This window comes from Mesorhizobium sp. B2-3-10 (genome assembly GCF_006442275.1).
GTDB lineage: Bacteria > Pseudomonadota > Alphaproteobacteria > Rhizobiales > Rhizobiaceae > Mesorhizobium > Mesorhizobium australicum.
In genome coordinates this window covers 113,410-226,719 of the sequence record NZ_VFVT01000004.1, presented here as the reverse complement: position 1 = coordinate 226,719, position 113,310 = coordinate 113,410, and the positions used below count along the sequence as shown (strand labels likewise).

Sequence of the window (113,310 nt, the reverse complement as noted above, 5' to 3'; positions counted from 1 at the left end):
TCTGGAAATCCGCCGCGTGCAGCGACAGGAGTGAGACAGCCGTTGCGGCGCTGACGGTCGCCGTACGCGGTTCGCCGCTCATCAGCGCCATCTCGCCGAAGAAGGCGCCAGGGCCAAGCTCCACTGGGTTCGACATCACGACGCTCACCCGCCCCTCCACAACAAAGAACATTCGATCCCCGGTCTCGCCCCTTCGGCAGATCACGGCGCCGGCCGGCAAACTACGAGGCCGTAAGGCGCGCACGATCTCGACCAGCGCGGCCGGGCCGAGCTTCTGAAACAACGGCACGGCGGCGACCAACTGCCAATTGCGGACGAAATCCTCGCGACGGATTTCTTGATAGAAGCCGGAGGCAAGAATGCCGGCCCACAGCGCGAAGACGCCGATGCCACACATCATGACCGCCCCAGCCAGGACGCGGCCGGCGAAACTTTGCGGAATGGCGTCGCCATAACCGGTGGTGGACAGCGTGACCACCGCCCACCACATTGCCTGAGGGATGCTGCCGAACTTTTCCGGTTGGATGTGGCGCTCGATGACATAGGCCGCGAGCGCGACACCGAACAGAACGACGCCGAAAAGCGTGGTGACGCCGATCAGGTTACGCGCTTCGTTGGCCAGCACCCTGCCCAGTACCGGGAAGAAGGTCGAGTCGCGCAGCGGTTTGAGCAGCCAGACAGCACAGTAGAGGCTCCGGTCGGGCGTGCCTTCGAGCAGAAATGCAGCGAGTGGAACCAAAACCGCGAGCATATCAATGGCGATTGCAGGCGTCCTGTCCCGAAGGTCTCCCGCCCAGTGCTTGATCAGAGTCTCGGCCATCTGTAGGAGATAAGCGCCCCAAATGACCGCCAGCACGGCAGTCAGAGCCAGCCTGCTTCGTGCGGACATGTCCGGCATGGTGAGCGCGGCCACCGCCAGCAGCCCAGGCGCAGCTAGCACCGCGTTTAGCGGTGCGTGAATTCTCAAGAAAGGCAGGACCGACATTCTGTCCCCACGAGCGGATGCTATTCCTCCAGAATAGGATGCCTTCAGGGCAAGCGCAAAGGTGGCGCTTTCGCTGGGATGTTCATCACGACGTGAACTCAGATGGCCTGAACGTGAACCGACAGGCCGCAACCGAGAATGGCCCATCCGGGCAGTTGCAATAGGTTTGAACCGTTCGAAGGAGCCGGGCCGACGAGTTCAAGGCCGTAGACATGCCCGGCTCGAAGACGGCGGCATGTCGGCAATGGCCAGGGTGACGGCGGCGACACCCAAGAAGAGCGCTCCGATCCGCCTGCATGAGGTTCCCTCCCGCCCTTCGCCCGCTACCCAAAACATGTGCGGCACCACAAGCGGCAGGAAGGACACTCGAGAGCCGCATTTAGTACGCGACGGCAACTGCATGGTTGCGAAGTTGCGTGCGCCCAAGCTACCGGGGCCGGTGAGTCACCGCAGAGGCAACTCAAGGAGGCACCGTCCTGGTCTTGTGGCTTCGATCCAGCCGCCCTGAGCGGACTCGAGGGATACAAAGCGGTACGATACATGAGATCCGATTCTCCTGCGGTCGTCCCGCCCAGTTCAGAATGAAGCGGCCTACCTTGACTTTGTGGTCCAATGACTGAGTACCCGCGCCTCAAATACAGTATGCAAGCCGTTCGCAAGGCAGGCGATCGGCTGGCAAAACCTATGCAGCTCGGACAAGACACCACTGCCGGCCAGTACGTGGACACGATGCGAATCTTCTCAATCGCCAATAGCTGGCGCGACTCGCACTTTCTGCCCATGCGGAGCGTTCGATTCTCTGTCGGTCACCACATCAAAGCCCTGCGATTGAAGGGCGACATGGCATCGCGTCCAAAGCGTCTGGCATCCATTTGTCGGAAGCTTCGAGAGTCCACCACCAATTTGGACACCATGAACGATATCGGCGGCTGCCGAGCGATCATGCCCGATATCGATAGCGTCCGCTTGCTTCTAGAATCGCTGCGAGACAAGTTCCCCCATGAGATGCACTGTCGGGAATTTAACTATATCGATGAGCCGAAGCCGGACGGCTATCGAAGTCACCATATTGTTTTCCAGTACCGACCCAGAGCTGCCCACACCCAGGCTTTCGAGGGACGACGCATCGAATTGCAAGTTCGGACCACACTTCAGCACTCATGGGCAACTGCAGTTGAGGCCGTCGGGCTGTTCCAGCGCCAGGATTTGAAGCACGGAAACGGGGAGCAGGATTGGCTACGTCTTTTCCAGCTTATGTCGGCGGAATTCGCCCAGGTTGAGCAGTGTCCAATTCGTGTCGGTGGTCCGGATCGCGATGACCGAGTGCGGGAACTGCGGGATATCAACAGGCGTATAGGTGCAACAAGTATACTGGCAGATATCACGAATCTTACCCTCCGCTCAGAGAGCCTCGTACAGCCAGCGCGACATTTTCGGCATCATTTGGTGCAATATAGAGCGGATCAGAACGTTACGATTCAATCATTCCGAACTCTCATCATGGGGGCGCGGAAATTGGAAGAAATAGAGAAGAAAATCGCGCTAAGGGGAATTGATTGGACGGTTTCGTTGGTCGAGGTGGATAAGGTGGAACAGCTTGTCGACATATACCCGAATTACTTTGGGAACGTTTCATTGTTCGCCCGCAGTCTGAAATCCATATGCTCGGGAAAGTCACTGTCTACAGAATAGCCCACACCGGATCGTAGCTCCGAAGGAACGCCCGACTATGGCTGGCCAAGCGTCGCTTTCCGTTTGAAGGAGCCGGACATTGGCCTTCCTCGACAGTCTCCTGGGTCTGGTCCGAACGGACAATCTCCCGAAAGCTCACACCTATTTCAGCGTTGCCAGCACGCCTGCCGCTGACTGCAGGTCTGCTGTCTCCAAGTGATGAGGTCGACGACGCCGTAAATTTCCGCACGCCCACTCCTGCGAGCCAGAACAGCCGACGAAATCGCGTTCTCCAAGGCAAGCAACATTCCTATTCCTCCCGGCAACCCACCGGCCCTGCGAACGTACTCGCGCCAACTTTGTTCCTTCAGCTATCCAGTTTTGTCGACATCCGTTTTTGTCGAGCATCGTCGACCCCACCCCCACCTCTTGTCGACATCACACTGGCAAACAAAACGCCACCTGCGATGAAGGCAAGAAGCGATCGATGGCGTATCCTGCGCAAGCCTGACAGCGCCTTGCCACTTGCCCCTGACTTCCAAATGTCTGGCCTAGAACCGGGACATGAAACGTGCACGTCTCGACTTCACCGCCCCAGCGGCAGTTTAGATACGGCTACCAGTTCTTCCTCGTCTCTGATCCCAGCCTGATAGTTTGCTATAATACGAGAAGCGAGCGCTTCACGATGCTCTGGTGACTGACCCCCGGTTTTCAACTTCTCGAACACACGGCCTATCAAGGCCACTTCGGATGAATCGAACACGCCAGCTTCTGTAACTTTTTGATAGATCGGCATGGCCCTTCCCTCACTGCAACGCGAAACTAATCTCACTCGGAGATTCGACGCAAAGCAAAAACGACTCGGCGTTTGACTCACCCCCCTGAGTGATGCTTGGGAGAGGCTTAAGAGCAGACACGTGCGCGGCTCGCCCCAGTGACCTCTGCCTCTGCCGCCGCCTAGAAATGAGTTCGGAACCGAGCCAAGCCTTATTCGTTACAGGTGCTGGCATTTCGGAGGTATCTAATGGAAATCCAAGGCATCTACGCCACCCTCGCCACAGCAAGCATGGATCGTGCCGAGAAGTTCTATACCGAACTTTTCGCCCGGGAGCCTGACGATCGTCCCATGGACGGATTGATCCAATGGCGCGGCATCGCAGGGGCGAATATTCAAATCTTCCAGGACAGGGACAATGCAGGATCCGGTAGACTGACCGTTGTTGTCCCAAGAATGGATGATGCCCGTAGATCGCTCGAGGAAACTGGGGTGAAACTCACCGGCGAGTCCGAGGGTGACTACGGACGGATTGCCCAGTTTGCGGACCCGGACGGAAATCGCATCACCCTTGCTGAGCCACCCTCTAGCCCTTTCAAAACATAGAAGGCTTCATGCGCCTAGACGCGCTGGCAAGCTCGAACTACGACCAGGATCACCCCACGACCAGAATCGCCAATTGGCCTGCTGCCGGTTTTTCGGACACGCGGTTAAGCTAACATAGCTTTTTCCTCGAACTCCACGGGGCTCAGATAGCCCAGTGTCGAGTGCCTCCGCCGAGCGTTGTAGAAGCGCTCGATGTAGTCGAACACATCCGCCCTGGCGGCATCTCTTGTCCTGTAGACCTTGCGGGCTGTGCGTTCGGTTTTCAACGACGAGAAGAAGCTCTCCATGGCCGCATTGTCCCAGACATTGCCCGACCGGCTCATCGAACACGTAATGCCGTGGTCGGCCATCAGGTGCTGGAACTGCTCGCTCGTGTATTGCGATCCTTGGTCGGAATGATGAAGCAGGCTGTCGGGCTTGCCTCGGCGCCAGATCGCCATGATGAGCGCATCGGTGACGAGTTGGGCTGTCATGTCGGCCTTCATCGCCCAGCCGACGACAGGTTCGGTGCCGATGCCTCGAAGGTGCGGTCGAGGAGGTTGTCCGACACTGCCGCTCGCTCGCCCGTATCCTTCGGCAGTCCGCGACGCCGAGGCCGGGCCCGCAAACCGTTCTCCCGCATGAGCCGCTCGATGCGATGCAGGCCGCAGGAGAGACCCTCGGCCAGAACATCGTGCCAGACGCGACGGGAACCATAGGTGCGATCGCTGCTCTTGAAGCTGCGGTCGATCCTGGAGACGAGGATCTCGTCGTGCCGGGAGCGGGCGCTGGGACTGCGGTTGAGCCAGGCATGGAAGCCCGACCGGGATACATCCAGCGCACTGCACAGCCATGCCACCGGCCATATGTTCCGGTGCCTCGCGATGAAAGCGAACCTCATGTCACTTCCCTCGCGAAGTAGGCTGCGGCCTTTTTTAGGATGTCGCGCTCCGCCTTCAGCTTGGCCACTTCCTTGCGCAGCCGGTCGATCTCCTGCTGCTCCGGCTTCATCTGCCCATGACCGGGAAACGCATGCTGCGGATCGGTCGACAGCTCGCGCACCCATTTGCGCAGCACATTCTCGTGGAGATCGAGGTCGCGGGCACCCTGGGCAACCGCAACGCCCCGATCCTTGATCAATCTCACCGCCTCAAGCTTGAACTCGCGGTTGAACTTCCTTCTTTGCATTCCAACTCTCCAGTTCCGTTAAACACCTTATCTCCGTGTCCACGAAACCGGCAGCAGGCCATTCCAGCCCGTCGTGTGCGGAACTTACGGTTGGAGTCATATAGCTGTGGCGTTATCGAGCCTGGCGCAGCGTTACAGCGCCGACCCTAAGTTGGCTGCCAGGCCTGCGCGCAACCACCCAGGCGTCCACCCGTTGACCCATGCTGGTTGATTCCAGCGCACGCCTGCACTTGCCCCGCTACTGACTTTTTTCCTTGCGGCGGGAACCGATTGTAGCGGCTCTAGTTGACTTCCCAGCGCCCCCGGACAGAGGCGCCCGAGAGTTGTTCGGACAGCTTTCAAACGAAGCCCGCCACCGTTCCCTCAGTGGCGGGCTTTACGTGTTTAGCCGCGCGAGGTGGATTTGAGTACCTACGTGAGACAGCGTATGGCTGAAATCAAAGATGATCCCAACCTTCGCAGGCGCACGCGAGCTAAGGGCCGGCCTTCCCTAAGGCAGCTCTCCGCTGCCTCGCGGCTACTCGCAACGCTGGGCTTCCGCAAGCGGTTGCTGATCCTGGTTCATCTGATGGATGGTGAGAGATCGGTATCGGAGCTGGTCTCTTTAATCGGCGGGACACAATCCGCCCTCTCACAGCATTTGACCGATATGGCCAAACTCGGAATTGTCAAATCCCGAACCCAAGCCCAACGGCGGTTATATTCCTGCACGTCCGAGCAGGCGAAGACGCTCGTCGGCTTCCTCAGCAACCTAGCCGACAATGACAAACTCCCGGTGGGAAAAAGATCGGGAAAGAAGTCTTCTTCCTGGCGCCCCGGGTGATCCCGAAGGCACGCCTGCTCGGAACCGGATTAACATTTTGTTTATAGATGGAAAAGGCCGAACCTCCCGAACCGATCCCGGACAGCATGCTCCTGGCCGCAGCAAAGTGCAGGCCGTTCTTCGAAAGCAACGCCTCGACGATTGGAATGAAGTTGGCCGACGCACTGCCTCGAGAGCTACCGCGCCGGCCAGACCTGCAGGTCCGCCGGTCGCTAACAGGCCAGAATGATTGTCGCCCGCCATGTGATGGCTCTGCATTCGTTATCTGTCCCCATATGGCGTACAGTGTCTCGTCGTCCGTGACATTTTACCGGCATCGGACGTTTGGAAGTGACCCTCATGCTTTCGCCCTAACAGGAGCTGAAAGTATGGATTCGGTCAAGACTACCTCCGCGACATAGTTCGTCACTACGAAAAGCTCCTTATCCCTTCAAGATCGGCTTGTGGAGCGAGAGCGGGAGCAAGGGCGTGCAAACCGCAGTCCTGCGCGCTTCCGCAACAGCGGACGATTGTCGCGCGTTGGACGGAGGAAATTCGCCCCCGCCGCGGGCGGTGAACGGGACAGCCGTAGGAGCGTCAGCATAGCGCCGGCCGCAGGACGGGACGCGGGACCGACTGTCCCCGTCCGCGGCGGTCCGCAATGGCCAAGCTGCCATCGCGGTGCTGCATCGCCTTTGCGATCACTTCGAAGGCGCTGTCGACTTCCTCATAGATCTTGCTTACCGCGATGCCCTCTCGGTCCGCAGCTTCCATGACGTGGTCGGCTAGATCGTTTATCGCGCCCGGGTCGTCGGTCACCGCATCCGGCAGATGCTCTGCCATCCACCTGTCGAGGAAATTGGCGCGCGTGTGGTCATTTTTCAATAGCAACCGGCGCATATTAGGTTCCCGCTGATCTTGTGAAGGCCCCGCACCAAGGTTTGGCGACGAGGTCGCCATCACCGCACAACCTACGCTGAGGTATATTCAATGTTTCGTTTGTGAGTGCGCTTCTCGCCTTTGCTTTTTTGCTGGGCAGGATTCCTCGGTTTGGACTTAGCCTTCAACGAAGGCGAATTCACCATTGGCCTTGGTACGCGAGTTGCCCACCTGATCCACGTTATATCGCGATTGCTGTAAGGACGCCCACGGCCGCTCGCTACGATCATCCCCGAAAGCTTTCGATGTACCAGGTGATCTTGCCGTCCACCTTCATCGGCTTGTGGATCATCAGCCTCTTGGGGAGGTGTTCGGGATGGACCTCGAGGAGCGTGATCTTGACCGATGGCTTGCACCGGTTGCAGTCGAATTTCAGCTTCAACGGATCAGCGCCGCCGCCATAGACCATCATGAGATCGGCCGATCTGCAGTAGCGGACATTGCCGCAACTGCATTCCACCTTCACAATCATATTGTGCCGGGTCGCCTTCCCCAGGGTGTCGATCGGTTCGTGCGCCCTGAGAACAGAAAAGGAACAAATTCCTTGCCCGTCAAGCGGTCTTATGGAATCTTTCCGCAGATGAGCGACGAACCAATCAGGCTTCCCGACGGCATAACGCCAGCGCCACGCGAGCGCGCCAGAGTGCTAGGCCGTGAACTCATAAATGCGGATGACCGAGCTGGGGTGGTTTGCAGACCTTCCACCGATGCGGTAGCTCTTCCCTATGAGAGAACCTGATTTCGACGTTGATGGTTGGTGCTTGGATGATGGGGAGGAATACCATCGGGCGGCACCCGATACTTTTTGGTGTCCTCCTCGTGAGGCCCGGGAAGGACTGCAGCCGGGCGACTTGGCCAAGCTGATCTTCCGTATGCGCATCGGTGATCCGGACGTGTCCGTTGCGGTGGAACGCATGTGGGTGCTTGTTCGCGAGCGTATCCCCGGCGGCTATCTCGGCATTCTGGACAATGATCCAGGCGCGATAGAGCAAAACGAGGTGTTCTGGAGCGGCGTCGAACTGCCATTCGCGGCCCGTCACGTCATCGACATCGATGAGCGGGATGAGAATACTATCTCTCTCGCGGCTCAAGAACCTAAGCGGCGCTGGCCCAAGTCCTGAAGGCCGAACATCCGCTAGGGCACATGTGCGAGCACACGGGTTGCGCGAAGCACGGAGGGTTCGGCTTTGCTCGGCCTCGCCAAGAGCCGCATTGGTTCTGTTTCGAGCACCGAGGCGACGGGGAGCGCTATCTCTGAAGGAGGAAACCCATGGTAGATAGACCACCGTATATGCCCACAGGAATTGGCATCGGCATGCTGAGGGACGACGAAACGAAGATCGGCGTCCTAATTTTCGAGACGGCGGAAGGTAATTTCGACTTCGCAGTCAATTTGCAGGCGGTCGACGTCATTCGCAAGGCGCTCAGCAAAATCGAGACGCACCTAACGAATGGCAAAATCTCGGACGTGGATTAGCTTCGGTGAAACTAATTTATGCCCCTGACGTTCTTGCCGTCTCAGGTAGGTGGGCAGGTGGTGCTTGGCAGCATTTAGGAAGTTCGGGTGCCGGCAATGTCTGGGCGCCGGCAAGGTTTTTCAATGCGCAAAGTGGCTGAGCTCAAACGGCACTTGTTGCCCGCGCGGAGTGCACCGAGCCGGGTGCAAAGGGTCTACGATCAGATGCCCTATGTGTCGTGGCAGCGGCCTACAAAGCCCAGAACCTAGACGTCAAACAGATCAGTAGGCCCGCGACCAATCTCCTCGATGATATCGGGCGTGTTGTTGCGCGGCGAACCCACCTTGCTGTCGATCGGCCACATCTTCATCAGATCGGACCGAAAGGGCTTCATCAGGTCGCGAGGGTCCTGCTCCGGCCCCAGCCAGCGCCTGTAGTCGGCCGGCGCCAGGATCACCGGCATGCGGTCGTGGATGGTCGCCATCAGCTCGTTCGGCTCGCAAGTGGCGATGGCGAAGGTCCGCACAAGTTCGCCGGTTACCTTGTCGGTATACTCTTCCCAGATCCCGGCCATGGCGAAAGGCTCGTCAGATTTCATCGCGATGGCGTAGGGCTGTTTTTTCTTTCCCGACGCGTCGAGCTTCTGCCATTCGAAATAGCCGTCGACGGGCACCCAGGCAGCGGCGCGCGTTGTAAGCCTTGCGGAACAAGCCATTACTGGCGATCGTCTCGCAGCGGGCGTTGACAGCTGGCGGGCGGCCGCCACCTTCCCGAGCCCAACCGGGGACCAAGCCCCAGCGAGCCGAAACAAAGCCGGCCATGCTGGTCGACAGCTCTTCTCGGATGATGATCGGATAGGTCAGGCTTGGCGCGCCGTTCCAGAGAGGAAAGCTGTTGCCCAGCCGTTCGACCTCGCCAGGATGGGCGAATTCGAACCGACGAACCATGTCAGGGATTGTGGTTTTCACGAAAACTCGTCCGCACATGCACCAGAGATAGGGACCCGAAAAGCAAGAGTCTACTTCGGGACCGCTATTCGATCGCGCCGCCCTCGCCGACAGCCTCCGCCTCTCTGACGGCAGGCAAGCGTTGGCTATTGCCTATCCCGGAAATCGAGCAGCTTGGCGTGACGTAGCTTCTCCTCGCCCTTCAGGAACCGCACGCGGCCGACCAGACCGGGCTTGAGCCATTCTGCCTTTGCCTTGGCCAAGCCTATCGGAGCCGGCCCGCCGACCTTCCGTTGCACACGATCCAAAGCGCTTGTCGCTTATCAGCCTTGAACGTGACGAAGGCGCCGCCGGCATAGCGGCCCTTGTCTGCCATGAGGACCATGGCTGGTTTGCCCGCCTCGCGTTGAACGCCAATGATGTCCATTTCCTTTTCGGCATAGCACTTGATCTTGCGCCAGTTCATCGTCGTCCCGCTGCGATATTTGCTGTTCTTGCGCTTGGAAACTATGCCCTCCAGGCCGGCTTGGTTGACAAGGTGATAGACGGCATCGCCGGTCCCAGGCATCGCTTCGCTGAACTGGATGCGGCCACCGGTCGGGATCAATGCCTGGAGAATGTCGCGGCGGTCTTCCACCGGCATGTCGCGCAAATCGTAGCCGTTGAGGTGCAGGAGATCGAACGCCACCAGATAGAGGTCTCGCGACGGATTGCGGCTCGTGACGGCTGATTGCAGTGCATGGAAGTCAGACAGGCCAGCTTCATTGATGGTGATCGCCTCACCGTCGATGATGAAATCCGTCGCTTCGATCGCCGCTGCTTCGCCGGCAAGCTGGATATGGCGACCTGTCCAATCGTAGCCATTCTTGGTGATCAGCCGAATCCCGTCGTCGTCCTTTGTGACTTGGGTCCGGTACCCATCGAACTTGATCTCGTGGAGCCATTCGGCGCCCTGTGGCGGGGTGTCGACCAGTTCGGGCTCCATTGGCTTAATGAACTTCAGACGCATCAACTCACTCACGCAAACCGTCGATTCAATAAGCTTTAGCTAAAGTAGTTCCGGAACGTTTGGCGTGGCCGGATGTTGCCACCCGCATGACGAAGCTATCTGACCTCGGCCCCCCGATTCCCGGCAAACTGCATGGAGGGAAGCACATTGAAGAGCATCTTCACTTCTACAACTGCCCGCACTGCGGTCAGCGGGTCGACCAACGGGATCTGCGCCAAGTCTTCTGGCATGAGCGGCCTGGTCATGAACCGCTGGAGCTGGAGCCTGAGGCGAAGGTGATAGAATTTCCAAAGCGGAAATAACAAAGCCCGCCGGGCGTGAGCCAGCGGGCCGTTGACGGCAGATCTTCGATTAGCCGGTTGGGCCTGTGACCCTGTTCGACGAAGAGATTTAGGCCGTAACAGCGGACGGTGAGATCGGCAAAAGAATCGAAAGAACCGCCTACGGGCAAAGAATGCATAAACTTTGATGGGTCACATTAGAGCTTGGTTCGCCGGCTCGTGGTAATTGCACGCTCGCTAATGTCTGTCGGGGGTTTGAAATGTTCAGGATTTTGCGCGGCTTTGCCCGCTCCCGCAGCGGGTCGATGATGCCGCTCTTCCTGATGAGCCTGATGCCCCTGATCGCGGTCATCGGCTTCTCGGTCGACTATACAAGCGCGGTCCAGACCAAATCCAACCAGCAGCAGGCGCTGGATGCCGCGATCCTGACGATCACGACCATGGACATCACGTCGACGCTGGCGCAACGCCAGACGCTGCTGCAGGATTCCTTCGCCGCGAACGGTGGACAAGGCACCGCGACGCTGACCAACTTCGTGGCCGGCAATACCGCCACCGCCACCACGGCGCAGGCCACGGCGAGTTTCGCCATGCCGACCGTTTTCATGAGCATCGCCAGGATCAACACCGTACCGATCGCCGTCGCCTCTGCGGTCAGCAAGCCGCCCGCGCTGGTTGCGGCTACCTTCAAGGTCTCCGGGGTTTCGGGTTACTGGAACAAGACAATGACGCTTTACGGCACGCAATTCGGTGCGACGGTGGCCAAGCCGCTGATGACGATCGACTATACCTATGGGAACACCAAGGATCCCAAGGGCTACGGCACGACCAATGTCAACGTCCTCACCACCGATTCAGCCGGCAAGACCGTCACCACGCTGGTCCAGAAGCAGGTCTGCACCGTCGGCAACAATCCGCCAAGCGGCGTGACCCTCAAGACCGATGCGAGCGGCACGAAATACTACTGCGTCGATACGATGTATCCGGCCAACAGCGCCGGCGCGGCGATCGACGTCAGCGCGATGGGCGGCCTCTATTTGCAGATGGACGTACCGTCGGGCAACCCGAAAAAGCTGATCTCAAACGATCCAACGACGTCCAACCGGCTCTATAGCGGTTTGAGCGCGACCACCTTGACCGAGACGGCCACCGGCCAGCCTGTCGACATCTTCAGCGTGGTGCCTTGCGGCGCGACAGCCTACCAGGCTTGGGAAGATGGCGGCAACTCGGTCCCGGCGCCAGTCAGCAACGCCGACTTCTTCTACAACGTGACCGGCAAATGCGACTACAACAAGCGGCCCTCGGAGACGGCGCTGACACAGTGATGTGGACGATCCGCCACAAGGAAGACCAGTCAGTCCGCCAACCCGGCATCGTGGTGGACGATAGCATCGAGCACCGTTTCATAGACGCTGCCGGTCTCTTCCTCGATTTCCGTGCTGCTGATCCCGATCGCCTTGGCGTCGGCGAAAAGCTTCTGAATAGACTCGGCAACTGAAAATCACGTCCGAACTTGCCAGACCTGACACATTGCAGCTCATCCACTTGTCAAGGAAATTGACGCCCCGCGTGCTCATTCGGGCATAAGTCGCCGGGACGTATTAGGTTCCGCTCATCCTTCTGGCCGCGGAGTGACGCCCACTGCGGCCGCCTCACTTCCCTTTGCTTCGCTGGATCGCTTTTGGAGAGCGGCTTGCAGCCGTGCAGCGGCCAGCAAAACGCTGTCCGGGGTCGGTTCGGGGGGATTGGCCTTTTCCATGTTTTATAACAAATGTTAGTCCCGATTGTTCCGGCTGAGGCTGCTGGCGCGTGTCTACGGCGCAGTCTTTTCAAGTCGCAAGCTGCCGAGAGCTTCGAGCGACTGCGCACTCTGCCCTCGATAATGATCTCTGCCGAGGACTGTGACGCGGCCCTCGGCTTGATCAGAATGGTGATCGAGCAAACGTGTCCCGCCGGCGTCCTGCCTAGCCGAGAGATGGTCAATGCGCTCTATGGGCCGGCCCCGAGGGATGAGGCGGAGGCGCTCGCCAAAGCGATCATCGCCACTGTGGAGAAACTGACCACGCCGCCCTGAGACCGCGAGCGACGACTACTTCGTCAAACCGGGTTGGAATGCACTATAGCATCAAGGATGGTTTGATAGAGGCTGTCGACCTCCTCGTCTATCTCCCCCCGCTTTATGCCGACTGCCTTGGCATCGGCAATGAGCTTGTGCGTGAGTTCGTCAACGGAGATCACGTCCGCGTTGGTGGTCCCAGGGACGTTGTTGGCGATCCATTGATCGAGAAAGATGACGCCGCGCGTGCTCATTCGGGCATAAGTCGCCGGGACGTATTAGGTTCCGCTCATCCTTCTGGCCGCGGAGTGACGCCCACTGCGGCCGCCTCACTTCCCTTTGCTTCGCTGGATCGCTTTTGGAGAGCGGCTTGCAGCCGTGCAGCGGCCAGCAAAACGCTGTCCGGGGTCGGTTCGGGGGGACTGGCCTTTCCATGTTTTATAACAAATGTTAGTTCCGATTGTTCCGGCTGAGGCTGCTGGCGCGTGTGTCTACGGCGCAGTGTTTTCAAGTCGCGAGCTGGCCGGAACCAAAGCGGAGAATGAGTATTTCCTAATGGAAGGGGGCTCCCAGGGACGCGACACAATGGATGGACATTTCGAACTGGAGCTAGCTAAGGCCAGGCTGAGCGTGAGCCAAGCTGAATCCGACCTGAAACGCCTCGAGCGGATAACGGACAAGCGCTATGGCGTGGGCATCGATCTCGCCCTCTGCGACACAATAAGAGGCGCCCAGCGGCGTGTCGGCGAAGCAAGAGCGCACCTGACGAGGATCAAGGCCGGCAAAGCCTGATCTCGCATTAGAAAAGCAAACGCCCACTGGTGCGAGCCAATAGCCAGTCACGGACGACGGTCGCCCGCATTCGATCAGCCCTGGCTTCTGGACCCCTCATATGGAGTGGCCTGTCAGGCCTGTCGAGGTTTTGTTACCGCCCCCTACGGCTGGGTAGTGCCTAAATCCGAACGACCCTATCCAGCCTTAAGCGTATCCGCTGGCCTTCCGCATAGGACAGCGCAAAAGGTTCCAGTATAAATGACCGGGTGAGTTCCCGGTCTTTCTCAAGCACGCGGACGAACCATTCTCCGCAGGCCTCGAACACTTCAATGCAAGGCAGAGCCTTGCCGTTCAGCATCACGACAACATCATCCATCACAGCTCCCTTGAAGGCAACGCGCAACGTCATTTCTACACGTCCGTTGAAATCTGTCTTTCAATTACAAAAGACATACAACTTCGATTCTACAGTGCCGGACTGTTGAGGACATAAGGCGCTGCTGGTGGGCCGAGATTTACCCGCGCTAAGTTTAGTCCAGCTTCTGGATCCGGCCCTTTTCGATGTGGAACGCCCCGCTGTTCCCGCCTTGGCGTTCGAAATCCGACTGAATTTCGTCCCATGTGCCAAGATACTGGCCGCACTCGGCGCAGTTGATCGGCGTTGAAGGTTGAGCGTCTCCAGGAATCTGCAGGCGGATCGTGCCGCAGTATGGGCATTCCAGGAGATGGTCCAGGTACTTACCGGCCATGGTTGCTTGCAATGCACTCCGCACAGAGTTCTAGCGAGAAGAGTTCAAACGCAAGGATGTTGTCCCGCTCCGGCGCCGAAAAATTTCAATCGCTTAAGGGGCACGATTATCATATGTTAATCCCTGAAGCGCCGAAACGGGACGCGACGATGACAGGTAAGAAGCCGCCGCAGGACAACCTCATCGAAAGGCTTATCCGAGAGACCGGGATAGCGAGGCGCAAGCGACAGAGCTTGTCCTGTTGCTGGGCAGAGAGTGGAATTTGTTCGTTCGCGAGGCGAAACTCCTTCTGGGCGAAAAATAGCATGCCGGCCAGTTCTGATTGTACATGCGAGGCTCGACGGAAAAAGCCCGCCGGCCGAGCCAGCGGGCAAGGGTTACTTGGGAAGGCCGCTGGAGTGGACGGCCCGATCCCGAACACTCGTGTCCGGTAAATGTTCCATAGCTAAATTAGTCCACCAACAGTCCAGCTTGCAGTTAGTCGCGATGGTGACCTTCGCCAGCAAGTCTCTGAACAATACCGTCGCAACGGTGGTGGTGTGTTCCGAACCCGTCGGCCACCAAGGGGGACGGCGGCGGCGCGGGCGTGAGGCTGCGGAGAATCTGGCGTGATCTTCAGCAGATATCAGGCGGGCGGTGGCAACGACATGCCGACCCGGCAGTACAGACGAAAGTCGCTCGCACTTGATCAGCGCTGGCTTCTCACATCACACGTTGCTCAGGCCGGATACGGCTACCTGGGCAGCGATGCTACCCAGGCGTTCGCGCTTCTGCAGTTCTGCCTTTTCATCGGCCTTCTTCACGGTAACTCTCCCCCGCGTTGTCCCTCAGCGTAAAAAACTGGCTTTGTCGACAAAGCTTGTCAAGCAATGAAATGGCCCGCTGCCACGAGGGGAAAGCAGCGGGCCGGTGCGCCACGGGCGGGGAGCATGAGTATGGCGCCTGTGGGTGGAACTTCGGCTAATCCAACTTGTTCCGGAAGGATATGGCTCATGGTGCGCAATTGGCCAACCGACATAGTGAGCTGATCCGCTCAGCATATTTGTGGCGGAGAGTCCTTGAATGGCGGCGCCGCTGTCGCCCATGGGAGACGGAAGGCTGCTGACGTTCCAAACGTGAGATCTCTTACCTCAGTATGAATACCCGGCAATTAGCATAGGCGGCAGGATCATCATCACCAAAAACTTTGGTGACGACATGATGGGTATGATCACATGCTCGCCTTCTTGATGATCATCGTCGCCATGGCCAAGCGTGATTGTTCTTTGCCGAGTCCACGCTGGGAGCCGCCCCTGACTCAGCATCTGGTGGCGGGGCTGGCGACGGCTGCACCGACTACATCAGGCGGCCACCGGTGACCGCAATGACAGCTCCGGTGATATAGCTTGCGCCTGCCGTGGCAAGCAGAACGTAGGTGGCCGCCAACTCGGCCGGATGGGCGGGGCGTCCGATGGGCGTGTTGCGACCGAACTCGGCGACCTTTTCCGGTGGCATCGTTGAAGGGATCAGGGGAGTCCAGACGGGGCCGGGGGCGACGGCGTTGACACGGACGCCGCGCTTGGCGACCATTTTAGACAGTCCCTTGGTCAGATTCACGATAGCGCCCTTGGTGGCGGCGTAGGCCAGGAGCTGTGGGGACGGATCGGCTGCCTGGATTGACGCGGTGTTGATGATGCTGGCACCATTGCCCATGTGCCGCAATGCTGCTTTTGACAAAAAGAACTGGCTGTAAATGTTCGTCCTGAACGTCTGATCCAGCTCTTCCGCAGAGAGCTCCGCAATATCGTCAAGCGTGGCTTGGTGAGCAGCGTTGTTGACCAGGATGTCGACTTGCCCCAACTGACGCATGGCCGTCTCGACTATGTCTACGCAATGCCTTTCGTCCCCGACGTCGCCGGCAACAAGAACGGCACGCCTGCCCGCTTTCTCCACCCAGTCGGCCGTCTCGCGCGCGTCGTCGTGTTCATTCAGGTAAGACAAGACAATATCGGCACCCTCCCTGGCAAAAGCAATGGCCACTGCGCGACCGATCCCGGAGTCCCCACCCGTGATAATAGCCGTTTTGCCTTCAAGCTTGCCACTCCCCTCGTAACTGTGCTCCCCGTGATCGGGCCGCGGGGACATTGCGTTCGTCTGGCCCGGAGCACGCTGCTGTTGCTTCGGCAGTTTCTCTTGCAGGTCGAGGGTGTCCACATCAGAGATCATATTCATTCGTCTCCTTAACCGCTGCGCCCAACCACTCGAAGACCGGGATGTTCCACTGAGCCGTCGCTTAAGGACTTCAAGCGCAAGCGCCGGCCGCCCCCTCGCATCCCGTTACCATCTTCGCAGAAGGCGGTTGCACGCGCGAATACCTGGCCACGCGCTGGTCTGTCTGGCGGACAAGACTGGCGGCGCATCCAAGATGCTATGAGCAAATTTTTGGGTGCATTGCCAGAAGCCGGCACGATGAGGGCGTGCCTGTCAGGATCAGACAATTTCAACCCTAGGAAACACACAAAAAGCTCGCTGATCAGGGTGCTGGTCCACGAATATCTGCTTGCCTGCCTCACGCTCAAGCGCGTCTTGAGTGTCACGGTAGTTTCAAGAAAGTTCACGCCCTGGATTGCCAAGCAGTCACCGCGATGGATGCGGCTCATGCCAAATCAGCTCCGCTGATCCCAATGTCGCCGTCAAAGATCTTCGGAACAGTCGTGCCCTGATGTCGAGCCCTGTTTCTCTCGGCGTCCAGCAATTCATACTCCCCAGCTAAGCCGTTCATGAACAGCTTGAGTAGGTGTGCAGCCAAGCGCTCCCGCTGTGGCGACTTGGACGCGACACCGCGCTCGTTACTGATCGTCTCTGGAATGGCTCCAAAATTCTCTCCACGCACCGGAACATCGGTCCGCCGTTGCGGTTCGACAGGCAGCGGACACAGTCGATCCAAAGAAGCATCGGCCCGCTTACGACAGGCGCGAGGTCCCACCCCTAGATCTTGCGGGCAGAGGAGCAAGCTATGCGGGCGTTGGTCTGGCACGGCAAGGAAGACATACGCTGCGATCAGGTTTCCGATCCGGAAATTGTGGATGAGCGTGACGCCATCATCAGGGTGACGAGTTGTGCGATTTGCGGCTCCGACCTTCACCTCTACCATAATTTTGTGCCGGCCATGCTGCCCGGCGACATCATGGGCCACGAGATGATGGGGGAGGTCGTGGAGGTCGGGAAGGGAGTCAACGGCGCTCTGAAGAAAGGCGACCGGATCGTCGTGCCGTTCACCATAATCTGCGGTGAGTGCGACCAGTGCAAGCGACAGAACTTTTCGGTTTGCGAACGCACGAACCGTAAGAAGAATCTCGGTGACAAGGTGTTCGGGCACACCACCGCGGGTCTGTTTGGATACACTCATCTGACCGGCGGCTATCCCGGGGGACAGGCGGAGTACATGCGGGTGCCGTTCGCCGACGCCACGCACGTGAAGGTGCCTGACAGCCTTACCGACGAGCAGGTCCTCTTCCTCGGCGACATCTTTCCCACAGGATGGCAAGCCGCGGCTCAGTGCGAAATAGAGCCCACCGATACCGTTGCGGTGTGGGGCTGCGGCCCAGTTGGGCAGATGGCGATACGCAGCGCCCTGCTGCTCGGCGCGAAACAGGTGGTGGCGATCGATTGCCTGCCGGAACGGCTGTCGATGGCCGCGGCAGGCGGTGCCATAGCCATCAATTTTGCCGAGGAAAGTGTCGTTGAACGGCTGCAGGAACTCACCGGTGGGATGGGTCCTGAGAAGTGCATCGATTGCGTCGGCATGGAAAGCCACGTCTCGCTGGCCCAGCCCGATACCCTCTACGATCGCGCAAAGCAGTTGATGCTGATGGAAAATGATCGACCGCACGTTCTGCGTGAGATGATTTATGTCTGCCGGCCGGCCGGCGTGATCTCGATCCCCGGCGTCTACAGCGGGCTGGTCGACAAGCTCCCGATGGGACCGGCAATGAACAAGGGGCTCACGTTCCGCATGGGGCAGACCCATGTCAACCGTTGGACCGAGGATCTGTTACGCCGCATCGAAGATGGCCAGATCGACCCGTCCTTCGTCATCACCCATACCGTCGGGCTTGAGCAGGGACCCGAAATGTACAAGGCGTTTCGCGACAAGCAGGACAGCTGCATCAAGGTTGTACTGAAACCGTAGGAAATCGTCATGACCGTGGTTGCTAAAGGTTCCAACATCACCCGATCGCCTGGCGATCCCAAAGTGCTGAAGGCTGGGCCGAGTGTGGTCGGCGCCTCCGACGGCCTTGCCCGCAAGCTCGGCTGGTTCAGCATCGTGCTGGGTGCCGTCGAGGTGGTTGGCGCCGAGCGGATTGCCGGCGCGCTCGGCATGAGCGGCAAGGAAGGGCTGATCCGCGCGTATGGGGCGCGAGAAATAAGCAGCGGCATACTCTCGCTTTCGGTGGACAAGCAGGCCGGGTTGTGGAGTCGGGTGGCTGGCGACGGCCTGGACATCGCGACATTGCTGACGGCGTATCGGGATGACAACCCAAAGCGCGACAATGTGGGCCTTGCGCTTGCCATGGTCGCCGGTCTTGCACTGCTCGACATCATCGGTGCGAAAGGCGTGACCGGGCGCCACTCACGCAACGGAACTAAGCCACGCGACTACAGCGATCGCAGCGGCTTTCCCCGAGGCGCTGCAGTAGCCCGAGACCTTGCCCGCTCGCAGCGCGGCCGGGAGGCCGGCGCAGCCTGACAGAGTTGCCGAAACCGTGGCGGCATGCGACCCGCGAGAGGTCGTGTCCCAGAGGGGGTTGGTCTCGGCGACCCTACGTTGATAGAACAGGCTAGGCCGTGATCATGACCGTCGAGTGGCCGTTCTGTGCGTCGGAAGCATCGGGGCACGGTAGCCCGCAATGTCTCTTGGCAAGGTTCCGGCGATCCTCAGGCCGAGCCGCGTTCGGGCAAGTCGGTCTCTTCCGCCACCTCTTTTCGCAGATCTCGGCGCAAGCGTTCCGCTTCGTCGGAATTGTTTTCGTCGTCAGTCCGCTCAAGTTCGCGATCGATTGTCTCGCGCGAGCCTTCCACAGGATCCTGTTGCGGAGATGTTTTCGGGCCGGTTTCCATCTTGCCTTTGTCCGGAACGGCGCAGTCGAGAGATTTCGACATCTTCAGCTTCCCTTCGTCTGCCAACATGACCGACTTTGGAATGAGCATCGTCGGACCCTGCCGAACCGGATCGTCGATGATTTGTTCCGGGCTAGACCCCGGTTTCGTTTTGCCCGTCCGCATCAGGCGATGCCCCTCCCCCATTCCAAGTTTCGCTGAAATTCCTGTGTTTGGCGCCACCGTGGCAACGGAACTACAGCCGTGCAGAGTCGAACCGGTGAAGGCCGCGCTGGTCAAGCAGACCGATGCGGGTCCGCCTCAGCATCTCGCTGCTTGAAAGCGAGTTGTGGAAAGCTGGCAGTCGCAGGAATGGCGTTCAGGGTATCAGCTAACAGCCTAAAAAGCCCGCCTCGCTAGACTTGAGAGCGTGCTTGCAACCTATGCACCCATCGGGCGTTGGACAGCAACGGCTTGGGTTATGCGCAACGCACCAAGTGATTTTCGGGAAGCAATATGGCTGACAGGCGCTCAATCAGAACTCCGCTGGCTCGAGTGCGGGGCCTTGGATCGGCTAAACATGGAACCGAAGCGTTCATACTGGAACGGCTGACATCTACTGCACTGTTGATCCTGGTCATTTACATCGTCGCGGTCGTTATCAGGCTGATCGGAGAGCCTCGAGATGTCGTCGTCCGCGTCATCGGGTCGATCTATGTCGCACCCGCCCTCATCGCCTTCATTTTGGTCAACTGCATCCACATGCGGCTGGGCATGCAATCGATCATCGAAGACTACTGCCACGCGACCGTGCTGAAATCGATTCTGCTGATCGCCAACTGGTTGTTTTGCTGGGCGGTAGCCCTCGTCAGCTGTTTCGCCGTGCTCGTGATCAGCTTCCGATAGGCGCAGGTTCTCCCTTCAAGATCACGGCCAGCGCGGCGCGCCTTCCAACTCAGCACCGTCCCGTCACCTGTCGCGCGCGGCAGCCGCCATCATTCGATTCTCGGGAGCTTGTCCCATTGATGGAAAGGGGGTGGAGAGGGCAACTCCCACTCCAATGTGGTGGCTCCTGCTCCCCATGGGTTCATGCCGGCCGCCCTTCGCCGGGAGAAAGCCTCCAAGATGCCGAAGAGGAAAACCACGACACTCGCGGCCGACAAATATGATCCGTACGATGAAATCATGTTCCAGCCGGCGAATGCGTCGGGATAGTCGATATAGCGACGCGGCATGCTCGCCAGGCCAAGGAAGTGATGGGGGAAGAAGACGAGGTTGACACCGACGAAGGTCGTCCAGAAATGGATTCCGGCTACAAGTGGGTTGTACAGATATCCCGTCATTTTCGGGAACCAGTAATACCAGCCCGCGAATATGCCGAAGATCGCTCCGAGTGAAAGTATGTAGTGGAAATGCGCGACGACAAAATATGTGTCGTGCAATTCACGGTCGAGGCCGGCATTTGCGAGTTGGACGCCCGTCACCCCGCCAACAGTAAAGAGGAATATGAAGCCGAGCGCCCAGAGCATCGGCGTCCGCAGGCTGACTGAACCGCCCCACATAGTCGCGATCCAGGAGAACACTTTTATCCCGGTCGGCACTGCGATCACCATTGTCGCGAAGGTGAAGTAGCGCTGAGTGTCGAGGCCTATTCCGCTTGTGTACATGTGGTGTGCCCAGACGACGAAGCCGATCGCCCCGATCGCCACGATTGCGTATACCATCCCGAGATACCCGAAGATCGGCCTTCGCGAGAAAGTCGAGATCACCTGACTTACGATGCCGAAGGCGGGCAGGATCATGATGTACACTTCCGGATGGCCGAAGAACCAGAAGAGATGCTGGTAAAGCAGCGGGTCGCCTCCGCCGTCCGGCGCGAAGAACGTGGTTCCGAAATTGCGGTCGGTCAGGAGCATGGTGATGGCGCCGGCCAACACCGGCAGAGCTAGCAGCAGCAGAAAGCCGGTGATGAGGATCGACCACACAAACAGGGGCATCTTGTGCAGCGTCATCCCCGGCGCGCGCATGTTGAAGATGGTCGTAATAAAATTGATAGCCCCCAGTATAGAAGAGGCACCCGCAATGTGCAGCGACAAGATAACCAGATCGACCGCGGGACCGGGATGGCCGGAGGTCGACAGTGGCGGGTAGAGAAACCAGCCGGTCCCGGAGCCATAGCCGCCCGGCACGCTGGGCACGAAGATCGACAACAAAAGCAGCATGAATGCCGGTGGCAGCAGCCAGAACGAAACGTTGTTCATACGTGGGAACGCCATGTCGGGGGCGCCGATCATGATCGGAACCATCCAGTTGGCGAAGCCGCCGATCAGGGCGGGCATTACGGTGTAGAAGATCATGATCAGCGCGTGGGCCGTCGTGAAGACGTTATAGAGTTGCTTGCCCGCATCGATGGCCTCGTCGCCTTGATAGCCGTAGATCATCGACGCCAGTCCGGGGAAAAACTGGATCCCGGGTTGCTGCAGCTCAATCCGCATGCTCACCGACAAAAGCATACCAATGACGCCCGCGAGGAAAGCGAAGATCAGATAGAGTGTACCGATGTCCTTGTGGTTGGTCGAGAACAGCCACCGGGTGATGCCGCTTGGCTTGTGGTCGTCGCGACTGCCCAGATCTGTTGCGATATGTTCACTCATGACCGTCTCCGCTTGGGCCGTCCGTCAACCAGCACCCGAACCGTGCTGGCAGTTGAATGTTCCCCCCACAGACCTGCGTCTGGAACATTCAACGGAAGCCATGGTTTGGCTCAGCGCAGCATCACCCTGCGGAGGAGGATCAGCATTCATGCTGGCGATAATTGCTGCGGCAATGGTTCTGACGACGGTGGTTGGTGGGCTGATATCCGCCTTCTCGATCGAGGCGCGTCACGGCCTCCACGACCCCACGCTAGACCAGTCCACGCCTACGCGACGGCCCACCCCGGCCTGGAGGCAGTGGTCCTGACATGGATGCGATTACCGAGACGTTCGATCGGAGAATCCGAGCAGGGTGGCTGCTGCTCGGCTTCGCGCTCGGTGGGTTTCTCGACGGCATCGTCCTGCATCAGATCCTGCAATGGCATCATCTTCTCTCGGGCCTCGCCGACCCGGCGGGCTCCAACCTGCGCTTCCAGATCATGGCCGACGGCCTCTTTCACCTTTTCATGTATGTGCTCGCGGTGGCCGGCGCAGTGCTGCTTGTGGCCGCGAGGGCGGCCGGCGCGCGGCCTGGGACCACGACTGAGATCCTGCGGGTTGCCTTGGTCGGGTTCGGCGTCTGGCATATTTTTGATGCCGTTTTGTTCCATTGGCTGCTAGGGCTGCATCGGATCAAGATGAACAGCGACATGCCGCTCGCCTGGGATATGGCGTGGCTCGTCATCTTCGGCATTGTGCCCCTTCTTATGGTGGTGGTGCTGCCCAACCGCGGCGGACCGGCACGCGGCGCGTCGGCAGCGCTTACCAGCATCGTCTTGCTTGCAGGATTGGCAGCGGGCGCCGGCCCGCTCTTCAACGGTGCCGCCAATTCGGTCATCGTCTTTCGGGGCGGCATGGAACCAGCGACGATGATGCGGGCCATTCAAGTCGCCGACGCCCGTCTGAAATGGGTCGACGGCAGCGGCACCGTCTGGGCGGTCGACCGCGTCTCGTGGCGCGGGTTGGTGATCCTTTACGTGCGCGGCGCCCTAGTCGTCAGCACGACGCCAATTATTACCGGATGCCTCGCCTGGACCGATCCCGCCGGAGCGAGCCCTGACTTCAGATCGCTGCGAGCCATACCTGACAGCCTATGACTTTCGAACCGGACAGGAGCATCAAGCATGCAACTCGCCAAGAGCAGGCATGGGCGAATCTTGAATTCGCGCATCGTCGTGGTCGGCAGTGGCTTTGCCGGTCTGAAGGTTGCCAAGGCGCTCGGAAGGCGGAGATCGGGGGTGACGATCATCGACCGCCACAATCACCACCTGTTCCAGCCCTTGCTCTATCACGTTGCAACCGCCGCCCTGTCGGCGCCTGACATCGCCGAGCCAATCCGCAAGATACTGGGCCGCTGTCCCTCGGTTCAGTTCCTCTTCGGCGATGTCGCTGGGATCGGCACCGAGGGCGGGATGCTTGTGCTGGCCGATGGAACCCGGTTCCCTATACATACTGGTCCTGGCAACCGGTTCGCAGCCGTTTTATGTCGGCCAGGACAGCTGGGCTCGGGTTGTCCGGGCTTGAAGACCATCGAGGATGCCCGCACGATCGGGTCGCGATTGCTGCTGTCGTTCGAGCTTGCGGAACGGATAACCTATCCAGTCGAGCAATCCCGGCTAATGACGATCGCCATCATCGGAGGCGGCCCGACCGGCGTGGAACTCGCGGGCTCGATCGCAGAACTCAGCCGGCACACCCTGGCGCGCGACTTCCGTAACATCCGGCCGGAGAAGACAAGCATCATACTCGCCGAAGCCGGCGACCGTCTGCAGCTGGCGGATTCTGCGCCTGGAAAGGCTCGGCGTCGAGGTCGCCCTCGGCAATCGCGTCGAGGCGGTCGAAGCACAGAAGATCACGGTAGGCGGCAAGGTCATCCCGGTGGCCTTGACGCTCTGGGCCGCGGAGTGGCCGCTTCGCCGCTGGCGGCCCGGCTTGGTGTCGGGCTCGACCGCGGCGGCCGGGTGAAGGTTGCATCCGACCTGCAGGTAATCGGCCGTTCCGACGTCTTCGCGCTTGGCGACGTGGCGCTGTTCCTCGACGAGAACGGCCAGCCATTGCCGGACCTTTCACAGGGCGCCAAGCAGGAGGGCGAGCACCTCGGCAGGGCACTGGCACGCCGGGTGGATACCGGCGAGGCGTTGCGGCGCCAGGCTGATCGCCGAGGAACGGGTTGAACCGGGTTCACCATCGTCGCCCGTCGCGGAACAGCCAACCCCGAGAGAGGCGTTGCCAGGGATGCGGGCGCCCTCCCCGGCATTGTCCGCGCGCCACCATGAGATTATAGCGCGTGCGTTCGGGGCTCACCGGGCTGCGCTCAGGGTTGAAAACCAGCCTTCAGCGATGTCAGGAGACGCCCGGCAAACGGTCGTGGTTCAAGAGCCAGCGTGAAAATGCCGGAGGGGTTGAGGAGGGTTTGCGGCCTGGACACCGACAGGGCTGTTTCCCACCCCCAGCTATCGAGCAGCGGGTAGATGGAGTAAGCAAGCAACGGGACGCCAGCCGATGCAGCCGCAGCGCATTCCAGCAGCATCTCCTGGTGCCAGCGCGCGCCATAGTTGAAATAGGGCGTTCCGGTTTCGGTGACCATCATAGGCAGGTGGTAGCGATTGTAGTAGTCGGTGATCACCGCCTCGAGGCCCGCGCGCGCGCCTGAACTGACCTCGCCGGCATAATTCTGGGGCTCGGCACTGAGGTGTTTTCCTTTCGTGTCGAAGTCCTCGTTGTGAGCGTAATAGTCGACCCCGAAAACGGTGTCCCTCTTCATCGTTACCTTGAACTCCCTGTTTAGTTTTCGATGCAGGTCCTGGACTTCCTTCAGCATATGCAGGACCCGCTGCAGGCTGTCCGGCAGCGGCCGGCCGGTCGCCGGGCTGCCGTCGAGATAATGCTTGATGGCCCAATCCAGGGATGTGCGCGACGAGGGCGCGGTCGCGTTCCATTTCGCGAGGTGCTCGGCGGGCGTCATTAGCTCCAGCTTTTCGAAATCCGCTTCGAGCAGCCAGTCCTCTCCAAGAATCAGGTCGCTGCCGAAAAAGCGTATGTGCCGGTTGAACTCATCCCATCCTGGCTTGAAGACCGCTGCCTCGGGGTGGATGTAAAGCATGCGCCGTTTGCTTGGCGCCAGTTCCTCCTCTATGGCAAGCCGCGCCAGCACGGCGGCCTTGGCGACCTGCACGGCACGCTCGATGTAGTAGGTGGTGTGCAACGGGCTTTGCCAACGCGGAAATGCCCCGTTCCACATCTCGCTGTTGAAGCCGATGGTCGTCTCCGGCTCGTTGATCAAGGTCACTGCCTTGATCCTTGGGCCATAGCGATTGATCGCCGCCCGCGAGAAGGCGGCGAAATAGGCTGGCCACTCCTGACTGAGCTGGCCCGGCCCTGGGTGCGACCGTCCGGTCCGGCGACCCGGAACCGATCCTCGATGCCGAAATGGTGCAGGTCGAGGCTGACCCGCAGGCCGGCGCGGTCGAGGTCGTCGATCAGCCCGTCATGCGCCAGCCAGGTCTCGTCCCGCTCCGGATCAATCAAGTGGTTCGAGAGGCCAAGCCTGACGTTCAGGATCCCGAGATAGAGCAGACGGGCAGCTAGGACACGCCGCCGCTCGTGGTCAAAGAGGCCTTGGTCGTCGAGGGAATCCCAGCGGTAGCTTTCGTCGCGGGTCAAGGGATTGCCGGATTCGACACCCGTCCAGAGGAAGCTCTTAAGCGACGGCCGCCCATATATCTGCACGTATAAGTCGCTAGTCGCCGCATTCCGCGCGCGCTCGTAGGCTGATGGCGCAACGACCGGTGTCACGGCGCGACTGATCAGGGTCGGCTCATTGAACTGGGCATCTACCGATCGCGGCTCCCGGTCGAGTTGCTCGACAAGAAGGGTCTTCGCTCTTGCCCAGTTGATGAGCGCGGTGTCCGTGTCCCCGGCAAGCGCTGCCCAGCTTTGGGCGAGACTGATAGAAAACAACAGGAGCAACGCGGCGGCGGAACTCAGGCAGGTGTCCGACGGAGCCAGTTTAATGCCGGATGATCGTACGGGCATGGTCTTTCTGCTGCTCACTTAGGCCTCAGGACTTCAGGTCCCCGGGCCGAACTGCAACCTCGCCGCTAAGTTCCTCCTCCGGCAGCGTCATAGTGTCTTCGATGTGTCGGAATGGTCGAGGGTTCGTGATTGTGCGCGCCACAGCCGGAGCCTTATTGACGTTCCGTACGCGCTCCGACCATCGCCCTCGATCGGCCGCTCGAGGAAGGCCTTCACCTTGCCGTAGATCTCCTCGCACAGCCGCGAGACCTGGCTCTTGGAGATGCCGCTCATCCCCATGGCCTTGACCAGGTCGTCAACCGATCGGGTCGAGATGCCTTGCACACAAGCTTCCTGGATAACGGCGGTCAGCGCCTTCTCGGCCATGCGGCGCGTTCGAGGAAACCCGGGAGGTAGCTTCCCTTCCTGAGCTTCGGGATGCGCAGCTCGACCGTGCCGGCCCGCGTCTCCCAGTCCCGGTCGCGGTAGCCATTGCGCTGGGCGAGCCGCAGCGGGTTCTTCTCGCCATAGCCACTCCGGTGGCAGCCCCAACCTCCATTTCCATCAGCCGCTCGGCGGCAAAGCCGATCATCTCCCGCAGCAGATCGGCATCCGGGGTCTTCTCCACGAGCGTGCGCAGGTTCATCATGTCGTCGGTCATCGGTGGTCCTTCCAAAGTGGGGTTGGTGTCAACAACCAAACTCTACCGGAAAGCGCCGATGACCACCGACACGCCGCTCACTCGCTACAGCGCTACTAACGGCGCGCTCGTGAGTGGCTTCGTAACCGCCGAGCTACACCACCCGATGGGACACGACCCGACGACACGAAGTTCATTCCAGAAATCGCGGACGCGGCACGCAACCATCCACAAACCTCCGCGGTGCCGGAGCGGTAGCACCGCAGTGTCTGCATCCGGCGTGACGGTCGCGCCAGGATTATCTCAGGGCAGCGCTCCAACGCCGGTGTACTGCAGCCACTTGCGCGTGTTTGCTTGGCGTCCAGATCAGCTGGGTTGCTACCCTTATTGTTGGCTCTGCCCCTCGCTCTGCCTGCAGTACACCCGCCGCCGCAACGCTTGCTATTGTTCGGCGAGTTCATCCGGAGGGACTGAGCGAACATGTTTTATGGGCGCTGGACGTTTTACGGCTCGATGCCTCGCCTGAACACGGGCGAACGGCTGCATGGGACGTTCGGCCGGGGCCGCTCTGTGAGTACCACCTCAGCACGTCAGGAGATAGAGCTGCCGGCGCGGTATGCCGGCCGCAAACCATAATTCAACATCACTACCAGCATCATTTAATACATCGTGCGGAACATCCGCGCGACGGCGAGGTTTGGCTGGCACTGAACGCCTCTCATAATATTTCTAAGGACCAAGATGGATATCGATCTTCAGCGTAAAAACAACCACAGGCTGCCACAAATCCGCAGAAGCTTATTGTGCTTCTCTCACCTTAGATGGAACTTCGTTTTTCAAAGACCGCAGCACATTCTAACCCAGGCAAGCCAATGCTACGATGTATTTTTCTTCGAAGAGCCGATTTTTACGGAAGAAACCACTGCCTACCAGAAAAGCTATACGAGCACTGACGGGGTGACAGTGGTCGTGCCGCACATTCCCAGACATCTCAACGGACCGCAGATCACGCGTGCGCAACGCAAGCTGGTTGACGGCTTAGTGGAAAGCCTCGAAGCAACGCCGGCACTGCTGTGGTACTATACGCCCATGGCCCTGCCTCTCAGCCGGCACATTTCCGCTGAGCTTTGCGTCTACGACAACATGGATGAGCTTTCGAGCTTCCGCGCGGCGCCGCCCCGGATGATGGCGCTGGAGCGCGAACTTCTCAGGCGCGCCGATGTCGTCTTCACCGGTGGTCAGAGCCTTTATGAGGCCAAGCAGCATCGTCATCGCAACATCCACCCATTTCCAAGCAGCATCGACAAGGCTCATTTCGGCAAGGCCCGCCTTGCCGGTACGCCGTCTCTCGATCAGGACAGGATCCCCGGCCCCAGGCTTGGTTTCTTCGGCGTCATCGACGAGCGCATGGATCTGGACCTGGTGGATCGCATGGCAGCCTTGCGGCCGGATTGGCAGTTCGTGATGATCGGCCCGGTGGTCAAGATCGACCCGGCAGACCTTCCCCGCCGGCCGAACGTTCACTGGCTGGGCGGCAGGGATTACAAGCAGCTTCCTCATTATCTGTCCGGGTGGGACGTCGGCATCATGCCGTTCGCCAGGAACGAGTCGACCCAGTTCATCAGCCCGACCAAGACCCCGGAATTCCTCGCCGCCGGCGTACCGGTGATTTCGACCTCGGTCCGGGATGTTGTGCGGCCGTACGGACAGCTCGGCCTGGTCGAAATCGCGGATACTGCGGAGAAATTCATAGAGCGTGCCGAACATCTGCTAGCTCGCCCGAAGGACGAGTGGCTGCGAAAGGTGGATCGACACCTGTCGGGCATGTCCTGGAGGTCGACCTGGCAGGAAATGCTTTCGCTTATCACGGAGACGCGAGAGCGGCGCACGTCCGGTCCCCAAGCGATACATGCGTCGGAGAGCAGCTATGTTTGATTGGCTGGTTGTCGGCGCCGGCTTTGCCGGGAGTGTGCTCGCCGAGCGCCTCGCCTCCCAGCGGGGAGACCGGGTCCTCGTGGTCGACCGGCGTCCGCATGTCGGCGGCAATGCCTATGACTGCTACGATGAGGCCGGCCTGCTGATCCATAAATATGGACCACACATCTTCCACACCAACTCCGAGCAGGTCTTCGATCATCTTTCGCAGTTCACCGAATGGCGTCCGTATGAGCACAGGGTCCTGGCCGAAGTCGACAAGAAGCTGGTGCCGGTCCCGATCAATCTCGAAACGATCAACACACTGTACGGGCTGGATCTGACGCCGGAGCAGCTCGAGGAGTGGTTCGCTGCGCGCGCCGAGCCGGTCGAGGAAATCAGATCGTCCGAAGACGTGGTGGTGAGTCGTGTCGGGCGTGAGCTCTACGAGAAATTCTTCCGCGGTTATACCCGCAAGCAATGGGGCGTCGACCCCTCGGAACTGGACAAGTCGGTGACCGCGCGCGTGCCGACCCGGACCAATCGCGACGACCGCTATTTCACTGACAAGCTTCAGTACATGCCTGCCGCCGGCTATACTCGCATGTTCGAGCGCATGCTTCATCACCCGAACATCCAGGTCATGCTCAAGACCGACTATTCGCAGATGCGCGAAGAGTTCGCCTACAAGCGGCTGATCTTCACGGGACCGGTCGACGAGTATTTCGGCTACTGCTACGGCCGGCTGCCCTATCGCTCGCTGCGCTTCGAGCACAAGACGCTGCAAAAGGAATGGCACCAGCCGGTGGCCGTCGTGAACTACCCGATGGAGCACGACTACACGCGCGTCACTGAGTACAAGCACCTAACGGGTCAGCAGCATCCCTGGACCAGTTTGACCTTTGAATACCCAACGGCGGACGGCGACCCCTATTACCCCGTACCGACGGCGGAGAACGCCGATCGCTATCGGAGGTACGAGGCCCTGGCGCGTACCACGGAAGACGTCTGGTTCGTCGGCAGGCTGGCTACCTACCGCTACTACAATATGGACCAGGTCGTCGGTCAGGCCCTCGCCACCTACCGGAGAATCGAAGCCTCGGTTCCCAGTGACAACCGCGCCCCTCTTGAGACCGCGGTGTCCAAGATGAGCGGCATTCTGCAAGCGATTTAATGATTGGCGGCGACGATGCGGACCGAGACCATGCAGGCCACGCCGGAGATCTGGGGAGGCGTCGAGTGCAGCATCATTCGGTTGAGGAACCGATGGCGTGACGAATTATCGGAGACGGGACATGCCGGCAGGCTGGACGATCTGGACCGCATCCGGCAGCTTGGCATACGAACGCTCCGGTACCCGCTGCTGTGGGAATCGATCTCGCCGGACAATATCGAAACCGCCGATTTCGCCTGGCACGACAAACGGATGCCGCGGCTGAAAGAGCTAGGCATCGAGGTCATCGCCGGACTGCTACACCATGGCAGCGGCCCCCGCTACACCAATTTGCTCGATCCGGCTTTTCCCGAGCTCCTGGCTCGGCATGCCCGGCGCGTCGCCGAACGCTACCCCGAGATCCGCCGCTTCACCCCCGTGAACGAGCCGCTGACCACAGCCCGTTTCAGCGCTTTGTATGGACATTGGTATCCCCACCGCCGGCACTTGCCAGATTTCGCACGAGCGCTGATCAACCAGTGCCGCGGTGTGGCGCTTGCCATGCGGGCGATCCGCGAGGTGACGCCGCACGCGGCTCTCGTCCAGACCGAGGATCTCGGCAAGACGTTCAGCACGCCATTGCTTGGTTACCAGGCGGATTATGAGAACGAACGCCGCTGGCTGACGTTCGACCTGCTGTTTGGCCGTGTCGAGCGCAGCCATCCATGGTTCTCCCGCCTGATCGATCATGGGATACCGGAGCAGGAGCTCCAGGCCTTCGTCGACGAGCCCTGCCCTCCCGATATTGTGGGGGTCAACTACTATCCGACCAGCGAGCGTTTCCTTGACCACCGCTGCTCCAAGCTCCCAGCTGGAGCCTCGGTCGGCGGCAATGGCCGGCATCACTATGCCGACCTTGAGGCCGTGCGGATGCATCTTCCGCTTGGGTCGGACGGGCCGGAACCCCGCCTGCGCGAGGTCTGTGCGCGTTATGACCGGCCGGTCGCCGTAACCGAAGTTCACCATGGCTGCAGCCGCGACGAACAGCTTCGCTGGCTGAACGAAGTCTGGAGCGCTGCCAATCGGCTCGCTGGCGAAGGCAAGAACATTGCCGCCGTCACCGTCTGGGCCCTGTTCGGATGCGTCGACTGGAACAGCCTGCTGCTGCGCAAAGATGGAGCCTATGAGGCGGGAGCCTTCGACGTCCGCAGTCCATCGCCGCGCATGACCGCCCTGGGAAGTGCGGTACGGGAAATGGCCGGCGGCGCCGGCCTGAAGCATCCGGTTCTCGACAGCCCCGGCTGGTGGCGCCGGGACACGCGGTTCTTCAGCCCACCTTTCGAAACCACCGCCGAACGCAGCGGGGGCGGAGACGCGCGCAAGGTGCTCATCCTCTGCAAGGATGCGGCGCTGGGTAGCGCCTTTTGCCGGATCGCTGCCCACCGGGGGCTGGAATTCATCGCCTTTCCCGCCAATCAGATGGACATCACCGACCCTCATTCCATGCGCCGCCTGCTGCTCAAGTATCGGCCTTGGGCCTTCGTCCACGCCGCCACTCCGCAAGGGGCCGAAGCGGGTCCTGTCGGCTCGATTGGGACGAGCAACGGGCCGGCGGATGGCGCGGTGCTGGCATCTGTCTGTGCCGCCGCCGGTGTTGCGTTGATGACCGTGACGTCGGATGCGCTGGTCGGCAAGACGCTCACCGACCGTTTGGTCGAGAGCAGCCCCATCACCCCGGCATCGGGCATACGCAATCTCAACGCGGCAGCCGAAACGATGGTGATGAAGCATCATCCCGCCGCGCTGGTCATCCGCACGAGCGCCGTCTTCGGACCCTGGAACACCGCAGACGTGCTTTCGCAGCTGCTGGATGAAATCGCAGCCGACCGTTCGCTCCGCTTGCCGGCGGACGCAGTGTGCTCCCCCACTTACCTGCCGGACCTGGCTCACGCCGCGCTCGACCTGTTGATCGATGGCGAGACGGGAATATGGCACCTCGCCAATGACGGCGCGGTCAGTTGGTCCGATTGGGCAAGAGAGGTCGCCCAGTCGGCCGGTCTCGATGCGCGCCTGGTGCTGGGCGATCATGGCCGCGGGGTCCTCGCCCCTGCCGCCCTGGCAAGCGAACGGGGTCAACTCATGCCCTCCCTGGCAAGCGGCATGGGACGCTTCCTCCGGGAGTGTGATGTTCGCTGGAACAAGACCTCGGCTGCCCTCGGCAGCTGAGAAAGCGACTGAAGTCCTAGAGGCCGAGATGAGAGAACCGACAGCGTTTAACAGCTTTTTCCTTGGTGGATTCGAGTGCTCGAGCCATCGCCGGGCCGATGGCGTCCGCCTCGATCTGCTTCGCGCCACCAGCCATGACGAAGCGTCCGAGACCGACTATCGCGAACTCCAGCGTCGGGGGATCCGCACCGTGCGCGACGGGCTGCGCTGGCACCTCATCGAGAAAGAGCCCGGCAACTACGACTGGTCGAGCTTTCTGCCAATGCTGCGCGCCGCCGACGCCACAGGGACACAGGTGGTTTGGGATCTCTGCCACTACGGATGGCCCGACCATATCGACATCTTCTCACCGGAATTCGTCGAGCGCTTCGCCCGCTTCGCGGAAGCCGCAGCCCTGGTCATCCACGCCGAGATCGGCTCGGTGCCGTACTTCTGTCCGGTGAACGAGATTTCATACTGGTCATGGGCGGGTGGCGATACCGGCCGGATCAACCCATTCGCGAACGGCCTTGGAGGCCAATTGAAGCGCATCCTGGTAAGAGCCGCCATCGCTGCTATAGACGCGATCCGACGAATCGATTCCCGGGCCCGCTTCATCACCGCGGAACCGTTGATCAATGTGGTCGGCTATCCTCACGATGTCGAGCATCAGCTCGAGGCGGAGGGTTACAGGCTCTGTCAGTTTGAAGCGCTCGACATGCTTGCCGGGCTTCAGGAACCGGAGCTGGGCGGCCGGCCCGAATACCTCGATATCGTCGGCTTGAACTTCTATCCCGACAATCAATGGCTCCTGCACGGCCCGACAATCCCGTTCGGGCACCATGCCTACAAGCCGCTGGCCGACATGCTCGTTGAAGTCGCACAACGCTACAATCGACCCCTCTCGATGTCCGAAACGGGCGCCGAGCGCACGGCCAGGCCATCGTGGGTGCACTATGTCGTGGCCGAGGTCCTCGAGGCCATGCAGCGGGGCGTCCAGATAGAGGGAATCTGCCTCTATCCAATCATCGACTACCCCGGATGGGACAATGGCCGGATGTGCGATGTCGGCCTGCTCGGCCCGATGGGGGAGCACGGCAGGCGTCCAGTTTGCAAGCGCATGGAGGATGAATTGGGCGAGCAGAGCCGAAAACTGCTGGCGCTTCAGCGCGAACTCACGTCAGGGCCATATGCCGGAGGGACCTATGCGGTATCTGAAGCCACAGGCAAGTAGCCCGCTGCCTCCGTTCCTGGAGGGGTCGGCTGCCTTCATAAGGCATTATGTGCGCAGGCAGCTGCCGCAATTCATCATCCTCGCCGTGCTGGTGATATCGGCCGCGTCCTGCGCTGTCGCCATCCAGTACGTGATGAAGGTGCTCGTCGACGCGATGGCGGGCCCACGCGAAGGCTCAGCCGCGCAGACAGCGCTCGCCATTTTCATCAGCCTCATCGCGGTGGAGAGCATCCTCTGGCGTCTCTGCGGCTGGCTCGGCTGCAAAGCGACCCTCGCGATCGGCGTTCAGATGCGGCTCGATCTGTTCGACTTCCTGAACGGTCAGCCGATGAAGTACTTCGCCGAGAACCTGGCGGGTTCCCTTGGCCAGCGGGTTACCGCGACCGCGGGCAATTTCGGCGCCCTGACTAACATCGTCATCTGGCGGGTCGCGCCGCCGGCTGTCGACTTCATCGGCACCGTCATCGTGTTCACGGTCGTCGACTGGCGGATGGCGGTGGCCCTGGCGTCCGCGGTCGTCGTTATCATGGGCGGCCTGCTTGCCTTCGGGGAACGTGGAAAGCACCTGCACCGCACATATGCATCTTATGCGAACGAAGTCGGTGGAAGCCTGATCGATGTCATCACCAACATGTGGTCTATCAAGGCGTTCTCAGCCCGGTCACGCGAGCACGCAAGGCTGGCAGCGAGCTTTCGAGCCGAAGCCGATGCCCAGCGTGACAGCTGGATGTACACGGAAAAAGCGCGCCTCATCCACGACATTGCACTTTGGGTCATGGCCGGCGGCATGCTCGCCTGGGCGGTCCGGCAATGGAGCCGGGGGGAAATCACGCCCGGCGACGTGGTCCTGGTCAGCGCCTTGACGTTCCGCATTCTTCACGGGTCGCGCGACATGGCGTTGTCGCTCGTCGACATGGTCCAGCATTTCGGGTTCATCGAGGACACGTTGCGCATCATCGGCCAGCCGCAGACCGTGGTCGACCTTCCGGGGGCGCCGGCAATCCGTCCGCATGGCGGGGCGATCGAGTTCCGCAAGGTTTCTTTCACCTACGGCACCGAGGTCGATGCGATCCACAACCTCGACCTGTCCATCCCCGCGGGCCAGAAGGTCGGTATCGTCGGTCCGTCCGGAGCGGGCAAGTCGACTTTCGTCCACCTGCTTCAACGGCTCTACGACGTTCAGGGCGGCCAGATCTTGATTGACGGCCAGCCGATTGCCTCGGTCACACAGGATAGTCTGCGCGAAGCGCTGGCCGTCGTGCCCCAGGAGATCCTGCTGTTTCACCGGACCGTGATGGAGAACATTCGTTTCGCCCGTCCCGAGGCCAGCGATGAAGAAGCCCGCGCCGCTGCCCGGGCCGCTCACTGCGAGGCGTTCATTTCAAGACTGCACGAGGGCTATGACACGGTGGTCGGGGAACGGGGGGTGAAGCTCTCCGGTGGCCAGCGGCAAAGAATCGGGATTGCCCGGGCATTCCTGAAAGCCGCTCCGGTCATCGTTCTCGACGAGGCTACGTCTGCCCTGGATACCGAGTCCGAACTGGTGATCCAGGCCTCGCTGGTCAAGATGTTCCGCGATCGCACGGTGATCGCCGTCGCGCATCGCCTTTCCACGCTTTCCAGCTTCGACCGCATCTTGGTGATGAATGGGGGGCGCGTTGTCGAGGATGGCAACGCGGCGGAGCTCAGAGCTCATGGCGGTCTATTTGCCCGCATGTGGAGGATGCAGGCCGAAGGCCTCACCCTTGACGCGGCTGAATGAAATGCAATTAGGCGAATTTAAAGCATGCAGAAGACCCTATAGCATTCGATTGTGAGGCAACCCCGCATCGCTAACCCCTTCACGAAATCAGAACACCGGCACCGCCTGCAAGGGAATGATCACCATCACAGGCCTCCTGCTGGCAGGCCAGACGAAGTTTGGAATGCCGCTAGTTGCGGGCCGGTCACCTCTCCGGCGCCACAAGCTTCTCGGCTGCGGCTGCGGTGCTCCAGGCTGACCTCAACGCCACGCTGGCCTCGGTCGCGTCGGTGACTGGTGCGATCGCGCCGACAACGGCCGCTGTGGTCGCGTCGATCGCCGGCCACGTCATGACCGTTACCGGCGTCACCTCGGGTACGCTTGTGGCCGGTGCTGTCCTGTCCGGAGCCGGTGTCGCGGCGGGGACGGCGATCACCAATCAGCTGTCGGGCACGCCGGGCGGCATTGGCGAGTATGCGGTCTCGATCGCACAGATCGTCGCCAGCGAGGCGATCTCGGCGACCTATGGCACGCTCACGGTCACTGCGATCGCTTCCGGTACCCTGTCGGTTGGCCAGACCCTTGGCGGTGCCGGCGTGAGCGCAGGCACGCGCATCACGCAGCTCGGCAGCGGTCGGGGCCTTGCCGGCACCTATTTCGTCAACCTGACGCAGACGGTGGCGAGCGGCACGGTCACCGGTTCCGCGACGCCGCTCGGTGTCTCCTTCGAGTCCGTGGCTGGCGGCTTCGTCATCACCTCCGGCATAGCCGGCGAGCCGTCGAGCACGGCTTTTGCGACCGGCACGATTTCGGACGATCTCTTCCTCACCCAGGCGACGGGCGCGGTGCTCTCGCAGGGCGCCGATGCAACGACCCCCGCCGCCTTCATGAACGGCATCATCACCCTCACCCAGAATCGTCCTCCGGCCCCTGGCTTGGGCTCGAAGGACAGATTCAATGCATGAGATTTGCGCCATGGGTGTTCGCCATCTCTCGCATGATCTCGTTGAGCCAGTTCTCCGTGGACTGACCGAGTTGCCTATAGTCGACGTCTCGGATGGCTTGCTCAAGCGTCCGCTCGACCAGCCGGTCAGATGCGTTTACGTCTCCCAGCAACAGACGCGCTGCGAGGCGCAGTTTGGGCAACAGTGTGAAGACGTCGTCTGGCGGAGGGGGCACGGAGGTGTCCGCGTGTTCAGACAGTTGTGCGGGGAAAAGTGCGTGTAGCACGGCCTTGCTGCCTGATGATTTCCGCAAATTGCTGGCGTGGCGAAGATGTTCGGGAATAGGGATGTCGTCGTCGCCACTGAAGAAGACGAACGGGATTCCTCGGCGCATCAACTTGTCCGCAATCGGGAACACGTGTCGACCGTTGAGATTGACGTCCAGGATTGCGGCTTCGGCTTGATCGGTATGTTCAGACGCCTGCTCGACGCTCGCCGCAGGTCCGAGAACAATGGCGCCCATATTGCTGAAAAACTCCGCAAGCTCTCCCGAAATCGACCATTCGTCCTCGACAATCAGAATGTGCAGCCCCCGCAATTCGCGCACGTCCTCATCCTTTCTTCGACGGGAGTTCAGGGTGCAGAGAAGCTAGTTCCCACTCTCTGTCATCCAGCGCCGCCTGCAATTGTTTCGCAAGCACCAGCATGCGAACTGGGACGGGCCCTGGATCTAGACATTCGATTGATCGAGTCGCTTCCCGCGCCCTTGTTGCCAGGCGCTTCAAGCCAGCGGAGCGTTTTGTCATTTGAACCACCACGGGAATAACTTTCAACGTCTTACCCGCTGTATCGTTCCATTTGGGCCGAATGCGACAAATTCGGCGCGTTTCCGAGCGCAACGCACGGTCAGCATACTGAGGGAAACCACGTCAGACGGACTTGAACTGCATTGAGAGCGCGGCGGGCCTCCTGTTCCTCCAGGTTTGACCACGGGTTCAGGCTCAGACTGATGTTGGATGCGCTCCCTGTGGAGTTCGGCAATGCCATTTGATCCGCGACCTTCCGGAATCGTTTGCCACGGTGCGCGGCCGAGAGCACGACCGTCACCGTGCGGATGAGATGTTGAGCGTAGTTCCTCGCATTCTTGCGCTCGCACCCGCTCAGCCTTCTTCGCTCGACGTGCGCTGGGTTCGCAAAATGGTGCATCGCGGTCTCGTGGACAGGCATGCGCCCGCCGCCCGGTGCTGTCCGAGTTGCATCGTCTTTCCAGCACTGCTGACATCACAGCGGCTGAGCAGTCGAAACCCGAGAAGGCTACCGGCTTCTTTACCCGCCGCTGCGGTCGCGTGTAGCCGAAGCCGCGCTTTCGGCGGTCAGCCCCAAGCGTCTGATAACCCACGGCATGGTCAACCCTTGGACAAAGATGGAAAAGGCAACGACTGCGAACGCGGCAACGACTATTTGACTGCGCTCGGCGACGTTTTCAGGAAGGGCCAGCGCCAGGGCCAGAGCAAGGGCACCGCGCAGCCCGCCCCAAACCAAAACATGCTGGTAGCTTGCATCCACCTTCAGGGACGTCGCAGCAAGGAGGGCACAGAAAGGATAGATAGCCAATGTCCTGCCAACCAGCACGAGCATGATGGCGACCGCCGAGGTGCCTGAAAATATCCCAAGTGGCTGATGGGCTTCATGGCCACCGATCAATATGAACACGATCGAATTCGCCAGAAAGGCCGCGTACTCCCAGAACGCCAGAACGTGACTTCTGGCGTTGGCGGAAATCGCGCCTTTCCACCCTACGTTGCCTACAATCAAGCCTGCGGTGAGAGTAGCCAGCACGCCCGACATGCCAAGATCCTCCGCAAGCAGAAACGAACCATAGGCCGCAATCGTCGTCAGGGTTATTTCAACAAGATGATCTTCGGTCCGACCGGCGATCAGAAGGAGCAAGGCTGACACCCCTGCTCCTGAGGCAATCCCACCCGCGATAGTCCACAACAGCGATCCAGCAACGCTAAGGGGCGTCGCCTCGGCGCCTGCCGCGATTCCGGCCAAGATGCCGAAGCCAACTGCGGCTGCGCCGTCGTTGAGCAGACTTTCCGATTCGACAAGAAGAGCGAGGCGGGGCTGAACCTTCATTTCCTTAAAGGCCGCGATGACCGACACCGGATCCGTCGCTGCTATCAGCACGCCGAACAGCCCCGATCCGATCCAAGTCCATCCGAGCAGCAAATGCATGCCAGCCGCGACCACTGCGGCGGCGATCGCGACCCCAGGAAAAGCGAGCAGAACCGTGACCGGCAGGTCCAGTCGAAAATGACGCCATTCGATCGCAAGTGCCGCCTGGAAAATCAGCGGCGGCAAAAACACGGTGAAAATCAGATCCCGGCTGAGGGGGAGTTCGGCAACGCCGGGCATGAAGCCAAGGGCGATACCCGCCGCAACGAGCCCGACACTGTAGGGAAGTTCCAGCCGTCTGGATATCATCGCCACCAAAGAAGCGGTGAGCAAGATCATCCCCAGTGTGAGGATTGGAAGATCATTCATAGCGGCCTCAGATAAGGTCCGATCACACAAGTAGCGCTCTGACGTCGTACTGGACCGCCGACCAACCTCACCGGTGGTGGCGTTGGACATCACGGCCCGGGAAGGGCATAAGCGGCAACCTGATCGCCGACCTGGTCCTTCAGAATGGTGTTCCCGCCGGCCACGAACACCACGTACTCGCGGCCGCGGTACTCGTACACCGCAGGATTGGCCACCGCGGGCGCCTGGACGATGTCGGACCACAGTTCCTGTCCGTTCGCGAGAGAATAGGCGCGCACCTTCGCGTCCATCGAACCCCCGATGAATATCAAACCACCCGCCGTCACGGCGGGGCCACCGATCGTCACCGAGCCGAGGGATTCAGGCATATAGAAGCCCCACTTCTGCGATGCTCCCATCGGCCGGCGCCATTTGACGTCGCCGGTGGTCATGTCGATGGCGGCGATTTCTCCGAAGGGGGGTGCCCAGCACGGCATGCCAAGCCAGTTGAGAGCGTTGTGCAGCGACATGCCGTAGGGTGCGCCCTCTTGCGGATAGTAGCCCTGCTCATTGCCGGAATCGCCGGCGAGCCGTTGGTATTCATCGCGCGGATAGAGCTTGATGGATTGGACGACATGCGAGAAGTTGACCACCGCCGTTTGGGTGCTTGGATCGAAACCGACCCCGCCCCATTGCACTCCGCCCGCCGAATCCGGGTAGGCCAGCACGCCCTCGCCCTTGTGTGTCGGCGGGCTGTACATGCCACGATAGGAGAGGTTGTCCCATAAGCGGGAGCACTCGCCCAGGCCGACGACATCAGCTATTCGCCAGATGGGTGGCTTTTTGGACTGGTCCAGCAGCGGTGCGGGTTTGGTGGGGAACGGCTGCGTGGGAGCGTAGACTTCCCCTTGGACGCTGCCGTCGCCGCCCGGTACAGGGCGTTCATCGATCGGCCAGACGTCTTTTCCGGTGCGCCGGTCGACGACGAACAGAAAGCCCATCTTCGTCGCCTGCATGAGGGCAGGAATTTGTTTGCCCGCCACGGTGATGTCCATAAGCGTAGGCGCCGAGTTGATGTCGTAGTCCCAGATGTCGTGATGGACCCACTGTCGTGACCAGACGACCTTGCCGGTTTCAAGATCTAGTGCGGTGGTGGACGTCGCAAGCGGTATCGGGTCGGCACGATTGCCGCCCCAGTAGTTCGGCGATGGGCTGGAGACCGGGAGGTAAACAAGCCCGAGCCCTTCGTCCACGGACATTGCGGTCCAGACGTTGGCGGTCCCAGTACGTTTTGCGATCTGCGCCGGCAGCGACGAGAACGACCACTGTCGCGCGCCCGTCTGAGGATCCAGCGAGAAAACCGTGCCGGGGGGAGCCTCGGCATAGGCCCAATCCTTTCCAGCCCAGCCGAGGATGACGTGGTCGCCGGCCACGGTGGGCGGCTGCAATAGGGAAAGCGGGTACTTGGCGTTGATGTCGTTCCACTGGTTCACATCCAATACGCCACCCGAGCCAAATTTCTTGCAGAGCTGTCCGGTATCGGCATCGAGCGCAAAGAGGTGCGCATCCATGGTGCCTAGATAGACAATCTTCTGACAGCCCTCGCCCGCCACGGCATTCTTGCTCTGCCAGTAAGCAACGCCACGGTTTTTCAGGGCCGGCTGCGTCAAGGCCTTGAGAGTGGATTTGGACTCGAATTTCCATTTGATCGCCCCTGTGCCCGGGTCGAGCGCAAGCACCCCATAGAAGGGGGTCCCGATATAAAGGGTGTCATTGGCGAAAATGGGGGTTGCGGACCAGACCGACGGTGGCAATGCGCCCGATCCGTCTGACATATCGCCAGTATGCAACTCCCATACTTTGCGGAGCGAACCGACGTTCTCTGCGGTAATCTGTGTAAGCGGAGAGTACTTCTGGCCATTGAGCTGGCCGTGAAAGCTGTTCCAGGTCGGCTGTGGCGGGATCAGCGGGATTGGCTTGGGCTCAGGGAGCGGGGCTGTTGCCGCCTCCTCCGGCGAGCCTGCTTCCCCGGCCAAAGGGCTGGCGCTCCCGCTGCTGTCCTTCGGCTGACTGCCGGCATCCGGTATGCCGCCCGGTTGTGACGCGGGTGAAGTATTGTCATTCTGGGCAGAGACGGAATGAATGCCGAGCCCCAGCAACAGAAAGACGGCAAATGCCAGGCTCGAGCCGAAGACGGCAGTTCTCATCGGGACGTATCCTGAATGTTGGTCTGACGGAAACCCAGGGTGATCAACAGCCCAGCCAGCACAACGGAAACGGCCGCCACGAGCCACCAAGCGTGGAGAAAGATGGCCGCAATGAATGTGCCGAGTGCTCCTAGAAGGCCCAAGACCCACGCTAGGGTGAAAACGACACCACCTCTTCTGAAGCGCAGTACAAGCCCATCCAGCGCAAGAGCCAGGCTGGCGACGAGCACGAGCATGGCTCCGGGGGTTCCGGTTACCCCAGTCAGCGGGGTGGCGAAGTAATAGAACGCGATTGCGAATGCCAGTACCGCCGCTGTGATGACGACGAGCGGGCCACGATGACTAGTGTTCGGCAGTAGTTGTGTTTTCATGAACGTTCCTGCGACGTTTCTTAAGCGACCGGTTTCTTAAGCGACCGTCCGCGGGGGGGGCGTCTTGCGATACGAAGCACGTCGCTAACCCGAGCTCAGCCGGTATGTTCCAACCTCCGCTTCACCATCGCGTGAGCGGCGGACGCGCCAGAGAAATGCGGTTTTTGACATTCTCCGGTCTGGATTGCCTTTCCGGCCTCAACTTCGCGGGCATCATACCACCCAGATATGTGCATACGCTTCAGCACTGGGCGGCTTTCGCACCTCACGAGGCCGGGAGTATAGGGGAGCAATGTGGCGCGGAATTCATCCCAAAGCGGCAACGAACAATGTGGCGCGCAATTCACCCCAAGGCTGGCAGCCGACTATCCGAAAGCCGCTGTCGGAAAGAGCCGCGGCAGGAAGGGCGAGCGCCTGGCGATCGAGCCGGGTCGCCCCTCGCAACGACTGGCGCTCGATGGCGAGATCGGAGCGCACGGCAAGCGCCAGCCGCCGGCGTACGTGAGCGTGCTCGAGTTTGCGCAGTTCAACGACCGAGCCATGCCGTCGCGTTGGCAAGCGCCCTTAGACGCCAACCATCTGGGAAATGCCCATGGGCTGTCGAACTATGGCACCCCAGGTGCCGCTGGTCATCTTCTTCTTCCACGAAGACAGCGCGCGCACGATCGGGTGAGCGCGGAGCTTTTCGTTGAAGGCGCAATAACCCATCTGCTGGCCATCGATCCCATCCGCAATGAACTGTACTTCATTGCCGGCAGCGATGCCGCCCGGGTTGATAGCGGTTTGCCCCCTATATTGCACCGCTGAAACCACGCGAAGGTTCGGAAAATTCTTCTTGAGCAAATCCTCGACATTGACGTTGAACGAGTTCGTCGCGGTCATCGCGAGCTGAGATTCCGGCGACATGGCCAGTGTCATCTTGGTGTTCTGGTCAACCAGGCCGGCGGTTTGGGTGACGAGCTGGAGCCAGAGCGACTGGAGGTCGGCATAGATTTCGTTCGCAGTCGCGACGATCTGGCCATTGTTGATCCACTTCACGCCCCCATAAGCTTTCGGGGACGGGGTAATCGGCGCGGCGAGGTTCGGATCATTGAGAAGGCCGAAGTTCTGCAGGCCCTGCACGCCCTTAAAATAGGTGGTGTTCAGAAAGCGGTGAAGCACCGTCACGCCGGCGGCGTCGACCTCGCCGACCCAATTGACGCGGCCAAGACCGGCACGCTCGATTTCCAGCTCGCCGTATTCGGAGATCGTCTGGAAGAGATAGGACTGGCGCTGAGGCCAGTTCATGTTCGCGCCGGCTCGGCCGTTGTCGTTGTAATCGCCGTAGCTCGACACTTCACCAGTCTGCTCGATGACGGGGAACATCGCCGTCTGGTCGATCCAGGTGCCCTTCCGGGTTTCGCCGAAGATCTCGGCGGCCTTAGTGGGGGCAAAGAGGATGCGGTAGACCTCTGGGTCGACCAGCGTGGTCAGGAATGCCGGAATGCCGGCATTCGACGCCGTCGCCAGGGAGGGCTGCGCATCCATCGCAAGATGGTTGGTGCGGAAAGCCTCGACGATGTAGGCTCGTGCTTCGGGAAGATAGATGCCGGCCTGCTCGAACATGGGGCGATGCTGCGTCCACGTCGCGGCGGCCTGATTGTAGTCATGGAATTGCATTGTGGTTCTCCTCAACAGACAGCCGCTTCACGGCGCATTGGTTCGAGGTTGATGGGAAAGGGTTTAGCCCTGCGGCCAGGAAGTGATTTTCATCAGCTCGCCCGGTTGGGCAAATGAACGCACGGTCCACTTGGTCTCGACGTTGGTGGCTGCGGTGAGAGCCGCAGCATTGACGACGGTGTTGACGTCCACGGCATATGTTCCGACTCCGCCGGTAGGGCCGGTGAGCTGCTGGGTGAGCGTGGTGACGGCGGTGATGCCGGCGCCAGTGAGCGTGTCGCCGTTGCCGAAGACGCCAACGACGTTGCCGCCAGCCGTGAACACGCCATAGGTGCCCGCAATCACGGTGCCCGGGTCGACATTCTGGTCAGGGATCGACACCGCATAGGTGCCGGTCTTGCCCAGTGAGCCGTCGATTTCGGCGCTGGTGAGCTGCTGCACGATCTTGGTGCCGTTCGCCACGTCGGTACCGGAGATGGTGGTGCCTGAGTAGATCGTGCCGGAGTTGAGAGCGGAGACAGTTAGCACGTTGCCGACGATCGAAGCGACAAAGCCGCTGGTTGCGGCGGCGATCGAGCCTGCCGAGGTGGTTGCGCCATTCGGCGTGCCGGTCGGAGCGGCCGTAGACCTGCCATCGGCATAGTTGGCATAGACCTTCTGGCCGTACAGTGCCGGGGTGGCGCCGGAGTTCTTCACCCAGAAGTCGCCTTCGTTGAAGACGGTGATGGGGAAGCCGGCCGGAACCAGCATGGTCGATTCCTGCAGGTAGACCTCGATCAGGCCCTGCTGCTCGCGGTGCACGAAGCCGGCGACGGGCCCGGTACCAAAGGTATTGACCACGGCCGGCGCATTGTCGCTGTCGAGCTGGGCATAGTTCAGCCAGGCAAAGCGGCCGACGATCGCGCCCAGCGCACCGCATACCAGCGCGCCAGCGGCGGCCAGGATCGTGCTGCGGGGGTTGGTGGAAGCGAAGTCGCCCTCAACGGCGGGGGCGGGATTGTAGGCGACCTGCGTCTGAAAGCCAGACATGGGCGGTTCTCCTCAAAAAGCAGCCGGCATGTTGGCCGGCTCGAAGGGGGTTTCTGGCATTTAGGCCGCTCGCTTAGAGCGACCTGACAATGTGGGACTTGGCTGCCGGGAACATCTCGTGGAACAAGCTGACGCCTGCAGCGTCCATGGCGACACGGGCAGGCTGCTGCGCCTGGCCGGCGCCAGGCAGAGGCTGGGCCTTAAGGATGGCCGGCAGTGCCGAGGGATGAACTCCGTCGATATTGACGCCTAGCGACGTGAGCGCGGTGCGATAGACGGCATCGGCGCTGTCGTGAGCCATGGCGAGCTTACCGATGTAGGGGCGCACGGCCTCTTCCGCAGCGCGAACCTGGGCGGACTCTTCGCGGGCCTCGCGCTTGGCGCGATCGACAGCAGCCGAAACCGCAGCGGCGATCGCCGTGTCCATGGCCTTCTTGTCGACCTTGTCATCGTCGTCGTCATCGTCCTTCTCCGCGTCTTCAGCGGCTTTCTTCTTTTTGTCCTCTTCCTCGACGGCGTCGTCTTCGGCCTTTTTCTTCTTGGCCTCTTCGTCGTCCTCGTCCTCTTCGTCGTTGGCTTCCTTCACCTCGACCCCGTCGAGCGCGACCAGGAGCGCCTCGAGATCGTCGAGCTTGGCGTCAGCGGCCAGCTTGCCCTGGGTCGCCTTGCCGACCGCCTCGATGATGGCGGGCCGCTTGGCCTTGAAATTTTTGGCGGTGATGTCGGCCAGAACCGGGCGCAGATCGATCTTCTGATCGGCGGCCAGCTTGGGCATGACGTGGGCTAGGATCGCGCCGTGGGCGACGGACGCCATGCGCGAAGCAGAGCTGTTTTCTTCATCGTGTTGATCTCCTGTTTGCTGTCGCCGACCACAACATCAGGCCCGGCGCGGCCTTCCTCAACCAAGGCGACGTGATTGGCGGAAATGTCCCGCATCACGCCGTCGTAGGATTCTCCAGCCAGCGTGCCGGGCGTCATGTCGGCCCGGTAGCGATAGCTGCTCGATAGTTCTTTCTGCCGATCCGATTCGATCAGCGCGATTGCAGCGCCATCCCAGATGCTGAGCGGCGCCATGAGGTACGGCGCATGGAACTCGACGGCATCGCCCAGAGCCCCGACAACGGCTTCGCGCGGGTGTTCCTTGGCGCTGACTGGAATGTGCTTGAGCAAGAGCGGCTTGCCGACGAAGGACGGGGCGGCCTTGGCCAGCTCCTCCGCATTGCGATAGAGGCGGAAGACCCGCTCGGGATCCAGCCCCAGCGCTTCGAAAGCCGGGATCTCGCGGCCGTAATAGGGGCAAACGTTGGCCTTGGAGATCGGCGTCATCTCGACGCGCAGATGACCGTCCTGGTCGAACACGCGCACGCTGTTGCGATCCATCGCCAGTGCGTCGTTGGCCTGCTTCGGCCGCGCAACGCCGGTACCCTCGCATTCGTCGCAGACGATCCCAGGACCGGCGAGTTCACCGGTGCCACCGCAAAGCGGGCAATCGGCGGCTGCGATGCCCTCGTCCTTCGTCCATTTCACGAAGTTGGAGCGCAGCTGATCCCACGCCTCGGGAGCCATGTCTGCGGCGATGCCAAGACGCTCGCCCAGCATGTCGCGCAGGCCCGGATGCACCGGCTCAGGCAGCGAGCCCAGAGGGGCCCAGGCATATCCGGAGTGCTCCGCTGACAGCCTGGGCTGGAACTTCTCGACCACCGGCTGCGCATACGTGTAGTGCAGCCAGCCTTGTGGCGTAGGGCGCACTCCAGCAGTTTCGCGGGGCCGGCCTCCAGGAACATCTCGGGCCCTGTCGCTTCCTCTCCCGTCTCGCGCGTGGCCGTCTGGAGCGGCGTTTCGCCTTCCTCAGACTTGCCGCCGGGCCAGCACCAATGGCCGGGCCAGTTGGTGTCGGTCGACGAGCGGCGCAGCACCAGGACATCGCCATCGGGCGCGACCAACATCAGCGAGGCGGCTTGGCCGGCACTGTCCTTGCCGACGAACTCATCGCCGATAGGCTTCGGAATGCCGAGCGTGGACATCAGATCAATTTCCTGTAATGTAAGGCCGCGCCTCACAAACTTGTTGACTTGGAATGTGTGAGGCGTTACCTTACAAACATGCTCAAGTCTTTCCGAAACAAAGCCCTGCAACGCTTCTTCGAGACCGGCAGTCCGCGCGGTCTCAGCGTGCAAGACGACAAGCGTGTCGCCCGCATCCTTCGGGCCTTGGAAGCAGCCTCAAAGCCGGAAGACATGGACCTTCCCGGCTATCGCTTCCACGGCCTTTCGGGCGATCAGAAGGGGCGCTATTCTGTTCGAGTGAACGGAAATTGGCGCATCACCTTCGGTTTTGACGGCGAAGACGTTATCGAGGTAGAACTAGAGGATTACCACTGATGAACACGGCACCCATCAAGCGCGGCCTGCCCGCGATGCATCCCGGAGAGCTTCTGCGCGAGGACGTCATCCCGGCGCTCGACAAGTCGAAGACCGAGATCGCCAAGCTGCTCGGCATTTCCCGGCGCACGCTCTACGACATCCTGGACGAAAAGCAGCCCGTCACGGTCCCCATGGCGTTGCGCCTCGGCAAGCTGGTTGGCAACGGTCCGGTGCTCTGGCTCAACCTCCAGCGCAACTATGATCTGGAACAGGCCGAGAGGGCGCTCAGCGCCGAGATCGAGGCGATCCCGACGCTGACCGCGGCGTGAGGCGCATGGCAACCGATCGGTTGGACCGTCTGGCAATTTTTCTAGCGGCAGGGACAGGCGGGTTCTGTCTCGGTGCGTTGCTGGCGCCGGCGATGGTGAACCAGCGAATTCAATGGGAAACACTCGCGACCGGCGTTCTGGCCATTGCTGCTGCGGCGTGGTCTGTGCGTGCGGCTATGAAGCTGGACCGTGAGCAGGGACGCCGCCACAACGACACTCAACGGTTAACGCTGCGGGCAGACCGAGCGAGTGCCGCCCGTGCAGCTTATCTGGCCGGCGACTTCTTCGACATGACGTACTTGGCCGAAGTTGATGAGCTTCTCGCTGACGCTGGACCGGAAACGGTGATGGCGTCCAATGCGAGACTCGTTCAGCGGGCTCGAGATTGGAAAGTAGACATCCGAGGCAAGTTGAACTCTGTCCTCATCACCGAGGCCAGGCCGCTCTTCGACCCGATGACAGCGGTGCACTACGACACCCTCGAACAGTTATCGGACGAGATCGAACATCCGCTGGACGCGCTTGATGCTGTGGGCGCTTTCGAAGATGTCGAGCTGATGCTTGACCGGCGCTCTGCCGTCGTCACGGTGATGGAAGACATTCGCGCACACCTTAAATGTTCGCTGACGACCTTGCGGAACTTGGGCAGACCTTTTTGTAGGTCACGAAAACCCCTTGATGACTGGCTTCCCGACACAGCGGCAACCCGGCTCCTCACCTGGTCGGATGAAGCGTTTGACCGCTGGGTCGTACCAGCCAGTCGAAATCTTGTAGCGGACCTTTTTACGGCCAGCCGCAACGTGCGTGGGGCGAGGTTCTTTCCCGCCGCCGCTGTGGTGCCATTCGGCTTCGTCGATGCCGAGTTCCAACTGGCGTGCGGTATTGAAGGCCGCCGTCGCCTTGTTGTTCTGGTCGAGCGCGATGAAGGCCGCGCGCCGCTTCGTAATGCCCGAGTAGCGCTCCAGCTCAGCCACTAGGCCGGCAAGATCGCGGCCGGTCTGCACCGACCGCATGACCGCGCCTTCGACCTGGTCGAAATACTGCGACGGGATCGACTTGATCAGCGACACGTTGGCGTGGACCGTCGCGTCGACAACGTCGCGCATCGCTGCCGTCATCTTGAATTCGACCGAGATGCCGCCATCGCGAAGGATCTTGCGGAGCGCCTGGCTCGATCGCTTTTCCACCGAGAGCGCGAAATAGTCGCCCAGCTGCAACGAAGCCACGTCGAAGCGCTTGGTCCACTGCACAGCGAGTTTGCGGATCGATCGGCGCAGCGCATCCGCCGGCGTCTCGTCCGCGCCATACGGGGCGTATTGGCCCGGTAGGAGGCTTTCAGCCAGTAGATCACGCTCTGGCTCATGGCCTCGATCAGCGCGGTCACCTTGCCCCTGTAGGCGGCTTCAATCCCGGCGTTGGGTCGGACGGGGCGAAGCACCTTTTCGTTGCGCTTTGCGGTCCGTCGGCTTTGCAGGCTGGACATCGCGATCCCTCAGCGTCTCGGCGATCTCGTGATCGTCGGGCGCCTGTGCTTTGAGCATTTCGAAGAGGTTGGAACTCAAACCGTGATCTCGCAGACCGGTACCTCAAACCGATGCGCCCGAGTTCGCTTACCACCACCATCTCACGTGCCTTCGGCAACCGATCGCGCCGACTGGGACCGCTCGAGGCGCGGTACGACAATGCGTTGAGAATGCGATCATTGGACGGTGGCCTGGACTTTGAAACATTGGCTCTCAGCTGCTCGGCGGGATGTTCGGGTTGCTGCGACCGTGTTGGGGCATGCTGGTCCCAGGCCTCGCCTCGGGTTGTTAAGGGCCGGGTCTGATTCCAACTCTTATCCGGTGCCGAGCCGAGGATTCGATGGCACCAGCGACGTTGCGTCCCTATATCAACGAATGCCCCCCGAACGGGGCCGACCGGCCCCTTCACTTGAGAGCCAGCTCGCCGTGACCTTGCCTGCCACTGCTGAACAATCCCGAGGCACCCAGATGCAGCTTCCCGCCCTGCGCAACAGCTATGCACAATTGCCCGAGCGCTTCTTCGCGCAAACAGGTCCGCAGCCGGTGTCCGAACCTCGGCTGATCCGCTTCAACCGACCCCTCGCCGAGGAACTAGGGCTCGACGCCGACCAGTTCACCAGCCCGGACGGAGTGGAGATGCTTGCCGGCAGCAGATTTCCGGAAGGCCTGCAGCCAGTCGCCTTGGCCTATGCGGGCCACCAGTTCGGTAATTTCGTGCCTCAGCTCGGCGACGGTCGCGCCCTCCTGCTTGGCGAAGTGGTGGACGTCAACGGCATCCGCCGCGACATACAGCTGAAGGGATCGGGGCCGACGCGGTTCTCGCGCAACGGTGACGGCCGCGCCGCACTGGGTCCTGTCCTACGTGAGTATGTGGTCAGCGAAGCGATGGCGGCGCTGGGCATCCCGACGACGCGAACCTTGGCGGCGGTGCTCACCGGCGACCCCGTGCATCGCGAGGTCCGGCTGCCCGGCGCCGTGCTGACACGAGTGGCGGCAAGCCATATCCGGATCGGCACCTTCCAATATTTCGCCGCGCGCCACGACACCGAGGGGCTCAAGATCCTCGCTGACTATGCCATTGAGCGTCATTTCCCGCACTTGTTAGGGCAAGCACGGCGGTACCGCGCTTTGCTGGACGCCGTGGTCACAGCACAAGCGGATCTGGTGGCGCGCTGGATGCTTGTCGGCTTCATCCACGGCGTCATGAACACCGACAACATGGCGATCTCGGGCGAGACCATCGACTATGGCCCATGCGCCTTCATGGACGCCTATGACCCCGGCTCGGTGTTCAGCTCGATCGACCGCGTCGGCCGCTACGCCTATGCCAACCAGCCTCGCATCGCCACATGGAACCTTGCGCGCCTTGCCGAGACGCTGCTGCCGCTCATGAGCACGGATGAGAATGAAGCTGTCGCAGAAGCCGAAGAAGTGCTGAGGTCGTTCCAGCCCTCCTATGAGGCTGTGTTGCAGCGCGGGTTCCGCAGAAAACTCGGATTGCTGACCGAGGCGGAGGCCGACCTGCAGCTCGCGGCTGATTTCCTCGATGTGCTGGCTCGCGGCGAAGCCGACTTTACGCTCGGCTTCCGACGCCTGGGCGACGACCTCGACGCCTCGGAAGGTCAGGGCACGGCCCGGGAGCTGTTTAGGGATCCAGCCGCATTCGACGCCTGGTCGGTGCGGTGGCGCGAGCGGATCGCAAGTGAAGCAGCCGACACTGTTACGCGACGGGCGGTCATGCATGCCGTCAATCCCAAATTCATCCCTCGCAACCATCGCCTTGAGGCGATGATACAAGCGGCGCTGGGCGGCGACTTCACACCCTTCGATGAGATTCTGAGGGTCGTGAGCCATCCCTTCGATGAGCAGCCAGAAATGGAAGGCTATGCTGACCCGCCACGCCCGGATGAACGCGTCCTACAGACATTCTGCGGCACATGAGACATTCATGATGGAGGTCTAACATGTGCAAATGCGGGAGCGCTTTTCGCACGCTATCGTGGTGGCTACTACTCTCGGAAGGATGCGAACTGTGACAATTATAGAATTAGCATTCGAATTGCTGGCACGGAAGCTAGTAGACCACACCGGAATATCCGACGAAGATGCTCGTGACCTTGTCGCAGCCATGGGCGCTGACTGGTCATCGCTCGTGCGGGCAGCGAGGGTGATGAAAGAGATTTAGGTCTTTCAATCTTTCGGCAATTAGCCGCAGGCCATGGAAAGGCCGATCCTCCCGATCCGGTACCGGATAGCATTCTTTTGGCGGCTGCAAAGTTGCAAGCGGGTTCCGGCAAAGATTGTAAAGGAGTGATGGAGGCCGACGCAGCGCCCGAGAGCTATCGCGCGGCCCCAGTCGCGAACGCCGCCAGCTTGATCGCATCGAAACAGGCGCCGGCAAGTTGAGCCTTTACTGTTGATCCAGCACCCTCCAGAACCTCTCCATGCCGCAAGGTGGCGGGCTTTTCGAGTTGGACTTGATCCGGCGCCGCCGCCACGCCGCACAAAAGGTCGTCGCGATGGCCCCGCGAGATTCAGGCAGTCCCTTGTCACCCCCGAGCCTGGGGCCTGAGATAGACTGCCAGGCAACAACTACAGATCCCCAGTCCGACGATTGGGTAGCTCAATGCCAAGATAGCGGCGAGCCCAAAAAGGCTGCATGACCCGCTGCACTTGTGGTGACACCTCCTCCTCTGGCAACGGATCAATGAGTTCGCGGATCAACAATAGATATGTCAGGTTAACCAGGAAGAACACGGTCGCATAGAAGGCGACCGGCTGCGGTGCCAACTCGCTTACGGCCATCCATGCCGTGGCCAGGGGGAGCAGCGAGACTGAGAACAGGTGCGCGAAATTGTACCACATTAAGGATGCCGTGCTCTCTTTCGCGTAGCGCAAGAGATGATGGTGGTTCGCCCAGACAATCGCAATGAAGAGATAGCTTACACCGTAGCTAAGCCAGGTTTCCCATGATGCCAAAAGGGCTTCGAGCGTCGGCACTTCCGGCGGGCGCAGGTCCAAAACTAGAACTGTGATCAGTACGGCGAACACGCCATCGGAAAATGCGTTCAGCCTTTCCAGGCCAGGTGAAGGTATCACGTGCGTCCCCATTTTATTCCTGAGCTAATGCTAACCCATTCCAGTCGCTGCTCAATAGACACCCCGGCTTCATTGGCCCAAGGACCCCCCTCGCCGCCATTACTCTAGTTGCGCGGCTGGCAATTTTGCCCGGTCCTTCGTCGTGGTATCTCGATCCGCAATGACACGAGACAGTCGCATGCTGATTATCAAGGTTGCGGTCGTGGTTCTTTCTTTGTGGCGGCCGCCGAGCTGGTGATCGGGTAGTGGTCAGTCCGAAATTCAGCCCCGATCACAATATGCGCTCCGGTCCAGCCTTATCGACAGGCACTGCGCTTGCTTGAGGAGGCCCAGGCAGAAACCTGCCGGCAATCCGTCGCGTTCGCAGCCTTTGTCAAAGCCGCAAGAGATCAGGACATGGTTGTTGTTTCTGATCAGCCGAGTGAGGCCCTCAAGCGCCTCGACGCTGGCAAGCTCGATCTGCGACCAAGATTGCCAGTTGCCGCGCTCGGTTTGAGCAACAAGCGCACAGCGCGTCCAGCCTGCGAGGCAAGCCCGCGCCCCTCGGCAGAAAAGCGCGGGCCGACCAAGTTTGCCCTTGGCCAGCAGCGCGGAGGGACGTCGGAGTGCGCTGCGTTGGCCCAAACTTGCATTGAACCAAGCTGTTCCCGCAAAGCAAAAAAGGCCGCCGTTGGGAGCCCGCGGTCAGGTTAGAAGTGTCGCGGCAAAAAGCCACCCGTACCAAGCCGGGCGACCGAAAGCAAATGTTAGACTGCTCTAATGGATGATTCGAATGTTGGGCGACCGTGGCCTATCAGGTGCGAGAAATCTTGTCGGGGCGAATGCTTGCCGAGTATCACGTCGAGGCCAGCACCTCTTTCAGAGCCGCCGAGCAGGCTACAGGGCGCCCGCTGACGCTTCACAGATGGGGTGAGTATTTCCTTGAAGTGACAGACGAGCGGAGCGGGCGAGTATCCACATATCAGTACGCCGACTTGCCCTACTGAGCAGTTCGAGTTGTGGGGACAAGTATCAATAAGAAAGCTCGCCACCAGACAGGCAGCGGGCGGGTGGTAACGCTAGACCTTTTCCGTTAGCCGGTCGGTCCGGTGTGACCGTGATCGATGAATAAGTTCGGGCCGTAGCGGACAAACGTTCACGCTTGGTCAGAACGGGCTTCGCGTATGTTTTTCTTCATCGCGCAGCTCACACCTTGCTCGGGCGGATACGGGAACGAGCTGATCGATTCCAACGCACTCTCGCTGACTGTTGAGCGACGTCTCGCGATAAATTTCAATCCTTATTGGGAACCATCATCAAATGTTAATCGTTGACCGCGCCGAAACGGGGACGCGACGATGCAGGGGACAGTGAGAAGCCGCCGCAGGCCAGCCTTATCGAAAGGCTTATCCGAGAGACCGGGATTAGCGAGGAGCAAGCCATAGAGCTTGTCCTTTTTCTGGGAAGAGAGTGGAGTTCGCTAGTTCGCGAAGCGAACTCCTTCTGGGCAAAAAATAGCATGCCAGCCAGTTATGATTGTACATGCGAGGCCGGCTGAAAAAGCCCGCCAGCCAGAGCCAGCGGGCAGTCACTTGGGAAGGCTGAAGTAGGCGGCCCGCGCCCGAACCCGCAGTCTGATATGTGTTCCACGGCTAAATTAGTTTGCCATCAGTCCCGGTCCGTGTGCCTCGATCCGGGAGTGCTCCGGAGCCGCGGGCGCGGTGGAAACAGGTCAACCCGGCAACTGGGCCGTCCACATCAATCGCTTGAGGAAAGCGCAGGCCGCACAGGCCCGGTGGCATTCCACTGGATGAACTCGACTTCCTTGCGCGTCGCTTCCCGCACGGACTTCAACAGCGCATCATGCAGGGTGCGCGTCGCGCGGTAATGGTCGCAGTGTGGCGATATAAACGGCTTTATGATGCTTTTGTGCAGCGCTTCCGCCGCCATCAGAAAGCGCTCGATTTCAGCCTGGGAAAGCTGTTTTGATGGTTTGGACCTAGCCATTGGCAAACTCCGTTTTAGGGGGTTCGCCGCAACAGGGAGGATTATATTCCCCTTCTTTGAATAGTTGGCAAGCCCTATCGTCAATCGGCCAAGCTGCCATCACGGTGCTGCATCGCCTGCAGAATGACTTCGAAGACGCTGCCGACCTCGTCGGTGATCTCCACCGGGTCGATGCCGTCGCGCTCGGCCGCTCGCATCGCCTCGCTGGCGAGGTCGCTCGCCGCGATCGGATCGTCCGTTTGGCAGATGCTCTGCCATCCACCGGTCGAGGAAATTGGCACCGCGAGTGCTCATCGGGGCATAAGCCGCCCGGAGACATTAGGTTCCGCTTATCCTTCCAGTCGCCGAAGAGCGGCCTGCGCGGATTTCAGATTTTCGAGTAAGCTTTCAAGCAGCAGCTCGTCCTGCTCTGTCGGCCGCCCACTCCCCCTCCCGCTTCAATATCTGATCTTGGATGGACAAGGCGACGGATGCTCTTTAATCTCCATTCTGGACTCATACTAGAACAACAGGGACTAGCCATGCCCCCACGGCTGGGTAGCGTCCATGGTGGAGGCTAGCTGCTTGGTGTCCCACCGCCTAAAACCGCGTTCAATAAGCAGAACGATGCATATCCCGATCGCGATATACATCCCGGCGCGTGCTACGATGCTGCGCAGGTCACCGTTGAAAATCATGTACAAGATATGGCCGAGGAAGACGCCAACCGCCCCGCCGCGTCCATAGCCTAGATCTGTGCACCATATCAGTGCCTCTCCGTTTTGCCTGCGGCTGGGGTAGCGCCACTTAATCGCCCTCAGAGGTGCCGGCCTGTATCGCCGACAAGAATCGCCTCTGCTGGCTTGAACGCAAAAAGCCCGCCGGCCGGAGCCAGCGGGCAAGCCACTTGGGAAGGCCGCGGGAGTGGTGCGGCCAGCTCCCGAACCATGGTCGCAGCCAGATGTTCCGCAGCCCTTGAAAGAGCCCGCCGCCTTTCCCCAGGGGGGGTTCGTTGTCTTCGGCGTTTGTGGCGCCCTCTGCGCGGATGCACGCTCGACGACTGCGCGAAATCTGTCGGGTCGCTTCGAGTCTTAGGCGTGCGCTCAAAGGAGCCGTTTCAATTGCTTTGTGCACGTGACAATATAGTCTCCTAGGGGTGCCGCGCTTTTGCTGCCGATACTGCGGCAACCTTGTTATTCTCACGTCTAGCGCTTGCTCGCTGCCGCGCCGCTGCGATCATCTCGCTCTTCGTCGTAGGGAACCCAGCAAGCCCGTACGCATTCACAATCGAGCCGAAGCGCTTCGTGAAAACCTTGCATTTCGGCAGGCCGCTGGCAGCGTTGATCAAAGCCATCGTGACGAATCCAAATTCGGCATGCAGTCGGCGGACGCCGTCTAGAAGTTCATCATCTGAGTAGTATTTGCCCCGTAGGCCAGTTGGCGGGCACTCAAAACCAACGGCCCTGTAGGCGGTCAGGAGGCTGCCGAAGTGCGCGGAATAGCATGCGAGGATGGTGTGTAGCGGCACTCGTTGATAGTATCTTGTGAGAGCTTCTTTTTAGATCGGAAGAGCCGCTTCAGCTTCTTCAGCATGTCCGCTTCCTGCAAGGGATAGATCCGTTGCGAACGAAGCTCCCGCTGCGCCCGAGCAAACGTTTTGGGAGCCACTATAGGTTCCATCACCTTGCATAATGAACTTCAGGCGCATCAACTCACTCCGGCAACCGTCAACTCAATAAGCATTAGCTAAAATAGTTCCGGAACATTTAGCATGGCGGATGTTGCGGGCCGCATGACAAAGCTAGCCGACTTGGCCCTCCGATTCCCGGCAAACTGCACGGAGAGCAGCACCTCGATGAGCATCTTCACTTCTGCCCGCATTGCGGTCAGCGGGTCGATCAACGCGATCTGCGGCAATCTTCTGGCATGAGCGGCCTGGTCATGAACCGCTGGAGCCTGAGGCGAAGGTGATCGAATTTCCTAAACGGAAATCCAGCGAGGACGGAAATCCATGATGGGTGCGAGTCAGTCGGCCAAGCTGCCATCGCGGTGCTGCACTTGCGGCGGATGGCGGCGGACATCCAGCAGTTGGAGGCGGGTCGGCTAATCGTTGGCGCTTACCCGGCGCTAGCCAGTTATGTGCTACCCCGCTTTGTCGGGACGTTCGCCCGATGCCACCCCAAGCTGCGGCTGTCGCTGGAGCCGGAAGCTTCCGTACGGATCGCTGAGCTCGCTGCCAGCAAGCAACTCGACATTGGCTTGATGACAATGCCGGTGGTCGACCCGGCGACCACCTGCTCTCATCTTTGAGACGGCTTCGGTCTGCGTACTGCCGACGGGACATCCCTTGAGCGAGAAGGATGCGATCGAAGCTGCTGATATCCGCGATCGAAGCTTCATCGCACTTGGACGCGAGGACGGCTCGCGCCAAGCCATCGACCGCAGCCTCGAGAACGCGGGAGTTCGCGTCGAGGTGCGCTTCGAGGCTCATTATAGCGACGCCGCTTGTGCTCTCGTGGCTGAGCGGCTTGGCGTCTCCATCCTCGACAAGGTCAGCGGAACGCTCGCCATCAAGCCGTTCCTTCCCTACGTGGCCTGCCATGTCTACTTAACCCGCAGCCGCACGCATATGCCGTCCCTCCTCCAAGATCAGTTGGAGCGGGAGTTCCGCGTCTATCTGGAAGAGCACTTTTCGTAAAAACACATCAGCTGCTCAAATGTGCAGCAAAGGAACGAGGGGTTGGCAGCACCCTCGGGGGATGTCCCGTTTGGGGCGCGTATCAGGGTTCGTGCTGACGCGCTATCAGGAAGGCATATGTCCCGGAAGTGATGCCTCCCAAACTGTCCAAATGCCGAACCTAGTGTCCCGCTTTGTCCATAAGCGCGCGCAACTCGGGCTGAGACGTGACCCAAAAAAGTTCGAAAAGCTTCCAAAAACCCCAGTCGATGGCGAATTGTAGAACCGTCTGACGTACGGCTCTCCGTTGGCTAGGGGTTCGTTCGGCTTTTGCAGTTCCTGATTCGTGCGGGCATATATCCGGCGATTATCCGGTTGACAAACCCAAGGTGGAATAGGAATATAATCATGACAGGCCGGCATTAACTGATTTGCTATCGCTCCCCTTGAAGCCCCGGCTTTGGCCGTCATATTCCCGTATATGCCTGGTAGGGACATTTCCATCTTCGATCTAGACGAGCTTCGTGAGGCATTCATGAAGTCTGTCCGCGAAAACAACGTCTCGCCTGCCGAATGGGGCGAACATGCCCAATGGTTCATTCAACAGCTGGCGGTTCACAAGCTTTCGGATGCGGCGGTTAGCCAGATCACCGGAGAGCCGGACGATAGCCATCCATAGAAAAGCCCCCAGTGCTGGGTGATGCATTGGGGGCTTAAGGCATGTATCCAGCCGTAGCGGAATGGCCGGCGCGGGGGCGGCATTTAGGGATGCGGTTCCGCGCCGGCCACTGCGGTGGAATTGATGTTCCTTCCGCACAGATTAATTTATAGGCACATTAGCTATCACGCAACTACGCCTATCGGCGCTACCCAGCCGTAGGGGATGGCAGGCCGACAATCTGAGTCAATCCGTCGCACCCGTTAACTCTTATTTAACCTTATGATTCTGTTATGATTTCTCCCTTAACGGAGGGCGAATCATATGGATGCTACCTACAATCTCAACGGCGGCTTTAAGCCAACGATGAAAAGGTTTGCCGATCTCGCCGGGCCTGACTATTTCCCAACGCCTGCCTGGGCCACCCATGCCCTCATGGAAAACGAGACGTTCACCGGAGAGATATGGGAAAGCGCCTGCGGCGACGGCGCTATGTCCCGGGTGCTAGAGACAAGGGGCAACCCGGTGCGCAGTTCGGATTTATACAACCGTGGCTTTGGTGAGGCTGGCATCGACTTCAACATTGCCAAGATGCGCGCCGACAACATCGTGACGAACCCGCCCTATAACAGCGCAGAAAGCTTCGTACGGTCTGGCGTCAAACTGGCCCGCAACAAATTCGCGCTGCTTCTTAGGCTCGCGTTTCTGGAGGGGGCAAATCGGGCAAACACGATCTTCGCCGAAAGCCCGCCAGCGCGCGTGTGGGTCTTCAGCGAACGGATCACATTCTACCCAGCCGGAGCCGTGCAAGCCGGTAGCGGCACCACCGCCTACGCGTGGTTCGTCTGGGATAAAAGCTCCCCCGCAAAGACCGAATTGAAGTGGTTCCAGCCCGGCTACAAGGCCAAGTATCGGTAGCTATATGGCGTGACGGGCCTGCTGATGAACCCTACCGGCGGCAGTTATCCGAAGTCCGCCGTCTATCTGCTCTAGAAAACCCCGATAGATGAAGTTTCTACTGGAACCCTTGTGCGACGTGATGTTGCGTACACGTTGTTCCCAAATAGCTTCATTGGGCCTCGTCGCGGAACCTTGATAGTCACCTGCCGTAAGAGCAATTCGGCTTGGTATCTCATGGATGAGCGCAGCTATCGGCGCTTCACCATTTGGACGCTCAACCAAGATATCTTCCACAATCTCTGAAAGCCGCCGTTCTGTTGTCATGCCTTAAACCCTCCCGAAGTAATGGAGGGGACAATACGGCGCACCGATAAAGAGTCAACAGACGCAGCGCTGGGCTGATCAGGGTTTTTCTTGCTCGCGCTTACGTCGCACCAGTTCCTTTATCTGCTCGTTGGTGAGTTTCGGTGCGCGCGCGATCTTGTCCAGCACGGCATCGAACGCCGCGTCGGACTGATCGGTTTTCAGTTCGCGCGCTGCTTCGCGGAATTTGTCCAGTTGACTCTTTGGGGGATTGGTTTTTGACATCTCAGGATGCACTTCATTTACATTGATGATTCAAGTGAACGCCCGACGCACATTTTCTCTGCGATAGCCGTTCCTGTGAGTCGGTGGAACGAAACATTTCTTGGCCTAAAGCAATGGCGGACGCATCTGCGCACGACGCACGGGATTTCCACTACATACGAGCTTCACGCCAACCAATTCCTCTCGGGGCGTGGCTCCCTCGGCACTCTAAATACCATTAGTCGCCACAAGCGCGCACAAATTTTTCATACCTCGTTTGCGGTCACCGAATGGCTGCTGGGCTTCGATGCTCGCGTTTTCAACGTATGCCTGAACAACGATAGACAAGACTGGGCATTCGAAAGGCTCTTGAACCGGATAAACCGAACCATGCACTCTTGGGGCTCTTACGCGCATCTCATTTGCGACGAAGGCAAGGAAGAGCATTACACGAAAATGGTTCGTCGAATGAGGGTGTTCAATCCGATACCCAGCAACCGTGGCATATGGGATGACACCGGGGCACTCACCAGAAACATTACTTTGGATCGCATAATCGAGGATCCACAATTCAAGAGTTCAGCGCGCAGCTATTTCATACAGCAATGCGATTTTGTGGCTTATGGCCTACTGAGAAAAGAGCGCCCTACACCAAAAACCAAGCGCTATGGAATCCACAAGTCGTTCGAGCAACTGGACGGTACGTTGGTCCGCGAATGCAATTTGAGAGACCCGCACGGGATTATCAGATGAAGAGAGGCCAAGGGGTTGCCTTGGCCTCTAAGCAGAACCTACCCCGGCCACTACAACCGGATCGATTACCGCAGAGCAAAATATAGGGTTCAAGATAGGGAAAAGCAAGTAAAATCAGAAGCTTAGGTTATTTTCTGCTAACCCTTTGTTTATGAATCGCTTTTGCGTTTCCGCTTCGGTCGCACCCTCGCGTAGCGCCAGAGCGGCAATTCCAACTGCACCGGCTTTCGGAAGTGTGTTCGCTTCGCGTCAATCAGGTCTGCGATAGGTGAGGCGCTTACCGGCGGCACCCTTCAAGGCGATGAATGCGCGAGTGCCGTCATCAACGCCCATGGCGATACGGTTTGAATAGCGGAAATCGAATTCGGCAAGGTAGCGGTGCAAGTGCTGCTCGCCGCAATGCTGATAGACGCCCTTCATGCCGCGCTTGAAGATCGAATAGAAGCCTTCCACGGTGTTGGTGTGGATGGTCTTTGCGCCTTCGTAGCGGACATATTCATCCTTGGAATGCGTGACGACATCGTGCGAAGCGAATTCCTGGCCCACGCGGCGATACATGCCAGCCTCGTCCGTCATCAACGCGCTTTCCTTGGCGATGTTGGCGCGAACGATAGGCATAACGGTGCCAATGCGGGCGGTATCGACATGGAAGGAACGGGCGCGACCACCGCGCTCAACAAGCGTAACGACAGTGTTCTTGTGAGAAGTGCCGGCCTTTACCGGGGTATCCTTCAAGCGACCGATATACGTCTCGTCAGCTTCAACGGTCTTGCCATTGCCACCAAGCGGGGACAGGTCGCCAGACGCCATTGCAAGGCGAATGCGATGGCACAGGAACCAAGCGGCCTCATAGGTGCATTCGAGTATGCGGTGCATCTGGTGGGCGCTGATACCCTTCTTGGACGCGCACATAAGGTGGATAGCCTGTAGCCACTTGGTCAGCGGCAAATGGCTTTCCTCAAAGATCGAACCCATACGGACGGTGAACTGCGAGCGGCAAGCGCTGCACTTGTACAGGCCATGACGCTCGACGCCGTGCGGGTTCTTTTTGGAGGGCTTGGTGCGAACGCCCTTCAATGCGTAGTGGCGATCAACGCTACCGCACTTCGGGCACACCGGACCGTTGGGCCACAGTATCGACTCCACATGCTCGAAAGCCTTGGCTTCGTCGTGGAATTCGGGGCGGGACAGAACGGACATGGAAATCTCCTATGTCCTTACCCTACGTAATCAGGTTGGGTTTGTCAACCGGATAATCGCCATATATCCGACCTGTAGGTGCGGCCATTCATGTGTCGCTGCCACAATGCCATTCGCGCGGCTCAGGCCCAATCGTAAGCTCGCACTTGAGGTGCACGGCCCCAGTCGGTTTTCCTGATCCGGCGGCATCAACCGGCTTCGTGCATTAGCTCCTGCCCGCACTTTCCAAACTCGTCAGTGATCGCTCGCCTTTGGTTCGGTTTATGCGATGAGCGGCTCCCTGTAGCGCTCGCCGTTCGCTGGACACGAGTCCCTAAGTGCACGGTTCGGGGGAGACTGAATTACCCAAAAGTTTGACTGGCGAGGGCATAGGTCACCGGTGCAACTGCGCCGTCGATGCCAAAATCGGAGAGGTGTTTGCCCAGCGACATGGTGAGCACCGTGTCGAAAACTGGCATTCCGCTGTGCGACAGAAAGGCAGCGAACTCGCCATTGTCCATGTGGGTGTCGATACGCAGGAAAGACCCCGCATGGTCGGCCACGTGCGGCCGGACGATCGCCACGGCGTCGGCGTCGCTTTCCGCCACGACCGGCCCCACGACATGGCCCCGTCCGAACGGCCGGCAGAGCGCGAATGCGTTCAGCTTATCGCCCTTGAAAAGACCATAGCCGGCCGAGTGTGCGAAAAGCTTCTCGATGAGCGCCGCCCGCCTCACGCCAAACCCTGCCGCGTCGAGCGCGATCACGGCGGGAATATCATTTTCGACTAAACTCCGGACTTCGCCGCGGGTATTTTCCTGCCCAACTGCCGTCTGCGCACGGACGATGCCCTGGCATTGATAAACGGTCTTCTCCGGCTGGAAGTCGAGCGAGAGATAGAGCCGCCTTGCCGCGCGCGTTGCGTTGAGGCGCAAGTCGCGGCCGACGACCTTGTCGAAGACCCGCTTCATCAACCATTGCCCCGCCCCCAGCGTCTGGAGTCGCGGTGAGGTGATGACCATGCCCACGGTGGCGAAATCGGTACCATGGGCGAACCACATGGCCGAGCCGAGAACCCGGCCGATCTCATCGAGCGCCACCAACCCCTGCCCCGACTCACGCACGAATTGCCAATCCTCGGCGCGATGCGGCCACCCCACGGAGAGCGAGAGCGCGTGCAAACGGTCCAGTTCGACGTCTTCGATGTCGCCAATCCGCATCGAGAAGGTATCGATTTTCAAGCTTCCGGACGGCTTCAATTCCATGCCCCTGCAAGATTTCCGCAACCAGAGCGCCACGCACCGATGGCCACCCTCTGCCGCCAACGCTAAACGAGCAGACCGATACGATTTGCTCGAAAGCCGCGCAGCAACGCAAGATTCAACTGAAACATTTCAGCTTTCGGCACGCAATCGCGAAAGAACGCAGGCATCCTCTTTGGAAATCTGGCAGCATATGGTCGACGGCACCGATCCCGGCCAATCCGAAACGCTTTGAGGGCTGGAATGGACGTCTTCGACATCCTCGATCGTCTCGTCGCCTTTCCATCGGTCGCCGGCAGGCCGAACGGCGACGTCGCCGGCTGGATCGAGGCCTATCTCGCGGAACAGGGAATCCAGGTCACCGTGCTTCCAGGTCCGGAAGGCGATCGTTCCAATCTTTTCGCGACGATCGGCCCTGCCGATAACCCGGGCTACATACTGTCCGGCCACATGGACGTTGTTCCTGCCAGCGAGCCGCAATGGAGCTCGAGCCCTTTCGCGCTGCGCAAGGAGGGCGAACGGCTCTACGGACGAGGCACCACGGACATGAAGGGGTTTCTTGCCGCAGCACTCGCGGCCGCTCCCAGGCTTGCGGGACTGCGCCTTGCCAGGCCCATCCACCTCGCCTTCTCCTATGACGAGGAAGTGGGATGTCGCGGCGTGCCGCATTTGATCGCCCGCCTTCCCGAACTTTGCGCCAAGCCGCTCGGCGTCATCGTCGGCGAGCCGAGCGGCATGCGCGCCGTGCGCGGCCACAAGGGCAAGGCAGCCGCCCGCGTATCCATCAAGGGACGTGCGGGGCATTCCTCAAGACCCGATCTCGGCCTCAACGCCATCCATGCCATGGCCGCTGTGCTGGGCGCGGCCGTGAACGAGGCTGAACGGCTGACGCACGGTCCATTCGACCCTGCCTTCGAGCCATCCTACTCCTCGCTGCAAGCTGGCGTCGTCGCGGGCGGACATCAGGTCAACATCATCCCCGACACCTGCACGCTGGACCTGGAGGCACGCGCCATACCTGGCGTCGACCCGGCGAGCCTGCTGGCGCCTGTGAGGGCACGCGCAGAGGCTCTCGCGGCGGATGGCTTTCGCACCGAGTGGAGTCCGATGAGCGCCTATCCGGCGATGTCGCTGCCGCCGGACGCGCCACTCGCTGGACTGCTGCACGCCTTGACCGGCGAGGTGCCGCTTGCCGCCGTCAGCTACGGTACGGAGGCCGGACTTTACCAGGCCGCCGGGCTCGATGCGATCATCTGCGGCCCCGGCGACATCGACCGCGCCCACAAGCCGGACGAATACATCCTTGCCAGCGAACTTGCCGCCTGCCAGCGATTGATCGAAGCGCTGGGCGCCCGCTGCGCGGCTTGAAAGGGAACTGGAATGACATTCCTGTTCAATTCCGATGCGCGCCGCGGGGCGGTCTTCGCCGATGCCTTCGCGAGAGACCTGCCGGACGTCCCCTTGACGATGAATGCCGCAACGGTCAATCCCGACACCGTGCGTTACCTGATCAGTTGGACCGTGCCGGATAATCTCGCCCGCTACAGGAACCTGGAAATCCTGTTCTCCATCGGCGCCGGCGTCGACCAGTTTCGCCTCGATGCGGTGCCTGCGAAGGTGAAGATCGTGCGCATGATCGAGCAAGGCATCGTACGCATGATGCAGGAATATGTGACGCTTGCCGTGCTCGGGCTCCACCGCAACCTGCCTGGATATCTGGCGCAGCAGCGCGCCCGCGAATGGGCCGATATCGCGCAGCCGCAGGCCGGGTCGCGTCGGGTTGGCGTGCTCGGCCTCGGGCAGCTTGGCCAAGCCGTCCTCGATCGCCTGAAGCCCTTCGGCTTCCCGCTTGCAGGATGGAGCCGCTCGCCGCGGCGGATCGAGGGCGTGACCTGTCATCATGGCGAGCCCGGATTGAACGAGATGCTTGCGGCCAGCGACATTTTGATCTGCCTGCTGCCGCTGACCGAGGAGACGCGGAGTTTCCTCGATGCCGGCCTGTTTGCGAAACTGCCCGAGGGCGCGGCGCTCGTCCACACCGGCCGGGGGCCGCAGCTCGACCAGGAAGCCCTTGTCGCCGCACTCGACAGCGGCCACATTTCGGCGGCGATGATCGACGTCACCGATCCCGAACCGCTGCCGGCGGGCCATCCGTTCTGGTCGCATCCGAAGATCATTCTGACCCCGCATGTCGCCAGCGTCACCCAGCCCGCCAGCGCCGCACAGGCCGTTGTCGAAAACATCAAGCGTTACCGCGCCGGTCTTGACCCCATCGGGCTCGTCGACCGGTCGCGCGGCTATTGAATTTCAACATGAAAGGCTATCCCTTGTCCCTGCTCAAGACCGTCGATACCAGCCCTGCCTTCCAGCCGCGCGAATCCGGGGCGCTGCCCGAACGGCTGATTTCCGGCAACCCCGCCTTCAAGACCTGGGCTCAGGATGTCGCCAAGGGCGACCTCGTCCATACCGGCGTCTGGGAGGCGACGCCTGGCCAAACGCGCTCGATCAAGGGCGAGACTTTCGAGTTCTGCCACATCCTCTCCGGCGTGATCGAAATCACGCCCGACGGCGGCAAAACGGTGACCTACCGCGCCGGCGACAGCTTCGTGATGAAACCTGGCTTCACCGGCATTTGGAAGACCATCGAAACGGTCCGCAAGATCTACGTAACCGTGGGGTAGCGGGAGCGCGAGGGCGCCGGCCTCCGCAACAGATTTTGCCGTCTGTCATCGCCGGCACACAACAATCATCCGCGACCGATCGTCGAACGGTGCATGCTGCGCCAGAGCCCGCGCTAGGCTCCTGCAGAATATTCCAGAGTGGGTGCCATGGGCCTGAGCTTCGACCCGGATACCGTCTCCCTTCCCGTCGGCCATTTCATTGGCGGGGAACTGATCGCGGCCGAGGGTGCGATCGAGATGCACCGACCGTCGGACGGCAAGGCATATGCCGCTTGCCCGGTGGCCGGCGTCGACATGGTCGACCGTGCCGTTGAAAGCGCCAACGCGGCGCTGAAGTCCAGCAACTGGGGCGGCGTTCGGCCGCGCGAACGGACGAAGGCACTCCAGGCCTGGGCCGACCTGATCGAAGCGGAAGCCGAAACGCTGGCCAGGATCGAGGCGCTGTGCTCCACCCGGCCTGTCGGCCAGCTCGTCGCCGGCGACATCGCGATAACCGCCGAGCAGATCCGTTTCTTTGCCGAATTCGCCGACAAGGAAGGCAGCGAGCTCGTGCCGACCGACGACGCCACTCTCGGCATGATCATGAGCGAGCCCTATGGCGTGGTCGGCGCGATCACGCCCTGGAATTTTCCCATCTCGATGGCCGGATGGAAGCTCGGTCCGGCATTGGCCGCGGGCAATGCGGTCGTGCTGAAGCCATCGGAGATGACGCCCTTTTCGGCAGTCTACATGGCGCAACTCGCCGTCAAAGCGGGCCTGCCGGCAGGGCTCATAAACGTGGTGCTGGGAGACGGTCCGACGACCGGCACGGCGCTGACCGGCCATCTCGATATCGCCAAGATCAGCTTCACCGGCTCGACCCGCGCCGGATCGGCAATCATGGAGAACGTGGCCCGCACCGGCGTCAAGCCGATGACGCTGGAACTCGGCGGCAAGAGCCCGCAGATCGTCTTTGCCGATGCCGATCTGGACAAGGCGGCAACGGCCGTCGCCGGCAGCGTCACTTTCAATGCCGGCCAGGCCTGCGTCGCCGGCACACGCCTGATCGTCGAGAGGAGCGTGGCCGACAGGCTGGCGGCCGCGATCCTGGAGAGGATGAAGGCTGTGCGCCCCGGCCCGACCTGGGACGAGGCAACGCAATATTCGCCTGTTATCTCGGAGCGGCAGCGGGCGCGTGTCGACTGCATCGTGCGGGCCGCGATCGACGCCGGCGGCGAATGCCTGACCGGTGGCGGCGTCATGGACAGCCCCGGCTATTTCTACCAGCCGACGCTGATCGCCGATGTCGACCAGGCCAATCCGGCGATTGTCGAGGAAATCTTCGGCCCGGTCCTGACCATTCAGACCTTCGAGACGGAGGAAGAGGCGCTGGCGCTGTCCAGCCATCCAACCTACGGGCTGGCTTCCGGCCTGTTCACTTCCGACCTGTCCCGCACGATCCGCTTGGCGCGCAAGCTTGAGGCGGGCACCGTCTGGGTCAATCGCTACAGCCGCTCGCGCGACCATATCCTGCCGACCGGAGGCTACAAGCGCTCCGGCATCGGCAAGGATCTCGGCCGCGAGGCCTATCTCGCCAACCGCAGGACCAAGAGCGTCCTGATCAGCCTCTAGAGAGATGCCGATGAAGTCCTATTCGATTGCCCTGATTCCCGGTGACGGCATCGGCAGCGATGTGACCGCCGCCGCCTGGACGGTGCTGGAAACGGTGGCCGGAAACTTCGGCTTTGCGCTGACCGGAACCGAGTTCCCCTGGTCCTGCAAATTCTTCAAGGATACCGGCCGCATGATGCCGCAGGACGGCATCGAGACCTTGCGCGGCTTCGACGCCATCCTGCTCGGCGCGGTCGGCTGGCCGGCGGAAGTGCCGGATTCCGTCTCGCTACACGGTCTGCTGCTGCCGATCCGCAAGGCGTTCGTGCAGTACGCCAACATCCGGCCGCATCGCCTGCTGCCGGGCGTCACGGGACCGCTGCGGGCGGAGAACTTCGACATATTGTGCATCCGCGAGAATACCGAAGGTGAATATTCTGGTGCCGGCGGGCGCGTGCATCAAGGCACGCTGGACGAGGTCGCCGTGGAGACCTCGATCTTCACCCGCGCCGGCGTCGAGCGCATCCTGCGCTTCGGCTTCGAGCAGGCGCGGGCAAGGCGAGGCAAACTTGCCTCCGTCACCAAGTCCAACGCGCAGAAATACTCGATGGTGTTCTGGGACGAGATCACGCGAAAGCTGGCCGCGGACTATCCTAATATCGAAGTCACCAGCTATCATGTCGACGCGCTTGCCGCGCGCATGATCATGGCGCCGGAGAGTCTCGACGTGGTCGTTGCCTCCAACCTGTTCGGCGATATCCTCACCGACATCGGCGCGGCAATCCAGGGCGGGCTCGGCTATGCCGCCTGCGCCAACATCAATCCCGGCCGCTCGGCACCATCCATGTTCGAGCCGGTGCACGGCTCGGCGCCCGACATTGCCCATCTCGGCATCGCCAATCCGGTCGCCGCCATCTGGTCCGGCGCCATGATGCTCGATCATCTCGGTGAAAAGGCAGCGGCCGACCGCGTCATCAAGGGGGTCGAGGCTGCAACCGCCAGAGGCATAGGCACCATTCCCGGCAAGGACCGGACGGAGGCCATCACGGCCGCCGTCGTCGCCGCGCTCACGTGATTGCAAGGTCGTATCCGATGAAAAACCTCAGAGACAAAGGCCTCTTCCGCGAAGCCGGCCTGATCGGCGGCGAATGGGTTGCTGCCGGCTCCGGCAGGACGGTCGACGTCATCGATCCGGCAACCCAGGTGGCGATCGGCACGGTGCCCGACATGGCCGGTCCGGAAACGCATGCGGCCATAGAGGGCGCGGCTGCCGCCTATGGGGACTGGAAGAAGAAAACCAACGCCGAGCGTGCTACGCTGCTGGAGGCATGGCATGGCCTGATGCTTGCGCATCTGGACGATCTCGCGCTGATCCTGACGACGGAACAGGGCAAATCGCTGGACGAAGCCAAAGGCGAGATCCGTTACGGTGCGTCCTTCGTCAAATGGTTCGCGGAGGAAGCGCGCCGCATCAATGGCCACACCATCCCCTCACCCACCTCCGACCGCCGCATCATCGTGCTGAAAGAACCGGTTGGCGTTTGCGGCATCATTACGCCGTGGAACTTCCCCAATGCGATGATCACCCGCAAGGTCGCGCCGGCACTGGCCGCCGGCTGCACGGTGGTGATCAAGCCATCCGAGTTCACGCCCTATTCGGCGCTGGCGCTCGGCGTGCTTGCCGAACGCGCCGGCATCCCCGCCGGCGTCATCAACATCGTCACCGGCATGCCCACGGAGATCGGCAAAGAAATCATGGCGAACGAGGCCGTCCGCAAGATCTCCTTCACCGGCTCGACGCGGGTCGGCTCGCTGCTGATGCGCGGGGCCGCCGACAGCGTGAAGCGGCTCAGCCTCGAACTCGGCGGCAACGCGCCCTTCATCGTCTTCGACGACGCCGATCTCGACCTCGCCATCGAGGGTGCACTCGTCTCGAAGTTCAGAAACGGCGGCCAAACCTGCGTCTGCGCCAACCGCATCCTCGTCCAGTCCGGCGTCTATGAAGCCTTCGCCGCCAAGCTATGCGCCCGCGTCAACGCCATGACGGTCGGACCGGGCACGCAGCCCGGCGTCGCCATCGGGCCGATGATCAACATGGCAGCGGTCGAGAAGATAAACCGCCACGTCGAGGACGCGCTCGCCAAGGGTGCTGCGATCATCACCGAGAAGCCGGCATTGCCCGACGGTCCTCAATATGTCGCGCCGCTGGTGCTGACCGGCGCCACGAAAGAGATGCAGCTTGCCGGTGAGGAAACGTTCGGCCCGGTCGCGCCGCTTTTCCGGTTCGAGACGGAAGAGGAGGCGATCGCGCTGGCCAACGGCACGCCCTACGGGCTTGCTTCCTACTTCTACACCGAAAACCTGAAACGCGCCTGGCGCGTCGGCGAGGCGTTGGAGTTCGGCATGGTGGGGTTGAACACCGGCTCGGTTTCGATCGAGGTCGCCCCTTTCGGCGGCGTCAAGCTGTCCGGCCTCGGGCGAGAGGGCGCGCAGGCCGGCATCGAGGAGTATCTCGAGATGAAGAGCTTTCACATCGGCGGGCTCAGCTGAGGCAATTTTTTGCCCAAGCCGGGCCAGACCGGCGATCACTGAATCCGGTCGAGCGCCTTGTAGTAGAGGCCGACCATCGGCAGGAACCAGGGCTTGCCGGAGTAACCGGGAATGGACGGCCATTCGAGCCCCTTCATCGGATTGCGGTCCTCGCGGCCGAGCATGGCATCGGCCAGGATCATGCCGAGATGGGTGGAAAGCTGCGCACCGTGGCCGGAATAGCCCATCGCGAACCAGACACCGTCATGGTAGCCGGCGCGCGGGAAGCGGTCCTTGGTCATGTCGACCAGCCCGCCCCAGCAATAATCGATCTCGACCTTGGCCAGCTGCGGAAAGATCGCCGCGAGGCCTGCCCGCAAGATCTCTCCGCTCCTGGCGTCGGAGCGCTGGTCCGATGTCGCCGAAAAGCGCGCGCGGCCGCCGAAGATCAGGCGCCTGTCGGGCGAAAGCCGGAAGTAGTTGCCGATGTTCATCGAGGTCACGCATGTCCGGTTGCCGGGCATGGTGGCGGCGATCTCGGCGTCGCTCAACGGCCGCGTGGCGATGATGAAGCTGCCGACGGAGATGATCCGGCGGCGGAAATAGCCGAAATCAGGCGTCGTATAGGCGCCGGTCGCCACCAGCACATTATCGGCGCTGATCCGGCCACGCGAGGTGGTCAGCTCATGCCTGCCGCCGGCCTGCTTGCGGCCCGTCACCGCCGCGTTCTCGTGGATCTCGGCGCCGTGGCGGGCGGCTGAAGTGGCGAGACCCGCGACATAGCGGCCCATATGCATCATGGCGCTCTTCTTCGACAGCATCGCGCCGTGGAAGGGTGAACCGATCTCGGACTTGAGATCCGTCGCCGACAGCAGCGCCGTGTCCGGATCCACCTCGGCGTGAAGGGCTTCGAAATTGCGGGCGATTGATGCAAAATGCTGCGGCTTGGAGGCGAGCTTCAGCTTGCCGGCGCGGCGGAAATTGCAGTCGATGCCTTCCTCCGCGACCAGCGCCTCTATGGTGTCGACGGAGTCGTCCAGCGCCCGGTAGAGCGCGATTGCGCGGTCCTTGCCGAGCTCCGCCTTGGCGGAGAGATAGCCGTGGGCAAGGCCGTTGTTGAGGTGCCCGCCATTGCGGCCGGATGCGCCCCAGCCCACCCACTCCGCCTCCAGCACGACCACCTTGGCGCCGGCCTTCGCCAATTGGCGCGCGGCGGCGAGACCGGTGAAGCCACCGCCGATGACGGCGGCATCGTAGTGCCCCTCGACCGGGCCTTGCGCCCCGCCGGAAAAGGCAGGGGCGGTGTCGTGCCAGTAGGAGACGAACTTCATCGGGAATCCGCCTGTTTCAGAGACCGACCACGCCTGCAAGACCCGAAATGTCCGATATTTCGACATAGCCGTAATACGGGTTGGCTGGTTCGTGGCCGCGATTGACCCAGACCTTGTTCTTGATGCCGAGGTCGTGTGCCGACATCAGGTCGTAGCGGAAAGAGGACGAACAGTGAAGAACGTCCTCGGGGCCGCAGCCCAGCCTGTCGAACATATACTCGAAGGCTTGAAAACGAGGCTTGTAGGCCTGCGCCTCCTCAGCCGTGTAGACGGCATGGAACGGCGCACCAAGCTTTTCGACATTGGACATGATCTGCGCGTTCATGGCGTTGGACAGGATGACCAACGGAATTTCCTTGGCGACCTTCGCCAGGCCGGCCGGAACGTCGGCGTGCGGCCCCCAGGTCGGGACGCGCTCATAGATCACTCTGGCATCGTCGGCGCTGAAGGCAACGCCGTTGCGCTTGCAGGCGCGCTCGAGCGCATTGTGGACGACATCGGCATAGGGCTTCCAGTCGCCCATGATCTCGTCGAGCCGATACGCCGCGAAATTCTTGATGAACTCCTGCATGCGCGGCTCATCGAGCCGGCTGCCATAGAGATCGCGCGCCGCTTCCGCCATCTGGAAAAAGGTCAACGTGCCGTAGCAGTCGAAGGTGATGTATTTGGGCCTGAAGGAAGCCATGTCCGTCGATCTCCGGTGGAAGCACATCCGCGCTGGGATGTATTTCATCATAGGGCCGCCGGTGGCGACCCACCTGACCGAAATCGCCCTCCCGAAAGCAGAAAGTTCCGTATCCACCCGCTGGTTTGGCACGCTGTAGCATCTGGCGTGCCGATCGCGGCGCCGCGACCGGCGTGAAACGCATCCGCCGCGGCCAGTGCCAGCACAAGATGCGGTGCACCGCTTGCGCTACGGCGAAAGATACCGCCGAAGCCGATGCCTTCAGATGATCTGCGGCGCGCCGATGGCCGAGACTTGGGCACTAAACGGAAGGATGCCTCATGCAGCAGGGCGAGATCGAACTCCAGACCTTCGGGCCGGACCATATCGAGGGCGCCGTAGCGCTTTCTCGCCAGGAGAATTGGCCGCATCGCCCGCAGGACTGGCAGATGGCGCTGCAGCTCTCGAACGGTGCGGTCGCGCTCGACGACCAGGGCCGCGTCACCGGAACCATCCTGGTAACGCCCTATGGCATGGATTGCGCCATGATCAACATGGTGATCGTCGACAGGACTGTGCGGGGCAAGGGGCTTGGTCGCCGGCTGATGGATCAGGCCTTCGCCCTTGCCGGCGACCGTCCGTTGCGGCTCGTCGCGACAGCGGACGGCATTCCTCTCTATGAAAAGCTCGGCTTCGTGCCGTCCGGTACGATCCGGCAACATCAGGGCAGCGTTTCCAAGCTTGGTGCGCCCGACGGCGTGGAAGCTGCGGACACCGCCGATCTCCCGGACATCAAGGCGCTGGACCGCGACGCCTACGGCGCCGACCGTGAAGCTCTCATCGATGCGCTGGCGGAGCGCGGCCAATTCGCCGTCATCCGCCGCAACGGCGCCATCGAGGCCTATGCCGCAATCCGCCCGTTCGGACGCGGCGAGGTGATCGGTCCGGTCATCGCGGGAAGTACCGACGAGGCTAAGGCCCTGATCGGCTTCTTTGCCGCGCCACGTCCCGGCGCCTTCCTGCGCGTCGATACCGGCAGCGGGACCGGCATCGCCGGCTGGCTGGAGGACATCGGCCTCGCCCATGTCGGCGGTGGCGTGGCCATGGACCGTCCACCCAAGACGAACATGGAACAGGCATGGCCAAGAGTTTACGCCCTCGCCAACCAGGCGCTGGGCTAGTCCGGAGGATAGAATGCTCGCCAATTCCCTGATCGAACTCGACCGCGCCCATCTCGTCCACCCGGTCTCTTCATACCGTGGTCATGAGGCGCAAGGCGTGCGCGTCTTGAAATCGGCGAAGGGGGCGACCGTGACCGATGCGTCCGGCCGGCAACTTCTCGACGGTTTCGCGGGACTGTGGTGCGTCAATGCCGGCTACGGCCACGACAGCATCGTCGAGGCGGCTGCCCGGCAGATGCGCGAGCTTCCCTACGCCACCGCCTATTTCGACCTCGGCTCTGAGCCGGCCATCCGGCTCGCATCGGAACTGGCCGAGCGCGCGCCCGGAGATCTCAATCACGTCTTCTTCACACTTGGCGGGTCGGACGCGGTCGATAGCACGGTCCGTTTCGTCCGCTACTACTGGAATGCCAGGGGCGAGCCAAAGCGCGACCAGTTCATTTCCATCGAGCAGGGCTATCACGGCTCGTCGGTGGTCGGCGCGGGCCTGACCGCCCTGCCCGCCTTTCACGCCGGTTTCGGCATTCCCTTCGAATGGCAGCACAAGATCCCCTCCCCCTATCCCTATCGCAACCCGGTGGGCGAGGAAGGGAACGCGATCATCGCCGCATCACTCGCCGCGCTGAAGGCCAAGATCGAGGAGATCGGGCCGGAGCGGGTCGCTGCCTTCTATGCCGAGCCGATCCAGGGCTCAGGCGGCGTCATTGTTCCACCGAAAAGCTGGATCAAGGCGATGCGCGAGCTCTGCCGGGAATACGGCATCCTGTTCATCGCCGACGAGGTGATCACCGGCTTCGGCCGCACGGGACCCTTGTTCGCCTGTACCGATGAGGACATCGTTCCCGATTTCATGACGACCGCGAAGGGGCTGACCTCGGGCTATGTTCCCATGGGCGCCGTGTTCATGGCCGATCATGTCTACGACGTCATCGCCGATGGCGCGGGCTCCTCGGCGGTCGGTCACGGCTACACCTATTCCGCTCATCCCGTCAGCGCCGCCGTCGCGCTCGAAGTGTTGAAGCTCTATGAAGCCGGCCTTCTGGAGAATGGCATCAAGGCCGGCGCTCGCCTGATGGGGGGCTTGGAGGGCCTGAGGGACCACCCGCTCGTCGGCGATGTGCGCGGCCGCGGCATGCTTGCCGCGATCGAACTGGTGGTCGACAAGCGGAAGAAGACACCGCTTCCGGCGTCGGCCATGCCGGCGCGGCGCGTCTTCGACAGGGCATGGGACAATGGCCTGATCATCCGTGCCTTTGCGCATGGGGTTATCGGCTATGCACCGCCGCTCTGCTGCACCGACGGCGACATCGATGCGATCATCGAGCGCACGCGCCGGACGCTCGACCAGACACTGGACGATCCCGACATCCGCCAGGCCCTGGCATGACGGCAGACCAATGCCCCGTGTTTCGAAATAGCGCCGGGGCAGACGATTTCGCAATTTTGTGCCGCCCCCTCGCGCCTTTTCGGCGAATCCAGCGCGGGGGAAGTGCCAGACTGCTTATAAGACAAGGCCAGAAAGCTTGGATTTCCGGGCCTTCGAAAAAGGCCGACGCCCCTGACAGCACGGAATTTTGTTCTGTTCAACACATGCAATTCGGCCGTACGCAGAGGAGACCCAGTCTTGGCCAGGGGCTTTAGCGAATTCAAATACATGACCTTCGATGTCGTCGGCACGCTGATCGACTTCGAAGGCGGGATAACGACCTGCCTGGCCGGAATCGCCGCCGAGGCCGGCGTTTCGCTCGATGGTGAGGAAGCGCTGAGCCTTTACCGGCAGGCCCGCTACATGCCCGATGCGAGCCTGTTTCCCGACGATCTCCTACGTGTCTACATGGTCATCGCGCCACGGCTCGGCCTGCCGGCCGAGGAGAAATACGGCATCCGCCTGCGGGACTCCGCCAGCGTCTGGCAAGGCTTTCCTGACAGCGCGGCGGCATTGGCCGAGCTTGCGAAATCGCACAGGCTGATCGCCATGACCAATGCCCGGCGCTGGGCGCTCGATCATTTCGAGAAGCAACTCGGATCGCCCTTCTTCGCCACCTTCACGGCCGACGATACCGGCACGGAAAAACCGGACCCGGCCTTTTTCCAGAAGGTCTTCGATTTCGTCGCCTCAAGGGGCGACAGCAAGGATGACATCCTGCACGTCGCGCAAAGCCAGTATCACGATATCGGCATATCCCGGGCGCTTGGCTTGACCAACTGCTGGATCGAGCGCCGGCATGCCCAGAAGGGCTATGGCGGCACGATCGAGCCCGAGCGCTTCACCGTGCCGGACTACCACTTCACCTCAATGGCCGCGTCGGCGTCGGCCGTACGGGAAAGCCTGAAGCAACGAACCTGAGCCCAAGCCCGGAAAGCCGCGTCAAGACGAGCAAGCCGGAAAACAAACAGAAAGGGGAATGATATGACCGACAAGATCACGAACTGGACCAGCGCAGACGATGCCATGGTCGAAAATGCCATTCGGCGGGGCGCGAGCCGCCGCGAACTCCTCAAGATGCTGTTGGCCGGCGGCGCCGCGGTTGCCGCGGGCAGCATGGTGCTTGGCCGCGCCACCAATGCCGTCGCCGCCACGCCGGTTTCCGGCGGCAGCTTCAAGGCCGCCGGCTGGTCGTCCTCGACCGCCGACACGCTCGATCCGGCAAAGGCGTCGCTGTCGACCGACTATGTCCGCTGCTGCTCGCTCTACAACCGCCTGACTTTCCTCGACAAGGATGGCGTCACGCAGATGGAGTTGGCCGAAAGCTTCGACAGCAAGGACGCCAAGACCTGGACGGTGAAGCTGCGTAAGGGCGTCACCTTCCACGACGGCAAGGCCCTCACCGCCGACGACGTCGTCTTCTCGATGAAGCGCCATCTCGATCCGGCGATCGGTTCCAAGGTCGCCAAGATCGCCGCGCAGATGACCGGTTTCAAGGCCGTCGACAAGTCCACGGTCGAAATCACGCTCGCCGATCCGAATGCCGACCTTCCGACCATCCTGGCGCTGCATCACTTCATGATCATCGCCGATGGCACCACCGACTTCTCCAAAGGCAACGGCACCGGCGCCTTTGTGCTGCAAACGTTCGAACCAGGCGTGCGGTCGGTCGTCACCAAGAACAAGAACTACTGGAAATCCGGCAAGCCCTACCTCGACTCGTTCGAATTCATCGCCATCAGCGATGACAGCGCCCGCGTGAACGCCCTGCTTTCCGGTGACATCAACTTCGCCGCCTCGATCAATCCGCGCGCGATGAAGCTCATCGGCGGCCAGCAGGGCTTCGAATTGTCGAAGACGACCTCGGGCAACTACACCGACCTCAACATTCGGCTCGACATGGATCCCGGCAACAAGGCCGACTTCGTGACCGGCATGAAATACCTCGTCAACCGCGAGCAGATCGTCAAATCGGCATTGCGCGGCCTTGGCGAAGTCGGCAACGACCAGCCCGTCTCACCGGCGAACATCTTCCACAATGCCGACCTCAAGCCGAAGGCCTTCGACCCGGACAAGGCCAAATTCCACTTCCAGAAGTCGGGCCTGCTCGGTCAGTCCATCCCCGTGGTCGCCTCCGATGCCGCGACCTCGTCGATCGACATGGCGGTGATCATCCAAGCCGCCGGTGCCGATATCGGCATGAAGCTCGATGTCCAGCGCGTCCCGTCCGACGGCTACTGGGACAATTACTGGCTCAAGGCGCCGGTCCATTTCGGCAACATCAATCCACGCCCGACGCCGGACATCCTGTTCTCGCTGCTCTACGCCTCCAACGCGCCCTGGAACGAAAGCCAGTACAAGTCGGAGAAGTTCGACAAGCTGATGATCGAGGCGCGCGGCTCGCTCGACCAGGCCAAGCGCAAGGAAATCTACGGCCAGATGCAGACCATGGTCTCCGAAGAGGCCGGCACCATCATCCCAGCCTACATTTCCAACGTCGATGCCCTCTCCAGCAAGGTGAAGGGTTTGGAGGCGAACCCGCTCGGTGGCATGATGGGCTACGCAATGGCGGAATATCTCTGGCTCGAAGCCTGAGAGGCGCCTGCCAGGGACCGGACAGCCGGTCCCTGGCACTTATTGCGCAACATGGCTTGGCCGAACGCAACCGCAGGAGCGCTTCCATGACGTCTGGGGTTCTAAACCTCGTGTTGAAGCGGCTGGCAATCGCGGTCATCACGCTTCTGATCGTCCTGTTCGCCGTTTTTTTCGCCACCAGCATGCTGCCCGGCGACACCGCGTCGATCCTGCTCGGCCAGGCGGCGACACCCGAAGCCGTCGCCGGCCTGCGCGAGGCCATGCATCTCAACGATCCGGCAATCCTGCGCTTCCTGCGCTGGCTTCTCGGCCTGCTCCACGGCGATCTCGGCACCTCCTATGCCAATGAGATGCCGGTCGCGGCACTGATCGGCGGGCGCTTCATCAACACCATGGAGCTCGCCGGCATCACCACGCTGCTCTCGGTCCCCCTGGCGCTGACGCTGGGCATCACCGCCGCCATGCTGCGCGGCTCGCTCTACGACCGCACCGTCACCATTCTTTCGATCGGCGTCATCTCGGTGCCGGAATTCATGGTCGCCACGCTGGCGGTCCTGCTTTTCGCCGTTTATCTCAAATGGCTGCCAGCGCTTTCCTCGGTCAATGAGGCGCATACGCTGACCGACCTCGTGCGCATCTATGCAATGCCGGTGATCACGCTCACCTTCGTCATCTCCGCCCAGATGATCCGCATGACCCGCGCCGCGGTGATCGAAACGCTCTCCACGCCTTATGTCGAGATGGCGCTTCTCAAAGGCGCCTCACGCGGCCGCATGGTGCTCAAGCACGCACTCCCCAATGCGCTCGGGCCAATCGTCAACGCGGTTGCGCTGTCGCTGTCCTATCTGGTCGGCGGCGTCATCATCGTGGAGACGATCTTCAACTATCCCGGCATCGCCAAGCTGATGGTCGATGCCGTCGCGACCCGCGACCTGCCGCTGATCCAGAGCTGCGCGATGATCTTCTGCCTTGGCTATCTCTTGCTCATCACCGTCGCCGACATCATCGCCATCATGTCCAACCCGAGGCTCAGGTGACGATGGCGCGCGTGGCAGCTTCCCGACGGTCATTTCTTGGCCACAGCTACAATCTCGTGGGCGTCGTGGCCGCGCTGGTCATCCTGGCGTGGACGCTGATCGCCATCTTCGCGCCTTGCATCATTCCCCATTCGATCGGCGATATCGTCGACGACGATTATTTCGGCCCGATGCGTCAGGGCCTATGGCTCGGCTCGGACTATCTGGGCCGCGACATGCTCTCGCGGGTGCTGATGGGCGCGCGCTACACCGTCGGCATATCGCTCGCAGCCGTCGCCATCGCCTGCTTCTCGGGCGTCGTGCTGGGGATGATCGCTGCCGTCACCGGCGGCTGGCTCGACAGCTGCCTTAGCCGCTTCCTCGATGCCATGAACTCCATCCCCAGCAAGCTGTTCGGCCTTGTGGTCGTCGCCGCTGTCGGCTCGTCGATCCCGGCGCTGATCCTGACGCTCGCCGTCATCTATATTCCCGGCGCCTACCGTTTCGCGCGGGCGCTCGCGGTCAACATCAACAGCATGGACTTCATGACCGTCGCTCGCGTCCGCGGCGAAAGCACCGCCTATCTCATCGGGTCCGAGATCCTACCCAATATCATGCGCCCGGTTCTGGCCGACTTCGGCCTGCGCTTCGTCTTCATCGTGCTCTTGCTCTCAGGCCTGTCCTTCCTCGGGCTCGGCCTGCAGCCGCCGCTCGCCGACTGGGGCGCGCTGGTGCGCGAGAACATCGGCGGCCTGCCCTTCGCGGCGCCCGCGGTCATCATTCCGTCGCTGGCGATCGCCAGCCTCACCATCAGCGTCAACCTGCTGATCGACAACCTGCCGCAGAAGATCAGGGACAGGGACGCATGACCAATCTCGTCGAGGTCAGGAACCTAAGGATCGAGGCGACGACCGACGCCGGTCGTGTCGTCGAAATCATCAAGGGCGTCAGCCTCGACATCGCCGATGGCGAGATCGTCGCCCTGATCGGTGAGAGCGGTTCCGGCAAGACGACGATCGCGCTCTCGCTGATGGGCTATGCGCGGCCTGGCTGCCGGATTACCGGCGGCGAAATCAATGTCAACGGCAAGAACATGGCGGCATTTTCCGAAAAGCAGCGCGCCAGGTTGCGCGGCACCGACATTGCCTATGTTCCGCAAAGTGCCGCCGCCTCCTTCAACCCCTCGTCCACCATCATGGAGCAGGTGATCGAGGTTACGCGCATCCACGGGCTGATGTCGCCCGAGCAGGCGCGCAAGCGCGCGGTCGAGCTGTTCCGGGCCTTGTCGTTGCCGGATCCGGAAGGGATCGGCGCGCGCTACCCGCACCAGGTTTCGGGCGGGCAATTGCAGCGGCTGTCGGCGGCCATGGCGCTCACCGGCGATCCCAAGCTGATGATCTTCGACGAGCCGACGACGGCACTCGACGTGACGACGCAGATCGACGTGCTGAAGGCATTCAAGTCGGTCATGCGGGCGGGCGGAATAGCGGGGGTCTACGTTTCCCACGACCTCGCCGTCGTCGCCCAGATCGCCGACCACATCGTCGTGCTGAAGGGCGGCGAAGTGCAGGAGACAGGCACCACGGCTCAGATACTTTCGGCTGCCCAGCACCCCTATACGCGCGAACTGCTGGCTGCCTTCGAGCCGAAACCGCGGCAAGCGCATGCGGACGCGGATGCCGGGACGAAAGAGCTGCTGCGTATCGACAATGTGACCGCCGGCTACGGCGCGGTGCGGGGTGACGGACTGCCGATTATCCGCGCGGTTGATTCCGTCACCCTAGTCGTCGAGAAGGGACGCAATCTCGGCGTCATCGGCGAATCCGGCTGCGGAAAATCGACGCTGGCGCGCGTCATCGCCGGCATCCATCCGGCGGCGGCCGGCGACATCGTCTTCGACGGCAAGGAATTGGAGCGCACTGCGGGGAAACGCAGCCAGGACCAGCTGCGCGAGATGCAGATCGTGTTCCAGTATGCCGACACCGCGCTCAATCCAGCCAAGCCGGTGGAGGACATCATCTCCCGCCCGCTGGCCTTCTATCACGGGCTCGACAGACAGGCGCGCTCGAAGCGCGTCGACGAACTGCTCGACATGGTTCGCCTGCCGAGGGGCCTGCGCTATCGCCGTCCGTCGGAGCTCTCGGGTGGCCAGAAGCAACGCGTGAACTTCGCGCGCGCTCTGGCGGCCGACCCCAAGCTCATCATCTGCGACGAAATCACCTCGGCGCTCGACACGGTGGTCGCGGCCGCGGTGATCCAACTGCTCAAGGAGTTGCAGCGCGAGTTGGGCCTTTCCTATATTTTCATCAGCCACGACCTCTCCGTCGTCGAAGCGATCTGCGACGAAATCATGGTCATGTATAATGGGCAGCGGGTGGAGCAGATCACGCCCGACAAGTTGCAGGCGCCCACCCACCCCTATTCCAAGCTTCTGTTCTCCTCCGTGCCGAAGCTCGATCCGACGTGGCTCGATGGCCTCGTCCGCGATCCCGAGCTTGTCAGCCAATACGGCCATCGCTAGAGCCGCTCAGCATTTTACGGAAACGGTGAGCCGCTCTGACTACATCGGGAACAGGCTGGGCAACGGCATGTGCGCCTTGACGATGGGAGATTTCAGCACCACGAAGCTGAAACACTTGTCGATGCCGATATCCATGTCGCTCAGCCGCTCCATGATCTCCTGATACTCGCCGATGCCGGCGGCCACGAATTTCATCAAATAGTCGTAGCGGGCGGAAACGCGGTGGCATTCGACGGCCGCATCAACCTTGTCGACGGCGGCAAGGAAACGCGCGAAGTCGATCTGTCGATGGTTCTTTAGCGTGACTTCCGTGAAGACGGTGAGCGTCCGTCCCAGCTTTGCGATGTCGATCTGCGCCGAATAGCGCACGATATAGCCTTCAGCCTGCAGCTTCTTTACCCGCATCAGGCATGGGCTGGGGGAGAGACTGACCCGTTCGGCCAACTCCACATTTGTGATGCGGCCGTTCTTCTGCAGCTCGTACAGAATCTTGATGTCGATCCGATCGAGTTTCATGGGCCTTGTCTACAATTGCGAGCAGAGCCGGTAGGCCTCATAGATCGACGAGTAGATGTCCCGGCTGGCGACCGCGTCTCCTATGCGGTGCAGGACGAACGATCCGGCAGCTTGGGAACTATTATCCCCGTCCGTTGCCGTTCCCGTCATCAGCGCTATGTCGGTGACGCCGTTGTTGGCGGAGCGCGCACGCAGTTCCTGGTAGGTATCCTCCATGGGCACGGTGCCGCGCTCGACAATGAGTTGGGCCGCGGTCATTTCTGTTTCCGCACCAGTGAGTTCATGCCGGAACGTGGCGGCGATGCCGTTGCCCTGGCGCGCTGCCTTGACCAGACGCATATCGCTGACGACGCGGATGCCGCGTTCCGAGGCGCGTTTGCGGAAACTCACCCGGTCCGGATAGGGCGTCTCGATCGCCAGCGTGTCGTCCGCTATGGCCAGGCTGGCCACGCGCCCGTGTTGGGCGAGATGCAGGGCGCAGGAAATTGCGGCCTGGCGTCCGGTCTCGTCGTAGATCAGCACATCGTGCTTCGCCGGCACGACTCCGGTCAGGACGTCCCATACGCTGTCGCAATGTTCAGCGAACGCCGCCGGTGGCGACGATGACCGCGCCCGGTTCCGCAGCAATGACGATTTCTGCCTCCGCATAGGTGTTGAGACGGACTTCCACTGCAAGCCGCGCGAGTTCGTCTACGCGCCAGTCGACTATGCCGATGAGATCCCTGCGATCGGACGCCGAGGCCGCGATGAGCACTTGCCCACCAAGCCGCGCCCCAGCTTCGAGCAGGCTCACTCTGTGGCCGCGCTCGGCGGCGACCCTTGCCGCTTCCATCCCGCTCGGGCCACCGCCGATCACTACCACCCGTTTCGGCGTTTCAGCCCGCATGATGGTATGGCTGATGATCGTTTCATGGCCGCTCGCCGGGTTGTGAATGCACTGCACCTTCTTGTAGAGGCAGTAGGACGCGCCGACACACGGGCGAATGCGTTCTTCTTCGCCGCGCATCACGTTGTTGACGATATGGGGGTCGGCAATATGCGCTCGGGTCATGCCGACCAGGTCGACAAGGTTCTCGCGGATGGCATGGCGGGCCGTCGCTATGTCCCGAATGCCTGCGGCGTGGATCACGGGCAGCCTGGTTTCCCGTTTGAACTGTCCGACCAGCGGCAAGAACGGCGCGCTCTGGCTGAACATGCCGGGCATGTTCTGCTCAGCCAGCGACAGATCGGTGTCCATGCGGCCAAAGATGCAGTTGAAGAAGTCGATATGGCCTTCCCGCTCGAACAGCCTGGCGAAGGCAAGGCATTCCTCGAAATCCGAGCCATCCTCGACCGCCTCGTCGATCACGAACCGGATGCCGACAGCGAAGTCGTCGCCCACCGCGCGGCGGATCGCCTCGTGAACCATCAGGCCGAAGCGTGCGCGGTTTTCCAGCGAGCCGCCGAAGCCATCCGTGCGCCTGTTGGTTCTGAGCGAGAGGAATTGCCCGATCAGATGGCCGCCGGTGACGGTTTCAACGCCGTCCAGACCGCCGTCCACGCAGCGCCTAGCGGCACTGGCGTAATCCTTGATGATCCTGTCGATGTCGGCGGCGTCCATCTCCTTTGGAAAATTCCGGTTCCGCGTCTCGCGAACGCGTGACGGCGCCACCGGCGGCAGCCAGTTTCCGGCATAGGCGGTAGCGCGCCGGCCAAGGTGTGAGACCTGGCACATGATGGCAGCGCCATGGCGATGCACCCGCTGCGACAGCGACTGGAGATGAGGCACGATGCGGTCGGTCGAGAGGTCCAACTGACCGCCGCCCCAGCTCGAGTCGGGCGACGTCATGGCCGAGCTGCCCACCATGGTCATCGCCAGGCCGCCGCGCGCTTTCTCCTCGTGGTAGCGTTGGTAGCGCTCGAGCGGCAGGCCGCCATCGTCCAGCATCGAGGCATGGCTGGTGCTGACGACGCGGTTGCGCAGCGTCAGACCCTTGAGCCGAAACGGCTGAAGCAGAGGATCGCTGGATGTGCTGCCCGCTTGAGATGCCGCTGCCTTCACGTCCTGCTCCCCCATTCATCAGGGTTATACTTCGCCATTTCCGAGATCGTAGAAAGCTTGTAAATTGTTGGGGTCGCTATACGCTGGGCGTATGGCTGGTTTCGCAAAACTCGTTCCTTCCGCGCGCGGACTGCTTGTCTTCGAAGCTGCTGTCCGGTCGGGTAGCTTCACGGCGGCGGCGCGCGAGTTCAACGTCACGCAACCATCGATCAGCCGCAGCATTGCCCAGCTCGAGGCCGATTTTGGTGTTGCTCTTTTCACGCGGGGTCCTGCGGGGTTGACCCCGACCCCGGAGGGACGTGCCCTCTATTCGGCGGTGCGGGAGGGATTTGACGGCATTGCGGAGGCGATCCGCAGGATCAGGCAGAACAGCGCTGCAAAGCCGGTGGTGACTCTTTCCCTTTCGAGTTCTCTGGCAACCTATTGGTTCGTTCCGAGGTTAGGGGCATTCAACACCAGGTTTCCTGACGTCGACCTGTGGTTCGAACTGATCGCGGGCGTTCTGCGAGGACCCGCCGAGACTGTCGACCTTGCCACGAGGCTGATGACGACACCCACTATCACCATTGGGCATTCTCGCCGGAGATCATCGTTCCGGTGTGCAGCCCATCCTATTTGTCGGCCCACGGCCGGCTGATCCATGCCGGAACCGGGGAAGGTCATGCCTTGCTTCACCTGACCGACGCCAAGGAGCAGTGGCTGGACGCCTGGGGCAGTGTGGCGGACCGCAAGACCAGCAGGGCAAAGTGGCTCGAATTCTCGGACTACGCGGTCGTGCTTCAAGCCGCGATGAACGGGGAAGGCGTGGCGCTCGGCTGGCTCAGCAACGTTTCAAGGGCATTGCTTCAGGGAACCCTTGTCCCGGCCTCGGACAGGCAGATCAAGACGGGTCGGATCCATCAGCTGATAGCGCCGCGCTCAAGGCCGGTACGGCCTGTCGTCTGCCTGGATGATCGCCGAGATGCAAGCCGAATTGAAGGCACTGCACCGGATATTGCGGCCGGACGCCTTGTAGCGGGCCGCAGGCGACAAGCGCGGCGCGGTCGCCGCGGACTACCTCGGAAACAGGCTGGGCAGCGGCATGTGCGCCTTGACGATCGGCGACTTCAGCACCACGAAGCTGAAATACTTGTCGATGCCGATATCCATGTCGGTCAGCCGCTCCATGATGGTCTGGTACTCGGCGATGCCGGCGGTCACGAACTTCATCAAATAGTCGTAGCCACCCGACACGAGGTGGCATTCGATGACCTGGTCGATCTTCTCAACCACGGCGAGAAAGCGGGCGAAATCCACCTGGCGATGGTTCTTCAAGGTGATTTCGGTAAACACGGTCAGCGTTTGGCCGAGCTTGCCGATATTGATCTGCGCGGAATAGCCCTCGATGTAGCCCTCCGATTGCAATCTCTTGACCCGCATCAGGCACGGGCTTGGCGACAGGTGCACCAGATCAGCCAGTTCCACGTTGGTGATGCGGCCATTCTTCTGCAACTCGTACAGAATCTTGATATCGATCCGATCCAGTTTCACTGTCGTCTCCGCAGAACATGCCGCAGCACAAAATGCTGCCTTGCTCATAGACATTGACACTACCACAGCCCGTGGGTCTGTCCATCCAAGCGGAGAGCGCTTTGAAACGCAGCGGCTCCCGATTTTGACTGCGTTGCCGGAATAAAATTCTGCTTCGGCCGCAACTGCGGCAGCGGCTGCCTGCGCAACGCGTTAAATTGGCGCGTCAAGGCAGAGAGACCATGCGCGCACCCCTACAGAAAATCGAGACATCCGGAGACCTGCCACGGATCGCGGACGCGGTGGTGATCGGCGGCGGCATCGTCGGTATCTTCGCGGCCTACTACCTGGCACGGCGCGGCATGAAGGTGGCGCTCGTCGAAAAGGGACGCATCGGCGCCGAGCAGTCTTCCAGGAACTGGGGATGGTGCCGCCAGCAGAACCGCGACGCGCGCGAGTTGCCGATGGCGACAAGAAGCATCGACCTGTGGGGCAGCTTTGCGGCGGAAACCGGCGAAGAAACCGGCTTTCGCCGCTGCGGCCTGCTCTATCTCAGCAACGACGATGCGGAACTGGCCGGCTGGGTGCGCTGGCGTGACTTCGCCAAAACGGCTGGCGTCACGACGCATATGCTCGACGGCGCCGAGGCCTGCGAGCGGGGCCGCGCCACTGGCCGGACATGGAAGGGCGGCGTCTTCTCGCCCACCGACGGCACCGCCGATCCGTCGCGGGCAGCACCCGCGGTCGCCCGCGCCATCCTCAAGCTTGGCGGCTCAGTGCACCAGAATTGCGCCGCGCGCGGTATCGAGACCGAAGGCGGCCGCCTGAGCGGCGTGGTCACCGAAAGCGGAACGATCCGGACCAAGATGGCTGTGCTGGCCGGCGGTGCCTGGGCCTCCTCCTTTTGCCGGCAGTTCGGTTTCCGTTTTCCGCAGGCGTCGATCCGCTCGTCCATTCTGTCCGTCTCGCCAGGCGCGGAAGGTCTGCCGGATGCGCTGCACACGAAAGGGATCTCGGTCACGCGTCGCGGCGACGGCGGCTACACGCTCGCCATAAGCGGACGCGGGCGCGTGGACGTTACGCCGCAGCAGTTGCGCTTCTCCTCGCAGTTCCTGCCGATGTTCCTGAAACGGTGGCGCAGCCTCGCGCCTGGCGGCCTGCAGGGCATGCGCTCGGGTCACGAAACGCTCCGACACTGGCGGCTCGACCAGCCGACACCGATGGAGCGGATGCGCATCCTCGACCCGGTTCCGGACCAGGCGACCATCCGCCTGGCCCACGCCCGGGCGCTCGAGCTGCTGCCGGCACTGCGCCAGACCAGGATCAGCGCGACCTGGGCCGGCTACATCGACAGCACGCCCGACGGTGTGCCTGCCATTGGGGAGATCCATATCGTTCCGGGTTTCTTTTTGGCTGCCGGGTTCTCGGGGCATGGCTTCGGCATCGGACCCGGCGCCGGGCATCTCGTCGCCGATCTGATGACCGGCTCCAAACCGATTGTCGATCCGCAATCCTATGATCCCAGGCGCTTCGACGCTTCGTCTTGGGGGAAGGTCGCCGACTTCTAGACGTGATACAGGCAGACATACCAGGTCGGCCCAGAATCGCATCAGCCGTCCCGCAGAAAGGCGCCGATAGGCGCCGGGCGGACAGGCGCTTGCCCGCGGAACCGACCGACAGCGCCAGGCGTGCAGCCGGTCTGCGCCGCGATGAGTTCGACGGCGGCCAGCTGACAATAGCGCCCCTGGCATCGCCCCATGCCGACGCGCGACAGCGATTTCACCCTGTTGGCTTCGCTACCGCCGAAATCAGTGCTCTGGCGTAGGGCCGCGGCGGTCACGTTCTCGCAGCGGCAGACGACCGCGTCGGGGAGTGCCCGCGCCATCGCCGTCGGCCAGGGAAAGGCGCGAGCCAGGCCGCGGGCAAAGCGTTCGAGCCGTGCGAGTTTGCGCAAATCGGACGCGGTGGAGGGCGCTGGAAATCCGAGATCGGCAAGGCACGCCACCGCGGCAAGACGCCCCGCGATCTCCGCGCCGTCTGCTCCCAGAAGACGAACTCCATCGCCCGCAAGATAGACTCCGTTGCCGGCGCGGCCCATCTCATCGGTCTTTGGCAGCCATTGCCGCCACTGCTCGTCATAAATGAAGGCACATCCCGCCAGGTCGGCGAGATGCGTTTCGGCCCGCAAGTGCCAGCCCATGCCTATCGTGTCGCATAGCGTGAGATGTTCCCTGCCGCCGGCGTCGTGCCAGCGGATCGCGGTGACACCTTTGCCGTCGGCCTCGATCCGTTCGAGCGTCACGCCGGCATGATAGCGGCCGCCGAGCCTCGCCCGCGGGGCGAGACCGCGCAGCGCGACCAGCGGCCGGGCGGCAAGGTCCCAGAGTCCCCGCATCTGCTGGCGCCGGGAAGAGGTGTCGAGCACCGCCACCACATCCGCTCCAGCCTTGACGAGTTGGGCGCCAACCAGCGTCAGCAAAGGCCCCGATCCGATCAGGACGATGCGCTGCCCCAGCGCCACGCCCTGCGCCTTGAGCGCGATCTGCGCCGCGCCAAGGCTGTAGACGCCGGCACTCTGCCAGCCCGGGACCGGAGCGACACGGTCGGATGCGCCCGTCGCAAGGATCAGGCGGTCATAGCTGACCAGCTGTACGCCGCCCTCCCCCAACACGTGCAGCCGCCCCTCCTGCAAGGCGATGACCGAGCTTGCCGCGCAATGGGTGAGGCGCCCCTCTTCGGCCAGCCGGTCGAAGAGGGCATGCAATGCGACCGCTTTCGCCGCCTCCGACCCGTAGAGCTGCTCCGGCGTGCGGACGAACCCGGCAGGTGGGCGGCGGTAGATCTGCCCGCCGGCGCGCTGCCCTTCATCGATCACCACCGGGTGGAGCCCGGCCTCGACCAGCATGGCCGCGGCCCTTATGCCGGCGGGACCGGCGCCGACGATCACGATCCGCGGCGAGGTCTCGCTCACGGCCAGCTCTCCGGCTCCGTTGTGCGCAACCGCATGCCTTCGGTGATCGGGGCCGAGCACGCGCGGATGCGCGGTCCCTCGTCCTGCCATATCCAGCAATCCTGGCAGGCTCCCATCAGGCAGAACCCGGCGCGCCACTCGGGTCCGAACTCGGATTTTCGCAGCGCGTGTCCTGATGCCAGCATGGCGGTCAGCACGGTGTCGCCCGCCAATGCGCTACACATCTGTCCGTCGAGAAAGAAATGCAGGTGCGCCCGCCCGAATTCGGCCAGCCGGACGATGCGGCCGGCGGTGATCATTCCGCCGCCTCTCGCACCGGGCCAGGACGAGGCAGTTCCGGGAACCGTTCGCAAACAGCGTCGAACGCCTGCTGGACGCCTTCCGGCCCCGAACGGCCCTTCATGCGGCGGAAGATCTCCGTCTTGGTGAAGAACCGCCAGTGGATCGGCAAATCTCCCAGTATGGCCGTGAGCCGGTCATAGGCGGCCGGCGTCCACTGCGCTTCGTAGCCGTCGCGCTCCGGACCGAAATGGAAATGGCCGGCGGCAGGCGCCTGCCGCGCGCGCAATTGCCCCGTTGCCTGCTCGTCGCTCTCGCCGCCGCGGATGACGACGCCATAGCCGTGCTCGGCCGCAGCCGGCGAGACATAGCCTCGCCGCACATCCTGCGCGACCCGCCAGGGTTCGCGTTGATGCGGATCGCCGCGCCCGCCGCCTCCGGCGGAGCGTATCTCAAGCACGTCGCCGGGCTGCAGCACAGTGGTGTCGATGTTGCCCAGCCGCCGCTCATGCTCGGTCCCTGGATTGACGATCATGTCCGACAGGCCGGCCGCCTTGCCGCCCAGCACGCCCCAGGGACGAAAGAAGCTGCGGTCGCGGTTGCGCGCCGTGATCCTGGAATCGGGGGCAAAGACACGGAAGGCCATTTCGGTCGCCAACCCGCCGCGCCAACGCCCCGCCCCGCCGCTATCCCTGGCGAGCCCGTATTTCACGAATTCGACCGGGGTCTCGGTCTCGGTGATCTCGATCGGCGTGTTCTTGAGATAGGCGGCATCCGCGCCCGATCCATTGGTTCCGTCGCGATGCGGCATCGCCCCGCCGCCGCCGACCACGGGATTCACCGCCGTGATGACGGTCCGGTAAGTGCGCTCGTCCGTGGTCATGACATTGACGATGCAGTTGTTGCCGGCCGGAGCTGCTGGCAGGCGCTCCGGCACCGTTTGCGAGAAGGCGCCGAAGATGACCGACCGCAGCCGGGCGCAGGTGAGCGAGCGCATGCCCACGGCGGCGGGGTGTACCGGGTTCAGCACGGAGCCCCGGGGCGTGATGCAGGTAAACGGCCGGGTAAGGCCGGTGTTGAGCAGGATCTTCGGGTTGAGCGTGTAGAGCACGTAGTAGACGCCAACCAGCAGCATGGTGTGTCGCGGGTCACCGCCCGAAGGCACGTTGAGCGAGGAGCCGAGCTGCGGATCGGAGCCGGTGAAGTCGAGCACCGCCTCGTCGCCCTTGATCGTCAGCGTCAGCTTCAGCCGGCACGGATTGGCCTCGACGGAATCCTCATCGGCATAGTCGCAGAAATCCCATGTGCCGTCGGGCATGGAGCGCAGCACGTCGCGCGCCTGCGCTTCCGCCTGGTCGAGAAGAGCGGAAACGCCTTCGATGAAGCCTGCCTTGCCGAACTTCCTCACCATTGCCTGGATCTTGCGCTCGCCGGTGTTAAGCGCGCCGACCAGCGCCTTGATGTCGCCGATGTTGAGGTCGGGCTTGCGCACATTGGTGCTCATGATCCGCAGGATAGTCTCGTCGAAGACGCCCTCTCTCACCAGCTTCATCGGGGGAAAGCGGATGCCTTCCTGATGGATTTCGGTCAGCGCCCGGCTGAGCGAAGCCGGCACGGCGCCACCCATATCGGTGTTGTGGATATGCCCGCCGGTCCAGGCGACGATCTCGCCATCGACGAAGACCGGCTTCCAAAGATGCGTGTCGGGCGCGTGCGTGGCGACGTGTCCGGAATAGGGATCGTTGGTGAAGGCAATATCTCCCGGCCGGTAGTCATCGACCATGGCGATCGCGCGGTGATACGAAAGCCCCGGATACCAGGTGGCGCCGAGCTCCATCGGCACGGCGAAGGTCGCGCCTGAACGGTCCATCAGCATCACGGTAAAGTCCTGCGTCTCCTTGACGAAGGCGGAGTGCGCGGTGCGGTGCAGCGTGTGCGCCATGTTCTCTGCGGCCGCGCGGGCATGGTTCGCCAGAACCTGAAGGTTTGTCCGGTCAAACAAGGCATCACTCCGGGAAGGTCAGCAAAAGGTTGAGATGGCGGTCGACCCTTGCCTGCGCTCCCGCGGGAATGGCAAAGGTGGTGTCTTCCTGAACGACCACGGCAGGCCCGTGAAACATGCTGCCCGGCACGAGGGCTTGCCGGTCGTGGAGGTCGACAGTCTCGACGCTCGCGCCCGTGTAGACGGAGAGCCGGCGCGCCGGAATGGCCGGAGCATCGACCTCGTCGATTTCCGGGAAGGAGAGTTTCGGCCCTGCGCCTATGGCCGATAGCCGGACATTCACAAGTTCGATCCCGCCCTCCGGGTCGTGGAAATCGTAGAGCCGCTCATGGGTGAGGTGGAAGGCCTGCGCGATGGCGGCCACATTGCCCTCCGCCAGCCATTCCGGCTGAAGGACGACCTCGATCTCATAACTCTGCCCGACATAGCGCATGTCGCAGGTGAGACTGAGCTCCGCCGCCGCATCGTGCCCCTGCGCCGCGAGCCAGTCGCGGCCCTCGCGCGTCAACGCCTCGAAGGCTTCGCGAATTCCGGCAAGCGCCACGCCAGACAGCGGGCTGAAGATGGTGCGAATGAAGTCCCCGCGCAAATCCGCCACCAGTCCGCCCAGCGCCGACACCACACCGGGCCGGCGGGGCGCCATGACGCGCTTCATGCCGAGTTCGCGGGCAAGGAATGCGCCCAGCATCGGCCCGCCGCCGCCGAAGGGCATCAGCGTGAAATCGCGCAAGTCCACGCCGGCGCGCGAGGCAAGCTTCTCGACCTCGACGAACATCTCCGACACCGCGATGTCGAGGATCGCCTGCGCGGTCTGCTCGATGGGGCGGTCGAGCCGGGCGGCAAGCTCGCCGACCGCGCGATGCGCCAGGCCGGTGTCGATCCGCAACTGGCCATAGGCCATCTCGCTGTGACCGAGCCATCCGCACACCACCATGGCGTCCGTCACCGTCGGCCTCTCGCCGCCACGACCATAGCACGCCGGTCCTGGCGTCGAACCGGCCGATTCCGGTCCGACCCGCAGCACCCCTTGTGCATCGACACTGGCGATCGAGCCGCCGCCGACACCGATCGAGCTTACCGACACGGAAGGGATGTGGAGCGGAAATTCGCCGATCAGTTCGCCGGTGCCGAATTGCGGCTCGCCATCGATAATGAGCGCGAAATCGGCCGAGGTCCCGCCAATGTCGAGGGTCAGGATCCTGTCCTCTCCGGCCTGGCGCGCCAGCCACGAGGCGCCCATGACACCGGAGGCTGTCCCCGACAAAAGCATGTTCACGCAGGCGCGCTTGCCTTCGGCAGCGTTCATCAGCCCGCCATTCGATTTGGTCAGCATGGGGCGGGCGGGTACACTGTGGTCCTTCAGCCGCTCTTCCAACGCCGTCAGATAGCCGGAGACGCGCGGATGGACATAGCCGTTGAGGATGGCGGTCGAGCTGCGCTCATATTCACGGATGACCGGCCAGACCTCGGCCGAGGAGAAGACGAACAGGTCGGGCGCAAGACGCGTGATCCTCGCCTTCACCGAAGCTTCCTGAGCGGCATTGCGCCAGGAATGGAGGAAGGACACGATGATGCCTTGCGCTCCGTTCGCTTTCGCCACCGCCACCGCCTTTTCCACCGCCGCCATGTCCGGCGCCCGGGACTCGCTGCCATCGGCACGCATGCGGGCCGGAATGCCGAAAACCATGTCGCGCGATATCAGCGGGTCCGGCCGCGAGCAGAACAGCGAATACATGTCCGGCATGCGCAGCCGCGCCAGTTCGATGACGTCCTCGAAGCCGGCATTGGTGAACAGCGCCAGCGGTGCGCCCTTGCGCTGGATGATGGTGTTGATGCCAACGGTCGTACCGTGCACGAAGCGCGTCATGCGGGCAGGATCAAAGCCTTCACGCTCGGCCATAAGCGTGAGGCCCGTTATCAGTTCGGCACCCGGATCTTCCGGCGTCGTCAGCACTTTCAGCGAGGCGACGCGCCCCGAATTTGCTTCGAGCGCGCAGAAATCGATGAATGTGCCACCGATATCAACGCCGACCTTCCAGTCGGCTTCGTTGCTCGCCTCGTCCGCCACGATGGCACCATCCATGATGCGTCCCTTCCTGTCTGCCAACCAAAGCTGACACGACAGGATGGCCAGGGTCCAAGACGTATGACGAGCGGGACTATAAGTCTTGCTTATGCCCTTGCTCTGTCACCGCCCAGCACGGCGGAACAGGCCGCGCGGACTTGCTCGCGCATCATCTCATCGGCCCGCGAAAGCGCCCGCGTGCGCGAGGTCAGCAGCGCGATCGGAAATTCCGGCCCCGCCGCGAGCGGCCTGACGGCAAGGCCGGCAAACTGGTGCCATGGCAGCAGCGCGTCGACGAGCGCGACACCCAGGCCGGCCTGGACGAAGCCGACGGCCGAGATGGAGACGTCGATCTCGAGCGACGGCGAAAGCACCACACCCTGCGCGCGGGCAGCGTGGGCCAGTTCGTCGGCGGGACGGGTGTTTGCGCGATAGGATATCAACTCTTCGCCGGCGAGATCGGCGAGCGTCAGCTCGGTCTTCCCGGCCAACGCATGCCCCGTGGGCAGCAGGCATGAGAAGCCGACGCTGCCGATCACTTCCGCGTCGATATCGGGAGGCAGGCGGTCGTCCATGGCGACGCCGAGGCTGGCATCGCCGGCGCGCAGCATGTCGATGATCGCGGCGATCGGCGCCATGTGGGACCGTAGCAAAATGTCGGGATGCTGCGCCCGGAAGCTGGTGAAGGCGCGCGGCAAGATCGCCATGGACGGCGGCGGCGAGGCCGCGACCCGCACCAGCCCCGTCCGGCCCAGCCGAAGGTCGGTGGTCTTGCGGCGCAAGCCCTCCAGCCCCGCCGACAGCCGCTCGGCATCGGCGAAGATCTCGAGCGCCTCCGGGGTCGGCCGCAGCCGGCCCTTGACGCGCTCGAACAGCGTGAAGCCGAGTTCGTCCTCGGTGTGGATCACGATCTGGCTCAAAGCGGGTTGGGAAATGTTCAGCATCCGCGCCGCGGCGGTCACCGTGCCCGCGCGCATGACGGCGATGAACACTTCGAGCTGACGGGCCCGCATTGCCACTCCATAGGTTCGGCTTATGGCTGTTGTCCAAACTCATCTTTGACGCAATGAAGCGGTGCCGACAAGATCGGCGTCTTCAGGGAGTATCCGCTCCGCACAAGGAATAACCATGGACGTGATCGTGCTGGGCGGTGGACTGATGGGGACGGCTTCAGCCTATTTCCTCGCGAGGCGCGGCGCGCGCGTGACGCTGGTCGAGCGCAAGCGGATCGGCACCGGGGCGACCGTCGCCTCCTTTGGCAACATCCGGCGCACGGGGCGCCATCTGTCCCAGCTTCCGCTGGCCCACCGCTCGCTCAGGCTGTGGGGCGAGGCTGAAGAGATGCTTGGCCGCAACGTCGAGTTCCGCGCCACCGGCCATATCCGGCTGATCTTCGATGAAGGAAGCCTTGCCGATATGCGGGCCTATGCCCAAGCCGCGCGGCCGTGGGGGCTCGAGCTGGAAGAACTCGGCCCGCGTGAGATCCGTTCCCGGTTTCCCGGCCTCGGCCCTGACTCGATCGGAGCGTCGTTCTCTCCGCAAGATGGCAGCGGCAATCCACGGCTGATCGCACCCGCCTTTGCCGAGGCGGCCCGCAAACTGGGGGCGCAAATCATCGAGGGAGCTGAGGTCGAGAAGATCACCCACACGGGTTCTGGTTTCCTTGTCACCAGTTCGAAGGGTGCATTCGCCGCCGAGTGCCTGCTCAACACCGCCGGAGCCTGGGGCGCGCGCATTGCCGCACAGTTTGGCGAAGAGGTCCCGCTCGACGCCCGCGGTCCGCAGATGGGTGTGACCGAGCCGCTGCCGCATCGGATTCTGCCGGTGCTCGGCATCTGGACGCGCGACAAGGACCATGGCGCCTATTTGCGTCAGGTCGAGCGGGGCAACATCGTTTTCGGCGGCGCCGCCGAAAGGGTGTCGGTGAACCTCGATCCCGGCCATGCGGCCGCCGATCCCATGCGCCTTCCCCTGCAATTGCGCGCCGTCGCGCGGTTGTTGCCGGCAATCGCGCGGGTCGCGGTCATCCGTACATGGTCCGGCTGCGAGGGCTATATCAGGGACATGCTGCCGGTCATGGGCCGCTCGGCCACGACGCCAGGCCTGTTCCACGCCTTCGGCTTCAGCGGACATGGCTTCCAGCTTGGTCCGGGCGTGGGCGACGCCATGGCCGAGCTCATCGCGACCGACCGTTGCGAAACGCCGCTCGACGATTTCATGATCAACCGCTTCAGCCGCGCTGCTGCATGATGGTTACAGAGAAGAATCGGGTCGCACGAAACGGTTGTGACGCGGTCATCCGTAGCTCTATAACCCTCGACAACACTCAATGCGTTGCAGTTCGCGCTCGCTCATCGATGACCGGTTTTGGGATCAGTGCTTTGCTGCCCTGAACGAATATGTGAGGCGCAAAGCTTCCGTTCAAAACGTAGCACACTTGGAGTCGTGCTGACGCGCCATGGCGCACTTGCCAGAAGTCGATGCGTTCAAAGCAGATTGGAGCGGTTGGCGAGGAAATCGTGCGCACAGCGTTGGACGGCTTCGCCTCCCGCGGGCTGGCGGAAGACAAATTCGCTTTCACGCTGTTGGTCCATCCCTGGGGGGGAAGAGAAAGCCTATGGCGAGGGTGGGACGCTGCCGACAGGTTACTCCTACAACGGCGATGCCCCCTTCTATCCCTGCAGCGTAATCAAGGTCTTCTATCTTGTCGCCACGCAGGCTGCCCTTGACGCAGGAAAAGTCCAGGCGACGCCTGAGCTGGAGCGGGCCATGCACGATATGATCAAGTGGTCGAGCAACAACGCCACCAACTACGTCATCGATACTTTGACCGGGACGACCGGCGACACCGAGCTGGGCGAAGAGGAGATGCGGCGCTGGATGGCGGCCCGAAACGGCATCAACGCCTATTTCAAGCAGCTCGCCTTGCCGGAATTCGACGGCATCAATGTCTGTCAGAAACTGATGGACGATGACCGCTATGGCCGCGAAAAGATATTCGTCGAGGTTGGTGGCAACAACCACAACCGCCTCACGGCCGACGCCTCCGCGTCCGTCTTTTCTCGCATCATGGATGGCGCGATGATTTCGCCGGAACGCTCGCGCATTATGGCCGACTTCTTGTATCGGCCGCGCGACCCCGGCTTCGTCAAACGCCCGTTGTCGCAGGTGCTCAACTATATGGGCGCGGACCTGCCGGAGGGGGCCAAACTGTGGTCGAAAGCAGGCTGGACGGGCTGGACAGGCGATCCCCGCGCGAGCTACCGCCGCCACGACGCCATTCATGTCGAGCTGGCGGACGGCAAGCGGTTCACCTGCGTCGTCTTCACTCAAGGCGAGCAGATCTCGGCGAACGTGACAATCCTGCTTGCCATAGGAAAGCACACTGCCGAGCTCGTCGCGGCCCTCTAGCGAGTCAACGAGGCCGGTTACGGACTCCGTCCAAAAAGCCGATGTGATCGGAACGATGCTTCTGCTGCAATGCCCGCCTGCCCTGCCCCGGGGCGTCGATCCAGGAGTTCGACACCCCCGCTCCTTCACCGACCTCGATGCCTTCGAGGCAAATCTCCGTCGTTCGGCGGGGCTCGTCACTGCCGCGTTTGCGCCTGCGTCAGCACGCGATGGCCCATAAATCGCCCGTCCCGTCTTCAAATCCAGCAGAAGGTGCACGATCGGCGCAGCGCATCCAGCGAGCCTTGGAATCTCTTAGGCAGATCATTGTCCTATGGCCGGTCGCAGAAATTCTTGCTGCTTCGAAACTGTCCACTCTCCGAGCGGCGACTTTGAGACATGCGGCTTTCGAAGGCCGTTGCGAAGGGCGGCTTCTTCTACACGCTGGACTGGGCCGACAAGCCGGCATTCCGGTTCAAGCCCTGGTGGCCGATCGCCGAGGCTGCGGGCGCGGCCTCCTTCCTGGTCGAGCACCGCCCGAGCGCCTTCCATGAACAATGGTGCCGGCGCATCTCGAACACCATCGCCGTGGCCTATATAGACCGCGAGCATGGCGGATGGTTCGAGGAGCTGGATGAGGGATTGCGCCGGCGCATTCGCTGTTTGTCGGCAAGGCCGGCTTGTACCACGGGACTGCAGGCGTGCGTGATACCACTCTATCCGGCGCAAGGGAGCCTAACGAACGTGATCAGCAAACTGACGATCCCCCAACAAAGATTTCTTAGCCCGTACCGGAACCGCAACTCACCGAGGCGGCTGTGACTCGAATCAGGACCACGGCGCCTTTACTCTCTCCCGACATCACAACTCCTCTGGAAGAACATGTTTATATTTTTGCAACATCTTTTACGTTGCTTGGCGCGGCCGGAAGGGGCTATTTACAGAACGAAAGCTTGGCCTTGCCTATCAATGCCATATGGGCGATAGATCATTGTTCATGAAATCCAGCATCGACCACCTTCCTCCCCCGAAGCAGCGTGAGCTCAAAAAGGCAGTCGAGCTACTGCTTGGGGAGTTCGACGACGCTGTGAGAGGAGGAACCGCCGATTTCAAGAAGCGCGGGCGCATTCTGAAGATCATACTCTTTGGATCCTATGCCCGCGGCGGCTGGGTCGACGAGCCGCATACCAAGAAGGGCTACCGTTCCGATTTCGATCTGCTGGTGGTGGTCAACAATCGAAAGCTGACCGACTTCGCCAGCTATTGGCAGCCTGCAGCCGACCGTCTGATGCGTGAGATCAATACGCCCGTTAGTTTCATCGTGCACTCGCGCCGGGAAGTGAACTCGGCGCTTAAGGAAGGCCAGTACTTCTTCGTCGACATTCGCCGCGAAGGAATCGTGCTCTACGAGCTTGACGACGAGCCGCTGGCAGACCCGACACCGGTACAACCCGTCGAGGCCTTTCGAGTGGCGACTGAACATTTGGAGGACCGTATCCCTCATGCAAGGAAGTTCGCGAAGGGTGCAACATTCTACCGGAATGAAAAGGACTACAAGGAAGCGGCGTTTCTCCTTCATCAATCCATCGAGCAAGCGTACTCGGCATTGTTGCTAGTCCTGACGAACTACAGCCCTGCCTCTCACAACTTAAAATTTCTTCGGAGCCTTGCCGAGGATCAGGTCCAGGAACTTGCCGAAGCATGGCCTCGTGACCAACAGCGCTTCGTCGCCTGGTTCAACGTTCTCAATGAGGCTTATGTCAAAGCGCGCTACTCGCGACATTTCGAGATCACGAATGAAGCACTTCAATGGCTCGCAGAGCGCGTCTCGGATCTTATCGATCGGATTGAATCAATATGCCGATCCCGACTTGAAAAGTTGAAAAACGAAGCAAGCACCGCAGTTCTGCGAGCCTGTTGAGGGCATGCTAGTATCAATTCCAGACTGCCATCTATGCACCTTCAGAGTACAAAAAGCAAAAGACTTGCGCCTATACGTTTCGACGTCAGCAGCCCGAGTGCCAAAACTACTTCAAGGCAGCAGGATATGATCAGGATTAAGGAGGATTTGCTCCAGCACTCCCATCGAGTGTGCTGCATCCACCCTCTGCCGCGCCGCGCGGATTGGTGCCCGTCAAACAAAAAAGCCGCCTCGATCAGATCGAGACGGTTAATGATTATGGTTGCGGGAACCCGCAACCCCTTTTGTCATAACATCGTCGGCCTGGTCATTTGGGTCAGATTTCGCGAGTTCGAGAATGCCGAACAGCTCGCCACGTAGCTCAGCATGAACCTCGCCTCGCTTGTCGCCTGGCGTGAGCACGATCTCTCCGATCAGCGAGCGCACCGCCTCGGCGGCTGGACGTCCGTCCTCGTGATCGGCGAGTGCTTGCGTGAGTTGCTCGACCCGCTTGCGGTAGAGAGTGGCGATATTGGGATGCAGGTCGGGCACGTCAGTGGGCGCCGACGCCAGACGCGCGGTGATCTCCGCCTTCTGCCTCTCCAGGTCTTCCATTCTCGCCTTCATCGCAGGTTGGCAAAGGCCATCCTCGATCGCGGCCATGATGCCCGCGATGGCGCGCTCGATCTTGTCGAGCGCCTTACGGTCTTGTTCGCCTTGCGCGCGACGCTCTTGGTTGAGGCGGTTGGTCTCCTGCGCATAGGCTCTGATCGCCTCGGCCACGGCCTCGGCCGAGACGAGCCTTTCCTTCAGGCCCGCGAGGACCCGTTGCTCAATCTTCTTGCGGGCGATTGTGCGGCCGTTGTCGCAGATACCCCGGCGCTGATGGTTGAGACACGCATAGCGGTCGCGTGTGAACAGGACATAGCGCCCGCCGCAGCGGCCGCAGGTGAGCAAGCCGGAAAGCAGAGAGACCGGACGCCTCATGGTGTGCTGTTTCCTCGCCCGGGCCTTGCGCGTGCCGATCGCCACCGCCTCGAACTGGCTGGCGACGGATTTCTGTCTCTCCTTCACGGCCTGCCACAGTTCGTCCCCCACCATCCTGAGATGCGGCACCTCGGTGCGGATCCATTTGGCTGGCGGATTGGCCCGTGAGACGCGCTTACCGGTGGCGGGATCCTTAACGAAGTGCAGGCGGTTCCAAATCAGCACACCGGTATAGAGCTCGTTGTTGATGACGCCGGTTCCCGGATGGCATGCCCGCGCACGCTGGTGTCGCCCCAGTGTCGACTGAGCGGGCAATACGAAGCCCAGCATGCTCTCTGCGGCAAGGAAAACATATAGGACGATGTACATCAGCTGGGAGAGCGTTCCCGAAAGTCCACCTCTGGCGTCAATTGCCGGCCTCCTGTCAGCCGCCAGACGATCCGGACTAGAATTAGGACGGCGAACAGGATCCCGAGTGAGACATGAGTGCCCTCCAACAGGGGCGCCAAGTTCGGTCACGCGGCGTGACGTAGTTCCATACCAGCGAAGTACCGAACAACAGGACGACAAAAACCACCGTCAGCCAATGAAACCAGAGTGTCGGCCGGTCGTAGTATTCCAGCTCGATCGTCCGACTTTCGACGCCGGACTTCGCTCATCACGGTTTGGCCAGCGACTGCGCCATTTTCAAGTGCTTCTCAAGTGTCGGCAAGGTCTTCTTGGCGAGCTTAGCGACCTTGCTGCTGCCGGTCTTCACCTCATCCTGGAACTCGGCGATATCCTTCTGGTGGTCTGACACCATGTAGGTTGTAAACTCCTGATCGAAAGCCGCCCCCGAAAGTCCGTTCAGCTTCGTCATCTCGGCCGTCGCTTCGTCGGTGAGATCGTCGGTTTCAGCAACACCCAGTTTCTTGCCGACCGCCAGTGCCTGCTTCTTGGCCTTGCCATGGTCTTTTACGAGCGTTTGGCCGAATGCCTTGACGCCTTTGCTGTCGCCCTTTTGCCTGGCAAGGGTACCAAGAGCGACTTCGGAATTGTCGCCTTTGATGGTGTCGGTCAGAAAATCTGAATCGCTTTTGGCGAGTGCCTGGTTGCTGGCAATGATGCCGGCTGCGAATGCTACGGCAGCGAAGATGCGATGTGTGGTCATGACAGAGAGCCTTTCGGAGAGCTACGAGCCGACCCGAACGGATGCTCACGATCCTTGTTCCATCAACCGCCAAAAAAACGCCCCAAGGGTCGTGACGGTCAGGAGTGAGGAGGGACGTCAGAGGGAGAAACACCGGCCACCACGCTCAAACACAAAAAACCCGCGCGCGCCCTGTCCCAGTTCAGGAGGCCCCCAGATTTTTCTCATCCATCTGCAGCACCGGTTGCATGTCTCCGGCCGGCGCGAGAACGAGCAGCGCCGCTCCAGGCTCGACGTTGCGTGTGATCAGGATATCGTCGTGCGGCGACTTTGTCGTGGCGTAGCCCAGACGTGCCTGGGCAGTGGCGAGGTTCGCCTTCGCTTGATTGAGTTGAGTTTCCGCCATCACATAGCCGCTCCCGCCCGGCTGCGAGGTTGGTGGCTCCCTCGGAGGCTTGGTTCGTGCCGAATCCTGACCTGAAGAGATCCTCAGCCCGCTGGTAGCGCCCTGCGTGTCGACCAGATTGGCGTCCGCCTGCTTGAGAGCCTGCTAAGGCGGAGCCCTTGTGTTCTTGCGGGTCGGGGTTTGATGTGAACCGGCCGCCGGAGTGTTTCCTCTTCGACACGGTTGATCCGGCTCCTCGCCTTGACGCATGGAGCCGGATCGCAGAGCGATCAGTCGTCCTGCTGGATGACGACAGGCCGATTGTGGTGGTGACGGTGCATCGAACTGGTGACGACGACGGTGTCCGTCGGTGGTGACGGTGCCGCCACGAGCGATGGCCGTTGTCGTAGAATGCTTCCTGGCCGTGATGCCGGTGGTGGCGCTTTTCTTCACCGCCGGCTGGGGCGTGCTGACCGGAGCGCTGGTCAGCCCGATCCATGCGCTTGGCGAACGGGTGTTTGCCGCCCACATGATCGAGCATGAACTGCTGATGGCGGTAGCGGCGCCACTCCTTGTCGCCGCCTGCCCCGGCGCAGCCCTGATATGGGCATTGCCGACCGGACTTCGCCGAGGGACGGGAAGGCTCACGCACGGCAGGATTCTCCAGGCGATCTGGACCGTGGCCAGCCGCCCCCTCAACGCAACCGTCATCCACGGTATCGCGATCTGGATCTGGCACGTTCCCGTCCTGTTCGAGGCAGCGCTTCAGCAGGGCGTGCTGCACTACGCCCAGCATGCGAGCTTCCTCGGCACAGCCCTGCTGTTCTGGTGGGGGATTCTGCCGCGTTCCGGCCGCCAGCAGGCCTATGGCAGCGCGGTCATGCATCTCTTCTTCACGTCACTGCACACTGGTCTGCTCGGCGTGCTGCTGCTGTTGTCGCCCAGACTCTGGTACCCGCAGAATGCCGCCGGCGCGGCGCTCTGGGGTCTAACCCCGATCGAGGACCAGCAGCTCGCCGGACTGGTGATGTGGGTTCCGGCTGGCCTGATCTATGGCGGAGCCGCCTTGCTGCTTGCCGGCCTTTGGATAAGTAAGAGCGGAATCAGGGAGGCAAGCCATGCGCTCCGGCCTGGCTAGGATGGTGGGCAGCGCGCTCGCCGCGATCCTGCTGCTGACCGCGGCAGTCGCCGCAGCGACCTTGTGGTCCGACCGGCGCGATCGTGTTCGCCACGAATCGGACATGGCGACCGGCGGCTTGGAAGCGCGCGCCATTCCGATCATGATCGCGAACGGCTGCTCCGGATGCCATACGATCCCCGGCGTGCCGGGGGCACAAGGCCAGGTTGGTCCGCGCCTCGATTCCAGCCTTGCCGACCGGGTCTTTATCGCCGGCATACTGGCGAACAATCCGGAGAACCTGATCCGCTGGATACGAGCGGCCAGGGAGATCAATCCGCACACGGCCATGCCATCGACGGGGATCACAGAGCAGCAGGCGCGTGATATCGCTGCCTACCTCTACGCCCTGTAATGATCAGCCCTCGCCGCCGCGCCGGGACCACAGGCCGCGGCCGGGGTCGTAGCCGACCACCGCCGCCAGGAAAAACACGACGAGGCAGGCGAGAACGACAAGGGCGGAAACGAGATCGAAGCGCAGATAGAGAGTGAAGCGTATCAGTTCGACCGCCGAACTGAACGGGTTCCATGCGGCGATCGTAGCCAGCACCGGCCCTGCCTCGGCGAGCCGCCATATCGGATAAAGCGCCGTCGAGGCGAAGAACGTCGGGAAGATGACGAAGTTCATCACGCCGGCGAAGTTCTCCATCTGCGTCGAAACTGACGATACCAGCAACCCGAACGCGCCCAGCATCAGGCCTGACAGGACCAGCGCCGGAAACACGGCGAGGTAGCCTAGAACCGGCGGGCGCACGTCCCAATAACGCGCGATCAGCAAGAACAGATAGACCAGCGGCAGACCGACGATGACGCTCGCCAGCAGCCGCGCGGCAAGCAGATACCAGCGTGGAAGCGGCGCGGTCAGCAACAGGCGCATGCTGCCCGTCTCACGGTCATAGACCATCGCCAGCGAGCTTGCCATGGCATGGAAGAGCAGCATCATGGCGGCCAGCCCGGGGACGACATAGACCTCGTAGAGCACGTAGGTCTGATAGGGCGGCGTGATTGACAGGCCAAGCACCGAGCGGAAGCCGGCGGCGAAGATGGCGAGCCAGACCAAAGGCCGTATGATCGCCGAGAGCAGCCGGCCGCGCTGCCGAAGCGTTCGCAACATCTCCCTGCGCAGGATTCCCAACAGCGCCCGCAGCGCGTGACGTGTCTTCATGCCGTCTCCGTCAGCAGATCGAATGCATCGGCCAGGCTGCCGACCGCAAGATCCGCGGCGACGCGGCCGGCGCCGCCGGCCCAGCGCAGCCTGCCCTTGTGCAGCACCACCAGGTCGTCGCCGGCCGACACCTCTTCCAGGAAATGCGTCGCCCAGAGAACAGCAATACCTCGTTCGCGGCATAGCGCGCGTACGTGCTGCTCGATCGCCCGGCGCCCAGGCACGTCGAGCCCGGTCGTCGGTTCATCGAGCAGCAGGATACGCGGCCGGTGCATCAGCGCACGAGCGATTTCGACGCGCCGCCGCTGACCGCCCGATAGCGAACGGACCGGCTCGTCGCACCTGTCGAGGACCTCCAGCCGGTCGAGTTCCTCGCGCAATCTCGTTTCGCTGATGCCGGTCTCCAGCCCATGCAGTGAGGCGTGATAGCGCAGATTTTCGGCAGCGGTGAGGTCGAGGTCGAGCGTCTGCTGCTGGAAGACCACGCCCATCTGGGCAAGTGCGGCGGCCGGATCGGTCCGCATGGAGTGGCCGAACACATCGATCTGGCCGGATCGGGCATGATAGAGGCCGGTGACCAGCGAGAACAACGTCGTCTTGCCGGCTCCGTTGCGTCCAAGCAGTACGCACATTCCGCCTTCAGCGACCGAGAACGACACGGCATCGAGGACCCGCCGCTCTCCGAAGCTGTGTCCGAGGCCCTCGAGCGACAGCGCCTTCATGGACCGATCACCACTCCCCAGGGGCCGCGTCCCACCGGCACCGACTTCACCACCTCCTCATTCTCCAGATCGATGAACGAGATGTCGCCGGAATTGCCATTAGCGCTGACCAGGCGCTTCTGGTCATCGGACAGCGCCAAGTGCCACGGCCGCTGGCCGACGAGATAGAGGCGGCGCACCGCCAGCGTCTTGGTGTCGACCTCTGCAACCCGGTTGGCCGGACCGAGCGCGACATAGGCAGTGGCGCCGTCGTGTGCCATTTCGATGCCGACCGCCTGGACGCCCTCGCGGCGGATGCCGGGGACCTCGAACTCGACTTTGCCGGTCTCAGCACGAGACGTGGTGTCGAAGACGGTTACCGTTCCGCGTATTTCGGAAGACACCCAAAGCTGCTTTCCATCCGGCGAGAACGCCGCAGCGCGCGGGCGGGTGTCGACCAAGAGATTGTCGATGAGGTCGAGCGTGCCGGCATCTATGAGATGCACCATGCTGGTGGTCTCCGAGGTGCAGGCAACGTAGCGGCCGTCGGCACTGACCGCCATGCCCTCGGGTTCGACGCCGACGTCGACCGTACCAATAACCTTGGCGGACGCGACATCGACCACCGAGACCAGATTGTCGTTCTCATTGGCGACGAACAGCCGTTTGCCGTCGGGATGCACGACAAAAAACTCCGGATCGGCTCCCGAGGGGAGTTGGCCGGTCACCTGCCGTTTGGCGAGATCGAGAACGTCGATCCGGTTGTCGTCGCCAACAGCAACGAAGAGCACTTTCTTGTCTGCCGAAAGCGCCATTCCGCGCGGGCGCCTTCCGACATTGATGGTCGTGGACAGGTTCATACTGGCGCCATCCACCACCGCCACCGTGTTGTCCTGCTCGTTCGATACGTAGATCGTCTCGGCGGCGGCAGGTCCGGCCACGATGGACATCGAAAGCAGGATCGCGATCAGAACCTGCATGCGCTTTCCTCCAGGTCGATGCCCAGCGTGTCGAGCGGCGTGCGCTGGTGCAGGAAACCCGGCTGCGGCGAACTGGAGACGAGCAGTCGCGGTCCGGCTATGAGGACGGGTTGCCGCATCTGGCCGTCCCATGGCCGGAAGCTCAGACCCTGTCCTTTGAATCCGGCGAGCAGGAAATCGTTGCTGCGGAGATACTTTCCGATCGCAATCGGATCGAGGCTGTGCAGGCGCGTTGCCGCCTCGCCGATGCTTCGCACGGCGAGCCAGGCGGCGTAGTCGCTGGGCAGCATCCAGCGCCCGGCCTGCTTGTGGAAGCGATCCTGGAGTTGCGTGGCACCCCACTCTTCGTTGACCGCGCTCCAGCCGGTCGCGACCAGACCCTGCGTCCCGGCGACCGGCCGCGGAAATGCGGTTCGGCCTTCGAGATAGGCGCCAAACTCGTCCGCCTCGTCGGCAACGACGAGCACATCATAGTCGCTGACCTGCGTGGCAGCGGGAATCTCGGTCTGCAGCGTGACATGTCCGGTATCGGCGCGCCCGTTGGCGGGCCTGAACGTCCAGGGCTGGTCGATGGTGATCTCTGCTCCGAAACGCGTCGCCGCGCGTCGAAAGGCAACCGCCATCGCCTGGTCCTCGGGATGCGCCCCGACCAGCAGGAACCAGTGCTGCCAGCGCTTCCAGACGAGATATTGCGCCAGCCCGTCAGCGAGCATCGCGCGGCTCGGAACGGTGTGCAGCACGTTCTTGCGGCAATCCTCCTGGCGTAGCCGCTCGTCAGGAGCGCGACTGTTGAACAGCGTCATCCTCTCGGCGCCTGGAGCGTCGCTCGCCTGCAGCAAACGGGCGGCATCGAGATCGGCGATGAGGAAGCTGATGCCGGCGGCCGCGAATTCCTTGACCGCTTCGGCTGGCATCTCGCCGGGCTTGAGGGTGATTTCCTGCAACCGGAATTGCTGACCGAGAAAGCGGCCGGTGCTGGCATTGTCGGCGATGCCGAGCCGGGCACCTTGCAGGCCGTCGTCGGTGACGACCTCGTCCAGTGGCCCGAGCGGCAGAGGCGGTTTGCGCTGTTCGCCGAGATAGCCGATCACCATCGTCTGGGGCTCGCCAAGCCCGGGCGCGACCAAAGCGAGCAGCACGAGAAATGTCAGCGCCAGCCTCATTCGGCCCAAGGCGGGCAAGCCAAGTGGGACGTCAATAATCGGCATGTGCGCTCCAGGATGGAAGCGACCCTAATATTTTGGACAAAGGAATGTTCCTGGATTCCAACAAAGTGAGCCCGCCCCATTTCCGCATTTGGGGCGGGCTCCATGCCTTGGACCGGTAGAGGGAGGACCGACCCGACCCCAACTGCTGGAAATTCCGATTGTTCCTTGGCCGCGCTCTTTCCCAAGTCGCAGCCGGTCCCCTGAGCGGCACGCCTGCTCTCACCGCTTCTCGCTTGCGGCTACCGGCGGGCCTGCGCCCAGCTGGTCTAGCATTGCAAGCGTTTCAACTCTATCAGGAACGATCATGAAGCGTGGCGATGCTCCTTCTCGGCACCGGTCGGTCGACGGTGCTTTGACCGGTCACTACGACACGGTGGCAACGCGCGATTACGGCGCGCTTGAAATCTGGCCACCCGGCCTGAAGCTTTGACACGCGCATTGCGCGATTCTTTGGCAGGGACCGATGCCAGCCGCCCGACTAGCTCGGGCCCTTGGCATGCATCACTATGAAACGCACGAGGCGTGACCGCATTCATATTGACAATCGGATTACGGTTGCGGCTCGACATTTCACGCCTGTTCGAGGAAAGTTAAGGCTGGTTCATTCGAAAACCGGGCTGGTGATGAAGGAACAACTGAAGCTGCAACACGTTGTAGCCTCCAAGAGTGCCCATTGTCAGGTAATGGCATCGATAGCGTGACCGGCCCGTTCGGCTGGCGCCAGAGGAGAACGCGATGAAGAAGATCTGGAAGAAACCGACCATGTGTCAGGTCTCCGCCGGTTTAGAGATTTCGCGATACCTGCCCGCAGAAAATCCGCCCAAGAAGTAGGCTGCAAATTGCATGTGCCCTTCAACGGCGGCATGCAATGCCTTGTCCGTAGGAAAATTGGACGCGGGTGCTTTTGAGAACGTCCTGCTAGTTCCATAGGGCTTCGGAGCGATGGTATGCTCGTGAAGATCATCGGATCGGCGGCGGGAGGCGGCTTTCCGCAGTGGAATTGCAATTATCGTTTGAGCCGCGCGGCTCGCAGCGGGATGCCCGGCGTTCGTCCACGAACCCAATCATCCATTGCCGTGTCGGGTGACGGGGCAGGCTGGGTTCTCTTCAATGCGTCGCCCGACATTCGCCAACAGATTGCGCAAACGCCTGAACTGCAGCCGCCAGCCGATGCGCCGCCGCGCTCGACGCCTATCCGCGCCGTGGTGCTGACCAACGCCGACGTGGACCATGTCGCCGGCCTGCTCAGCCTGCGTGAACGACAGCCTTTCGCAATCTATGGAACAGCACAGGTGCTGGAGACGCTGGAGGCGAATTCGATTTTCAACGTTCTCGATCCGTCGATCGTATCTCGGCGCCTGCTGGGGCCAACGGGCGAACTGGCGATCCGCGACGCGTATGGCCGCGAAACTGGCGTTGTGGTCGACAGCTTTCCCGTACCTGGGAAGATCGCGCTCTACCTCGAGCAAAAGGCCGGTCCCAGCGCCGATTTCAGTTCCGACCCGGGTGACACAATCGGAGTCCGCATCACTGCGACCGGCAGGTGCGGCGCCATCTTCTACATTCCGGGCTGCGCGCGCATCGATGCCGCCCTGCGCACTCGTGTTACTGATGCCGCCTGCCTTCTGTTCGACGGCACCGTCTACACGGACGACGAGATGATTATTGCCCGCGTCGGCCAGAAAACCGGCGCGCGCATGGGGCACATCGCAATGTCTGGAGAGGAGGGCTCGATTGCCGGCTTAGCCGATGTGAAAATCGGCCGTCGTATCTTCATCCATATCAACAACACCAATCCTGTTCTCGACGAGAATTCCGCCGAACACGCGGCGGTCAGAGTGGCTGGTTGGGAAGTCGCCAGCGATGGGATGGAGATGGAATTTTGAGCGATTTCCACGAGGCTGCGAAAGATGGCCTGTCCAGGAGCGAGTTCGAAGCCGTGCTGCGGCAGGTCGGTGAAGAACGATATCACAACCGACATCCTTTCCATCACAGTATGACCAGTGGCGCTCTGTCGAAAGCCGAAATGCAGGCCTGGGCGCTCAACCGTTATTGCTACCAGGCCGTCATTCCGCGCAAGGACGCCATGATCCTGGCGCGTGCCGAAGATCCGGCGTTTCGCGCCGCGTGGCGCAAACGCATCGAGGATCATGACGGCGACGACGGCTGGAGCGGCGGCATCGCGCGCTGGCTGCATCTGGCCACCGCACTGGGGCTCGACGCCGAAGCGGTCAGGAGCGAGCGTCTGGCGCTGCCGGCGACCCGTTTCGCGGTGGGCGCCTACCTTTCCTTCTGCACCAACCGTACGCTGCTCGAGGCGGTCGCATCGTCGCTCACGGAGATGTTCTCGCCCCGCATCATCGGCGAACGAGTGCCGGCGATGCTGGCCAGATACGACTACATTACGCAAGACACGCTGGCCTATTTCAGCTGGCGGCCCGAACAGGCATCACGCGACGCGGACTTCGCGCTCGCCTACGTGCTAGAACATGCCGACACGGCCGAACGTCAGCAGCAGGCGATCGATGCGCTGGTGTTCAAATGCCACATATTGTGGGCGATGCTCGACGCACTTCAGCATGCCTATGGCGCGCCTGGAAACATACCGCCCGGCGCCTTCCGCCCGGAGGCGGCCTCATGACGGGACTGCGCGAAAGAGCCATCGTGTCGTTGCGATCGGCGCCGTCACTGCCGAAGCATGTTCGCATCCAGTACGACCCTGTGCGGCGGGCCTTCGCCGTGCTTTCGCCGGAGAAAGTCTTCTGGCCGGACGAGGTCAGCCTCGACATCTTGCGCCGCTGCGACGGGAGATCCACGGTCGGCCACATCATCGCCGACCTTGCGGCCGACTATGACGCCGGTCAGGATGCGGTAGCGGCCGACGTCGTCGCCTTCCTGCAGGAATGGTCGGACAACCTTCTGGTGAAACTATGAGCGAGCCTCTCCTGCCTCCGATCGGCATGTTGGCGGAACTGACGCATCGCTGTCCGCTGCAATGCCCTTACTGCTCCAATCCGCTCGAATTGCTGAAGGCCAATCGGGAGCTCGACACGCGGACCTGGCTCGATCTGTTCTCGCAGGCCGCCGATCTGGGCGTTCTCCAGGTGCACCTGTCCGGCGGCGAGCCGACGCTTCGCCGCGACCTTGAGCAACTGATCGCCGCGCTTTCGTCGCGCGGTATCTACACCAACCTCATCACCGCTGGTGTTGGCATTGCCGAAGGCCGTATTGAAGCCTTTGCCGATGCCGGTCTCGACCACCTGCAACTGAGCTTTCAGGGTGCCCGTCAGCCGACCACCGACCGTGTCGCCAACCACAGCGGCAGCCACGAAAAGAAGCTGAAGACGGCACACCGCGCCCGCGCGGCCGGGCTGCCACTCACCATCAACGCACCGATCCATCGTCACAACATCGAGGAGGTACCCGAATTCATCGATCTGGCTCTTTCCTTGGGCGCCGATCGGCTCGAGATCGCCAACGTGCAGTATGCCGGCTGGGCGCTGGCCAATCGCGATATGCTGATGCCCGAATGTGGCGCGATAGACCGGCAGGCGGACATCGTCGCAGCCGCGCGCGAAAGGCTCGCCGGCATTATGAACATCGATTTTGTCACGCCGGATTATTTCGCCACATATCCCAAGCCATGCATGGGCGGTTGGGCGCGCGACGCGTTAGTGGTTACCCCGGACGGTACTGTATTGCCGTGCCACGCCGCGCAGACGATTCCTTCGCTTCGCTTCGAACGTTTTGGAGCGAAACCGCTGGCCGACATCTGGGCCGCTTCACCCGCATTCAATGCCTTTCGCGGCACCGAATGGATGCAGGAGCCATGCCGAAGCTGCGAGCGGCGTGAGATCGATTGGGGCGGCTGCAGATGTCAGGCGTTGGCGATTGTCGGCGATGCCGCTGCGACAGATCCGGTCTGCATCAAGTCGGAGGCACACGCGCGCATGGCTGCGCTGGTCGATGAAACCCGGCGCAACGTCGCCAATGCCGCAGGGGACGAAGCTTTCATCTATCGCCGGATAGGAATCGTGAATGACATTGCGTGACATAGGTCCGCGGAACGATCTCAGGAACTCGATGTGAACCAACGCCGATCCTTCATAGGGTCACGCAGGGCGACGCCAGGATCACCGTCATCCGGGGGTGGATGGCCATCCGATGGTTCGGCTCGTTCGGGCGAACGCAGCGCTCTCAGATGTTTCCGCGCTTCTAGCCACGCGGACAGCTTGGCCGGATCGAGCCTTCTCTCCTAGGTGCAGGCCCCGCACCTCGCTGCCCCCTGGAGCACGCGTTTCTCGCGCAGAAACGGTGGCCACGCGGCGGGTTTGCTTGATGCGGTTCCGTGGCGAACCCTACTCGTCTATTCGAATGACGCCAGTCCACACAGCCACATAGCGATCGCCTTCGGCCGCAGGATAGGCAGATAACCAGTAGCGCCTTCTCCTCCTCTCTCGGCTAATCGTCGCGGCTTGAGTGCGGCTGCGGGTGAGTCCTGTCTCTTATTGCAGCCCTGCCGATCTCTTCCCCGTCGCGCATTGGCGTTGCAAGCCAGGTCGGAGCTTTATGTCGGTCGCTGAGGTTGGCTCGTGAAGACGCGCCAGTACCTCATCAGGATCCCGGTCAGGTTTAAGGCTGCGTAGTAAGACGCCCGCCTCTTGAACAGCCAATCTCAGCTTAGCGGTGGGCGGGACGCCGCGCCGGACGGCGGCGTTCGCGGTAACGGCGCGCGCTGGTTCAAGCGCTGTTTCGGGCCGTAAGAAAAACTGATCCTGCAAACCGGGCTTTAGAGATGATTAAATTAGCAATATTGCGCATTGCGGTGTAATTTGTGTTGCAGTGCAGCATGCCGCCGTGACTCACACTTCCAGGTTCCCGCACGACGGCGTAGTCGGCAGAGCCATCGAGGCCAGGGGGTGCGTGTCGCGGAGAGGCTCGCCGGCGCCCGGTTACAATGCCTGTCTAGCCAACTGTTTGCGGAGACAACAGAGGCCCATGATCAAAGACAATGCCACGGTGGGCGTCGTGGTGCCGATGTTCAATGCGGAACGAACGATTCGCGCGACCCTGAACAGCATCTGCGGGCAACAATACCAGGCGCTGGACATTGTCGTCGTCGACGACGGGTCGACGGACCTTTCTGCCTCGATTGTGGCCTCCTATGCTGAACAGGATAGCCGTATCCGCCTGATAACGCAGTCGAACGGCGGCGTCGCGAATGCGCGCAATCGTGGAGTTGCTTCCACCGATGCGGAGTTCCTGGCGTTTGTGGACGCCGACGATCTTTGGGCCCCATCCAAAATCGCGCTTCAGATGTGCACCTTACAGCAAGGCGGCTCTTCGGCAGGCCTGGCATATTGCTGGTTCGCCGATATAGACGGCGACGGCCGGGTATTCTCATTGCATAACCGGCCCGATGCCGAGGGTCGCGTGCTCCAACGCATGTGCAGGACGAATTTTGTTGGCAACGGAAGTTCAATGCTGGTCCGACGCGCCGCGTTCGAGCGAGCGGGAGGCTTCGACCCTTCCTTGAGGGCCAGGAACGCACAAGGCTGCGAGGACCTGCTGATGTGCCTCAGAATAGCCGAAAGGTACGAGTTTCGCGTCGTCCCTCAGTACCTCGTGGGTTACCGGATGACGAACGCCAACATGTCGAGCGATGTCATGCAGATGCTTCGTTCTTGTGAAATTGTCCTTGCCGAGTTTCGCCAGAAGTACCCGCAGTTCGGGGACGATCTCGACGATCATCTGATCGACATGCTGCATTGGCTCGCCGTACGAGCCTTGATCTCCGGGCGGCTTTCGGCAGCGTATGGCCTGATGAAGAAACTCTTCCTTATGGAGCCAGGGACGGCGATTTCTCGCCTGCCAAGAATGATGGACATTTATTGCCGTGCCAGACTGGTCCCTCGGTGGGTCAAAATCCGAGTGAAAGGGATGCGAAACAAGAACGCCGAGTTCCAACCCCACTACGCAGAGAGCATCTGGTGAGAATGGTGGTGCGCTTGCGGCGGCTCTTTCGCCTGGCGGCGGCGCCAGCCTGGGCTGGGCCGACCGTGGTGGGGCTTGGACTGGTCGCAGCGGTTCTGGAAGGTACGGGTCTCGTTCTGTTCATTCCCCTGCTGCAGAGCCTGGGAGCCTCGCCGCCTCAGCCCGGCAGATGGCAGCCCGTCTTTGACAGGATCCTGTCGCCCATCCCGCATCATTACCTAACCGCCTTCCTGGTCGGAGCGCTTTGCGTCAGCATCGTCCTCAAAAATGCGGTCCATCTCGCCAACACCTGGGTAACCAGATACGTCGACGGCCTCGTCGCGCACCGATTGCGATCCAGGGTTTTCGATCAGACGATAAGTTCGTGCATCGACTACCGTGTCGAGAACAGACGAACGGACATCATCACGACAATTGCCAACAATACCTGGAAGGTCAGCCAAGGGCTGAGCCTGGCCTACCGGTTGATGATCTGCCTTTGTACATTCGTCGTCTTCGTTTTCTTGATGCTATTGATCTCGATCCGATTGACCTTTTTTTCGATGATTTTCCTGCTTTTCGGAGCAATGGCCATTCGTCTGGCCACCCGGCGCGCTGACGAGACCGGCAAGGCCGTCGTCGAGGAAAACAAGCAGTTCGGCCTCAGGATGTGGGAAAGCATCAATTCATTGCAATTAATCCGTGCCTTCGCACAGGAATCCTACGAGCATGACCGGTTCGTTCATACATCGGACAAGGTAAGGCGTCGTCTGTTGAGGCTCGACATGCTTTGGGCAACCCCCGGGCCTGTCTCGGAGATCTCGATCACGATCCTGATCGGTGCACTTGTTCTCATTGCCGAATCCGCAAGCATAGGAATCGCGGCTCTCGCAGCTTTCCTGTCGCTGCTTTATCGTCTCCAGGGGCCCACACGGGAATTGCTGCAGTCGAAGATTGCGCTGGACGGGCTTGCGGGCGCGATTGACGATGTGGACGAGTTCCTGCGCACAACGCAAACGCCGTTTCTCAGCCAAGGCTATCTGCCGGCGCCTGCACTCAAGACGGCCGTCGAATTTCGCGATGTCTGCTTTCGGTATGCGCCCGATCAGCCTTTGGCGCTGAAGGATGTGTCTTTCAGTATCCCCGCCGGCAAGACCACGGCAATCGTTGGCGAGTCGGGTGCCGGCAAGTCGACCGTCATGGCCCTGCTCTTTCGCTTCATGGACCCGACGTCGGGGGAAGTCCTTGCCGACGGTATCCCGCTCTTAGGTTTCGAGTTGCGCAGTTGGCGCAAGCGGCTGTCGCTGATGTCCCAGGAGGTATACCTGTTCAACGACACCATCGCGGCCAACATCGCTTACGGCGATTTCGACGCCGGTGAGCACGAACTGCGCCAAGCGGCCCGCATTGCGAAGGCTGACGATTTCATCCGCTCGCTTCCGGAGGGCTACGAGACGCAGATCGGCGACCAGGGAATGCGCGTGTCAGGGGGCCAGAGGCAGCGGATCGCGCTGGCCCGGACCATACTTCGCAATCCCGACATTCTCCTTTTGGACGAAGCCACGAATGCGCTCGACGGCGAGACGGAACAGGCGTTCCAGATCGCCCTCGAGCAATACTCGCACGATCGCACCGTGGTTGTCATTGCGCATCGCCTGTCCACCGTCCAGGCCGCTGACCAGATCATCGTGATGTCCAAGGGACGGGTGGTCGAGATTGGTTCGCCGGATCAACTTCTGAAGCGAGCGGGCCATTTTTCAAAACTTCACGAGTTTCAAAACGGTCGTGTTGCCATGGGTGCGAACTAAGGCGATGGGCTACAAGATTGTCGACATCGAACTGTCAAGTCCGCTGGCCCCGATTGAGCTTGCGCCAGAGCACGAGGGCGTTGGTCTCATTGCCCGCTGGCAGGGCCGGCTTGTCGGCTTTGAGATGATCGCGCTCGCCTCCGCCGCGATGCTGTCGGCGGAGCGACTGAAATCCATTGCCGATGAACGTTTCGCCGATCGCATCCTGGTCGCGAAGATGGATCAGGAATTACTGCGCCGAAGACCGGTTGGGCAATTGCCCCTGCCGAGCCTCTCCATCGCGATATGTACGAAAGACCGCGCCGAACGTCTTTCGAGGTTGCTGGGTTCGCTCGAAAGCATCCGACGCACAACCGCTTTTCCGAGCGTCGAAGTCGTCGTGGTGGACAATGCGTCTGTGGATTCAGCCACACGCGAAGCAGTCGAGCGCTTCGAGGACGTTCGTTACGTGTTCGAACCGAGGCCCGGGCTTGATTTTGCACGAAACGCGGCTCTTCACTCGGGCACCGGTGGCCTGATTGCCTATCTTGACGATGACGTGGTCGTCGACCGCAACTGGCTTGACGGGCTTGCCAAAGCCTGCCGGGACAATCCCGGTGCCGGCGGCTTTACGGGTTTGGTGCTGCCGCTTCGCCTGGACACCGAGGCGCAGATCTTTTTCGAACGAAGGGGCGGATTTGGCCGCGGCTTCAGGGGCAATGAATTCCACAACACCCGTTTCGACAATGCGCTGCACCCGGTAGGGTCTGGTATTCTCGGCGCCGGCTGCAACATGGCTTTCGACCGCACGCTGCTCGTATCGCTGGGCGGTTTCGACGAAGCCCTCGATACCGGAGCACCGCTGCCTGGCGGTGGCGATCTCGACATTTTCTATCGCGTGCTGCGTTCGGGCAGGGCCATGATCTATGAACCGCAGTATGCCGTTTACCACGAGCATCGCGAGACGATCGACCAATTGAGACGGCAATATTGGACATGGGGACTTGGTATGATGGCCTTTCTTGTCAAAAGCCGTCGGACCGACGGAGAGCTCAGGGCACGTCACCGTGCCATGGTTTGCTGGTGGTTTTTCGATCGGCTGAAAGCGCTGGCACGGGCCGCGCGCAAGCTTCAAGGTCGTGATTTTCGTTTCGGCATTGCAGAGTTGTGGGGTGGAATCTGCGGCCTGGCAGGCGAATATGATCGCTCACGTATCCGCGTGCAGAGAATCCGGGAGCAAAACCGGTGAATGGCGAGGCCTTCCGTGTCAGGCAAATCGATCTCGGCTCCGCCTGTGCGGACGCCGATGTGGGAGATACCCCTTCGCTATCGATCTTCTGGTGGAAGGACTTGCCGCTGGGAATGCGAGCGTCCTTGCCTGACGAATTGCCCTACAGCGAGGCAAGTCTGCGGCAGTTCGCGGCGGAGTTTTCGGCAGCACAATTGGCCGCCCGCAGCACCTCGCTGGGCGCCCCCTTGCGGGCGACCTATGAAGGATCGCCAAAGTCCGCTCTCTGTTTGACGGCGGCGCTCGAGGCCAAGGACCTTGTCGGCCGCCTTGATGAACTTGCAACTGCGTCTTCCGCGTCGGCCCGGCACATCTCAGTCGTAATTTGCACGCGCGACCGCGGCCCCGCCCTGGCGGAGTGCCTTCAAAGCGTTGCAAGGCAACGCAGCGCCCCGGGCGAAGTCATCGTCGTTGATAACTCCCGCGACGGCAACGCTCGGCTGGTATGTGTCGGCTTTCCTGAGATCCGTTACGTTCATGAGCCGCGGCCCGGATTGAGTGTTGCCCGATCCGCCGGCATCCGGGAAAGCCGTCAAGACATCATCGCGTTCACGGACGACGACGTCGAGGTTCATGCTGGCTGGACTGCCGAAATCGCACGCGCCTTTGAAGAAAGGGACGTCGAGGCCCTGACCGGCCTGGTGCTGCCAGCGCGGCTCGATACGATCGCCCAACGCCGTTTCCAGTTCGACATGGGCGGTTTTGGGTCCACCTTCGTGCCGCTTCTCTTCGACCACCGCTTCTTCGAAGAGACCCGGCCAAGCGGAGCGCATGTTTGGAAAATCGGCGCCGGGGCCAACATGGCCTTCCGGCGATCGGCCTTCGATCGGGTAGGCTCGTTCGACGAGCGCCTCGGCGCCGGTGCTGCCGGATGTTCCGAAGATTCGGAGCTATGGTACCGGCTGCTGGCCGCAGGAGGGACTTGCCTGTATGAACCTCGCGCCGTTGTCTTCCATCATCATCGCCGCGATTGGCCGGGCTTCCGACGGCAAATAAGAGCCTACATGAAGGGCCACGTCGCAGCTCTTGTCACGCAATATGACAATTTTGGCAATCGCGGAAACATCGATCGCATCTGGAAGCAGCTGCCCGCATATTTCTTGAGAACATTCGTCAAGGCGCTTTTCGAAGGCCCCCCCGGCAGGACCAGTATCCTCGCGGCAGAAGTCGAAGGCTGGCTGGCTGGTCTTCAATTCCTCGTCCGTTTCGGCTGGCGAAAACGGCGAACATCAAATTGGTTGAGGAAGAAAATCGATGATCCGCAAGGCGCCGCTCGGACGATTCCTGTCTCGAAATCCCTTTCCAAACGCTCTGACGGACGGCCTTTTCTACCGTGAGAAGATGCGCGCAATTCATCGCGTCGCGCCCGCGGCGATCGACGGGCCCGGCCGGATACTGGAAATTGGAGGCGGGCGCAGCGG

General features: G+C 61.6%; 106 protein-coding genes and 7 pseudogenes (2 of these 113 cut by a window edge). 61 read left to right on the top strand and 52 right to left on the bottom strand.

Annotation, left to right across the window (positions count from 1 at the left end):
* Nucleotides 1–985, bottom strand: the 5' portion of a protein-coding gene (locus FJ943_RS13830; RefSeq protein ID WP_140661360.1) for a cyclic nucleotide-gated potassium channel. 83 nt of this gene lie to the left of the window's left edge; 985 of the gene's 1,068 nt are visible here — the first part of the coding sequence; its start codon is at nt 983–985; its stop codon lies off the left edge, out of view.
* A 612-nt stretch (nt 986–1,597) separates the two neighbouring features.
* Between FJ943_RS13830 and FJ943_RS13825 the strand changes: the two genes are divergently transcribed.
* Nucleotides 1,598–2,677 carry a RelA/SpoT domain-containing protein gene (locus tag FJ943_RS13825; protein WP_140661361.1) on the top strand — a complete coding sequence of 360 codons (1,080 nt, stop codon included), beginning with the start codon at nt 1,598–1,600 and terminating at the stop codon, nt 2,675–2,677.
* A gap of 565 nt (nt 2,678–3,242) precedes the next feature.
* Here FJ943_RS13825 and FJ943_RS13820 read toward each other — a convergent pair.
* Nucleotides 3,243–3,452: a hypothetical protein gene (locus tag FJ943_RS13820; RefSeq protein WP_140661362.1), complete on the bottom strand. Its 210-nt coding sequence runs from the start codon at nt 3,450–3,452 to the stop codon at nt 3,243–3,245.
* Between the two features lie 228 nt (nt 3,453–3,680).
* Here FJ943_RS13820 and FJ943_RS13815 point away from each other — a divergent pair, with 228 nt between their 5' ends.
* Nucleotides 3,681–4,037 (top strand): VOC family protein, encoded by a 357-nt coding sequence (locus FJ943_RS13815; RefSeq protein WP_140661363.1) that lies wholly within the window; start codon nt 3,681–3,683, stop codon nt 4,035–4,037.
* A gap of 104 nt (nt 4,038–4,141) precedes the next feature.
* On the opposite strand, the pseudogene FJ943_RS13810 reads toward FJ943_RS13815, so the two are convergent.
* Nucleotides 4,142–5,204: pseudogene (locus tag FJ943_RS13810) on the bottom strand (IS3 family transposase).
* Between the two features lie 427 nt (nt 5,205–5,631).
* Here FJ943_RS13810 and FJ943_RS13805 point away from each other — a divergent pair.
* Entirely contained in the window at nt 5,632–6,027 is a 396-nt protein-coding gene (locus tag FJ943_RS13805) for a metalloregulator ArsR/SmtB family transcription factor (protein WP_140716931.1), read from the top strand.
* 576 nt (nt 6,028–6,603) lie between these two features.
* On the opposite strand, the gene FJ943_RS13800 is transcribed toward FJ943_RS13805, so the two are convergent.
* Nucleotides 6,604–6,906 carry a DUF768 domain-containing protein gene (locus FJ943_RS13800; protein WP_140661365.1) on the bottom strand — a complete coding sequence of 101 codons (303 nt, stop codon included), beginning with the start codon at nt 6,904–6,906 and terminating at the stop codon, nt 6,604–6,606.
* 265 nt (nt 6,907–7,171) lie between these two features.
* Nucleotides 7,172–7,417: a hypothetical protein gene (locus tag FJ943_RS13795; RefSeq protein WP_140661366.1), complete on the bottom strand. Its 246-nt coding sequence runs from the start codon at nt 7,415–7,417 to the stop codon at nt 7,172–7,174.
* A gap of 379 nt (nt 7,418–7,796) precedes the next feature.
* Between FJ943_RS13795 and FJ943_RS13790 the strand changes: the two genes are divergently transcribed.
* Both FJ943_RS13790 and FJ943_RS13785 read left to right on the top strand, forming a co-directional pair.
* Nucleotides 7,797–8,066, top strand: a complete 270-nt coding sequence (locus FJ943_RS13790) for a hypothetical protein (RefSeq protein WP_210241316.1) — start codon at nt 7,797–7,799, stop codon at nt 8,064–8,066.
* A 149-nt stretch (nt 8,067–8,215) separates the two neighbouring features.
* Complete coding sequence (locus tag FJ943_RS13785; RefSeq protein ID WP_140661368.1) at nt 8,216–8,422, top strand: hypothetical protein; 207 nt, start codon at nt 8,216–8,218, stop codon at nt 8,420–8,422.
* 245 nt (nt 8,423–8,667) lie between these two features.
* On the opposite strand, the pseudogene FJ943_RS13780 reads toward FJ943_RS13785, so the two are convergent.
* Nucleotides 8,668–9,388 (bottom strand): annotated as a pseudogene (locus tag FJ943_RS13780) (SOS response-associated peptidase).
* A gap of 107 nt (nt 9,389–9,495) precedes the next feature.
* A pseudogene (locus FJ943_RS13775) lies at nt 9,496–10,358 on the bottom strand (RNA ligase family protein).
* A gap of 541 nt (nt 10,359–10,899) precedes the next feature.
* On the opposite strand from FJ943_RS13775, the gene FJ943_RS13765 reads away from it, so the two are divergent.
* The 3 genes from FJ943_RS13765 to FJ943_RS13755 all read left to right on the top strand — a co-directional run bounded on the left by FJ943_RS13765 (nt 10,900) and on the right by FJ943_RS13755 (nt 12,713).
* Entirely contained in the window at nt 10,900–11,964 is a 1,065-nt protein-coding gene (locus tag FJ943_RS13765) for a TadE/TadG family type IV pilus assembly protein (protein WP_140722154.1), read from the top strand.
* Nucleotides 11,964–12,137, top strand: a complete 174-nt coding sequence (locus tag FJ943_RS30245; protein ID WP_318011847.1) for a hypothetical protein — start codon at nt 11,964–11,966, stop codon at nt 12,135–12,137. Before FJ943_RS13765 ends, FJ943_RS30245 begins: the two co-directional genes overlap by 1 nt.
* A gap of 429 nt (nt 12,138–12,566) precedes the next feature.
* On the top strand, nt 12,567–12,713 hold the full coding sequence (locus FJ943_RS13755; protein ID WP_224720446.1) for a hypothetical protein: 147 nt from the start codon (nt 12,567–12,569) through the stop codon (nt 12,711–12,713).
* 23 nt (nt 12,714–12,736) lie between these two features.
* Here the strand turns inward: FJ943_RS13755 and FJ943_RS13750 are convergent, their stop codons facing one another.
* Nucleotides 12,737–12,949: a DUF768 domain-containing protein gene (locus FJ943_RS13750; protein WP_140661373.1), complete on the bottom strand. Its 213-nt coding sequence runs from the start codon at nt 12,947–12,949 to the stop codon at nt 12,737–12,739.
* A gap of 331 nt (nt 12,950–13,280) precedes the next feature.
* Between FJ943_RS13750 and FJ943_RS13745 the strand changes: the two genes are divergently transcribed.
* The gene (locus FJ943_RS13745; RefSeq protein ID WP_140716941.1) at nt 13,281–13,487 is read left to right on the top strand and encodes a hypothetical protein; all 207 of its coding nucleotides are present in this window, start codon (nt 13,281–13,283) and stop codon (nt 13,485–13,487) included.
* A gap of 160 nt (nt 13,488–13,647) precedes the next feature.
* Here the strand turns inward: FJ943_RS13745 and FJ943_RS13740 are convergent, their stop codons facing one another.
* From FJ943_RS13740 to FJ943_RS13730, 3 genes are all read right to left on the bottom strand, one after another.
* Nucleotides 13,648–13,878: a hypothetical protein gene (locus FJ943_RS13740; RefSeq protein ID WP_224720447.1), complete on the bottom strand. Its 231-nt coding sequence runs from the start codon at nt 13,876–13,878 to the stop codon at nt 13,648–13,650.
* Between the two features lie 121 nt (nt 13,879–13,999).
* Nucleotides 14,000–14,218, bottom strand: a complete 219-nt coding sequence (locus tag FJ943_RS13735) for a hypothetical protein (protein WP_140663629.1) — start codon at nt 14,216–14,218, stop codon at nt 14,000–14,002.
* A 1,335-nt stretch (nt 14,219–15,553) separates the two neighbouring features.
* Complete coding sequence (locus FJ943_RS13730; RefSeq protein ID WP_140717143.1) at nt 15,554–16,423, bottom strand: SDR family oxidoreductase; 870 nt, start codon at nt 16,421–16,423, stop codon at nt 15,554–15,556.
* Between the two features lie 790 nt (nt 16,424–17,213).
* On the opposite strand from FJ943_RS13730, the gene FJ943_RS13720 reads away from it, so the two are divergent.
* Nucleotides 17,214–18,389 carry a zinc-dependent alcohol dehydrogenase gene (locus tag FJ943_RS13720; RefSeq protein ID WP_140722151.1) on the top strand — a complete coding sequence of 392 codons (1,176 nt, stop codon included), beginning with the start codon at nt 17,214–17,216 and terminating at the stop codon, nt 18,387–18,389.
* Between the two features lie 9 nt (nt 18,390–18,398).
* Nucleotides 18,399–18,947, top strand: coding sequence for a hypothetical protein (locus FJ943_RS13715; RefSeq protein ID WP_140722148.1), 549 nt, complete (start codon nt 18,399–18,401; stop codon nt 18,945–18,947).
* A 188-nt stretch (nt 18,948–19,135) separates the two neighbouring features.
* Here the strand turns inward: FJ943_RS13715 and FJ943_RS13710 are convergent, their stop codons facing one another.
* A complete protein-coding gene (locus FJ943_RS13710) occupies nt 19,136–19,483 on the bottom strand; it encodes a hypothetical protein (protein ID WP_181174551.1) in 348 nt (115 codons plus the stop codon).
* Nucleotides 19,484–19,813: 330 nt separating this feature from the next.
* Between FJ943_RS13710 and sdhD the strand changes: the two genes are divergently transcribed.
* Nucleotides 19,814–20,203, top strand: coding sequence for a succinate dehydrogenase, hydrophobic membrane anchor protein (sdhD, locus tag FJ943_RS13705; protein ID WP_140722142.1), 390 nt, complete (start codon nt 19,814–19,816; stop codon nt 20,201–20,203).
* Nucleotides 20,204–20,292: 89 nt separating this feature from the next.
* Here sdhD and ctaD read toward each other — a convergent pair whose 3' ends face one another.
* Entirely contained in the window at nt 20,293–21,951 is a 1,659-nt protein-coding gene (gene ctaD / locus FJ943_RS13700; protein ID WP_140722139.1) for a cytochrome c oxidase subunit I, read from the bottom strand.
* A gap of 308 nt (nt 21,952–22,259) precedes the next feature.
* On the opposite strand from ctaD, the gene FJ943_RS13695 reads away from it, so the two are divergent.
* Together FJ943_RS13695 and FJ943_RS13690 are read left to right on the top strand one after the other, a co-directional pair.
* Nucleotides 22,260–23,087: a DUF2243 domain-containing protein gene (locus tag FJ943_RS13695; RefSeq protein ID WP_140722136.1), complete on the top strand. Its 828-nt coding sequence runs from the start codon at nt 22,260–22,262 to the stop codon at nt 23,085–23,087.
* Between the two features lie 27 nt (nt 23,088–23,114).
* Nucleotides 23,115–24,164, top strand: a complete 1,050-nt coding sequence (locus FJ943_RS13690; RefSeq protein WP_246671870.1) for an FAD-dependent oxidoreductase — start codon at nt 23,115–23,117, stop codon at nt 24,162–24,164.
* A 140-nt stretch (nt 24,165–24,304) separates the two neighbouring features.
* Here the strand turns inward: FJ943_RS13690 and FJ943_RS13685 are convergent, their stop codons facing one another.
* The 3 genes and pseudogenes from FJ943_RS13685 to FJ943_RS13675 form a co-directional block, all read right to left on the bottom strand.
* Complete coding sequence (locus FJ943_RS13685) at nt 24,305–25,279, bottom strand: hypothetical protein (RefSeq protein ID WP_140722134.1); 975 nt, start codon at nt 25,277–25,279, stop codon at nt 24,305–24,307.
* The gene (locus FJ943_RS13680) at nt 25,276–26,043 is read right to left on the bottom strand and encodes a hypothetical protein (RefSeq protein WP_140722131.1); all 768 of its coding nucleotides are present in this window, start codon (nt 26,041–26,043) and stop codon (nt 25,276–25,278) included. Before FJ943_RS13680 ends, FJ943_RS13685 begins: the two co-directional genes overlap by 4 nt.
* Nucleotides 26,044–26,112: 69 nt before the next feature.
* Nucleotides 26,113–26,516 (bottom strand): annotated as a pseudogene (locus tag FJ943_RS13675) (transposase).
* An 869-nt stretch (nt 26,517–27,385) separates the two neighbouring features.
* On the opposite strand from FJ943_RS13675, the gene FJ943_RS13665 reads away from it, so the two are divergent.
* The 6 genes from FJ943_RS13665 to FJ943_RS13640 all read left to right on the top strand — a co-directional run bounded on the left by FJ943_RS13665 (nt 27,386) and on the right by FJ943_RS13640 (nt 35,856).
* Nucleotides 27,386–28,579: a glycosyltransferase family 1 protein gene (locus FJ943_RS13665; protein ID WP_140722126.1), complete on the top strand. Its 1,194-nt coding sequence runs from the start codon at nt 27,386–27,388 to the stop codon at nt 28,577–28,579.
* Nucleotides 28,572–29,732, top strand: a complete 1,161-nt coding sequence (gene glf, locus FJ943_RS13660) for a UDP-galactopyranose mutase (RefSeq protein WP_140663645.1) — start codon at nt 28,572–28,574, stop codon at nt 29,730–29,732. Before FJ943_RS13665 ends, glf begins: the two co-directional genes overlap by 8 nt.
* A gap of 15 nt (nt 29,733–29,747) precedes the next feature.
* Nucleotides 29,748–31,937 carry a sugar nucleotide-binding protein gene (locus FJ943_RS13655; RefSeq protein WP_224720449.1) on the top strand — a complete coding sequence of 730 codons (2,190 nt, stop codon included), beginning with the start codon at nt 29,748–29,750 and terminating at the stop codon, nt 31,935–31,937.
* Entirely contained in the window at nt 31,897–33,150 is a 1,254-nt protein-coding gene (locus FJ943_RS13650; RefSeq protein ID WP_224720450.1) for a beta-glucosidase, read from the top strand. Before FJ943_RS13655 ends, FJ943_RS13650 begins: the two co-directional genes overlap by 41 nt.
* Complete coding sequence (locus FJ943_RS13645; RefSeq protein ID WP_140663649.1) at nt 33,122–34,912, top strand: ABC transporter ATP-binding protein; 1,791 nt, start codon at nt 33,122–33,124, stop codon at nt 34,910–34,912. Before FJ943_RS13650 ends, FJ943_RS13645 begins: the two co-directional genes overlap by 29 nt.
* A 173-nt stretch (nt 34,913–35,085) precedes the next feature.
* Nucleotides 35,086–35,856: a DUF3383 domain-containing protein gene (locus FJ943_RS13640; RefSeq protein WP_140663651.1), complete on the top strand. Its 771-nt coding sequence runs from the start codon at nt 35,086–35,088 to the stop codon at nt 35,854–35,856.
* Here the strand turns inward: FJ943_RS13640 and FJ943_RS13635 are convergent.
* The 9 genes from FJ943_RS13635 to FJ943_RS13595 all read right to left on the bottom strand — a co-directional run bounded on the left by FJ943_RS13635 (nt 35,846) and on the right by FJ943_RS13595 (nt 45,376).
* Nucleotides 35,846–36,442 (bottom strand): response regulator, encoded by a 597-nt coding sequence (locus tag FJ943_RS13635; protein WP_181173032.1) that lies wholly within the window; start codon nt 36,440–36,442, stop codon nt 35,846–35,848. The genes FJ943_RS13640 and FJ943_RS13635 overlap by 11 nt on opposite strands.
* Nucleotides 36,443–37,161: 719 nt before the next feature.
* Entirely contained in the window at nt 37,162–38,382 is a 1,221-nt protein-coding gene (locus FJ943_RS13630) for a cation:proton antiporter (protein WP_140663655.1), read from the bottom strand.
* Nucleotides 38,383–38,471: 89 nt separating this feature from the next.
* Entirely contained in the window at nt 38,472–40,568 is a 2,097-nt protein-coding gene (locus tag FJ943_RS13625) for a pyrroloquinoline quinone-dependent dehydrogenase (protein WP_140663657.1), read from the bottom strand.
* Nucleotides 40,565–40,939 (bottom strand): hypothetical protein, encoded by a 375-nt coding sequence (locus FJ943_RS13620; RefSeq protein ID WP_140663659.1) that lies wholly within the window; start codon nt 40,937–40,939, stop codon nt 40,565–40,567. Before FJ943_RS13620 ends, FJ943_RS13625 begins: the two co-directional genes overlap by 4 nt.
* Nucleotides 40,940–41,245: 306 nt before the next feature.
* A complete protein-coding gene (locus tag FJ943_RS29815; protein ID WP_181177913.1) occupies nt 41,246–41,497 on the bottom strand; it encodes a hypothetical protein in 252 nt (83 codons plus the stop codon).
* A 6-nt stretch (nt 41,498–41,503) separates the two neighbouring features.
* Nucleotides 41,504–42,544 carry a DUF2184 domain-containing protein gene (locus tag FJ943_RS13610; protein ID WP_140722123.1) on the bottom strand — a complete coding sequence of 347 codons (1,041 nt, stop codon included), beginning with the start codon at nt 42,542–42,544 and terminating at the stop codon, nt 41,504–41,506.
* Nucleotides 42,545–42,661: 117 nt separating this feature from the next.
* Nucleotides 42,662–43,627, bottom strand: a complete 966-nt coding sequence (locus tag FJ943_RS13605; RefSeq protein ID WP_140722120.1) for a hypothetical protein — start codon at nt 43,625–43,627, stop codon at nt 42,662–42,664.
* 73 nt (nt 43,628–43,700) lie between these two features.
* Nucleotides 43,701–44,441 (bottom strand): hypothetical protein, encoded by a 741-nt coding sequence (locus FJ943_RS13600; RefSeq protein WP_140722117.1) that lies wholly within the window; start codon nt 44,439–44,441, stop codon nt 43,701–43,703.
* Nucleotides 44,411–45,376: a DUF2213 domain-containing protein gene (locus tag FJ943_RS13595; protein WP_224720452.1), complete on the bottom strand. Its 966-nt coding sequence runs from the start codon at nt 45,374–45,376 to the stop codon at nt 44,411–44,413. Before FJ943_RS13595 ends, FJ943_RS13600 begins: the two co-directional genes overlap by 31 nt.
* A 353-nt stretch (nt 45,377–45,729) precedes the next feature.
* Between FJ943_RS13595 and FJ943_RS13585 the strand changes: the two genes are divergently transcribed.
* The gene (locus FJ943_RS13585) at nt 45,730–46,008 is read left to right on the top strand and encodes a type II toxin-antitoxin system RelE/ParE family toxin (RefSeq protein ID WP_140663671.1); all 279 of its coding nucleotides are present in this window, start codon (nt 45,730–45,732) and stop codon (nt 46,006–46,008) included.
* Nucleotides 46,008–46,319, top strand: a complete 312-nt coding sequence (locus FJ943_RS13580; RefSeq protein WP_140663673.1) for a HigA family addiction module antitoxin — start codon at nt 46,008–46,010, stop codon at nt 46,317–46,319. The genes FJ943_RS13585 and FJ943_RS13580 overlap by 1 nt, the downstream gene beginning before the upstream one ends.
* 662 nt (nt 46,320–46,981) lie before the next feature.
* On the opposite strand, the gene FJ943_RS13575 is transcribed toward FJ943_RS13580, so the two are convergent.
* The gene (locus FJ943_RS13575) at nt 46,982–47,569 is read right to left on the bottom strand and encodes a phage minor head protein (protein ID WP_210242406.1); all 588 of its coding nucleotides are present in this window, start codon (nt 47,567–47,569) and stop codon (nt 46,982–46,984) included.
* A gap of 741 nt (nt 47,570–48,310) precedes the next feature.
* On the opposite strand from FJ943_RS13575, the gene FJ943_RS13570 reads away from it, so the two are divergent.
* A complete protein-coding gene (locus FJ943_RS13570) occupies nt 48,311–49,783 on the top strand; it encodes a protein adenylyltransferase SelO (protein WP_140722628.1) in 1,473 nt (490 codons plus the stop codon).
* Between the two features lie 651 nt (nt 49,784–50,434).
* Here FJ943_RS13570 and FJ943_RS13560 read toward each other — a convergent pair.
* From FJ943_RS13560 to FJ943_RS13540, 4 genes are all read right to left on the bottom strand, one after another.
* Nucleotides 50,435–50,953: a TMEM175 family protein gene (locus tag FJ943_RS13560; protein ID WP_246671869.1), complete on the bottom strand. Its 519-nt coding sequence runs from the start codon at nt 50,951–50,953 to the stop codon at nt 50,435–50,437.
* A gap of 1,725 nt (nt 50,954–52,678) precedes the next feature.
* Nucleotides 52,679–52,927, bottom strand: a complete 249-nt coding sequence (locus tag FJ943_RS13550; protein WP_140722111.1) for a hypothetical protein — start codon at nt 52,925–52,927, stop codon at nt 52,679–52,681.
* 80 nt (nt 52,928–53,007) lie between these two features.
* On the bottom strand, nt 53,008–53,208 hold the full coding sequence (locus FJ943_RS13545; RefSeq protein ID WP_181177914.1) for a DUF768 domain-containing protein: 201 nt from the start codon (nt 53,206–53,208) through the stop codon (nt 53,008–53,010).
* Between the two features lie 848 nt (nt 53,209–54,056).
* On the bottom strand, nt 54,057–54,260 hold the full coding sequence (locus FJ943_RS13540; protein WP_140663680.1) for a hypothetical protein: 204 nt from the start codon (nt 54,258–54,260) through the stop codon (nt 54,057–54,059).
* Nucleotides 54,261–55,208: 948 nt separating this feature from the next.
* Between FJ943_RS13540 and FJ943_RS30240 the strand changes: the two genes are divergently transcribed.
* The 3 genes from FJ943_RS30240 (at nt 55,209) to FJ943_RS13520 (ending at nt 57,159) form a co-directional block, all read left to right on the top strand.
* Entirely contained in the window at nt 55,209–55,604 is a 396-nt protein-coding gene (locus FJ943_RS30240) for a LysR substrate-binding domain-containing protein (RefSeq protein ID WP_140663683.1), read from the top strand.
* Between the two features lie 514 nt (nt 55,605–56,118).
* Nucleotides 56,119–56,262 carry a hypothetical protein gene (locus FJ943_RS29620; RefSeq protein WP_181174550.1) on the top strand — a complete coding sequence of 48 codons (144 nt, stop codon included), beginning with the start codon at nt 56,119–56,121 and terminating at the stop codon, nt 56,260–56,262.
* 303 nt (nt 56,263–56,565) lie between these two features.
* The gene (locus tag FJ943_RS13520) at nt 56,566–57,159 is read left to right on the top strand and encodes a hypothetical protein (RefSeq protein ID WP_140722108.1); all 594 of its coding nucleotides are present in this window, start codon (nt 56,566–56,568) and stop codon (nt 57,157–57,159) included.
* On the opposite strand, the gene FJ943_RS13515 is transcribed toward FJ943_RS13520, so the two are convergent.
* Both FJ943_RS13515 and FJ943_RS13510 read right to left on the bottom strand, forming a co-directional pair.
* The gene (locus FJ943_RS13515; RefSeq protein WP_140722106.1) at nt 57,160–57,465 is read right to left on the bottom strand and encodes a hypothetical protein; all 306 of its coding nucleotides are present in this window, start codon (nt 57,463–57,465) and stop codon (nt 57,160–57,162) included.
* A gap of 78 nt (nt 57,466–57,543) precedes the next feature.
* Nucleotides 57,544–57,729: a hypothetical protein gene (locus tag FJ943_RS13510; RefSeq protein WP_140722104.1), complete on the bottom strand. Its 186-nt coding sequence runs from the start codon at nt 57,727–57,729 to the stop codon at nt 57,544–57,546.
* Nucleotides 57,730–57,735: 6 nt separating this feature from the next.
* Here FJ943_RS13510 and FJ943_RS13505 point away from each other — a divergent pair, with 6 nt between their 5' ends.
* Entirely contained in the window at nt 57,736–58,461 is a 726-nt protein-coding gene (locus tag FJ943_RS13505) for a DUF3800 domain-containing protein (protein WP_140722102.1), read from the top strand.
* 249 nt (nt 58,462–58,710) lie between these two features.
* On the opposite strand, the gene FJ943_RS13500 is transcribed toward FJ943_RS13505, so the two are convergent.
* Nucleotides 58,711–59,661 carry an IS1595 family transposase gene (locus FJ943_RS13500; RefSeq protein WP_140722100.1) on the bottom strand — a complete coding sequence of 317 codons (951 nt, stop codon included), beginning with the start codon at nt 59,659–59,661 and terminating at the stop codon, nt 58,711–58,713.
* Nucleotides 59,662–60,002: 341 nt separating this feature from the next.
* The gene (locus FJ943_RS13495) at nt 60,003–60,905 is read right to left on the bottom strand and encodes a GNAT family N-acetyltransferase (RefSeq protein WP_140722098.1); all 903 of its coding nucleotides are present in this window, start codon (nt 60,903–60,905) and stop codon (nt 60,003–60,005) included.
* 240 nt (nt 60,906–61,145) lie between these two features.
* On the opposite strand from FJ943_RS13495, the gene argE reads away from it, so the two are divergent.
* The 6 genes from argE to FJ943_RS13465 all read left to right on the top strand — a co-directional run bounded on the left by argE (nt 61,146) and on the right by FJ943_RS13465 (nt 67,723).
* A complete protein-coding gene (argE, locus tag FJ943_RS13490; protein ID WP_140663687.1) occupies nt 61,146–62,270 on the top strand; it encodes an acetylornithine deacetylase in 1,125 nt (374 codons plus the stop codon).
* Nucleotides 62,271–62,282: 12 nt separating this feature from the next.
* Nucleotides 62,283–63,206, top strand: a complete 924-nt coding sequence (locus tag FJ943_RS13485) for a glyoxylate/hydroxypyruvate reductase A (protein ID WP_140663689.1) — start codon at nt 62,283–62,285, stop codon at nt 63,204–63,206.
* 23 nt (nt 63,207–63,229) lie between these two features.
* Nucleotides 63,230–63,583, top strand: a complete 354-nt coding sequence (locus tag FJ943_RS13480; protein ID WP_140664006.1) for a cupin domain-containing protein — start codon at nt 63,230–63,232, stop codon at nt 63,581–63,583.
* A 147-nt stretch (nt 63,584–63,730) separates the two neighbouring features.
* A complete protein-coding gene (locus FJ943_RS13475) occupies nt 63,731–65,194 on the top strand; it encodes an aldehyde dehydrogenase (protein ID WP_140722096.1) in 1,464 nt (487 codons plus the stop codon).
* 10 nt (nt 65,195–65,204) lie between these two features.
* Nucleotides 65,205–66,248: a tartrate dehydrogenase gene (locus FJ943_RS13470; protein WP_140663693.1), complete on the top strand. Its 1,044-nt coding sequence runs from the start codon at nt 65,205–65,207 to the stop codon at nt 66,246–66,248.
* Between the two features lie 17 nt (nt 66,249–66,265).
* Nucleotides 66,266–67,723 (top strand): NAD-dependent succinate-semialdehyde dehydrogenase, encoded by a 1,458-nt coding sequence (locus FJ943_RS13465; RefSeq protein WP_140663695.1) that lies wholly within the window; start codon nt 66,266–66,268, stop codon nt 67,721–67,723.
* A gap of 35 nt (nt 67,724–67,758) precedes the next feature.
* Here the strand turns inward: FJ943_RS13465 and FJ943_RS13460 are convergent, their stop codons facing one another.
* Both FJ943_RS13460 and FJ943_RS13455 read right to left on the bottom strand, forming a co-directional pair.
* The gene (locus FJ943_RS13460) at nt 67,759–69,033 is read right to left on the bottom strand and encodes an FAD-binding oxidoreductase (protein WP_140663697.1); all 1,275 of its coding nucleotides are present in this window, start codon (nt 69,031–69,033) and stop codon (nt 67,759–67,761) included.
* 16 nt (nt 69,034–69,049) lie between these two features.
* Entirely contained in the window at nt 69,050–69,718 is a 669-nt protein-coding gene (locus tag FJ943_RS13455) for a haloacid dehalogenase type II (RefSeq protein WP_140663699.1), read from the bottom strand.
* On the opposite strand from FJ943_RS13455, the gene FJ943_RS29615 reads away from it, so the two are divergent.
* The 8 genes from FJ943_RS29615 (at nt 69,717) to FJ943_RS13420 (ending at nt 78,436) form a co-directional block, all read left to right on the top strand.
* Entirely contained in the window at nt 69,717–69,857 is a 141-nt protein-coding gene (locus FJ943_RS29615; protein ID WP_181173042.1) for a hypothetical protein, read from the top strand. The two genes, FJ943_RS13455 and FJ943_RS29615, sit on opposite strands and share 2 nt — an antisense overlap.
* Before the next feature lie 181 nt (nt 69,858–70,038).
* Nucleotides 70,039–70,878 carry a GNAT family N-acetyltransferase gene (locus tag FJ943_RS13450; RefSeq protein ID WP_140663701.1) on the top strand — a complete coding sequence of 280 codons (840 nt, stop codon included), beginning with the start codon at nt 70,039–70,041 and terminating at the stop codon, nt 70,876–70,878.
* Nucleotides 70,879–70,891: 13 nt separating this feature from the next.
* Nucleotides 70,892–72,265, top strand: coding sequence for an aspartate aminotransferase family protein (locus FJ943_RS13445; protein ID WP_140722094.1), 1,374 nt, complete (start codon nt 70,892–70,894; stop codon nt 72,263–72,265).
* 237 nt (nt 72,266–72,502) lie between these two features.
* The gene (locus FJ943_RS13440; protein WP_140663704.1) at nt 72,503–73,225 is read left to right on the top strand and encodes an HAD-IA family hydrolase; all 723 of its coding nucleotides are present in this window, start codon (nt 72,503–72,505) and stop codon (nt 73,223–73,225) included.
* A 63-nt stretch (nt 73,226–73,288) separates the two neighbouring features.
* Nucleotides 73,289–74,899, top strand: a complete 1,611-nt coding sequence (locus tag FJ943_RS13435) for an ABC transporter substrate-binding protein (protein WP_140663706.1) — start codon at nt 73,289–73,291, stop codon at nt 74,897–74,899.
* Between the two features lie 86 nt (nt 74,900–74,985).
* Nucleotides 74,986–75,936 (top strand): ABC transporter permease, encoded by a 951-nt coding sequence (locus tag FJ943_RS13430; protein WP_140663708.1) that lies wholly within the window; start codon nt 74,986–74,988, stop codon nt 75,934–75,936.
* A 2-nt stretch (nt 75,937–75,938) separates the two neighbouring features.
* Nucleotides 75,939–76,784, top strand: coding sequence for an ABC transporter permease (locus FJ943_RS13425; protein WP_140664008.1), 846 nt, complete (start codon nt 75,939–75,941; stop codon nt 76,782–76,784).
* A complete protein-coding gene (locus FJ943_RS13420) occupies nt 76,781–78,436 on the top strand; it encodes an ABC transporter ATP-binding protein (protein ID WP_140722086.1) in 1,656 nt (551 codons plus the stop codon). Before FJ943_RS13425 ends, FJ943_RS13420 begins: the two co-directional genes overlap by 4 nt.
* A gap of 39 nt (nt 78,437–78,475) precedes the next feature.
* Here the strand turns inward: FJ943_RS13420 and FJ943_RS13415 are convergent, their stop codons facing one another.
* From FJ943_RS13415 to FJ943_RS13410, 3 genes are read right to left on the bottom strand one after another with little or no spacing between them, the layout of a single operon-like run.
* Nucleotides 78,476–78,952: an Lrp/AsnC family transcriptional regulator gene (locus FJ943_RS13415; protein ID WP_140663712.1), complete on the bottom strand. Its 477-nt coding sequence runs from the start codon at nt 78,950–78,952 to the stop codon at nt 78,476–78,478.
* A 9-nt stretch (nt 78,953–78,961) separates the two neighbouring features.
* A complete protein-coding gene (locus tag FJ943_RS30235) occupies nt 78,962–79,492 on the bottom strand; it encodes a hypothetical protein (protein ID WP_318011848.1) in 531 nt (176 codons plus the stop codon).
* Between the two features lie 37 nt (nt 79,493–79,529).
* Complete coding sequence (locus FJ943_RS13410; RefSeq protein WP_348642087.1) at nt 79,530–80,993, bottom strand: NADH:flavin oxidoreductase; 1,464 nt, start codon at nt 80,991–80,993, stop codon at nt 79,530–79,532.
* A 91-nt stretch (nt 80,994–81,084) separates the two neighbouring features.
* On the opposite strand from FJ943_RS13410, the gene FJ943_RS29955 reads away from it, so the two are divergent.
* Both FJ943_RS29955 and FJ943_RS29950 read left to right on the top strand, forming a co-directional pair.
* On the top strand, nt 81,085–81,630 hold the full coding sequence (locus FJ943_RS29955) for a LysR family transcriptional regulator (RefSeq protein WP_224720454.1): 546 nt from the start codon (nt 81,085–81,087) through the stop codon (nt 81,628–81,630).
* Nucleotides 81,591–81,872 (top strand): annotated as a pseudogene (locus tag FJ943_RS29950) (LysR family transcriptional regulator); the annotation flags it as partial. The gene FJ943_RS29955 and the pseudogene FJ943_RS29950, both read left to right, overlap by 40 nt.
* 174 nt (nt 81,873–82,046) lie before the next feature.
* On the opposite strand, the gene FJ943_RS13400 reads toward FJ943_RS29950, so the two are convergent.
* The gene (locus FJ943_RS13400; RefSeq protein WP_127327820.1) at nt 82,047–82,523 is read right to left on the bottom strand and encodes an Lrp/AsnC family transcriptional regulator; all 477 of its coding nucleotides are present in this window, start codon (nt 82,521–82,523) and stop codon (nt 82,047–82,049) included.
* A gap of 221 nt (nt 82,524–82,744) precedes the next feature.
* On the opposite strand from FJ943_RS13400, the gene FJ943_RS13395 reads away from it, so the two are divergent.
* On the top strand, nt 82,745–84,070 hold the full coding sequence (locus FJ943_RS13395; RefSeq protein ID WP_140663714.1) for an FAD-binding oxidoreductase: 1,326 nt from the start codon (nt 82,745–82,747) through the stop codon (nt 84,068–84,070).
* 41 nt (nt 84,071–84,111) lie between these two features.
* Here FJ943_RS13395 and FJ943_RS13390 read toward each other — a convergent pair whose 3' ends face one another.
* From FJ943_RS13390 to FJ943_RS13370, 5 genes are all read right to left on the bottom strand, one after another.
* A complete protein-coding gene (locus FJ943_RS13390; protein ID WP_140663716.1) occupies nt 84,112–85,473 on the bottom strand; it encodes an FAD/NAD(P)-binding oxidoreductase in 1,362 nt (453 codons plus the stop codon).
* Nucleotides 85,470–85,772 carry a (2Fe-2S)-binding protein gene (locus FJ943_RS13385; protein ID WP_140663718.1) on the bottom strand — a complete coding sequence of 101 codons (303 nt, stop codon included), beginning with the start codon at nt 85,770–85,772 and terminating at the stop codon, nt 85,470–85,472. Before FJ943_RS13385 ends, FJ943_RS13390 begins: the two co-directional genes overlap by 4 nt.
* Nucleotides 85,769–87,754 (bottom strand): hydantoinase B/oxoprolinase family protein, encoded by a 1,986-nt coding sequence (locus tag FJ943_RS13380; RefSeq protein ID WP_140663719.1) that lies wholly within the window; start codon nt 87,752–87,754, stop codon nt 85,769–85,771. Before FJ943_RS13380 ends, FJ943_RS13385 begins: the two co-directional genes overlap by 4 nt.
* Nucleotides 87,755–87,758: 4 nt before the next feature.
* The gene (locus FJ943_RS13375) at nt 87,759–89,837 is read right to left on the bottom strand and encodes a hydantoinase/oxoprolinase family protein (protein WP_140663721.1); all 2,079 of its coding nucleotides are present in this window, start codon (nt 89,835–89,837) and stop codon (nt 87,759–87,761) included.
* A gap of 89 nt (nt 89,838–89,926) precedes the next feature.
* Nucleotides 89,927–90,832, bottom strand: a complete 906-nt coding sequence (locus tag FJ943_RS13370; protein ID WP_140663722.1) for a LysR family transcriptional regulator — start codon at nt 90,830–90,832, stop codon at nt 89,927–89,929.
* A 115-nt stretch (nt 90,833–90,947) separates the two neighbouring features.
* On the opposite strand from FJ943_RS13370, the gene FJ943_RS13365 reads away from it, so the two are divergent.
* From FJ943_RS13365 to FJ943_RS13350, 4 genes and pseudogenes are all read left to right on the top strand, one after another.
* Nucleotides 90,948–92,069, top strand: a complete 1,122-nt coding sequence (locus FJ943_RS13365) for an FAD-binding oxidoreductase (RefSeq protein ID WP_140722083.1) — start codon at nt 90,948–90,950, stop codon at nt 92,067–92,069.
* A gap of 255 nt (nt 92,070–92,324) precedes the next feature.
* Nucleotides 92,325–93,230, top strand: a complete 906-nt coding sequence (locus FJ943_RS13360) for a serine hydrolase (protein WP_140663725.1) — start codon at nt 92,325–92,327, stop codon at nt 93,228–93,230.
* Nucleotides 93,231–93,632: 402 nt separating this feature from the next.
* Nucleotides 93,633–94,031, top strand: a pseudogene (locus tag FJ943_RS13355) (AGE family epimerase/isomerase); the annotation flags it as partial.
* A 175-nt stretch (nt 94,032–94,206) separates the two neighbouring features.
* On the top strand, nt 94,207–95,130 hold the full coding sequence (locus FJ943_RS13350) for a nucleotidyltransferase and HEPN domain-containing protein (protein WP_140663727.1): 924 nt from the start codon (nt 94,207–94,209) through the stop codon (nt 95,128–95,130).
* A 249-nt stretch (nt 95,131–95,379) separates the two neighbouring features.
* Here the strand turns inward: FJ943_RS13350 and FJ943_RS13345 are convergent, their stop codons facing one another.
* From FJ943_RS13345 to FJ943_RS13335, 3 genes and pseudogenes are all read right to left on the bottom strand, one after another.
* Complete coding sequence (locus FJ943_RS13345; RefSeq protein ID WP_210242405.1) at nt 95,380–96,465, bottom strand: recombinase zinc beta ribbon domain-containing protein; 1,086 nt, start codon at nt 96,463–96,465, stop codon at nt 95,380–95,382.
* Nucleotides 96,466–96,754: 289 nt separating this feature from the next.
* Nucleotides 96,755–97,246: a DUF4142 domain-containing protein gene (locus tag FJ943_RS13340; RefSeq protein WP_140663729.1), complete on the bottom strand. Its 492-nt coding sequence runs from the start codon at nt 97,244–97,246 to the stop codon at nt 96,755–96,757.
* Nucleotides 97,247–97,436: 190 nt separating this feature from the next.
* A pseudogene (locus tag FJ943_RS13335) lies at nt 97,437–97,661 on the bottom strand (efflux RND transporter periplasmic adaptor subunit); the annotation flags it as partial.
* 343 nt (nt 97,662–98,004) lie between these two features.
* On the opposite strand from FJ943_RS13335, the gene FJ943_RS13330 reads away from it, so the two are divergent.
* Together FJ943_RS13330 and FJ943_RS13325 are read left to right on the top strand one after the other, a co-directional pair.
* Complete coding sequence (locus FJ943_RS13330) at nt 98,005–98,748, top strand: cytochrome c oxidase assembly protein (protein ID WP_224720456.1); 744 nt, start codon at nt 98,005–98,007, stop codon at nt 98,746–98,748.
* Nucleotides 98,729–99,142, top strand: a complete 414-nt coding sequence (locus FJ943_RS13325) for a c-type cytochrome (protein ID WP_140663731.1) — start codon at nt 98,729–98,731, stop codon at nt 99,140–99,142. The genes FJ943_RS13330 and FJ943_RS13325 overlap by 20 nt, the downstream gene beginning before the upstream one ends.
* Nucleotides 99,143–99,145: 3 nt before the next feature.
* Here the strand turns inward: FJ943_RS13325 and FJ943_RS13320 are convergent, their stop codons facing one another.
* From FJ943_RS13320 to FJ943_RS13305, 4 genes are read right to left on the bottom strand one after another with little or no spacing between them, the layout of a single operon-like run.
* Nucleotides 99,146–99,952: an ABC transporter permease gene (locus FJ943_RS13320; RefSeq protein ID WP_140663733.1), complete on the bottom strand. Its 807-nt coding sequence runs from the start codon at nt 99,950–99,952 to the stop codon at nt 99,146–99,148.
* Complete coding sequence (locus FJ943_RS13315; RefSeq protein WP_140663735.1) at nt 99,949–100,674, bottom strand: ABC transporter ATP-binding protein; 726 nt, start codon at nt 100,672–100,674, stop codon at nt 99,949–99,951. Before FJ943_RS13315 ends, FJ943_RS13320 begins: the two co-directional genes overlap by 4 nt.
* On the bottom strand, nt 100,671–101,633 hold the full coding sequence (locus tag FJ943_RS13310) for a PQQ-dependent catabolism-associated beta-propeller protein (RefSeq protein WP_140722080.1): 963 nt from the start codon (nt 101,631–101,633) through the stop codon (nt 100,671–100,673). The genes FJ943_RS13315 and FJ943_RS13310 overlap by 4 nt, the downstream gene beginning before the upstream one ends.
* Nucleotides 101,621–102,841 (bottom strand): ABC transporter substrate-binding protein, encoded by a 1,221-nt coding sequence (locus FJ943_RS13305; protein ID WP_140717010.1) that lies wholly within the window; start codon nt 102,839–102,841, stop codon nt 101,621–101,623. The genes FJ943_RS13310 and FJ943_RS13305 overlap by 13 nt, the downstream gene beginning before the upstream one ends.
* 304 nt (nt 102,842–103,145) lie before the next feature.
* Between FJ943_RS13305 and FJ943_RS30150 the strand changes: the two genes are divergently transcribed.
* The 11 genes from FJ943_RS30150 to FJ943_RS13255 all read left to right on the top strand — a co-directional run.
* Complete coding sequence (locus tag FJ943_RS30150) at nt 103,146–103,271, top strand: hypothetical protein (protein WP_263492627.1); 126 nt, start codon at nt 103,146–103,148, stop codon at nt 103,269–103,271.
* A gap of 305 nt (nt 103,272–103,576) precedes the next feature.
* Nucleotides 103,577–103,672, top strand: coding sequence for a pyrroloquinoline quinone precursor peptide PqqA (locus FJ943_RS13300; protein WP_140717012.1), 96 nt, complete (start codon nt 103,577–103,579; stop codon nt 103,670–103,672).
* Nucleotides 103,673–103,788: 116 nt separating this feature from the next.
* A complete protein-coding gene (pqqB, locus tag FJ943_RS13295; protein WP_140722077.1) occupies nt 103,789–104,727 on the top strand; it encodes a pyrroloquinoline quinone biosynthesis protein PqqB in 939 nt (312 codons plus the stop codon).
* Entirely contained in the window at nt 104,724–105,482 is a 759-nt protein-coding gene (pqqC, locus tag FJ943_RS13290; RefSeq protein ID WP_140717016.1) for a pyrroloquinoline-quinone synthase PqqC, read from the top strand. Before pqqB ends, pqqC begins: the two co-directional genes overlap by 4 nt.
* A complete protein-coding gene (pqqD, locus tag FJ943_RS13285; RefSeq protein WP_140717018.1) occupies nt 105,479–105,775 on the top strand; it encodes a pyrroloquinoline quinone biosynthesis peptide chaperone PqqD in 297 nt (98 codons plus the stop codon). The genes pqqC and pqqD overlap by 4 nt, the downstream gene beginning before the upstream one ends.
* Nucleotides 105,772–106,893, top strand: a complete 1,122-nt coding sequence (gene pqqE, locus FJ943_RS13280; RefSeq protein ID WP_140717020.1) for a pyrroloquinoline quinone biosynthesis protein PqqE — start codon at nt 105,772–105,774, stop codon at nt 106,891–106,893. Before pqqD ends, pqqE begins: the two co-directional genes overlap by 4 nt.
* A 946-nt stretch (nt 106,894–107,839) precedes the next feature.
* Entirely contained in the window at nt 107,840–108,835 is a 996-nt protein-coding gene (locus tag FJ943_RS13275; protein WP_140620300.1) for a glycosyltransferase family A protein, read from the top strand.
* A gap of 2 nt (nt 108,836–108,837) precedes the next feature.
* Nucleotides 108,838–110,622, top strand: coding sequence for an ABC transporter ATP-binding protein (locus FJ943_RS13270; protein ID WP_224720458.1), 1,785 nt, complete (start codon nt 108,838–108,840; stop codon nt 110,620–110,622).
* 4 nt (nt 110,623–110,626) lie between these two features.
* On the top strand, nt 110,627–111,850 hold the full coding sequence (locus tag FJ943_RS13265) for a glycosyltransferase (RefSeq protein WP_140722071.1): 1,224 nt from the start codon (nt 110,627–110,629) through the stop codon (nt 111,848–111,850).
* Complete coding sequence (locus FJ943_RS13260; RefSeq protein WP_140663752.1) at nt 111,847–113,226, top strand: glycosyltransferase; 1,380 nt, start codon at nt 111,847–111,849, stop codon at nt 113,224–113,226. The genes FJ943_RS13265 and FJ943_RS13260 overlap by 4 nt, the downstream gene beginning before the upstream one ends.
* Nucleotides 113,144–113,310, top strand: the 5' end (the start) of a protein-coding gene (locus FJ943_RS13255) for a class I SAM-dependent methyltransferase (protein WP_140722068.1). It continues 574 nt past the right edge of the window; only the first 167 of its 741 coding nucleotides appear in the window; it begins with the start codon at nt 113,144–113,146; its stop codon lies off the right edge, out of view. The genes FJ943_RS13260 and FJ943_RS13255 overlap by 83 nt, the downstream gene beginning before the upstream one ends.

What these genes read in the sequence shown, in the direction of transcription:
- FJ943_RS13620 (WP_140663659.1), bottom strand. Translation starts at nt 40,939, where the DNA reads ATGAAAACACAACTACTGCCGAACACTAGTCATCGTGGCCCGCTCGTC.
- FJ943_RS13625 (WP_140663657.1), bottom strand. Translation starts at nt 40,568, where the DNA reads ATGAGAACTGCCGTCTTCGGCTCGAGCCTGGCATTTGCCGTCTTTCTG.
- FJ943_RS13560 (WP_246671869.1), bottom strand. Translation starts at nt 50,953, where the DNA reads ATGGGGACGCACGTGATACCTTCACCTGGCCTGGAAAGGCTGAACGCA.
- FJ943_RS30245 (WP_318011847.1), top strand. Translation starts at nt 11,964, where the DNA reads ATGTGGACGATCCGCCACAAGGAAGACCAGTCAGTCCGCCAACCCGGC.
- FJ943_RS13505 (WP_140722102.1), top strand. Translation starts at nt 57,736, where the DNA reads ATGCACTTCATTTACATTGATGATTCAAGTGAACGCCCGACGCACATT.
- FJ943_RS13655 (WP_224720449.1), top strand. Translation starts at nt 29,748, where the DNA reads ATGCGGACCGAGACCATGCAGGCCACGCCGGAGATCTGGGGAGGCGTC.
- FJ943_RS13330 (WP_224720456.1), top strand. Translation starts at nt 98,005, where the DNA reads ATGGCCGTTGTCGTAGAATGCTTCCTGGCCGTGATGCCGGTGGTGGCG.
- FJ943_RS13305 (WP_140717010.1), bottom strand. Translation starts at nt 102,841, where the DNA reads ATGCCGATTATTGACGTCCCACTTGGCTTGCCCGCCTTGGGCCGAATG.
- FJ943_RS13720 (WP_140722151.1), top strand. Translation starts at nt 17,214, where the DNA reads ATGCGGGCGTTGGTCTGGCACGGCAAGGAAGACATACGCTGCGATCAG.
- FJ943_RS13710 (WP_181174551.1), bottom strand. Translation starts at nt 19,483, where the DNA reads ATGCGGACGGGCAAAACGAAACCGGGGTCTAGCCCGGAACAAATCATC.
- FJ943_RS13585 (WP_140663671.1), top strand. Translation starts at nt 45,730, where the DNA reads ATGCTCAAGTCTTTCCGAAACAAAGCCCTGCAACGCTTCTTCGAGACC.
- FJ943_RS13645 (WP_140663649.1), top strand. Translation starts at nt 33,122, where the DNA reads ATGCGGTATCTGAAGCCACAGGCAAGTAGCCCGCTGCCTCCGTTCCTG.
- FJ943_RS13420 (WP_140722086.1), top strand. Translation starts at nt 76,781, where the DNA reads ATGACCAATCTCGTCGAGGTCAGGAACCTAAGGATCGAGGCGACGACC.
- FJ943_RS13385 (WP_140663718.1), bottom strand. Translation starts at nt 85,772, where the DNA reads ATGATCACCGCCGGCCGCATCGTCCGGCTGGCCGAATTCGGGCGGGCG.
- FJ943_RS13275 (WP_140620300.1), top strand. Translation starts at nt 107,840, where the DNA reads ATGATCAAAGACAATGCCACGGTGGGCGTCGTGGTGCCGATGTTCAAT.
- FJ943_RS13800 (WP_140661365.1), bottom strand. Translation starts at nt 6,906, where the DNA reads ATGCGCCGGTTGCTATTGAAAAATGACCACACGCGCGCCAATTTCCTC.
- FJ943_RS13345 (WP_210242405.1), bottom strand. Translation starts at nt 96,465, where the DNA reads ATGTACATCGTCCTATATGTTTTCCTTGCCGCAGAGAGCATGCTGGGC.
- glf (WP_140663645.1), top strand. Translation starts at nt 28,572, where the DNA reads ATGTTTGATTGGCTGGTTGTCGGCGCCGGCTTTGCCGGGAGTGTGCTC.
- FJ943_RS13460 (WP_140663697.1), bottom strand. Translation starts at nt 69,033, where the DNA reads ATGAAGTTCGTCTCCTACTGGCACGACACCGCCCCTGCCTTTTCCGGC.
- FJ943_RS13370 (WP_140663722.1), bottom strand. Translation starts at nt 90,832, where the DNA reads ATGCGGGCCCGTCAGCTCGAAGTGTTCATCGCCGTCATGCGCGCGGGC.
- FJ943_RS13270 (WP_224720458.1), top strand. Translation starts at nt 108,838, where the DNA reads ATGGTGGTGCGCTTGCGGCGGCTCTTTCGCCTGGCGGCGGCGCCAGCC.
- FJ943_RS13450 (WP_140663701.1), top strand. Translation starts at nt 70,039, where the DNA reads ATGCAGCAGGGCGAGATCGAACTCCAGACCTTCGGGCCGGACCATATC.
- FJ943_RS30150 (WP_263492627.1), top strand. Translation starts at nt 103,146, where the DNA reads ATGAAGCGTGGCGATGCTCCTTCTCGGCACCGGTCGGTCGACGGTGCT.
- FJ943_RS13445 (WP_140722094.1), top strand. Translation starts at nt 70,892, where the DNA reads ATGCTCGCCAATTCCCTGATCGAACTCGACCGCGCCCATCTCGTCCAC.
- FJ943_RS29620 (WP_181174550.1), top strand. Translation starts at nt 56,119, where the DNA reads ATGAAGTCTGTCCGCGAAAACAACGTCTCGCCTGCCGAATGGGGCGAA.
- FJ943_RS13310 (WP_140722080.1), bottom strand. Translation starts at nt 101,633, where the DNA reads ATGCAGGTTCTGATCGCGATCCTGCTTTCGATGTCCATCGTGGCCGGA.
- FJ943_RS13600 (WP_140722117.1), bottom strand. Translation starts at nt 44,441, where the DNA reads ATGGCGTCCGTCGCCCACGGCGCGATCCTAGCCCACGTCATGCCCAAG.
- FJ943_RS13610 (WP_140722123.1), bottom strand. Translation starts at nt 42,544, where the DNA reads ATGTTCGAGCAGGCCGGCATCTATCTTCCCGAAGCACGAGCCTACATC.
- pqqB (WP_140722077.1), top strand. Translation starts at nt 103,789, where the DNA reads ATGCTCGTGAAGATCATCGGATCGGCGGCGGGAGGCGGCTTTCCGCAG.
- FJ943_RS13765 (WP_140722154.1), top strand. Translation starts at nt 10,900, where the DNA reads ATGTTCAGGATTTTGCGCGGCTTTGCCCGCTCCCGCAGCGGGTCGATG.
- FJ943_RS13795 (WP_140661366.1), bottom strand. Translation starts at nt 7,417, where the DNA reads ATGATTGTGAAGGTGGAATGCAGTTGCGGCAATGTCCGCTACTGCAGA.
- FJ943_RS13435 (WP_140663706.1), top strand. Translation starts at nt 73,289, where the DNA reads ATGACCGACAAGATCACGAACTGGACCAGCGCAGACGATGCCATGGTC.
- FJ943_RS13520 (WP_140722108.1), top strand. Translation starts at nt 56,566, where the DNA reads ATGGATGCTACCTACAATCTCAACGGCGGCTTTAAGCCAACGATGAAA.
- FJ943_RS13695 (WP_140722136.1), top strand. Translation starts at nt 22,260, where the DNA reads ATGGATGCGATTACCGAGACGTTCGATCGGAGAATCCGAGCAGGGTGG.
- FJ943_RS13320 (WP_140663733.1), bottom strand. Translation starts at nt 99,952, where the DNA reads ATGAAGACACGTCACGCGCTGCGGGCGCTGTTGGGAATCCTGCGCAGG.
- FJ943_RS13755 (WP_224720446.1), top strand. Translation starts at nt 12,567, where the DNA reads ATGGTGATCGAGCAAACGTGTCCCGCCGGCGTCCTGCCTAGCCGAGAG.
- FJ943_RS13515 (WP_140722106.1), bottom strand. Translation starts at nt 57,465, where the DNA reads ATGACAACAGAACGGCGGCTTTCAGAGATTGTGGAAGATATCTTGGTT.
- FJ943_RS13745 (WP_140716941.1), top strand. Translation starts at nt 13,281, where the DNA reads ATGGATGGACATTTCGAACTGGAGCTAGCTAAGGCCAGGCTGAGCGTG.
- FJ943_RS13425 (WP_140664008.1), top strand. Translation starts at nt 75,939, where the DNA reads ATGGCGCGCGTGGCAGCTTCCCGACGGTCATTTCTTGGCCACAGCTAC.
- FJ943_RS13540 (WP_140663680.1), bottom strand. Translation starts at nt 54,260, where the DNA reads ATGGCTTTGATCAACGCTGCCAGCGGCCTGCCGAAATGCAAGGTTTTC.
- FJ943_RS29615 (WP_181173042.1), top strand. Translation starts at nt 69,717, where the DNA reads ATGTCCGTCGATCTCCGGTGGAAGCACATCCGCGCTGGGATGTATTTC.
- FJ943_RS13430 (WP_140663708.1), top strand. Translation starts at nt 74,986, where the DNA reads ATGACGTCTGGGGTTCTAAACCTCGTGTTGAAGCGGCTGGCAATCGCG.
- FJ943_RS13510 (WP_140722104.1), bottom strand. Translation starts at nt 57,729, where the DNA reads ATGTCAAAAACCAATCCCCCAAAGAGTCAACTGGACAAATTCCGCGAA.
- FJ943_RS13570 (WP_140722628.1), top strand. Translation starts at nt 48,311, where the DNA reads ATGCAGCTTCCCGCCCTGCGCAACAGCTATGCACAATTGCCCGAGCGC.
- FJ943_RS13820 (WP_140661362.1), bottom strand. Translation starts at nt 3,452, where the DNA reads ATGCCGATCTATCAAAAAGTTACAGAAGCTGGCGTGTTCGATTCATCC.
- FJ943_RS13470 (WP_140663693.1), top strand. Translation starts at nt 65,205, where the DNA reads ATGAAGTCCTATTCGATTGCCCTGATTCCCGGTGACGGCATCGGCAGC.
- FJ943_RS13395 (WP_140663714.1), top strand. Translation starts at nt 82,745, where the DNA reads ATGCGCGCACCCCTACAGAAAATCGAGACATCCGGAGACCTGCCACGG.
- FJ943_RS13455 (WP_140663699.1), bottom strand. Translation starts at nt 69,718, where the DNA reads ATGGCTTCCTTCAGGCCCAAATACATCACCTTCGACTGCTACGGCACG.
- FJ943_RS13415 (WP_140663712.1), bottom strand. Translation starts at nt 78,952, where the DNA reads ATGAAACTCGATCGGATCGACATCAAGATTCTGTACGAGCTGCAGAAG.
- FJ943_RS13500 (WP_140722100.1), bottom strand. Translation starts at nt 59,661, where the DNA reads ATGTCCGTTCTGTCCCGCCCCGAATTCCACGACGAAGCCAAGGCTTTC.
- argE (WP_140663687.1), top strand. Translation starts at nt 61,146, where the DNA reads ATGGACGTCTTCGACATCCTCGATCGTCTCGTCGCCTTTCCATCGGTC.
- FJ943_RS13665 (WP_140722126.1), top strand. Translation starts at nt 27,386, where the DNA reads ATGGATATCGATCTTCAGCGTAAAAACAACCACAGGCTGCCACAAATC.
- pqqD (WP_140717018.1), top strand. Translation starts at nt 105,479, where the DNA reads ATGACGGGACTGCGCGAAAGAGCCATCGTGTCGTTGCGATCGGCGCCG.
- FJ943_RS13740 (WP_224720447.1), bottom strand. Translation starts at nt 13,878, where the DNA reads ATGACGTTGCGCGTTGCCTTCAAGGGAGCTGTGATGGATGATGTTGTC.
- FJ943_RS13475 (WP_140722096.1), top strand. Translation starts at nt 63,731, where the DNA reads ATGGGCCTGAGCTTCGACCCGGATACCGTCTCCCTTCCCGTCGGCCAT.
- FJ943_RS13325 (WP_140663731.1), top strand. Translation starts at nt 98,729, where the DNA reads ATGCGCTCCGGCCTGGCTAGGATGGTGGGCAGCGCGCTCGCCGCGATC.
- FJ943_RS13785 (WP_140661368.1), top strand. Translation starts at nt 8,216, where the DNA reads ATGGTAGATAGACCACCGTATATGCCCACAGGAATTGGCATCGGCATG.
- FJ943_RS13650 (WP_224720450.1), top strand. Translation starts at nt 31,897, where the DNA reads ATGTTCGCTGGAACAAGACCTCGGCTGCCCTCGGCAGCTGAGAAAGCG.
- FJ943_RS13730 (WP_140717143.1), bottom strand. Translation starts at nt 16,423, where the DNA reads ATGATCTCTGATGTGGACACCCTCGACCTGCAAGAGAAACTGCCGAAG.
- FJ943_RS13605 (WP_140722120.1), bottom strand. Translation starts at nt 43,627, where the DNA reads ATGTCTGGCTTTCAGACGCAGGTCGCCTACAATCCCGCCCCCGCCGTT.
- FJ943_RS13690 (WP_246671870.1), top strand. Translation starts at nt 23,115, where the DNA reads ATGCAACTCGCCAAGAGCAGGCATGGGCGAATCTTGAATTCGCGCATC.
- sdhD (WP_140722142.1), top strand. Translation starts at nt 19,814, where the DNA reads ATGGCTGACAGGCGCTCAATCAGAACTCCGCTGGCTCGAGTGCGGGGC.
- FJ943_RS13550 (WP_140722111.1), bottom strand. Translation starts at nt 52,927, where the DNA reads ATGGCTAGGTCCAAACCATCAAAACAGCTTTCCCAGGCTGAAATCGAG.
- FJ943_RS13630 (WP_140663655.1), bottom strand. Translation starts at nt 38,382, where the DNA reads ATGAATGATCTTCCAATCCTCACACTGGGGATGATCTTGCTCACCGCT.
- FJ943_RS13715 (WP_140722148.1), top strand. Translation starts at nt 18,399, where the DNA reads ATGACCGTGGTTGCTAAAGGTTCCAACATCACCCGATCGCCTGGCGAT.
- FJ943_RS13300 (WP_140717012.1), top strand. Translation starts at nt 103,577, where the DNA reads ATGAAGAAGATCTGGAAGAAACCGACCATGTGTCAGGTCTCCGCCGGT.
- FJ943_RS13375 (WP_140663721.1), bottom strand. Translation starts at nt 89,837, where the DNA reads ATGGATGGTGCCATCGTGGCGGACGAGGCGAGCAACGAAGCCGACTGG.
- ctaD (WP_140722139.1), bottom strand. Translation starts at nt 21,951, where the DNA reads ATGAGTGAACATATCGCAACAGATCTGGGCAGTCGCGACGACCACAAG.
- FJ943_RS13315 (WP_140663735.1), bottom strand. Translation starts at nt 100,674, where the DNA reads ATGAAGGCGCTGTCGCTCGAGGGCCTCGGACACAGCTTCGGAGAGCGG.
- FJ943_RS13350 (WP_140663727.1), top strand. Translation starts at nt 94,207, where the DNA reads ATGAAATCCAGCATCGACCACCTTCCTCCCCCGAAGCAGCGTGAGCTC.
- FJ943_RS13465 (WP_140663695.1), top strand. Translation starts at nt 66,266, where the DNA reads ATGAAAAACCTCAGAGACAAAGGCCTCTTCCGCGAAGCCGGCCTGATC.
- FJ943_RS13825 (WP_140661361.1), top strand. Translation starts at nt 1,598, where the DNA reads ATGACTGAGTACCCGCGCCTCAAATACAGTATGCAAGCCGTTCGCAAG.
- FJ943_RS13485 (WP_140663689.1), top strand. Translation starts at nt 62,283, where the DNA reads ATGACATTCCTGTTCAATTCCGATGCGCGCCGCGGGGCGGTCTTCGCC.
- FJ943_RS13735 (WP_140663629.1), bottom strand. Translation starts at nt 14,218, where the DNA reads ATGGCCGGTAAGTACCTGGACCATCTCCTGGAATGCCCATACTGCGGC.
- pqqE (WP_140717020.1), top strand. Translation starts at nt 105,772, where the DNA reads ATGAGCGAGCCTCTCCTGCCTCCGATCGGCATGTTGGCGGAACTGACG.
- FJ943_RS13340 (WP_140663729.1), bottom strand. Translation starts at nt 97,246, where the DNA reads ATGACCACACATCGCATCTTCGCTGCCGTAGCATTCGCAGCCGGCATC.
- FJ943_RS13805 (WP_140716931.1), top strand. Translation starts at nt 5,632, where the DNA reads ATGGCTGAAATCAAAGATGATCCCAACCTTCGCAGGCGCACGCGAGCT.
- FJ943_RS29955 (WP_224720454.1), top strand. Translation starts at nt 81,085, where the DNA reads ATGGCTGGTTTCGCAAAACTCGTTCCTTCCGCGCGCGGACTGCTTGTC.
- FJ943_RS13815 (WP_140661363.1), top strand. Translation starts at nt 3,681, where the DNA reads ATGGAAATCCAAGGCATCTACGCCACCCTCGCCACAGCAAGCATGGAT.
- FJ943_RS13365 (WP_140722083.1), top strand. Translation starts at nt 90,948, where the DNA reads ATGGACGTGATCGTGCTGGGCGGTGGACTGATGGGGACGGCTTCAGCC.
- FJ943_RS13495 (WP_140722098.1), bottom strand. Translation starts at nt 60,905, where the DNA reads ATGGAATTGAAGCCGTCCGGAAGCTTGAAAATCGATACCTTCTCGATG.
- FJ943_RS13750 (WP_140661373.1), bottom strand. Translation starts at nt 12,949, where the DNA reads ATGAGCACGCGCGGCGTCATCTTTCTCGATCAATGGATCGCCAACAAC.
- FJ943_RS13265 (WP_140722071.1), top strand. Translation starts at nt 110,627, where the DNA reads ATGGGCTACAAGATTGTCGACATCGAACTGTCAAGTCCGCTGGCCCCG.
- FJ943_RS13580 (WP_140663673.1), top strand. Translation starts at nt 46,008, where the DNA reads ATGAACACGGCACCCATCAAGCGCGGCCTGCCCGCGATGCATCCCGGA.